Origin of the sequence: Streptomyces sp. Root1304, assembly GCF_001426405.1 — a bacterium.
Lineage (GTDB): Bacteria > Actinomycetota > Actinomycetes > Streptomycetales > Streptomycetaceae > Streptomyces.
The window spans coordinates 113,813-227,786 of the sequence record NZ_LMEP01000028.1; the positions used below are offsets into that span (position 1 = coordinate 113,813).

General features: G+C 73.3%; 101 protein-coding genes and 1 tRNA gene (1 of these 102 only partly in view). 67 read left to right on the forward strand and 35 right to left on the reverse strand.

Annotated features, from left to right (window positions below):
* Positions 1-43 precede the first annotated feature (43 nt).
* Positions 44-928, forward strand: a complete 885-nt coding sequence (locus ASD33_RS32940; RefSeq protein ID WP_056569287.1) for a prohibitin family protein — start codon at positions 44-46, stop codon at positions 926-928.
* A gap of 76 nt (positions 929-1,004) precedes the next feature.
* On the opposite strand, the gene ASD33_RS32945 is transcribed toward ASD33_RS32940, so the two are convergent.
* The gene (locus tag ASD33_RS32945) at positions 1,005-1,679 is read right to left on the reverse strand and encodes a Crp/Fnr family transcriptional regulator (protein WP_015034542.1); all 675 of its coding nucleotides are present in this window, start codon (positions 1,677-1,679) and stop codon (positions 1,005-1,007) included.
* Between the two features lie 185 nt (positions 1,680-1,864).
* Here ASD33_RS32945 and nth point away from each other — a divergent pair, with 185 nt between their 5' ends.
* The 3 genes from nth (at position 1,865) to ASD33_RS32960 (ending at position 4,998) form a co-directional block, all read left to right on the forward strand.
* A complete protein-coding gene (gene nth / locus ASD33_RS32950) occupies positions 1,865-2,896 on the forward strand; it encodes an endonuclease III (RefSeq protein ID WP_107103827.1) in 1,032 nt (343 codons plus the stop codon).
* A gap of 110 nt (positions 2,897-3,006) precedes the next feature.
* Positions 3,007-3,711: a CoA pyrophosphatase gene (locus ASD33_RS32955; protein ID WP_056569293.1), complete on the forward strand. Its 705-nt coding sequence runs from the start codon at positions 3,007-3,009 to the stop codon at positions 3,709-3,711.
* Positions 3,712-3,798: 87 nt separating this feature from the next.
* On the forward strand, positions 3,799-4,998 hold the full coding sequence (locus tag ASD33_RS32960; protein WP_056569673.1) for a MarP family serine protease: 1,200 nt from the start codon (positions 3,799-3,801) through the stop codon (positions 4,996-4,998).
* Positions 4,999-5,023: 25 nt separating this feature from the next.
* Here the strand turns inward: ASD33_RS32960 and ASD33_RS36675 are convergent, their stop codons facing one another.
* From ASD33_RS36675 to ASD33_RS32985, 6 genes are all read right to left on the reverse strand, one after another.
* On the reverse strand, positions 5,024-5,221 hold the full coding sequence (locus ASD33_RS36675; RefSeq protein ID WP_079045143.1) for a hypothetical protein: 198 nt from the start codon (positions 5,219-5,221) through the stop codon (positions 5,024-5,026).
* A 188-nt stretch (positions 5,222-5,409) separates the two neighbouring features.
* A complete protein-coding gene (locus ASD33_RS32965; protein ID WP_056569296.1) occupies positions 5,410-6,348 on the reverse strand; it encodes an alpha/beta hydrolase in 939 nt (312 codons plus the stop codon).
* On the reverse strand, positions 6,345-6,830 hold the full coding sequence (locus ASD33_RS32970) for a phage holin family protein (RefSeq protein WP_056569299.1): 486 nt from the start codon (positions 6,828-6,830) through the stop codon (positions 6,345-6,347). Before ASD33_RS32970 ends, ASD33_RS32965 begins: the two co-directional genes overlap by 4 nt.
* Positions 6,831-6,883: 53 nt before the next feature.
* Positions 6,884-8,275: a Na+/H+ antiporter NhaA gene (gene nhaA, locus ASD33_RS32975; protein WP_056569301.1), complete on the reverse strand. Its 1,392-nt coding sequence runs from the start codon at positions 8,273-8,275 to the stop codon at positions 6,884-6,886.
* Between the two features lie 277 nt (positions 8,276-8,552).
* Entirely contained in the window at positions 8,553-10,508 is a 1,956-nt protein-coding gene (acs, locus tag ASD33_RS32980; protein WP_056569304.1) for an acetate--CoA ligase, read from the reverse strand.
* A gap of 275 nt (positions 10,509-10,783) precedes the next feature.
* Positions 10,784-13,141, reverse strand: coding sequence for a SulP family inorganic anion transporter (locus tag ASD33_RS32985; RefSeq protein WP_056569308.1), 2,358 nt, complete (start codon positions 13,139-13,141; stop codon positions 10,784-10,786).
* A gap of 279 nt (positions 13,142-13,420) precedes the next feature.
* Between ASD33_RS32985 and ASD33_RS32990 the strand changes: the two genes are divergently transcribed.
* Positions 13,421-14,743 (forward strand): hypothetical protein, encoded by a 1,323-nt coding sequence (locus ASD33_RS32990; protein ID WP_056569312.1) that lies wholly within the window; start codon positions 13,421-13,423, stop codon positions 14,741-14,743.
* Here ASD33_RS32990 and ASD33_RS32995 read toward each other — a convergent pair.
* Positions 14,721-15,707 carry an ATP-binding protein gene (locus ASD33_RS32995; RefSeq protein ID WP_056569315.1) on the reverse strand — a complete coding sequence of 329 codons (987 nt, stop codon included), beginning with the start codon at positions 15,705-15,707 and terminating at the stop codon, positions 14,721-14,723. The genes ASD33_RS32990 and ASD33_RS32995 overlap by 23 nt on opposite strands.
* 102 nt (positions 15,708-15,809) lie before the next feature.
* On the opposite strand from ASD33_RS32995, the gene ASD33_RS33000 reads away from it, so the two are divergent.
* Entirely contained in the window at positions 15,810-16,628 is an 819-nt protein-coding gene (locus tag ASD33_RS33000) for a Fic family protein (protein ID WP_056569318.1), read from the forward strand.
* A 384-nt stretch (positions 16,629-17,012) separates the two neighbouring features.
* Here ASD33_RS33000 and ASD33_RS33005 read toward each other — a convergent pair whose 3' ends face one another.
* Complete coding sequence (locus tag ASD33_RS33005; protein WP_056569321.1) at positions 17,013-17,879, reverse strand: HAD-IB family hydrolase; 867 nt, start codon at positions 17,877-17,879, stop codon at positions 17,013-17,015.
* 451 nt (positions 17,880-18,330) lie between these two features.
* Here ASD33_RS33005 and ssd point away from each other — a divergent pair, with 451 nt between their 5' ends.
* The 7 genes from ssd (at position 18,331) to ASD33_RS34720 (ending at position 23,663) form a co-directional block, all read left to right on the forward strand.
* Positions 18,331-19,464 (forward strand): septum site-determining protein Ssd, encoded by a 1,134-nt coding sequence (gene ssd, locus ASD33_RS33010; RefSeq protein ID WP_056569323.1) that lies wholly within the window; start codon positions 18,331-18,333, stop codon positions 19,462-19,464.
* Positions 19,461-20,651, forward strand: coding sequence for a TadA family conjugal transfer-associated ATPase (locus ASD33_RS33015; RefSeq protein ID WP_056569326.1), 1,191 nt, complete (start codon positions 19,461-19,463; stop codon positions 20,649-20,651). The genes ssd and ASD33_RS33015 overlap by 4 nt, the downstream gene beginning before the upstream one ends.
* On the forward strand, positions 20,648-21,535 hold the full coding sequence (locus ASD33_RS33020; protein WP_242427257.1) for a type II secretion system F family protein: 888 nt from the start codon (positions 20,648-20,650) through the stop codon (positions 21,533-21,535). The genes ASD33_RS33015 and ASD33_RS33020 overlap by 4 nt, the downstream gene beginning before the upstream one ends.
* A complete protein-coding gene (locus ASD33_RS33025; RefSeq protein ID WP_056569328.1) occupies positions 21,532-22,296 on the forward strand; it encodes a type II secretion system F family protein in 765 nt (254 codons plus the stop codon). Before ASD33_RS33020 ends, ASD33_RS33025 begins: the two co-directional genes overlap by 4 nt.
* Before the next feature lie 131 nt (positions 22,297-22,427).
* A complete protein-coding gene (locus ASD33_RS33030; protein WP_056569679.1) occupies positions 22,428-22,661 on the forward strand; it encodes a DUF4244 domain-containing protein in 234 nt (77 codons plus the stop codon).
* Positions 22,648-22,995 carry a TadE family type IV pilus minor pilin gene (locus tag ASD33_RS33035; RefSeq protein WP_107103828.1) on the forward strand — a complete coding sequence of 116 codons (348 nt, stop codon included), beginning with the start codon at positions 22,648-22,650 and terminating at the stop codon, positions 22,993-22,995. Before ASD33_RS33030 ends, ASD33_RS33035 begins: the two co-directional genes overlap by 14 nt.
* Before the next feature lie 143 nt (positions 22,996-23,138).
* Positions 23,139-23,663 (forward strand): Rv3654c family TadE-like protein, encoded by a 525-nt coding sequence (locus ASD33_RS34720; protein WP_347232311.1) that lies wholly within the window; start codon positions 23,139-23,141, stop codon positions 23,661-23,663.
* On the opposite strand, the gene ASD33_RS33045 is transcribed toward ASD33_RS34720, so the two are convergent.
* Complete coding sequence (locus ASD33_RS33045; protein WP_056569334.1) at positions 23,572-26,082, reverse strand: DEAD/DEAH box helicase; 2,511 nt, start codon at positions 26,080-26,082, stop codon at positions 23,572-23,574. The genes ASD33_RS34720 and ASD33_RS33045 overlap by 92 nt on opposite strands.
* Positions 26,083-26,163: 81 nt before the next feature.
* On the opposite strand from ASD33_RS33045, the gene ASD33_RS33050 reads away from it, so the two are divergent.
* From ASD33_RS33050 to ASD33_RS33115, 14 genes are all read left to right on the forward strand, one after another.
* Positions 26,164-26,517: an STAS domain-containing protein gene (locus ASD33_RS33050; RefSeq protein ID WP_056569340.1), complete on the forward strand. Its 354-nt coding sequence runs from the start codon at positions 26,164-26,166 to the stop codon at positions 26,515-26,517.
* 15 nt (positions 26,518-26,532) lie between these two features.
* A complete protein-coding gene (locus ASD33_RS33055; RefSeq protein WP_056569343.1) occupies positions 26,533-26,991 on the forward strand; it encodes an ATP-binding protein in 459 nt (152 codons plus the stop codon).
* Between the two features lie 195 nt (positions 26,992-27,186).
* A complete protein-coding gene (locus ASD33_RS33060; protein WP_056569346.1) occupies positions 27,187-29,505 on the forward strand; it encodes a sodium-translocating pyrophosphatase in 2,319 nt (772 codons plus the stop codon).
* 161 nt (positions 29,506-29,666) lie between these two features.
* On the forward strand, positions 29,667-30,359 hold the full coding sequence (locus ASD33_RS33065; protein ID WP_056569349.1) for a hypothetical protein: 693 nt from the start codon (positions 29,667-29,669) through the stop codon (positions 30,357-30,359).
* Positions 30,360-30,465: 106 nt separating this feature from the next.
* Positions 30,466-32,106, forward strand: coding sequence for a class I SAM-dependent methyltransferase (locus tag ASD33_RS33070; RefSeq protein WP_242427258.1), 1,641 nt, complete (start codon positions 30,466-30,468; stop codon positions 32,104-32,106).
* The gene (locus tag ASD33_RS33075) at positions 32,103-33,107 is read left to right on the forward strand and encodes a helix-turn-helix domain-containing protein (RefSeq protein ID WP_056569352.1); all 1,005 of its coding nucleotides are present in this window, start codon (positions 32,103-32,105) and stop codon (positions 33,105-33,107) included. Before ASD33_RS33070 ends, ASD33_RS33075 begins: the two co-directional genes overlap by 4 nt.
* A 150-nt stretch (positions 33,108-33,257) precedes the next feature.
* Positions 33,258-34,262 carry an ABC transporter ATP-binding protein gene (locus tag ASD33_RS33080; RefSeq protein WP_056569355.1) on the forward strand — a complete coding sequence of 335 codons (1,005 nt, stop codon included), beginning with the start codon at positions 33,258-33,260 and terminating at the stop codon, positions 34,260-34,262.
* Positions 34,259-35,071 (forward strand): ABC transporter permease, encoded by an 813-nt coding sequence (locus ASD33_RS33085; protein ID WP_056569358.1) that lies wholly within the window; start codon positions 34,259-34,261, stop codon positions 35,069-35,071. The genes ASD33_RS33080 and ASD33_RS33085 overlap by 4 nt, the downstream gene beginning before the upstream one ends.
* A 13-nt stretch (positions 35,072-35,084) precedes the next feature.
* Positions 35,085-35,891, forward strand: coding sequence for an ABC transporter permease (locus ASD33_RS33090; protein WP_056569363.1), 807 nt, complete (start codon positions 35,085-35,087; stop codon positions 35,889-35,891).
* A gap of 237 nt (positions 35,892-36,128) precedes the next feature.
* Positions 36,129-36,326, forward strand: a complete 198-nt coding sequence (locus ASD33_RS33095) for a hypothetical protein (protein WP_056569366.1) — start codon at positions 36,129-36,131, stop codon at positions 36,324-36,326.
* A gap of 282 nt (positions 36,327-36,608) precedes the next feature.
* Positions 36,609-39,443: a type I DNA topoisomerase gene (gene topA / locus ASD33_RS33100; RefSeq protein ID WP_056569369.1), complete on the forward strand. Its 2,835-nt coding sequence runs from the start codon at positions 36,609-36,611 to the stop codon at positions 39,441-39,443.
* A 140-nt stretch (positions 39,444-39,583) separates the two neighbouring features.
* Positions 39,584-43,036 carry a dTMP kinase gene (gene tmk / locus ASD33_RS33105; RefSeq protein WP_079045144.1) on the forward strand — a complete coding sequence of 1,151 codons (3,453 nt, stop codon included), beginning with the start codon at positions 39,584-39,586 and terminating at the stop codon, positions 43,034-43,036.
* A gap of 95 nt (positions 43,037-43,131) precedes the next feature.
* The gene (locus tag ASD33_RS33110) at positions 43,132-44,016 is read left to right on the forward strand and encodes an ABC transporter ATP-binding protein (RefSeq protein ID WP_242427259.1); all 885 of its coding nucleotides are present in this window, start codon (positions 43,132-43,134) and stop codon (positions 44,014-44,016) included.
* Positions 44,013-46,508: an FtsX-like permease family protein gene (locus ASD33_RS33115; protein WP_056569371.1), complete on the forward strand. Its 2,496-nt coding sequence runs from the start codon at positions 44,013-44,015 to the stop codon at positions 46,506-46,508. Before ASD33_RS33110 ends, ASD33_RS33115 begins: the two co-directional genes overlap by 4 nt.
* 40 nt (positions 46,509-46,548) lie before the next feature.
* On the opposite strand, the gene ASD33_RS33120 is transcribed toward ASD33_RS33115, so the two are convergent.
* Both ASD33_RS33120 and ASD33_RS33125 read right to left on the reverse strand, forming a co-directional pair.
* Positions 46,549-47,193 carry a response regulator transcription factor gene (locus tag ASD33_RS33120; protein ID WP_056569375.1) on the reverse strand — a complete coding sequence of 215 codons (645 nt, stop codon included), beginning with the start codon at positions 47,191-47,193 and terminating at the stop codon, positions 46,549-46,551.
* The gene (locus tag ASD33_RS33125; protein WP_056569379.1) at positions 47,181-48,479 is read right to left on the reverse strand and encodes a sensor histidine kinase; all 1,299 of its coding nucleotides are present in this window, start codon (positions 48,477-48,479) and stop codon (positions 47,181-47,183) included. The genes ASD33_RS33120 and ASD33_RS33125 overlap by 13 nt, the downstream gene beginning before the upstream one ends.
* Positions 48,480-48,621: 142 nt before the next feature.
* Here ASD33_RS33125 and ASD33_RS35915 point away from each other — a divergent pair, with 142 nt between their 5' ends.
* The 5 genes from ASD33_RS35915 (at position 48,622) to ASD33_RS33145 (ending at position 52,820) form a co-directional block, all read left to right on the forward strand.
* Positions 48,622-48,795 carry a hypothetical protein gene (locus ASD33_RS35915; RefSeq protein ID WP_199863640.1) on the forward strand — a complete coding sequence of 58 codons (174 nt, stop codon included), beginning with the start codon at positions 48,622-48,624 and terminating at the stop codon, positions 48,793-48,795.
* A 147-nt stretch (positions 48,796-48,942) separates the two neighbouring features.
* Positions 48,943-50,145 (forward strand): DNA polymerase III subunit delta', encoded by a 1,203-nt coding sequence (locus tag ASD33_RS33130; RefSeq protein ID WP_056569382.1) that lies wholly within the window; start codon positions 48,943-48,945, stop codon positions 50,143-50,145.
* Between the two features lie 123 nt (positions 50,146-50,268).
* Positions 50,269-51,819: an alpha/beta hydrolase gene (locus tag ASD33_RS33135; RefSeq protein ID WP_056569386.1), complete on the forward strand. Its 1,551-nt coding sequence runs from the start codon at positions 50,269-50,271 to the stop codon at positions 51,817-51,819.
* An 85-nt stretch (positions 51,820-51,904) separates the two neighbouring features.
* Positions 51,905-51,978: transfer RNA gene (locus tag ASD33_RS33140), tRNA-Thr, on the forward strand.
* Positions 51,979-52,133: 155 nt separating this feature from the next.
* Positions 52,134-52,820 carry a pyridoxamine 5'-phosphate oxidase family protein gene (locus ASD33_RS33145; RefSeq protein WP_056569389.1) on the forward strand — a complete coding sequence of 229 codons (687 nt, stop codon included), beginning with the start codon at positions 52,134-52,136 and terminating at the stop codon, positions 52,818-52,820.
* On the opposite strand, the gene ASD33_RS36875 is transcribed toward ASD33_RS33145, so the two are convergent.
* Positions 52,741-53,742 carry a sigma factor-like helix-turn-helix DNA-binding protein gene (locus ASD33_RS36875; RefSeq protein ID WP_056569394.1) on the reverse strand — a complete coding sequence of 334 codons (1,002 nt, stop codon included), beginning with the start codon at positions 53,740-53,742 and terminating at the stop codon, positions 52,741-52,743. The genes ASD33_RS33145 and ASD33_RS36875 overlap by 80 nt on opposite strands.
* A gap of 15 nt (positions 53,743-53,757) precedes the next feature.
* The gene (locus tag ASD33_RS33155) at positions 53,758-54,141 is read right to left on the reverse strand and encodes a DUF6479 family protein (RefSeq protein WP_056569398.1); all 384 of its coding nucleotides are present in this window, start codon (positions 54,139-54,141) and stop codon (positions 53,758-53,760) included.
* Between the two features lie 138 nt (positions 54,142-54,279).
* Here ASD33_RS33155 and ASD33_RS33160 point away from each other — a divergent pair, with 138 nt between their 5' ends.
* Both ASD33_RS33160 and ASD33_RS33165 read left to right on the forward strand, forming a co-directional pair.
* Complete coding sequence (locus ASD33_RS33160) at positions 54,280-54,789, forward strand: SigE family RNA polymerase sigma factor (RefSeq protein WP_056569400.1); 510 nt, start codon at positions 54,280-54,282, stop codon at positions 54,787-54,789.
* 130 nt (positions 54,790-54,919) lie between these two features.
* The gene (locus ASD33_RS33165; protein ID WP_056569403.1) at positions 54,920-56,230 is read left to right on the forward strand and encodes a hypothetical protein; all 1,311 of its coding nucleotides are present in this window, start codon (positions 54,920-54,922) and stop codon (positions 56,228-56,230) included.
* A gap of 59 nt (positions 56,231-56,289) precedes the next feature.
* On the opposite strand, the gene ASD33_RS33170 is transcribed toward ASD33_RS33165, so the two are convergent.
* Complete coding sequence (locus ASD33_RS33170) at positions 56,290-57,981, reverse strand: bifunctional 3'-5' exonuclease/DNA polymerase (RefSeq protein WP_056569407.1); 1,692 nt, start codon at positions 57,979-57,981, stop codon at positions 56,290-56,292.
* A gap of 102 nt (positions 57,982-58,083) precedes the next feature.
* Complete coding sequence (locus ASD33_RS33175; RefSeq protein ID WP_056569409.1) at positions 58,084-59,328, reverse strand: LuxR C-terminal-related transcriptional regulator; 1,245 nt, start codon at positions 59,326-59,328, stop codon at positions 58,084-58,086.
* A 252-nt stretch (positions 59,329-59,580) separates the two neighbouring features.
* Between ASD33_RS33175 and ASD33_RS33180 the strand changes: the two genes are divergently transcribed.
* Both ASD33_RS33180 and ASD33_RS33185 read left to right on the forward strand, forming a co-directional pair.
* Positions 59,581-60,507, forward strand: coding sequence for an NADP-dependent oxidoreductase (locus ASD33_RS33180; RefSeq protein WP_056569412.1), 927 nt, complete (start codon positions 59,581-59,583; stop codon positions 60,505-60,507).
* A gap of 119 nt (positions 60,508-60,626) precedes the next feature.
* A complete protein-coding gene (locus ASD33_RS33185) occupies positions 60,627-61,187 on the forward strand; it encodes a GNAT family protein (protein WP_056569688.1) in 561 nt (186 codons plus the stop codon).
* Between the two features lie 216 nt (positions 61,188-61,403).
* Here ASD33_RS33185 and ASD33_RS33190 read toward each other — a convergent pair whose 3' ends face one another.
* Positions 61,404-63,518: an ABC transporter permease gene (locus ASD33_RS33190; protein ID WP_056569415.1), complete on the reverse strand. Its 2,115-nt coding sequence runs from the start codon at positions 63,516-63,518 to the stop codon at positions 61,404-61,406.
* Positions 63,512-64,408 carry an ABC transporter ATP-binding protein gene (locus tag ASD33_RS33195; protein WP_056569418.1) on the reverse strand — a complete coding sequence of 299 codons (897 nt, stop codon included), beginning with the start codon at positions 64,406-64,408 and terminating at the stop codon, positions 63,512-63,514. The genes ASD33_RS33190 and ASD33_RS33195 overlap by 7 nt, the downstream gene beginning before the upstream one ends.
* Before the next feature lie 225 nt (positions 64,409-64,633).
* Between ASD33_RS33195 and ASD33_RS33200 the strand changes: the two genes are divergently transcribed.
* The 3 genes from ASD33_RS33200 to ASD33_RS33210 all read left to right on the forward strand — a co-directional run bounded on the left by ASD33_RS33200 (position 64,634) and on the right by ASD33_RS33210 (position 68,397).
* Positions 64,634-65,773: a DUF2786 domain-containing protein gene (locus tag ASD33_RS33200; RefSeq protein WP_056569421.1), complete on the forward strand. Its 1,140-nt coding sequence runs from the start codon at positions 64,634-64,636 to the stop codon at positions 65,771-65,773.
* 70 nt (positions 65,774-65,843) lie between these two features.
* A complete protein-coding gene (locus tag ASD33_RS33205) occupies positions 65,844-67,958 on the forward strand; it encodes an FUSC family protein (protein ID WP_056569423.1) in 2,115 nt (704 codons plus the stop codon).
* A gap of 226 nt (positions 67,959-68,184) precedes the next feature.
* The gene (locus ASD33_RS33210) at positions 68,185-68,397 is read left to right on the forward strand and encodes a DUF397 domain-containing protein (RefSeq protein WP_063992029.1); all 213 of its coding nucleotides are present in this window, start codon (positions 68,185-68,187) and stop codon (positions 68,395-68,397) included.
* 95 nt (positions 68,398-68,492) lie between these two features.
* Here ASD33_RS33210 and ASD33_RS33215 read toward each other — a convergent pair whose 3' ends face one another.
* Positions 68,493-68,990, reverse strand: coding sequence for an ATP-binding protein (locus ASD33_RS33215; protein WP_056569430.1), 498 nt, complete (start codon positions 68,988-68,990; stop codon positions 68,493-68,495).
* 340 nt (positions 68,991-69,330) lie between these two features.
* Here ASD33_RS33215 and ASD33_RS33220 point away from each other — a divergent pair, with 340 nt between their 5' ends.
* The 6 genes from ASD33_RS33220 to ASD33_RS33245 all read left to right on the forward strand — a co-directional run bounded on the left by ASD33_RS33220 (position 69,331) and on the right by ASD33_RS33245 (position 74,985).
* Positions 69,331-70,203: a helix-turn-helix transcriptional regulator gene (locus ASD33_RS33220; protein ID WP_056569432.1), complete on the forward strand. Its 873-nt coding sequence runs from the start codon at positions 69,331-69,333 to the stop codon at positions 70,201-70,203.
* A gap of 62 nt (positions 70,204-70,265) precedes the next feature.
* Positions 70,266-71,723 carry an aldehyde dehydrogenase family protein gene (locus ASD33_RS33225; RefSeq protein ID WP_056569435.1) on the forward strand — a complete coding sequence of 486 codons (1,458 nt, stop codon included), beginning with the start codon at positions 70,266-70,268 and terminating at the stop codon, positions 71,721-71,723.
* A 129-nt stretch (positions 71,724-71,852) separates the two neighbouring features.
* Complete coding sequence (locus tag ASD33_RS33230) at positions 71,853-72,395, forward strand: DinB family protein (RefSeq protein WP_056569691.1); 543 nt, start codon at positions 71,853-71,855, stop codon at positions 72,393-72,395.
* Positions 72,396-72,418: 23 nt separating this feature from the next.
* Positions 72,419-73,033: a PadR family transcriptional regulator gene (locus ASD33_RS33235; RefSeq protein ID WP_056569438.1), complete on the forward strand. Its 615-nt coding sequence runs from the start codon at positions 72,419-72,421 to the stop codon at positions 73,031-73,033.
* A gap of 198 nt (positions 73,034-73,231) precedes the next feature.
* A complete protein-coding gene (locus ASD33_RS33240) occupies positions 73,232-74,224 on the forward strand; it encodes an ATP-binding cassette domain-containing protein (RefSeq protein ID WP_056569440.1) in 993 nt (330 codons plus the stop codon).
* The gene (locus ASD33_RS33245) at positions 74,221-74,985 is read left to right on the forward strand and encodes an ABC transporter permease (protein WP_056569443.1); all 765 of its coding nucleotides are present in this window, start codon (positions 74,221-74,223) and stop codon (positions 74,983-74,985) included. Before ASD33_RS33240 ends, ASD33_RS33245 begins: the two co-directional genes overlap by 4 nt.
* A 63-nt stretch (positions 74,986-75,048) precedes the next feature.
* Here the strand turns inward: ASD33_RS33245 and ASD33_RS33250 are convergent, their stop codons facing one another.
* Both ASD33_RS33250 and ASD33_RS33255 read right to left on the reverse strand, forming a co-directional pair.
* The gene (locus ASD33_RS33250) at positions 75,049-76,467 is read right to left on the reverse strand and encodes a glutamate decarboxylase (RefSeq protein ID WP_056569446.1); all 1,419 of its coding nucleotides are present in this window, start codon (positions 76,465-76,467) and stop codon (positions 75,049-75,051) included.
* Between the two features lie 36 nt (positions 76,468-76,503).
* On the reverse strand, positions 76,504-77,739 hold the full coding sequence (locus ASD33_RS33255) for an ion channel protein (protein WP_277922107.1): 1,236 nt from the start codon (positions 77,737-77,739) through the stop codon (positions 76,504-76,506).
* A gap of 213 nt (positions 77,740-77,952) precedes the next feature.
* Here ASD33_RS33255 and ASD33_RS33260 point away from each other — a divergent pair, with 213 nt between their 5' ends.
* On the forward strand, positions 77,953-78,714 hold the full coding sequence (locus ASD33_RS33260; protein WP_056569452.1) for a MerR family transcriptional regulator: 762 nt from the start codon (positions 77,953-77,955) through the stop codon (positions 78,712-78,714).
* A 21-nt stretch (positions 78,715-78,735) separates the two neighbouring features.
* Here ASD33_RS33260 and ASD33_RS33265 read toward each other — a convergent pair whose 3' ends face one another.
* Positions 78,736-79,104, reverse strand: coding sequence for a YbjQ family protein (locus ASD33_RS33265; RefSeq protein ID WP_056569455.1), 369 nt, complete (start codon positions 79,102-79,104; stop codon positions 78,736-78,738).
* Positions 79,105-79,255: 151 nt separating this feature from the next.
* Here ASD33_RS33265 and ASD33_RS33270 point away from each other — a divergent pair, with 151 nt between their 5' ends.
* Positions 79,256-79,951, forward strand: coding sequence for a VTT domain-containing protein (locus ASD33_RS33270; RefSeq protein WP_056569458.1), 696 nt, complete (start codon positions 79,256-79,258; stop codon positions 79,949-79,951).
* A gap of 99 nt (positions 79,952-80,050) precedes the next feature.
* On the opposite strand, the gene ASD33_RS33275 is transcribed toward ASD33_RS33270, so the two are convergent.
* On the reverse strand, positions 80,051-81,721 hold the full coding sequence (locus ASD33_RS33275) for a threonine/serine exporter family protein (RefSeq protein WP_056569461.1): 1,671 nt from the start codon (positions 81,719-81,721) through the stop codon (positions 80,051-80,053).
* 120 nt (positions 81,722-81,841) lie between these two features.
* Positions 81,842-82,333: an inorganic diphosphatase gene (locus tag ASD33_RS33280; RefSeq protein ID WP_024758444.1), complete on the reverse strand. Its 492-nt coding sequence runs from the start codon at positions 82,331-82,333 to the stop codon at positions 81,842-81,844.
* 102 nt (positions 82,334-82,435) lie between these two features.
* Here ASD33_RS33280 and dacB point away from each other — a divergent pair, with 102 nt between their 5' ends.
* The 7 genes from dacB (at position 82,436) to ASD33_RS33315 (ending at position 90,440) form a co-directional block, all read left to right on the forward strand.
* Positions 82,436-83,839 (forward strand): D-alanyl-D-alanine carboxypeptidase/D-alanyl-D-alanine-endopeptidase, encoded by a 1,404-nt coding sequence (gene dacB / locus ASD33_RS33285; protein ID WP_056569464.1) that lies wholly within the window; start codon positions 82,436-82,438, stop codon positions 83,837-83,839.
* 94 nt (positions 83,840-83,933) lie between these two features.
* Positions 83,934-85,070, forward strand: coding sequence for a zinc-dependent metalloprotease (locus ASD33_RS33290; protein ID WP_079045147.1), 1,137 nt, complete (start codon positions 83,934-83,936; stop codon positions 85,068-85,070).
* A gap of 205 nt (positions 85,071-85,275) precedes the next feature.
* Complete coding sequence (gene tilS / locus ASD33_RS33295) at positions 85,276-86,292, forward strand: tRNA lysidine(34) synthetase TilS (RefSeq protein WP_056569469.1); 1,017 nt, start codon at positions 85,276-85,278, stop codon at positions 86,290-86,292.
* Between the two features lie 41 nt (positions 86,293-86,333).
* Positions 86,334-86,873: a hypoxanthine phosphoribosyltransferase gene (gene hpt / locus ASD33_RS33300; protein ID WP_043226634.1), complete on the forward strand. Its 540-nt coding sequence runs from the start codon at positions 86,334-86,336 to the stop codon at positions 86,871-86,873.
* 172 nt (positions 86,874-87,045) lie between these two features.
* The gene (gene ftsH / locus ASD33_RS33305; RefSeq protein WP_056569472.1) at positions 87,046-89,061 is read left to right on the forward strand and encodes an ATP-dependent zinc metalloprotease FtsH; all 2,016 of its coding nucleotides are present in this window, start codon (positions 87,046-87,048) and stop codon (positions 89,059-89,061) included.
* Between the two features lie 97 nt (positions 89,062-89,158).
* Positions 89,159-89,764 (forward strand): GTP cyclohydrolase I FolE, encoded by a 606-nt coding sequence (gene folE, locus ASD33_RS33310; protein WP_056569475.1) that lies wholly within the window; start codon positions 89,159-89,161, stop codon positions 89,762-89,764.
* A gap of 148 nt (positions 89,765-89,912) precedes the next feature.
* Positions 89,913-90,440 (forward strand): hypothetical protein, encoded by a 528-nt coding sequence (locus ASD33_RS33315; RefSeq protein ID WP_056569478.1) that lies wholly within the window; start codon positions 89,913-89,915, stop codon positions 90,438-90,440.
* A 9-nt stretch (positions 90,441-90,449) separates the two neighbouring features.
* Here ASD33_RS33315 and ASD33_RS33320 read toward each other — a convergent pair whose 3' ends face one another.
* From ASD33_RS33320 to ASD33_RS33345, 6 genes are all read right to left on the reverse strand, one after another.
* Entirely contained in the window at positions 90,450-90,932 is a 483-nt protein-coding gene (locus tag ASD33_RS33320) for a DUF3180 domain-containing protein (protein ID WP_056569481.1), read from the reverse strand.
* Positions 90,933-90,994: 62 nt separating this feature from the next.
* Entirely contained in the window at positions 90,995-91,594 is a 600-nt protein-coding gene (folK, locus tag ASD33_RS33325; protein WP_056569484.1) for a 2-amino-4-hydroxy-6-hydroxymethyldihydropteridine diphosphokinase, read from the reverse strand.
* Positions 91,591-91,950 (reverse strand): dihydroneopterin aldolase, encoded by a 360-nt coding sequence (gene folB / locus ASD33_RS33330; RefSeq protein WP_056569486.1) that lies wholly within the window; start codon positions 91,948-91,950, stop codon positions 91,591-91,593. Before folB ends, folK begins: the two co-directional genes overlap by 4 nt.
* Positions 91,951-92,085: 135 nt before the next feature.
* On the reverse strand, positions 92,086-92,574 hold the full coding sequence (locus ASD33_RS33335; protein WP_056569489.1) for a nuclear transport factor 2 family protein: 489 nt from the start codon (positions 92,572-92,574) through the stop codon (positions 92,086-92,088).
* A complete protein-coding gene (gene folP, locus ASD33_RS33340) occupies positions 92,571-93,434 on the reverse strand; it encodes a dihydropteroate synthase (protein ID WP_056569492.1) in 864 nt (287 codons plus the stop codon). Before folP ends, ASD33_RS33335 begins: the two co-directional genes overlap by 4 nt.
* Positions 93,435-93,462: 28 nt before the next feature.
* Positions 93,463-95,316, reverse strand: a complete 1,854-nt coding sequence (locus ASD33_RS33345) for a phosphatidylglycerol lysyltransferase domain-containing protein (RefSeq protein ID WP_199863641.1) — start codon at positions 95,314-95,316, stop codon at positions 93,463-93,465.
* A 166-nt stretch (positions 95,317-95,482) separates the two neighbouring features.
* Here ASD33_RS33345 and ASD33_RS33350 point away from each other — a divergent pair, with 166 nt between their 5' ends.
* On the forward strand, positions 95,483-96,595 hold the full coding sequence (locus tag ASD33_RS33350) for an alpha/beta hydrolase-fold protein (protein ID WP_056569498.1): 1,113 nt from the start codon (positions 95,483-95,485) through the stop codon (positions 96,593-96,595).
* A gap of 15 nt (positions 96,596-96,610) precedes the next feature.
* Here ASD33_RS33350 and ASD33_RS33355 read toward each other — a convergent pair whose 3' ends face one another.
* On the reverse strand, positions 96,611-97,606 hold the full coding sequence (locus ASD33_RS33355; protein WP_056569501.1) for an ATP-binding cassette domain-containing protein: 996 nt from the start codon (positions 97,604-97,606) through the stop codon (positions 96,611-96,613).
* A 143-nt stretch (positions 97,607-97,749) separates the two neighbouring features.
* Between ASD33_RS33355 and ASD33_RS33360 the strand changes: the two genes are divergently transcribed.
* The 4 genes from ASD33_RS33360 to ASD33_RS33375 all read left to right on the forward strand — a co-directional run bounded on the left by ASD33_RS33360 (position 97,750) and on the right by ASD33_RS33375 (position 101,403).
* Positions 97,750-98,436 (forward strand): ABC transporter permease, encoded by a 687-nt coding sequence (locus tag ASD33_RS33360; RefSeq protein WP_056569504.1) that lies wholly within the window; start codon positions 97,750-97,752, stop codon positions 98,434-98,436.
* A gap of 1 nt (position 98,437) precedes the next feature.
* Complete coding sequence (locus tag ASD33_RS33365) at positions 98,438-99,124, forward strand: ABC transporter permease (protein ID WP_056569507.1); 687 nt, start codon at positions 98,438-98,440, stop codon at positions 99,122-99,124.
* Between the two features lie 55 nt (positions 99,125-99,179).
* Complete coding sequence (locus ASD33_RS33370) at positions 99,180-100,178, forward strand: ABC transporter substrate-binding protein (protein WP_199863642.1); 999 nt, start codon at positions 99,180-99,182, stop codon at positions 100,176-100,178.
* 130 nt (positions 100,179-100,308) lie between these two features.
* Positions 100,309-101,403, forward strand: coding sequence for a hypothetical protein (locus ASD33_RS33375; protein ID WP_056569511.1), 1,095 nt, complete (start codon positions 100,309-100,311; stop codon positions 101,401-101,403).
* 64 nt (positions 101,404-101,467) lie between these two features.
* Here the strand turns inward: ASD33_RS33375 and ASD33_RS33380 are convergent, their stop codons facing one another.
* Together ASD33_RS33380 and ASD33_RS33385 are read right to left on the reverse strand one after the other, a co-directional pair.
* Positions 101,468-102,610 carry an NADH-quinone oxidoreductase subunit D gene (locus ASD33_RS33380; protein WP_056569513.1) on the reverse strand — a complete coding sequence of 381 codons (1,143 nt, stop codon included), beginning with the start codon at positions 102,608-102,610 and terminating at the stop codon, positions 101,468-101,470.
* 43 nt (positions 102,611-102,653) lie between these two features.
* Positions 102,654-103,682, reverse strand: a complete 1,029-nt coding sequence (locus tag ASD33_RS33385; protein WP_056569517.1) for an SAM-dependent methyltransferase — start codon at positions 103,680-103,682, stop codon at positions 102,654-102,656.
* A gap of 97 nt (positions 103,683-103,779) precedes the next feature.
* Here ASD33_RS33385 and ASD33_RS33390 point away from each other — a divergent pair, with 97 nt between their 5' ends.
* Genes ASD33_RS33390 through ASD33_RS33400 form a run of 3 tightly spaced genes read left to right on the forward strand, consistent with a single transcriptional unit; the run spans position 103,780 to position 106,340 of the window.
* Complete coding sequence (locus ASD33_RS33390; protein ID WP_056569520.1) at positions 103,780-104,982, forward strand: sensor histidine kinase; 1,203 nt, start codon at positions 103,780-103,782, stop codon at positions 104,980-104,982.
* Between the two features lie 28 nt (positions 104,983-105,010).
* Positions 105,011-105,688, forward strand: a complete 678-nt coding sequence (locus tag ASD33_RS33395; RefSeq protein WP_056569522.1) for a response regulator transcription factor — start codon at positions 105,011-105,013, stop codon at positions 105,686-105,688.
* A gap of 16 nt (positions 105,689-105,704) precedes the next feature.
* A complete protein-coding gene (locus ASD33_RS33400) occupies positions 105,705-106,340 on the forward strand; it encodes an AAA family ATPase (RefSeq protein ID WP_056569697.1) in 636 nt (211 codons plus the stop codon).
* On the opposite strand, the gene ASD33_RS33405 is transcribed toward ASD33_RS33400, so the two are convergent.
* Positions 106,337-107,425 (reverse strand): DUF5937 family protein, encoded by a 1,089-nt coding sequence (locus ASD33_RS33405; RefSeq protein WP_079045148.1) that lies wholly within the window; start codon positions 107,423-107,425, stop codon positions 106,337-106,339. The two genes, ASD33_RS33400 and ASD33_RS33405, sit on opposite strands and share 4 nt — an antisense overlap.
* 179 nt (positions 107,426-107,604) lie before the next feature.
* Between ASD33_RS33405 and ASD33_RS33410 the strand changes: the two genes are divergently transcribed.
* Positions 107,605-107,895, forward strand: a complete 291-nt coding sequence (locus ASD33_RS33410; protein WP_063992025.1) for a hypothetical protein — start codon at positions 107,605-107,607, stop codon at positions 107,893-107,895.
* Here the strand turns inward: ASD33_RS33410 and ASD33_RS33415 are convergent.
* The gene (locus ASD33_RS33415) at positions 107,892-109,076 is read right to left on the reverse strand and encodes a beta-eliminating lyase-related protein (RefSeq protein ID WP_056569528.1); all 1,185 of its coding nucleotides are present in this window, start codon (positions 109,074-109,076) and stop codon (positions 107,892-107,894) included. The two genes, ASD33_RS33410 and ASD33_RS33415, sit on opposite strands and share 4 nt — an antisense overlap.
* A gap of 197 nt (positions 109,077-109,273) precedes the next feature.
* Here ASD33_RS33415 and ASD33_RS33420 point away from each other — a divergent pair, with 197 nt between their 5' ends.
* The 4 genes in view from ASD33_RS33420 to nadC are tightly spaced (each overlapping or abutting the next) and all read left to right on the forward strand, a layout consistent with a single transcriptional unit that may run on beyond the window.
* Positions 109,274-110,239, forward strand: coding sequence for a DUF2520 domain-containing protein (locus tag ASD33_RS33420; RefSeq protein WP_056569531.1), 966 nt, complete (start codon positions 109,274-109,276; stop codon positions 110,237-110,239).
* On the forward strand, positions 110,236-111,330 hold the full coding sequence (gene panC, locus ASD33_RS33425) for a pantoate--beta-alanine ligase (RefSeq protein ID WP_079045149.1): 1,095 nt from the start codon (positions 110,236-110,238) through the stop codon (positions 111,328-111,330). The genes ASD33_RS33420 and panC overlap by 4 nt, the downstream gene beginning before the upstream one ends.
* Positions 111,327-113,021 carry an L-aspartate oxidase gene (locus ASD33_RS33430; protein ID WP_056569534.1) on the forward strand — a complete coding sequence of 565 codons (1,695 nt, stop codon included), beginning with the start codon at positions 111,327-111,329 and terminating at the stop codon, positions 113,019-113,021. Before panC ends, ASD33_RS33430 begins: the two co-directional genes overlap by 4 nt.
* Positions 113,022-113,974, forward strand: partial view of a carboxylating nicotinate-nucleotide diphosphorylase gene (nadC, locus tag ASD33_RS33435; protein ID WP_056569537.1) — the 5' portion only. 70 nt of this gene lie beyond the right edge of the window; only the first 953 of its 1,023 coding nucleotides appear in the window; it begins with the start codon at positions 113,022-113,024; its stop codon lies beyond the right edge, outside the window. It abuts the gene before it with no gap.

The following is a 113,974-nucleotide window of genomic DNA, read 5'->3' on the forward strand; positions in this document are numbered from 1 at the left end:
ACGCTCCGCTTACTTCTGGCCGTAGCTTTCGGGGGGAACGCCCGTGTTCGTCATCGCCATCCTGCTGGTCATAGCCGCAGTGGTGCTCTTCTTCATCGGCCGCGCCAACGACTCCAAGGGCCTGAAGTTCGGCGCCCTCGGAGCGGTCCTGGCCGGCCTCTTCTCGCTGATCGTGAGCATGACGTACGTGATCAGCGCGTACGAGGTCGGCGTGCCGGTCGCCTTCGGCAAGGTCGGCTCGCCGATGACCTCGGGCATGCACGTGAAGTCGCCGTTCACGAGCGTCACGACCTTCTCGACCCGCCCGGTCGACCTCAACCTCTCCGACAAGGACGTGGTCGAGGTCCGCTCCTCGCAGGGCGGTGTCATGTACGCCGAGGTGACGGTGAAGTGGGCCGTCGTCCCGTCCAAGGCCGTCGAGCTGTACAAGCTCGCGGGCACCGAGGACGCCATCCAGCAGCGGCTGGTCTACCCCGACAGCCGTGAGATCGTCCGCAACGTCTTCGCCCGCTACTCCAGCGAGCAGGGCTACGCCTCCGACCGCGAGAAGATCAACGCCGAGATCGGCACCCTGATCAAGGAGCGGCTGGCCCCGCGCGGCATCACCGTGACCACGGTCAACCTGCGCAACGTGAAGCCCTCGGACGCCCTCCAGGGGCAGATCGACCGCAAGATCCAGCAGCAGCAGGCCACCGAGCGGGCCACCGAGGCCTCCCGTACGGCCAAGGCCGAGGCCGACCGGCGCCGGATCGAGGCGGAGGGCATCGCCCGCGCCAACAAGATCCTCAACGACTCGCTGACGGACAAGGTCCTGATGAACCAGTGCATCGACGCGTTCAAGGAGGCGGCCGCGAAGAACGCGATCTACACCGTCCCCTGCGGGAACGGCAACTCCGCCCCGGTGATCGTGGACGGCTCCAAGCGCTGACCCGGTCCGCGCGGAGACGAGGAAGGCCGCCCCGGTCGTCGGACCGGGGCGGCCTTCCTCGTCTGCTGCCTGCGTACTAGCGCGAGCGCTTCGCGAGGCGCTCCACGTCCAGCAGGATCACGGCGCGGGCCTCCAGGCGCAGCCAGCCGCGCTGGGCGAAGTCGGCGAGCGCCTTGTTGACCGTCTCGCGGGAGGCGCCGACCAGCTGGGCCAGCTCCTCCTGGGTGAGGTCGTGGACGACGTGGATGCCCTCCTCGGACTGCACGCCGAAGCGGCGCGACAGGTCGAGGAGCGCACGGGCGACACGGCCCGGGACGTCGGAGAAGACCAGGTCGGACATCTGGTCGTTGGTCTTGCGCAGCCGGCGGGCGACGGCGCGCAGCAGCGCGGTGGCCACCTCGGGGCGCGCGTTCAGCCAGGGCTGGAGGTCGCCGTGGCCGAGGCCGAGCAGCTTGACCTCGGTCAGCGCCGTCGCGGTCGCGGTGCGCGGGCCCGGGTCGAAGAGGGACAGCTCGCCGATGAGCTCGCCGGGGCCGAGGACCGCCAGCATGTTCTCGCGGCCGTCGGGAGAGGTGCGGTGCAGCTTCACCTTGCCCTCGGTCACCACGTAGAGGCGGTCACCGGGGTCGCCCTCATGGAAGAGCGCGTCGCCTCGGGCGAGGGTCGCCTCACTCATCGAGGCGCGCAGCTCGGCAGCCTGCTCGTCATCGAGCGCCGCGAAGAGCGGGGCGCGCCGCAGAACGTCGTCCACGAGTTCTCTCCATACTGTCGACCTGCTCAGGGACCTGGGTCCCATGATGCCGGACGTACAAAACAGTGCGATCAATCACAACAAGTTTGACTCACCGAGCCGCCCGTCCGTACGGCAGGGGCCCGATTGGGCTCCGATCGGCCACGCCCGGGGCGGATGTCGGTGGTGGCCCCTAGGCTGGCCGGGTGTCCAACTCGCCGGTGACAGCGCAGGCCAAGGGGGCTGGAAGAGTGTCGGCCGAAGGTAATTCCGCCGTGGGCGAACACGGCGTGTCGAAACGGGCGAAAGCCGCAAATCGGAAGGCCGACGTGCCGAATCGGAAGCCCGCGAAGCCCGCCGGGGCGGCTGAACCCGCCAAGACCGCGAAGACCGTCCGGGCCGCGAAGACCGCCGGGGCGGCTGAACCCGCCAGGACCGCGAAGACCGTCCGGGCCGCGAAGACCGCCAAGCCCGAGTCGCGGCTCGCGATGGTCCGGCGCGCCAGGAAGATCAACCGCGAGCTCGCCGAGGTCTACCCGTACGCCCATCCGGAGCTCGACTTCCGCAACCCCTTCGAGCTGCTCGTCGCCACGGTCCTCTCGGCCCAGACCACCGACCTGCGGGTCAACCAGACCACCCCCGCCCTCTTCGCGAAGTACCCCACGCCCGAGGACCTCGCCGCCGCCGTGCCCGAGGAGGTCGAGGAGCTGATCCGGCCCACCGGCTTCTTCCGCGCCAAGACCAGGTCGATCATGGGCCTGGCCGCCGCCCTCAGGGACGACTTCGGCGGCGAGGTCCCCGGCCGCCTGGACGACCTCGTCACGCTCCCGGGCGTCGGCCGCAAGACCGCCTTCGTCGTCCTCGGCAACGCCTTCGGGGTCCCCGGCATCACCGTCGACACCCACTTCATGCGGCTGGTCCGGCGCTGGAAGTGGACCGAGCAGGAGGACCCGGTGAAGATCGAGGCGGAGATCGCCGAGATCTTCCCGAAGAGCGAGTGGACGATGCTCTCGCACCGGGTGATCTTCCACGGCCGGCGCATCTGCCACGCCCGCAAGCCCGCCTGCGGCGCCTGCCCGATCACCCACCTCTGCCCCTCGTACGGCGAGGGCGAGACCGACCCCGAGAAGGCGAGGAAGCTGCTCAAGTACGAGAAGGGCGGCTTCCCCGGCCAGCGGCTCAACCCGCCCCCGGACTACCCCGGCCGCCCCGCGCCCCCGCTGGGCGCGAGCGACTGACCCCGCCCGCCGGGATCCCTCCGTCCCGCCCCTCCGCTCCACCCCTTCGGGCGACCCGCCGGAGGGAACGAACCCGTACACCGATCGCGTTGTGAACCACGGGGGTGCCTATGACGCGCACTGACGAAGAGATCCACGGTCCCGGTATCGGCGGCCTGCTCAAGAGGGACGGGCTGCCCGCCTGGCTCGGGCCCGTCGACCGGGCCGCCCGCACCGTCGAGCCGGAGCAGCTGAGCCGCTTCCTGCCGCCCGCGAGCGGCGCCGGACGCCAGTCCGCCGTCCTCGTCCTCTTCGGCGAGGGCGAGCGCGGACCCGAACTGCTGCTCATGGAGCGCGCCGGCAGCCTCCGCTCGCACGCCGGCCAGCCCTCCTTCCCGGGCGGCGCCCTCGACCCCGAGGACGGCCCCCCGGCCGAGGGCGGCCTGCTGCGCGCCGCGCTCCGGGAGGCCCAGGAGGAGACCGGCCTCGACCCGGCGGGCGTCCAGCTCTTCGGCGTCCTGCCCCAGCTCTACATCCCGGTCAGCGGCTTCGTCGTCACCCCGGTCCTCGGCTGGTGGCGCACCCCCAGCCCCATCGGGGTGGTCGACCCCGGCGAGACCGCCCGGGTCTTCACCGTGCCCGTGGCGGATCTCACGGATCCCGTGAACCGCGCCACCGCGATCCACCCGAGCGGCCACCAGGGCCCAGCGTTCCTGGTCGCGTCCGCTCTGGTCTGGGGTTTTACGGCCGGTGTGATCGACCGGCTACTGCACTTCTCCGGTTGGGAGCGCCCCTGGGACCGGTCGAAGCAGGTCCCGCTCGACTGGCGCTCATGACAGGCTGATCCCCGGCGAACAGGCTGATCCCGACGAACGACAGGCTGCCCCCGGCGACCGGAAAACGAATCTGCGAGGCAATTGACGGTGAACGTGCTGGACATCTTGCTGCTGCTCGCCGCCGTGTGGTTCGCGATCATCGGATACCGCCAGGGCTTCGTCGTCGGCATCCTGTCCGTGATCGGCTTCCTCGGCGGCGGCCTGGTCGCCGTCCTGCTGCTCCCGATCCTCTGGGACAAGCTGACCGACCACAGCGAGGTCTCGACCACCGCGACGGTCGTCTTCGTGATGGTGGTCATCGTCTGCGCCTCCGTCGGCCAGGCCTTCACCACCCACCTGGGCAACAAGCTGCGCCGCCACATCACCTGGTCGCCCGTGCGCGCCCTGGACGCCACCGGCGGCGCCCTGGTCAACGTCGTCGCGATGCTGCTCGTGGCCTGGCTCATCGGCTCCGGCCTCGCCCGTACCTCCATGCCCACCCTGGGCAAGGAGGTGCGGAACTCCAAGGTGCTGCTCGGCGTGCAGGAGGTGATGCCGGATCAGGCGTCCGGCTGGTTCACCGACTTCACCTCCACGCTCGCGCGCAGCGGCTTCCCGCCGGTCTTCAACCCCTTCGCCGACGAGCCGATCACCCCGGTCATGCCCCCCGACCCGAAGCTCGCCGACAGCCCCGTCGCCGCCCTCGCCAAGCGCTCCATCGTGAAGGTCGTCGGCACCGCGCAGAGCTGCGGCAAGGTCCTCGAAGGCACCGGCTTCGTCTTCGCCGACCGCCGGATCATGACCAACGCGCACGTCGTCGGCGGCGTCGACGAGCCGACCGTCCAGATAGGCGGCGTGGGGAAGCTCTACGACGCCAAGGTCGTCCTCTACGACTGGCAGCGCGACATCGCCGTCCTGGACGTGCCGGGACTCAAGGCCACGCCGCTGCCCTTCACCGACGAGGACGCCCGCAGCGGTGACGACGCGATCGTCGCCGGTTTCCCGGAGAACGGCTCGTACGACGTGCGCTCGGCGCGCGTCCGGGGCCGTATCAACGCCGACGGACCCGACATCTACCGTCGTGGCGAGGTGCGCAGGGACGTGTACTCGCTGTACACGACGGTCCGCCAGGGGAACTCCGGCGGTCCGCTCCTCACCGAGGACGGCAAGGTCTACGGGGTGATCTTCGCCCGCTCCCTCGACGACGCCAACACCGGCTACGCCCTGACGGCCGACGAGATCCGCGAGGACATCGAGCGCGGCAGGACCGCCGACCAGCAGGTCGACACCCAGTCCTGCGCCCTCTAGCCCACCGGGCCCCGAGGCCGAGGCCCTAGGCGGTGTCGCGTGGATGCCTGAGGCGGGCCGAGACCCAGCGGGCCCGGCGGCGCAGGATGCGCGAGATCCCCACCCCTTGCACGGCGTGCGCGCGGCCCTGATCCGGCGGGCCTCCCCCTTCGCGAGCGCCCGGCCCTGCGGCCGAGCGGCGGTTGCGTGCGGTCGTGTCACCGTAGTCGTGCGTCCAGCCCATACCTCGACGTCTGCCCGGGGCCCAAGGTCGGTAACCACCCGAGGGCACTCCAATTGGAGTATGCGCGGGGCACATGGCCGTTCGAAGGAAGTCTGTACGCCCCCACGGGAACAGAGGGGCCGTCAGCGGACCGGACGAGTGCCGTCGGCGGGGGCGTACGAGCGCCCTCAGCGGGCCGGACCGGTCCTTCAGCGGTCGGGCTCGGGGTCCTTCAGCCAGTTGACCAGCTCCGTGGAGAAGGCCACCGGGTCCTCCTCGTGCGGGAAGTGCCCGAGGCCGTCGAAGAGCCGCCAGCGGTACGGAGCCTCCACGTACTCGCCCGAGCCCGCCGCGCTCCGGGTCCGCATCACCGGGTCCAGGGAGCCGTGCAGATGCAGCGTCGGCACCCGCACCGGCCGCTTCATGCGCCGGTTGAACTGGATGCCGTCCGGCCGCGCCAGGGAACGCACCATCCAGCGGTACGGCTCGATCGAGCAGTGCGCCGTCGACGGCACCAGCATCGCCCGCCGGTACACCTCGATGGCCTCGTCCTCCGAGGAGCGCCGGGGCTGCGGCCCCGACCAGTCCCGGATCAGCTCGCCCACCAGCGCGGCGTCGTCCGCGACGAGCTGACGCTCCGGCAGCCACGGCCGCTGGAAACCCCACACGTGCGATCCGGCCCGCGACTGGGCGAAGTCGGCGAGCATCGCCGAGCGCCAGCGGCGCGGATGCGGCATCGAGGAGACCACCAGCCGGCGGACCAGCTTCGGCCGCATCACGGCCGCCGTCCAGGCGAGGTAGCCGCCCAGGTCGTGCCCGACGAGCGCCGCGTCCGGCTCGCCCAGGGAGCGGATCACGCCGGTGACGTCGAGGGCCAGGTTGGCGGGGTCGTAACCCCGGGGGGTGCGGTCGCTGCCGCCGACCCCGCGCAGGTCCATCGCGACGGCGCGGAAACCGGCCTCCGCGAGGACGGGCAGCTGGTGGCGCCAGGTCCACCAGAACTGCGGGAAGCCGTGCAGGAGCAGCACCAGCGGGCCGTCGCCCATCTCGGCGATGTGGAAACGGGCGCCGTTGGCGGCGACGTCGCGATGGGTCCACGGCCCGTCGAGCCGTACGGGCCCGCCGTTGCCGCTCTCGGGGAGGGTCATACGGACGAGCGTGCCACAGCGGAGGCCTTCTCCAGCGCCTTGTCCTGCGCGGGGCGGGGGTGCGGCTTGACGGTCGAGAGCACGGCGGCCGTCTGCTTGGCGGAGGCGATGGACTTCTCCGGCGGCTTGACCTTCTTGAACTTGGCCCAGGCGATCAGCCCGAGCAGGACCGCGAGCAGCACGTTGAACGCGAAGGACAGCAGGAAGCACCAGATCAGGTTCCAGCCGCCGTTGCCGTTGTGCCCGCCGGTCCAGGTGTTGATGGCGTACGCGAGCGCGAAGCTCAGCATCGGCAGCGAGAACAGCAGCACCACGGCGGCCGCGATGCCCGCCACACTGCCGAACACCCCGCGCTTCACGTCCTGGCGGATCTCGGCCTTGGCCAGCGCGATCTCGTCATGCACCAGCGCGGACATCTCGGCCGTCGCCGAGGCGACCAGCTGGCCGAGGCTGCGCTCGGTTCCGTCGAACGGGTCGCTCATCCCTGCTCCCTCTTCTCTTCTGCGGTCCGAGTCCTTCTGCGGTCCGACTCAGATCATGCCGGACGGTCGGCCCCGTCGCGCGGTGCCCCCGCCAGTTGGGCGCGCTGGCGGTGTTCGGCGGCCTTCTTCTCGTAGATCTCGGCCATCCGGAGGTGGTACTCGGGGTTGTCCTCCTCGTAGATGTCGGGGATGCCGTCCTGGTCCTCGTCGCGGTCCTCGGCGGTGACGAGCGCCTGGTACTTCCTGACCCGCAGTTTCAGCAGGACGGAGGCGAGGACGGCCGCGATGAGCGAGCCGACGAGGACGGAGGCCTTCACCTCGTCGGTGAGGGCGGCGTCGCCGGCGAAGGCCAGCTCTCCGATGAGGAGCGAGACGGTGAAGCCGATCCCGGCGAGCGAGGCGACCGCGAACACGTCCGCCCAGGCCAGTTCGGGGTTGAGCTCCGCCCGGGTGAAGCGGGCGGCGAGCCAGGTGCCGCCGAAGATGCCGATCGCCTTGCCGACGACGAGGCCGAGGACGACACCGAGGGTGACCGGCTGGGTGAACACGTTGTGGATCGCGCCGCCGGAGACGCTGACACCGGCGGAGAACAGCGCGAACAGCGGGACGGCGAGGCCGGCCGAGAGGGGGCGGACCAGGTGCTCGATGTGCTCGCCGGGGGAGTGGTCCTCGCCCTCCCGGGTGGTGCAGCGCAGCATCAGGCCCATGGCGACGCCGGCGATGGTGGCGTGGACGCCGCTGTTGTACATCAGGCCCCAGATGACCAGGGCCAGCGGGACGTACACGTACCAGCCACGGACCTCCTTGCGGAGCAGGAACCAGAAGAGGACGAGTCCGGCGACGGCGCCGCCGAGGGCCGCGAAGTTCAGGTCGCTGGTGAAGAAGACCGCGATGATCAGGATCGCGAAGAGGTCGTCGACGACGGCGAGGGTGAGCAGGAAGGCGCGGAGCGCGGAGGGCAGCGAGGTGCCGATGACCGCGAGGACGGCGAGCGCGAAGGCGATGTCGGTGGCGGTGGGGACGGCCCAGCCGTCCAGGGAGCCGTTGCCGACGGTGTTGACCAGGGTGTAGACGAGGGCGGGCGCGGCCATGCCGCAGAGCGCGGCGATGACGGGGAGCGCGGCGGCCTTGGGGTCGCGGAGCTCGCCCGCGACGAGTTCGCGCTTGAGCTCGATGCCTGCGACGAAGAAGAAGATCGCGAGGAGGCCGTCGGCGGCCCAGTGCTGGATCGACAGGTCGAGGCCGAGGGCGGCGGGGCCCATGTGGAAGCTGCTGACGGACTCGTAGCTGTCGCTCAGCGGGGTGTTGGCCCAGACGAGGGCGGCGACGGCGGCGACGAGGAGCAGAACACCGCCGACGGTCTCGGTGCGCAGGGCGTCGGCGAGATAGCGCCGCTCGGGCAGCGAGAGGCGGCCGAGGAATTTGCGGTCGGTGGGCGCGGACACGTGGGGACCTCCGTCGGGCAGGCAGGGCGAAGCACATGCCGACCAGACTTCCCGGCTCACCTAGGTTTTCCTGTCGCGTTCCTGACGCGATCCTTACCTTACCTAAAGAGACGGGTTTTGCGTCCGGCGAGATTCACTCTAGGGAGATATGAGAGTTTCGTCCCCTCGGGCCGCCGGATGCGGAAACGCCCGCCCCGAAGCGATCGGGACGGGCGTTTCCGGCGTACGGGGGAGGCGTAAGCCCTCCGGGTGGTGGCCGGTGGCGTACGGCCCCGGCTCAGTCCTCGCTGGACGCGGCCGGCAGCTGGGTCTGGATGAGGGACATGACCGAGGAGTCGGTCAGCGTGGTGACGTCACCCAGCTCCCGGTTCTCCGCCACGTCACGCAGCAGACGGCGCATGATCTTGCCCGAGCGGGTCTTCGGCAGCTCCGCCACCGGCAGGACGCGCTTCGGCTTCGCGATCGGGCCGAGGGTCGCGCCGACGTGGTTGCGCAGCTCGGCGACCAGGTTCTCGTCCTCGCTCGCCGTGCCGCGCAGGATGACGAACGCGACGATCGCCTGACCCGTGGTCTCGTCGGCGGCGCCGACGACGGCGGCCTCCGCGACGGCGGGGTGCGAGACGAGGGCCGACTCGACCTCGGTGGTCGAGATGTTGTGGCCCGAGACGAGCATGACGTCGTCGACCCGGCCGAGCAGCCAGATGTCGCCGTCCTCGTCCTTCTTGGCCCCGTCACCGGCGAAGTACTTGCCCTCGAAGCGGGACCAGTAGGTGTCGATGTACCGCTGGTCGTCGCCCCAGATGGTGCGGAGCATCGACGGCCACGGCTCGGTCAGGACCAGGTAGCCACCGCCGCCGTTCGGCACCTCGTTGGCCTCGTCGTCGACGACGGTGGCGGAGATGCCCGGCAGCGGGCGCTGGGCGGAGCCCGGCTTGGTCTCGGTGACGCCCGGCAGCGGCGAGATCATCATCGCGCCGGTCTCGGTCTGCCACCAGGTGTCCACGATCGGGGTCTTCCCGGCGCCGATGTGCTCGCGGTACCAGACCCAGGCCTCGGGGTTGATCGGCTCGCCGACCGAGCCGAGCACCCGGAGGCTCGACAGGTCGAACTTCGCGGGGATGTCGTCGCCCCACTTCATGAACGTACGGATCGCGGTGGGCGCCGTGTAGAGGATCGTGACGCCGTACTTCTGCACGATCTCCCAGAAACGCCCCTGGTGCGGGGTGTCAGGGGTGCCCTCGTACATGACCTGCGTCGCGCCGTTGGCCAGCGGGCCGTAGACGATGTACGAGTGCCCGGTGACCCAGCCGATGTCGGCCGTGCACCAGTAGACGTCGGTCTCCGGCTTGAGGTCGAAGACGGCGTTGTGGGTGTACGCGGCCTGGGTGAGGTAGCCGCCGGAGGTGTGCAGGATGCCCTTCGGCTTCCCGGTGGTGCCCGAGGTGTAGAGGATGAAGAGCGGGTGCTCCGCCGGGAACGCCTCCGGGCTGTGCTCGGCGGACTGACGGGCGACGATGTCGTCCCACCAGACGTCCCGGCCCTCGGTGAAGGCGGTGTCCTGGCCCGTACGGCGGACCACGAGGACGTGCTCGACCTGCGGGCACTTGGCGACGGCCTCGTCGATGGCCGGCTTGAGGGCGCTCGGCTTGCCGCGGCGGTAGCCGCCGTCGGCCGTGACGACCAGCTTGGCGTCGGCGTCCTGGATGCGGGAGGCGACGGCGTCGGCGGAGAAGCCGCCGAAGACCACCGAGTGGGCAGCGCCGACGCGGGCGCAGGCCAGCATCGTGATCGCGGCCTCGGGGATCATCGGCAGGTAGACGGCGACCCGGTCGCCCTTGCGGACACCCAGTTCGGTCAGGGCGTTGGCGGCCCTGGAGACCTCGTCCTTGAGCTCGGCGTAGGTGATCGAGCGGCTGTCGCCCGGCTCGCCCTCGAAGTGGATGGCGACGCGGTCGCCGTGGCCGGCCTCGACGTGCCGGTCGACGCAGTTGTACGCCACGTTCAGCTCGCCGTCCGCGAACCACTTGGCGAACGGCGGGTTCGACCAGTCGAGGGTCTCGGTCGGCTCGGTGGCCCAGGTCAGGCGCTTGGCCTGCTCGGCCCAGAAGCCCAGCCTGTCCGCCTTGGCCTGCTCGTACGCCTCCGCCGTCACGTTGGCGTGCGCGGCCAGCTCGGCGGGCGGCGAAAATCGACGCTCTTCCCGAAGCAGATTGGCCAGGCTTTCGTTGCTCACGACATCTCCCTTTCCCAGGGCGTCCTCTGTGCGTATGTGTCCCGCGTCATAGCTCATCAGTCGGAGGCCCGGGTGACAAGAGCATCCAGGCAATTGGTTTAGACCTGTGAGTCGTCCGACGTGCGGGGGCCCCTTCTTCCCGAGCGGTGGGAGAAGGGGCCACACAGTCTCACGGACGGCCGCGGCGAAAGGTTCAGGACGCGCGGGGCCGGGATGAGGGGACGGATGGGTCCGGGGGGAGGGCGGCCCGCGGCTCGCGCGGCACGCCGCCCCGCTCAGGAGGCGCGGGCCGGTTCCAGCGCTTCGGTCGGCATGACCTGGGTGAAGACGTCGTCGTAGCTGTGCACCTCGTCCGTGCCGGAGAGCAGGTACGCCTGCGCCTCGCCCACGTGGAAGTACACGCCGTGCAGCGTCAGCGAGCCCTCGGCGAGACGCCGTGCCACCGGCTCGTACGCCCGCAGGTGCTCCAGCTGCTGCACCACGTTCGTCAGACAGAGCTGCTCGACCGCGTCCGCCGGGAGCCGCCCGGAGATCCGGGCCCAGGCGTGTCTGCGGCTCGCCATCCGCTCCAGGCTGGGCCGGCCGTGGCGCAGCCAGCGGCGGAGCGGGGTCGGCGGATCGTCCGGACCCGCGTTCAGCAGGGCCTGCATCGCGCCGCAGCCGGAGTGGCCGCAGACGGTGATCGACGCCACCCGCAGCACGTCCACCGCGTACTCGATCGCCGCCGCCACCGAGTCGTCGCCGCTCTCCTCGCCGGGGAGGGGGACGAGATTGCCGACGTTGCGCACGGTGAAGAGGTCACCGGGGCCGCTCGACGTGATCATGCTGGTGACGAGCCGGGAGTCGGCGCAGGTCAGGAAGAGCTGCGAGGGCGTCTGGCCCTCCCGCGCGAGCCGCGCCAGCTCGTCCCGGACGAGCGGGGCGGTGTTCCGCTGGAACTTGCCGATCCCGCTGGCCAGATGCAGTCCCGCCGCCGGGCGTTCGGGGGTCTCGCTCTCGGCCCGCTCGGCCGGCCGCTCCCCGCACTGGTGGTTGTGCCAGGGCGTCCAGGGGCGGCAGCAGGCATGGGCGGCCGAGGCGGCGGTGGGGGCCGGCTCCGCGATCCGGGCGCCGGACGGGCCGGTCGTCTCGACCGTCCCGCCATGGGCGAGATGCCCGGCGGTCCAGTCGCTCAGCGTCTCGTAGGCGGCGTGGTCCATGAAGGACCCGTCGAGCTCGACCACCACGTCCGAGCCCTGCGGCAGCTGGTGCAGGGCCCGGCTCAGCCGGGGCACGGCGAGGAAGGTCAACTGGCCGCGTACGTGCAGCAGCTGACGGCCGTCCCGCTCCTCGCGGGTGATCCGCGTACGGGCGAGCCGGTGCAGGGCGACGGCGATGGCCACGCCGACACCGAGGGCCACGCCCTCCAGGATGCCGACGAGGACGACACCGGACAGGGTCGCGGCGTAGACGACGACCTCGCGGTGCCGGGTGACGGTACGGATGTGGGTGATGCTGACCATCTGGAGGCCGACCACCATGACGAGCGCGGCGAGCGCCGGCAGCGGGATCAGGTCGAGCACCGGTACGAGCAGCAGGGCCGCCAGCACGATCCAGAGTCCGTGCAGCATCGTGGAGGCGCGGGACACCGCGCCCGCCGAGACGTTGGCGACGCTGCGGACCGCGACCCCGGCGACCGGAAGGCCGCCGAGCGCCCCCGAGACCACGTTCGCCGCGCCCTGACCGGCGAGTTCGCGGTCGAGGCGGGACCGCGGGACGCCCATGCCGTGGTCCGGGCGGGCGGCGATCAGCTTGTCGACGGCGACGGCGGAGAGCAGTGACTGCACGCTGGTGACCAGGGTGATCGTGAGCACCCCGGCCGCGATGCCGAGCACCGGGCCCGTGGGCAGGCCGGGCAGCGCGTGGCTGCTCCAGGACGGCAGGTCGACCCGGGGCACGGCGAGCCCGGCGAGCGCCGCCACGGCCGTCGCCCCGGCCACCGCGACGAGCGCGGCCGGAACCTTCCGTACGAGCCGCCCGGCGCGGCCCGGCAGCCGCGGCCAGCACAGCAGTACGGCCACGGTGAGGGCGCTGATGCCGAGCGCGGCGGGCCGGGCGTGCGCCAGCTGGGCGGGCAGGCCGAGGGCGTTGGCCACGGCGGAGCTCTGGGGGGTGCCGCCGAGCACGATGTGGAGCTGGGCGAGGGCGATGGTGGCGCCGATGCCGGCCAGCATGCCGTGCACGATCGCGGGCGAGACGGCGAGCGCCGAGCGGGCCACGCGGAGGGCGGACAGGCCGAGCTGGACGAGTCCGGCGAGGACGGTGATCGCGCAGGTGGTGCGCCAGCCGTACAGCTGGATGAGCTCGGCGGTCACGACGGTGAGACCGGCGGCGGGGCCGCTCACCTGGAGCGGGGAGCCGCCGAAGCGGCCGGCGACCAGACCGCCGACGGCGGCGGCGACCAGGCCGGACTGGAGCGGGGCTCCGGTGGCGAGAGCGATGCCGAGCGAGAGCGGCAGCGCGATCAGGAAGACGGCGACCGACGCGGAGAGGTCGGCGCCGGCGACGCGGAAGCGGCCCGGGCCCTTCGGCGGGCTGTGGGGCCGCTGGACGCGGGGTCGGTTGGTCGTGCGGGCAGGGGTGCAGAGGGTCATGTTCCCGTCTCCTCCGGGGCAGCGTGGTCGCGGCTCGTGCGGGGTGCAGTGGCGGGGACACCGAGTCGTGAAGGCGGGGACGGCCATCAACACTCAGTAAACGAACAGTAATGGAGAGTAAAGTCTGCGGCATTATTTTCGGGGCAAACAGGGCAACGATTCACCGGTTCCGGTGACAGAACGTGCGCATGCCGCTTGTCGTTGACGTCCTCCGGTCCTCGCGGTGCGACGTTGACGCCGCTTGTAGGGAAATCCGAGGATCCGAGGAGAGGTGCGCGGATGTCAGCCGCCCGCAGAACGACCACCGTCCGGAGAAAGGCGCTCACCGTCGGCGCACTCACCCTCGCCCTCGCCACCGGCCTCGCCGGCTGCTCGGGCTCCGACGGCACCGCCACGAAGGGCATGCCGGGCGGCGCGGGTGCCAAGAAGGGCCCGGCCGCGGTCCCGCAGACCGCACCCCGGCTGATCGGTGACGGCTCGACCGCCTTCACCGGCGCCCAGCCGCACCAGCCGGCCTGGCGGCGCCTCAAGCCGGGCGAGACCCCGCCGCAGTTCGTCGTCTTCTCGTGGGACGGCGCGGGCGAGGACAGCCAGAAGCTGTTCTCCCACTTCCGCTCGGTGGGCAAGAAGTACGACGCCAGGATGACGTACTTCCTCAGCGGCGTGTACCTGCTGCCCGAGGACAAGAAGAGCCTCTACGACCCGCCGCAGCACAGCCCCGGCCGCTCCGACATCGGCTTCAACGACACCGAGGGCATCCGCGCCACCGTCCGCGAACTCCGCGGGGCGTGGCAGGAGGGCAACGAGATCGGCACCCACTTCAACGGGCACTTCTGCGGCGCCGACGGCGGCGTGGGCAACTGGTCCGTCGAGGAGTGGAAGAGCGAGATCAGGCAGGCCAAGTCCTTCGTCAAGAACTGGAAGACGAACGCCGGACTGCGCGCCGAGCAGCCGCTGCCCTTCGACTACGACAAGGAACTCGTCGGCGCCCGCACCCCCTGCCTCGAAGGCCGGAAGAACTTCGTCCAGGCGGCGGCGCAGATGGGCTTCCGCTACGACACGAGCGGCGTCAACGACCAGATCTGGCCCAAGAAGGACCTGGGCCTGTGGGACCTCTCGATGCAGCTCGTACCGGTCCCCGGCCGCGCCTTCCAGACGCTCTCGATGGACTACAACTTCCTGGTCAACCAGTCCCCGGGCACGACCCAGGGCGATCCGTCCCAGCGCGAGTACTGGGGCGACCAGATGAGGGACGGCCTGGTGCAGGCCTTCGAGCGCTCCTACCGGGGCAACCGGGCGCCGCTCATCATCGGCAACCACTTCGAGTCCTGGAACGGCGGCGTGTACATGCGCGCCATCGAGGAGACCATCGCCACCGTCTGTACGCAGAAGGACGTCAAGTGCGTGTCCTTCCGCCAGCTCGCGGACTGGCTCGACGCCCAGGACCCCGACGTCATCGCCAAGATGCGCGGGCTGAAGGTCGGCGAGGCCCCGGCGGCCGGCTGGAAGGCCTTCCTGGCCTCCCAGCCGGCGGCCCCCGCGGGCGCACCGGCGACCGGCGCCGGCGCCCCGGCGGCCGTCAAGCCGGCTGAGCGGCACTGAGCCTTTCGGCGAGTACGAAACCGGGGTCGATCTGCGCCGCCAGGTCGGCCCCGGTCTTCGCGTTGCCCCAGCTCTCCGCGTTGCGCAGGTGGAAGTGGACCATCTGGCGCGTGTAGCGGTCCCAGTCACGGTCGGCGTACGAGTCGTCCGCCGCGTCCTGGAGGGCCTGGAGCGACATGCGGTTGTCCGCCTCCAGGAGCTCGAAGCGCGGCGGGCGGCCCTTCTCCATCGCGCGGACCCAGTCCGAGTGCCCCACCGTGACGAGCAGGTCCTCGCCGACCTCCGCGCGCAGGAAGTCGAGGTCGTCCTCGCCCTGCACCTTGTTGCCGACGACCTTGAGCGCGACGCCGAAGTCCCGCGCGTACTCCTTGTACTGGCGGTAGACCGAGACGCCCTTGCGGGTCGGCTCGGCGACCAGGAACGTCATGTCGAAGCGGGTGAACAGCCCGGAGGCGAAGGAGTCCGAGCCCGCCGTCATGTCGACGACCACGTACTCGTCGGCGCCGTCGACCAGGTGGTTGAGGCAGAGCTCGACCGCCCCGACCTTCGAGTGGTAGCAGGAGACCCCGAGGTCCGACTCGGTGAAGGGGCCGGTCGCCATCAGCCGGATCTCGCCGTCGTCGAGCACGACCGGCCGCGCGCAGGCCTCGTAGACCGGGTTCTCCTCGCGGACCCGCAGCAGCCGCGAACCCTCCCCGGGCGGCGTGGTCTTGATCATCGTGTCGGCGGAGGCGATCCGCGGGTTGGTGCCCCGCAGGTACTCCTTGATGAGCGGCAGGTGCGCGCCCATCGCGGGCAGTGCGGCGGCCTCCGCGTCGGGCAGGCCGAGCGCGGCACCGAGGTGCTGGTTGATGTCGGCGTCGACGGCGACGACCGGGGCTTCGTTGGCGGCGAGGTGGCGGATGAAGAGCGAGGACAGCGTGGTCTTGCCGCTGCCGCCCTTCCCCACGAAAGCGATCTTCATGTTCACCTAGCGTAGTGGTATGAACGCGCCCCGTGGTCAAGGTGCGTGAAGAAGACCACTCCAACGTGGGGCGGGCCGCCGGGGCGCGTAGCCTCCCTACTTATGAGTACGCACGCCTCTGACCCCTTGGCCGCCCTCGGCTCCCTGCCGGGCGTCGCCGATGCGGTGGACTCCGTACGCAAGGCCGTCGACCGGGTCTACGGCCACCGTGTGATGCGCCGCCGCAGCAACGAGATCTCCTCCGAGGCGGCCCTGCGCGGCGCCCGTGGCTCGGCCGCCCTGTCCGGCGCCGACTGGGCCCTCGAAGAGGTCCGCCGCCGCACCGACTTCGGCACCGAGCCCGAGGCCCGCACGGTCGGCGCCGCCCTGCGCCTCGGTGCCGAGGCCGGGCAGCTGCTCTCCATCTGGCGCCAGTCGCCGCTGCGGGTGCTCGCCCGGCTCCATCTGGTCGCCGCGGGCGACCCGGGGGACTCGGTGGGGCGGCCCCGGCTGGACGGCGAGACCGTCGACGAACCGCTGGTCGAGGCCCCGCTGCCGAGCCCGGCCGAGGTCGCGGGACGCCTGGACGGCCTCGCGGAGCTGATCGTCGCGGGCGGCGAGGCCCCGGCGCTGGTGACGGCCGCCGTGGTCCACGGCGAACTGCTCGCACTGCGCCCCTTCACCTCGTACAACGGCCTGGTCGCGCGGGCGGCCGAGCGGATCGCGCTGGTCGGCAGCGGACTCGACCCCAAGGCGATCTGCCCGGCCGAGGTCGGCCACGCGGAGCAGGGGCGGGCCGCGTACCTCGCCGCGTTCGAGGGGTACCTGTCGGGGACCCCGGAGGGCGTGGGCGGCTGGATCGCGCACTGCGGCCGATCGGTCGAACTGGGCGTCCGCGAGTCGACGGCGGTCTGCGAGGCGCTGCAGCGCGGCGCGGCCTGAGGACGTGCGGTCCGGGCCGGTGCGCCGCGGCCCGAGTGGGTGCGGCGCGGCCTGAGGGGAAAAGGAAATCCGGGCCCCGTGGGGGCCCGGAAATGGGTTGCGGCGGCACCCGTTCAGGTACCGCCGCTGGCACGTCTACCCAGTTACCATGCGTCCTCGAATATGTGCCCATCAGGCCGGGAACTTTGCCCGTGGCCTGGTGCGGCTGGCCCGTAATCGACGGGTCGACGTCGCGTGGGTGCTCGGTTTCTGTGCTAGGTCCGTGGGGCCTTCATGCTCAACAGGTGATCCTCTCGGATGTCCTCGGTCTCGCGGGCCTGATTCCTTTCTACTCCTGTCCGCCAGGAAGCGAAAGTGCTGGCTCCGCTTCTCCTGCCCTCTTGCTCAAATTCGGGCAAAGCCGTCCGTGAGCCGATGGGCGAGAGCGGCCTGCCGGCGCCGTGAGGCGTACCAGACGAGTCCGGCGCCCACGGCCGCCGCACCCACCGCAGCGGCGGCGACGAGCGTGGGCCGCGGCGGCATCCGGAACCCGGGCAGCCGCTGCTTGAGCCGCACCGGCTTCTCGAAGGAGAGAACGGGCCATTCCCGCGCCACGGCCTCACGGCGCAGCGCCCGGTCCGGATTGACGGCGTACGGGTGGCCGACGGCCTCCAGCATGGGGACGTCGGTCGCCGAGTCGCTGTACGCGTAGCAGCGCGAGAGGTCGTAGCCCTCGGACTCCGCCAGCTCCCGGACGGCGTCGGCCTTCGTCGGCCCGTAGGCGTAGTACTCCACCTCCCCGGTGAAGCAGCCGTCCTCGCCGACCACCATCCGGGTGGCGACGACCCGGTCGGCCCCGAGCATCTCGCCGATCGGCTCGACGACCTCGGCACCGGAGGTCGAGACGATCACGACGTCGCGGCCGGCGGCGTGGTGCTCCTCGATGAGCGAGGCGGCCTCGTCGTAGATGATCGGGTCGATCAGATCGTGAAGGGTCTCGGCGACGAGCTCCTTCACCTGGGCGACGTTCCAGCCTTTGCAGAGCGCGGAAAGATATTCACGCATCCGCTCCATCTGGTCGTGATCGGCCCCGCCCGCCAGGAAGACGAACTGGATGTACGCCGTCCGCAGGGCGGCGCGGCGGCTGATCAGTCCGCCTCGGTAGAAGGACTTGCTGAAGGTCAGCGTCGAAGACTTCGCAATGACCGTCTTGTCCAGGTCAAAGAAGGCGGCTGTGCGCGGCAAGGAGTGGTTTTCCACAAGCCTGAGCATAGGTGCCCGCCATTCGGCGTACGCTCGGGCGCGTGGGTTTGCCTGAGAAGGCTCTCGGGTACACCATGGAAGTCACGGATCGTTCGCGACCGTGCTAACCCGGTCCGGCTCCTCCCCCCCCGAGTCGGCCGGAAAGACGACCCCCGCTCTCCCCCCCGGCGGGGGTCGTCGCATGTCCGGAGCCGTTTTGGCCCTGTGTGACATCGTCAGCTCCTCTCTTTCCGGCCTACGGCCGCCGCCCCGGCCGATGTCCTGCCGGACTCTCGATTCATCACTCACAGTAACCGGCAGGCTGCGTTCCGGGCAGTCCCCCGAGGGGTGACGAAGATATTCACAGGGCTTCGGTTATCCCCAGTTTTTCGGCAAGATCCCCAGGATTTTCGGTACGGCCCCACGGTGATTCCTGTCGCGAAGTTCGCGGACGGCAGGAATCACGAGAGGGGTGTGCGTCATGGCGGCATCGAGGACTTCCGGGGCCAGGGGTGCGACGCGGAACGGGACGGCGGAACCGGCGGCCGGCGAGCCCCGCCGCACGGGCCCGCTGATCGTCACCGAGGACCTCGGACTGCTCGACGACCTGCTGCGGCTGTGCGCCGCCGCCGGTGTGGAGCCCGAGGTCCACCACCGGGTGCCGGAGCGGCGGGCGGGCTGGACCGATCCACCGCTCGTCCTCGTCGGTGACGACGCCGCGGGCCGGTGCCGGGGAGCGGCCCGCCGCGCCGGACTGGTCCTCGTCGGCCGCGACCGGGACGACTCGGGGATCTGGCGGCTCGCCGTCGAGATCGGCGCCGAATGCGTGTTGCGGCTGCCCGAGGCCGAGAGCCTCCTCGTCGACCGCATCGCCGACGCCGCAGAAGGCGTGGGCCGGCAGGCACTGGCCGTGGGGGTCGTCGGCGGCCGGGGAGGCGCGGGCGCCTCCACCCTCGCCTGCGCTCTCGCCCTCGCCGCCGCCCGCACCGGGCGGCGCACCCTGCTCGTCGACGGCGACCCCCTGGGCGGAGGGCTCGACGTCCTGCTCGGCGGCGAGCGCGAGGAAGGCCGGCGCTGGCCCGACTTCGCCGCCTCGAAGGGGCGGCTGGCCGGCGGCGCCCTGGAGGAGTCCCTGCCGTCCGTGCGGGGCGTCCGGGTGCTCAGCTGGGGCCGGGAGCCCACGGCTCCGGTGCCGCCCGAGGCCGTGCGGTCGGTGCTCGCCGCCGCCCGCCGCCGAGGAGGTGTCGTCGTGGTCGACCTGCCGCGCGGGACCGACCCCTCGGCCGCCGAGGCCGTGGCCCAGCTCGACCTCGGACTGCTCGTCGTACCGGCGGAGTTGAGGGCCGTCGCGGCGGCCCACCGGGTGGCCGCCACCCTCTCCGCCGGAGTGCGTGATCTGCGGGCCGTGGTCCGCGGGCCGTACGCCGCCGGGCTCGACGAGCGCTGGGTCGCCGACGCGCTGCGGTTGCCACTGGCCGGTGAACTGCCCTACGACCCGGGGATCGTGGCCGACCAGGACGCCGGCCTGCCACCGGGCGCCGAACCCCGCGGACCGCTCGGCCGGTTCTGCGACGCCTTCTGGGCGCGCGCCCTCACCCCCGGCGGTGCGACATGACCGGGCTCGGGCCGGGCGGCGGAGCCGGCACCGGCGGCGGTGGCGTCGGGCTGCTCGACGCCGTGCGGCAGCGCCTCGCCGCCAGTGGCGCCGAGCCCACCCCGGCCCGCGTCGCGGCGGCGCTACGGGCCCAGGGCCGACTGCTCGGCGACGCGGAAGTACTCGGCGCGGCGGAGGAGTTGAGGTGCGAACTCATCGGCACCGGGCCGCTGGAAACCCTGCTCGCCGACCCCGCCGTCACCGACGTCCTGGTCTCGGCACCCGACCGGGTGTGGGTCGACCGGGGCTCCGGACTCGAACGGGCCCCGGTGTCCTTCCCCGACGCCGCCGCAGTCCGCAGACTCGCCCAACGGCTCGCGGCGGTGGCCGGACGCAGGCTCGACGACGCCCGGCCCTGGGTGGACGCGCGCCTGCCCGACGGCACCCGGATGCACGCGGTACTGCCCCCGGTGGCGGTCGGCTCGACCTGCCTCTCCCTCCGGGTGGTGCGGCCCCGGGCCTTCACCCTGGAGGAACTGGCGGCGGCCGGCACCGTGCCGCCCGGCGGCGCCCCGATCCTGCGGGCCCTGATCGATGCCCGGGTGTCGTACCTGGTCAGCGGCGGGACGGGGACCGGGAAGACCACCCTGCTCGCCTCGCTGCTCGGGCTGGTGGGGCCGCGGGAGCGCATCGTCCTCGCCGAGGACTCGGCGGAACTGCGGCCCGACCACCCGCACGTGGTGCGTCTGGAGGCACGGCCGGCCAACCAGGAGGGCGCCGGGCTCGTGACCCTGCGGGACCTGGTCAGGCAGGCGCTGCGGATGCGGCCCGACCGGCTGGTGGTCGGCGAGGTCAGGGGCGGCGAGGCCGTCGACCTGCTCGCCGCCCTCAACACCGGCCACGAAGGCGGCTCGGGGACGCTCCACGCCAACACGGCGGCGGACGTACCCGCGCGGCTCGAAGCCCTGGGGACGGCGGCGGGGCTCGACCGGGCCGCCCTGCACAGCCAGTTGGGAGCGGGCCTGTCCGTCGTGCTCCATCTGGCGAGGGACCGGGAGGGGCGGCGGCGGATCGCCGAGGCGCACGTCCTGGAGCGCGACCGGGACGGCCTCGTACGGACGGTCCCCGCGCTGCGCTGGGGTGCGGCCGGGTTCACGCGGGAGCGGGGCTGGGAGCGGCTGCGGGCGTTGATCGGAGGGGGAACGTGAGGGCGCCGGATCCGGTTTCGGCGCGGGCCCTGGCCCACGGGGCGGCGGCGCTCTGCGCGGTGCTCGCGCTGTGGTGGACGGTCGAGCGGCGGCGCGGCGCCGGCCGGGCGCGGGCGCTGCTCGCGGGCGGGAAACCGGCCGCCGGACCGGGCAGGGGCGCCGCGTGGGCGGCGCTCGCCCTCCGCGGACGGTCCGTGGCGCGCGAGCGGCGGGCGTGGCTCTGCCTGCCCCTCGCGGGGGTCCTCGCGGTGCTCGGCGGATCGCCCCTGCCCCTGGTGGCGGGCGCGGTCGCCGTGCCGCTCGTCGGGCGACGGCTGCGGGCGGCGGAGCGACGCAGGGCCGGGGAGGCGCGGGCCGAGCGGGTGGTCGCCCTGTACGGGGCGGTCGTCGGGGAGCTGAGGGCCGGATGGCAGCCCGCGCAGGCCCTGTCCTTCGCGGCCCGGGAGACGGGCGCCCTGGGCGCCGAGGAGGCGGCGGTGCTCGCCGCGGCCCGGTTCGGCGGGGACGTGCCGGAGGCGCTGCGGAGAGCGGCCGCGCGGGACGGCGCCGACGGACTCGCCGGGATGGCGGCCTGCTGGCAGGTGGCCGTGGACGGCGGTGCGGGCCTGGCCGCCGGGCTCGACCGGCTCGAAGCGGCCCTGCGGGACCACCGCGAGCAGCGCGAGCGGCTGCGGGCCGAACTGGCCGGCGCCTGGGCGACGGTGGCGGTGCTCGCGCTGCTGCCGGTCGCGGGGATCGGCCTCGGAGCAGCGCTCGGCGCGGACCCGCTCCGGGTACTGCTGCGCACCCCGGCCGGCCTCGGCTGCCTCGCCGTGGGCGGGGCCCTGGAGGCCGCCGGTCTGTGGTGGGCCGCGCGGATCGTACGAGGAGGGGAGCGGGCGTGAGCGACCACCTTCGACTGGGGGCGCTGCTGGCCGCGGTGCTGCTCGGGTGCGCGCAGAGCGTACGGGCGGTGGTGTCCGGACGGCGGGCGCGCGGGACACGACGGCGGCTGGGGAACCTCTTCCCGGTGGCGGCGCCTTCGCCGCCGAGGGCCCGGTCCGGGCTCCCGGCGTGGGCTGGGAAAGGGGCGGCGGCCCTCGGGGCGGCCGGTCTCGGCTGGGTGCTGTTCGGGGTGTTCGGCGGGCTGGTGGCCGGGGCCCTGGCGGGCGCGGCCGTACGACGGGGAGCCGTGCGGCGGTCCGCGCCGTCGGGCGACGAGGACGCCGCGGTACGCGACCTCCCGCTGGCCGCCGACCTGTTGGCCGCCTGCGCCTCGGCGGGAGCCGGACCGGGGGAAGCGGCAGAGGCGGTGGGCAGGTCGCTGGGCGGCCCGCTGGGCGAGCGCCTGACCCGCACGGCGGCGGAGCTGCGGCTCGGCGGTGAACCGGCCGAGGTGTGGCGGAGGTTCGGCGCGATACCAGGTGCTCTGGGGCTGGCCCGCTGCATGGAACGGGCCGGTTCCTCGGGGGCGCCGGCGGCGGAGGCCGTCGCCCGGCAGGCGACCGCGCTGCGCGCGGTACGGGCCCGCGCCGCGGCGGTCAGGGCACGCCGGGCGCAGGTGCTGATCAGCGCACCCGTGGGGCTCTGCTTCCTGCCCGCCTTCCTGGCGGTGGGGGTGGCCCCGGTGGTGATCGGCCTCGCGACGGGACTTCTGGACGGGTGAGCGGGTGACGGGCACGGCAGGGCGCGATGAGACATGACGAGCACGACGCAGGCGACGAACACGACGAGCACGACGAGCACGACGAGTACGACGAGTACGACGAACGATTCGAGGGGGACGGCATGGCAGGCATGACGAGCAGGGCAGGCGGGGCGGGTACGACGGTCAGGGCGAAGGCGGGCGGCTGGTGGCGGGCGCGGCGGGAGGCCGCGCGTCGCGATACGGGGATGACCACGTCCGAGTACGCGGTGGGCACGATCGCCGCAGCGGGATTCGCCGCCGTGCTCTACAAGATCGTGACGAGCGGGACGGTCTCGGCCGCGCTGGAGTCGGTGATCGGGAAGGCCCTCGATGCGTCGTTCTGACCGGGGGTTCGTGACGGTGGAGGCGGCGATGGTCCTGCCCGTCCTGGCGCTGTTCACGGTGGCCCTGCTCTGGGCGCTCGCGGCGGCGTCCGCCCAGATCCGGTGCGTGGACGCGGCCCGGGCCGGCGCCCGGTCCGTCGCCCGCTCCGAGCCCGTGGGCACCGCGGAGGCCGTCGCGCGGGATGCCGCGCCCTCGGGCGCCCGGGTGTCGGTGACGCGGTCGGGGGAGCTGTGGCGGGTGACGGTGGAGTCGGCGGCGCCGGGGCCACGGGGCATGGGCCTCACCCTGCGCGCGGAGGCGGCGGCTCTTGCGGAGGACGGGGGCCCGCCGTGACGAACGAGCAGGTGGGCTCGGGGCGGGGGAGGTCCGAGTACGAGAGGGCCGAGCGCGAGCGGGCCGAGCACGTGGGCCCCGAGCGGGGGAAGCCCAAGCAGGTGCGACAGTCCGAGGCCCTGGCACCCGGGCCCCTGCTCCCCGTGCCCCTGACGCCCGGGAAACGGCGTCGGTGGGGTGGTGGGGGCGACCGGGGTGCGGCGACCGTGTGGGTGGCGTTCGCGGCCTGTGCGCTGTGTGTGGTGTTCGGGGCGGTGCTCGCGCTGGGGCAGGCGGTGGCGGCCCGGCACCGGGCCGGCGGGGCCGCCGACCTGGCGGCGCTCGCCGCCGCCGACCGGGCGCTGTGGGGCGGGGCCGAGGCCTGTGCGGCAGCCTCCCGGGTGGCGGCCGCGCAGGGCGCCGAGCTGGTGGGATGCGCGCTGCGGGGCGAGGTCGCGGAGGTGACCGCCCGGGTCGTACGCGGCCCGTACCGGCCGGAGGTCAGGTCACGGGCGGGCCCGTCGGAGGAGCTGCCCGGGCCGACGGGGCCGACGGGGAAGACCGGGCCGAAGGGGCCGGCGGGGCCACTGGCGGCGGCTAACTGGCCTCCGGGGCCTCCAGGCCCGTCGGGTCTGCCGGGTCCGTCGCTTCCGGTGTGGCCTCCGGGGCCTGCCTCAGGAGTTCCGTGAGGAGACGGACCGCGCCTCGCTTGTGGAGGGGGTCGTTGCCGTTGCCGCACTTCGGGGACTGGATGCAGGAGGGGCAGCCCGCCTCGCACTCGCAGGAGGCGATGGCCTCCCGGGTGGCCGTCAGCCAGGCGCGGGCCGTGTGGAAGGCGCGCTCGGCGAAGCCCGCACCGCCCGGGTGGCCGTCGTACACGAAGACGGTGGGGAGCAGCGTGTCCGGGTGGAGCGGCACGGAGACGCCGCCGATGTCCCAGCGGTCGCAGGTGGCGAAGAGCGGCAGCATGCCGATGGAGGCGTGTTCGGCGGCGTGCAGGGCGCCCCCGAGGATCTCGGGGGTGATCCGGGCGGCGTCGAGCTGGTCCTCGGTGACCGTCCACCACACGGCCCGGGTGCGCAGGGTGCGGGGCGGCAGGTCGAGCTTGGTCTCGCCGAGGACCTCGCCCGTGATCAGCCGGCGGCGGAGGAAGGAGACGACCTGGTTGGTGACCTCGACGGAGCCGTAGCAGAGGCGGCCGGTTCCCCAGGGGATCTCGGTGTCGGTGTCCAGGACGGCGATGGAGGTGGTGTCGCGGGCGGTGGTGGAGTACGGCGGGACGGCCTCCTCCACGAGGGCCACGGAGTCCTTCAGGTCGAGCTCCCGCACCAGGTAGGTGCGGCCCTGGTGGAGGTGGACGGCGCCCTCGTGGACGGCGGTGTGGGAGGCGGCCTCGTCGACGGTGCCGAGCAGCCTGCCGGTGCCCTGCTCGACGATTCGGACGGGGCTGCCGCCGCCGCCCCGGATGTCGGTGAGGTCGGCGGCCCGCTCGCGGCGGGTCCAGTACCAGCCGGTGGAGCGGCGGCGCAGCAGGCCGGCGCCCTCCAGCTGGGGCAGCAGTTCGGGGACGGCCGGGCCGAACAGGGCCAGGTCGGGTTCGGTCAGCGGAAGCTCCGCGGCGGCGGCGCACAGATGGGGGGCGAGGACGTAGGGGTTGTCGGGGTCCAGGACGGTCGACTCGACCGGCTGGTCGAAGATCGCCTCCGGGTGGTGGACCAGGAAGGTGTCCAGTGGGTCGTCGCGGGCGACGAGGACGGCGAGGGCGCCCTCGCCCGAGCGGCCGGCGCGGCCCGCCTGTTGCCACAGGGAGGCCCGGGTGCCCGGGTAGCCGGCGATCAGGACGGCGTCCAGGCCGGAGACGTCCACGCCCAGCTCCAGGGCGGTCGTGGCGGCCAGGCCGAGCAGCTCGCCGGAGTGCAGGGCCCGCTCCAGGGCCCGGCGCTCCTCGGGCAGGTAGCCGCCGCGGTAGGCGGCGACCCGGCGGGCGAGTGAGCGGTCGGTCTCGGCGAGCCGTTCCTGGGCGATCACCGAGATCAGCTCGGCGCCGCGCCGGGAGCGGACGAAGGCGACGGAGCGGACGCCCTGGCGGGTCAGGTCGGTGAGGAGGTCGGCGGTCTCGGCGGTGGCCGTGCGGCGGACGGGCGCGCCGCGCTCGCCGTGCAGCTCGGTCAGCGGCGGCTCCCACAGGGCGAAGACCAGTTCGCCGCGCGGGGAGGCGTCGTCGGAGACCTCGACGACCGGGAGGCCGGTGAGGCGGCGGGCGGCGACGGCGGGGTCGGCGGAGGTGGCGGAGGCGAGGAGGAAGACCGGCTCGGAGCCGTACCGGGCGCAGATCCGGCGCAGGCGCCGCAGTACCTGGGCGACATGGGAGCCGAAGACGCCCCGGTAGGTGTGGCACTCGTCGATCACGACGTAGCGCAGGGAGCGCAGGAAGGAGGACCACCTGGGGTGGGAGGGGAGTATGCCCCGGTGCAGCATGTCGGGGTTGGTGAGCACGTAGTTCGCGTACTGGCGGACCCACTCGCGTTCCTCGACCGGGGTGTCCCCGTCGTAGACGGCGGGGCGGATCCGGGTGCCGAGCGGGGCGGCCAGTTCCCGTACGGCGCGCCGCTGGTCGGCGGCGAGGGCCTTGGTGGGCGAGAGGTACAGGGCGGTGGTCCCGCGCCCGTTCGGGGCCTCCGCGCCGTCCAGGAGGGTGCTGAGGACCGGGGCGAGGTAGGCGAGCGACTTGCCCGAGGCGGTTCCGGTGGCGATCACCACGGACTCGCCGTCGAGGGCGTGCTCGGCGGCCTCCGCCTGATGCGCCCAGGGGTGCTCGATCCCGGCCTCCTGGACCGCCGCGATCACCTCCGGACGGATGCGGTGCGGCCAGACGGCATGACGGCCCTGCCGGGCGGGCATGTGCTCCGTATGAGTGATGCGCGCGGCCCGGCTCTCGCCCGAGGAGAGCCGGTCCAGGATCTCGCCGGGGGAGGGGCGGCTGCCCGTGTCCCCGGCCGGACGACGGGGGCGGTGATTCTTGGCCATCGGCACCGAGTGTGTCACTGCCATGACGGACAATGCTTCCAAGGCGTCGTGCATGGCTGCTGGTAAGTGATTGAATGCCATCGCGGCTGGCGATCAGTTCCCCGACTCCGCCCGGGAGACCCGAGGGGAACGGTCGTTCGATAGCAAGGTGCTGGAGGATCCGTGGACCTGTCCCTGTCGACTCGCAATGTGACCGGCGCTGGTGGTGACCGTACGGTCGTCGAGGTCGGTGGCGAGATTGATGTGTATACCGCGCCCAAGCTGCGCGAGCAGTTGGTCGAGTTGGTGAACGACGGCAGCTACCACCTGGTCGTCGACATGGAGGGCGTGGACTTCCTCGACTCCACCGGCCTCGGTGTGCTCGTCGGCGGCCTGAAGCGCGTTCGCGCGCACGAGGGCTCGCTGCGTCTGGTCTGCAACCAGGAGCGCATTCTCAAGATTTTCCGGATCACGGGTCTCACCAAGGTGTTCCCGATCCACACCTCGGTCGACGAGGCCGTCAACGCCGTCGACTGAGCCCAGGGGGTTCGCATGGCCACCGTTGAACTCCGCTTCAGCGCTCAGCCCGAGCACGTCCGTACGGCCCGCCTGGTGGCGGCCGCGGTCGCGCGCCGGGCAGGGGTGGACGAGGCGGTCCTCGACGAGGTGCGTCTCGCCGTCGGTGAGGCATGTTCGCGTGCCGTCGGGCTGCACCGCAGCAACGACGTCACGACCCCCATCAGAGTCGTGCTGACCGAGGAGGAGAAGACGTTCTCCATCGAGGTCGGCGACGAAGTGCCGGGCGCGGGGGTGGCGGCGGCAGACGCCGCCGGAGTCCCCGGCGCGCGGACCGCGGCCCCGGCCGAGGACTTCGACGACGCCGACGGTGAGGACGAGATGGGGCTCGCGGTGATCCGCGGGCTCGTCGACGACGTCGAGGTGAGCGCCGGCGAGGACGGCGGCACCATCCGGATGACCTGGCCGGTGAACTCGGCGGACATCCTGTCCTGACCCGTACGGAGTCAGAAGCGTGACGAGAAGAGGCCCTGCCCCGCAGGGCCTCTTCTCCGTTCCCGGGGGAGCCGCACCCGCGGGCCGCACCCACCGCGGGCCGCGCCCGTGGGGCGATTCCGGATTGGTGCATCCGCGCGGAGGCCCCCGCCACATCCCCGTTTGTCCCGGTCCGTCTCCCTATGATCCGTCCCCATGTACCCCACTTCCCTCGCTGCGGCGGTGCTCACGAGCGGGAACCGGACGATCGTGGCCGTCGTCGGCGTCGTCGCTCTCCTCGCGCTCGTGGTCGCGCGGCTCCTCGTCCGTCAGGTGCTCGCGGCCGGTGAGGGCACCGAGCGGATGAGGGAGATCGCCGCCGCCGTGCAGGAGGGCGCCAACGCCTACCTCGCACGTCAGCTGCGTACCCTCGCCGTCTTCGCGGCCGTCGTGTTCTTCCTGCTGATGCTGCTGCCCGCCGACAACTGGTCGCAGCGCGCGGGGCGCTCCCTGTTCTTCCTGGTCGGGGCGTTGTTCTCGGCGCTCACCGGCTACCTCGGCATGCGGCTGGCGGTACGGGCGAACGTCCGGGTCGCCGCCGCGGCGCGGGAGGCGACCCCCGCGCCGGGCGAGCCGGAGCGGAACCGGTCCGAGGTGGCGCACCGGGCCATGCGGATCGCGTTCCGCACCGGCGGGGTCGTCGGCATGTGCACGGTCGGCCTCGGGCTCCTCGGCGCGGTCTGCGTCGTCCTCGTCTACGCCGCCGACGCGCCCAAGGTGCTGGAGGGATTCGGACTCGGTGCCGCGCTGATCGCCATGTTCATGAGGGTGGGCGGCGGCATCTTCACCAAGGCCGCCGATGTCGGCGCCGACCTGGTCGGCAAGGTCGAGCAGGGCATCCCCGAGGACGACCCGCGCAACGCGGCCACGATCGCCGACAACGTCGGCGACAACGTCGGCGACTGCGCGGGCATGGCGGCCGACCTCTTCGAGTCGTACGCCGTGACCCTGGTCGCCGCGCTCATCCTCGGCAAGGCGGCCTTCGGCGACCACGGACTGGCGTTCCCCCTGATGGTCCCGGCGATCGGCGTGGTCACCGCGGTCATCGGCATCCTCGCGGTCTCGCCGCGACACGCCGACCGGGGCGGGATGAGCGCGATCAACCGCGGATTCCTCGTCTCCGCGGCCGTCTCGCTCGCCGGGGTCGCCGTCGCCGCCTTCGCGTACCTGCCGTCCTCCTACGCCGAACTCCAGGGCGTCACCGAGCCGGGGATCCGCGACCACGGCGGCGACCCCCGGGTCCTCGCGCTGGTCGCCGTGGCCCTCGGCATCGTCCTCGCCGCGCTGATCCAGCAGCTCACCGGCTACTTCACGGAGACGAGCCGGCGGCCGGTCAGGGACATCGGCAGGTCCTCGCTCACCGGCCCCGCGACCGTCGTCCTCGCGGGCGTCGCCCTCGGCATGGAGTCCGCCGTCTACACGGCGCTCCTGATCGGACTCACGGTGTACGGGGCGTTCCTGCTGGGCGGTGCCTCGATCATGCTCGCGCTGTTCGCGGTCGCCCTCGCCGGTACGGGGCTGCTCACCACCGTCGGCGTGATCGTCGCCATGGACACCTTCGGACCGGTCGCCGACAACGCCCAGGGCATCGCGGAGATGTCGGGGGACGTCCAGGGTGCCGGGGCGCAGGTCCTCACCGAGCTGGACGCCGTCGGCAACACCACGAAGGCCATCACCAAGGGCATCGCCATCGCCACCGCCGTCCTGGCGGCCTCGGCGCTGTTCGGCTCGTACCGGGACGCCATCGCGACCGCGGTCGCCGACGTGGGGGACGTCGGGGCGAAGGCGGACCTGCTGACGCTCTCGATGGACATCTCCCAGCCCAACAACCTCTTCGGCCTGATCCTCGGCGCGGCGGTCGTCTTCCTCTTCTCGGGGCTCGCGATCAACGCCGTGTCGCGGTCGGCGGGATCGGTGGTCTACGAGGTGCGGAGGCAGTTCCGCGAGCACCCCGGGATCATGGACTACACGGAGAAGCCCGAGTACGGGCGGGTCGTCGACATCTGCACCAAGGACGCGCTGCGCGAACTCGCCACGCCCGGCCTGCTCGCCGTGATGGCCCCGATCGCGGTCGGCTTCGCGCTCGGTGTCGGCCCCCTCGGCGCGTACCTCGCGGGGGCGATCGGGGCGGGCGCGCTGATGGCGGTCTTCCTGGCCAACTCCGGTGGCGCCTGGGACAACGCGAAGAAGCTGGTCGAGGACGGCAACCACGGCGGCAAGGGCAGCGAGGCGCACGAGGCGACCGTCATCGGGGACACGGTCGGGGACCCGTTCAAGGACACCGCCGGGCCGGCCATCAACCCGCTCCTGAAGGTGATGAACCTGGTCGCGCTGCTCATCGCCCCGGCGGTCGTGAGGTTCAGTTACGGGGAGGACGCCACCGCCGGTCTGCGGGCGGCGGTCGCGGTGCTCGCGCTGGTCGTGGTGGTGGGTGCGGTGTGGGTCTCCAAGAAGCGCCCGGTGGCCGTCTCCTGACGTGTCGTCCGTCTCATTACCGGGCGTTCGCCGGGTGTGTGGGAGGGATCTCCCTTGGGTCAAAAGGCTGCAATCCAGGGCGAATCCTTCGTACGAAAGGTGGAAGTAGCCCGTTCGGCGTGTATGTTCCGGGGCCGAGAGCCTTGGAAGGGACCGATCCGGTGAACAAGAAGCTTGCGGCCGCACTGTCCGGCGGTGCGGTACTGGTGCTCGCGCTGTCGGGTTGCAGCGACGACGAGGGCGACAAGGTGGGTGACTGGGCGAAGACCTTCTGCGACCAGGCGAAGCCGCAGATCCAGAAGCGGGCCAACGCCCACCAGATCATCATTTCGACGGCCGCGGACAGCAAGCCCGCCGAGATCCAGGCCGCCGACTCGAAGGCGTTCCAGGACATCGCCGATGCCGACCGGGCGCTCGCCAAGGCCGTGGAGAGCGCCGGCGCGCCGCCCGTCGAGAACGGCGAGAAGGTCAAGCAGGACGCGATCAAGGAGCTCAACGCCACCGCGGTGGCGTACGAGGGCCTCAAGAAGCAGGTCGACGCGCTGGACCCGACGAACCAGCAGAAGTTCGCGGACGGTCTCCAGGGCGTCGCCGACGGCCTGACCAAGATCGAGAAGATGGACCAGAACGCCCTGTCCAAGCTGGAGGAGGGCGAGCTCGGCCAGGCGATGGCCAAGCAGCCCGGCTGCCAGAAGCCCACGGCCTCGGCCCCGCCGAAGACCTCGGCCTCCCCGAAGGCCGGCGCCACCTCCTCGGGCAAGGGCGCGGACACCTCCGGCGGCGCCGCCGAGCCCACCGCGACGGCCTCCGCCAAGCCCACCAAGAAGGCCGCGGCGAGCCAGACCGAGGAGTAGGAACCGGGGTCCGGACGCAGGCCCCCGGCCCCGGTGACCGCGGCGATCGGCCGCTCGTCGCCGGGTCGGCGGCCCGGATGTCGGTGGCGGCCGTCACAATGGAGCGGTGAGTACGACCAGCCTGCCTCCCCGCCTCCCGGTGCCCGCGCACGCCGCCCGTCTGCGCGAGGCCCTGCTCGCCGCCGACTTCACCGCCGACGGTCTCCTCGACCTGCTCGGCGCCCCGGCGTACGCGGCACTCGCCCGCAGCGAGACCGTGCCCGCCCTGCGCGCCACCCGGGGCGACTCCCCGCTGGAGACGCTCGTCCGGCTGTTCCTGCTCCAGCAGGCCGTCGGGCAGGAGCGGGCCGCCGCCGCGCTCCCGCTCGACGAGGCGCTCGCCGACGGCTGGGTGGTCCGCGAGGGCGACACCGTGCTCGCCACGGTCGACATCCGGCCGTACGGCGGCCCGGACGGCGAGGACTGGTTCATCGTCTCCGACCTGGGCTGCGCCGTCGGTGGAGCCGGTGGCATCGGCACCAAGAACGAGGGGGTCGTCCTCGGCGTCGGCGGTGCCTCCACCACCCTCGCCGGCATCACGGTCCGTATGCCGGTCTCCTCCGCGCTCGACCTCGGCACCGGCTCCGGCATCCAGGCGCTGCACGCCGCCCAGCACGCGACCCTGGTCACCGCCACCGACCTCAACCCGCGCGCCCTGGACTTCACGCGCCTCACGCTCGCCCTCTCCGGGGCCCGGGAGGCCGAGCTGCTCACCGGCTCGCTGTTCGAGCCGGTCGACGGCGACACGTACGACCTGATCGTCTCCAACCCGCCGTTCGTGATCTCCCCCGGCGCCCGGCTGACCTACCGGGACGGCGGGATGGGCGGCGACGACCTGTGCCGGACGCTCGTGCAGCAGGCGGGCGAGCGGCTCAACGACGGCGGGTACGCCCAGTTCCTCGCCAACTGGCAGCACGTCGAGGGCGAGGAGTGGCAGGACCGGCTGCGGTCCTGGGTGCCCGCGGGCTGCGACGCGTGGATCGTGCAGCGCGAGGTCCAGGACGTCACCCAGTACGCGGAGCTGTGGCTGCGGGACAGCGGCGACCACCGGGGCGACCCGGAGGAGTACCGGGAGGCGTACGGGCGCTGGCTCGACGACTTCGACGCCCACAAGACGCGTGCGATCGGCTTCGGCTGGATCACGATCCGGCGGAACGCCGCCGTGGTCTCCGGCGCCGTCGAGCCGTCGATCGTCGTCGAGGAGTGGCCGCACCCCGTCGAGCAGCCCCTCGGCCCCACCGTCCGCGCCCACTTCGAGCGCCAGGACTATCTGCGCGGCCACGACGACGCGGCCCTGCTCGCCGACCGGTTCGTTCTCGCTTCCGAGGTCGTGCAGGAGCAGGTCGGGCTGCCCGGCGCCGAGGACCCCGAGCACGTCGTGCTCCGGCAGAACCGGGGCATGCGGCGCGCCACCCGGGTGGACCACGTCGGCGCCGGGTTCGCGGGCGTCTGCGACGGCACCCTCAGCGCGGGCCGCATCCTCGACGCGATCGGCCGGCTGATGGGGGAGGACCCGGTGATACTGCGGGACCGCACCCCGCAGGCGATCCGGCTGCTGGTGGAGGAGGGCTTCCTGCTGCCCGTCGGGATGGACTCCCCGGAGACCGGCGGGACTTCTGAGACGGGCGCGATCTCGGAGTCGGGCGGGGCCCCGGAGACGGGTGGGACGTCGGAGACGGACGGGACCTCGGGGGCGGGCGGCGCTTGATACGGATCGAGCTGGACGAGGCCTCGCTCGGGGCGACCCGGATCGCGATCAGCCCGCTGCGGGACGCGTTCTGCGCGATGCACCTCGCGCTGCCCGGCCGCCATCCCTCCTGGCCGTACCAGGAGTGGGTCGGCCAGGCGCGCGAGGTGTGGCGCGAGGACGACCGGCTCCGGCCGCTGTGGGACCTCTTCGCCGACGGGCGGTACGAGGTCTCCGACTTCCTGCTGCCCCGCCCCTTCGGCACGGTCCATGTCCACGAGGAGCTCGCGGCGCTGCGGGCCACCGACCCCGCGTTCGTCCGCGAGCAGGTGGCCGACTGCTACCCCGGGATGGGCGACGCGCCCTTCGTGCAGCCGTATCTGAAGGACCCGGAGGCGGCCTGCGCGGCGCTCGCCGACGCGTACGCGGCCTACTGGGAGGGCGCGATCGAGCCGTACTGGCCGACGATGCGGCGGCTCGTCGAGGACGAAGTGCTCGTCCGCGCCCGGACGTTCGCGACCGAGGGCGTCGACGCGCTGTTCGCGGGCCTGGAGAGCCGGGCGCGCTGGGACTCGCCCGTCCTCGAACTCACCAAGCACATCGACGCGGAGTACGCGCCCGGGGAACGGCGGCTGGTGCTCGTACCGCTGGTCTTCGCCGAGGGCTGCCGGCTGTACTCGACGGACGACCCCGAGGTCTTCGCGGTCAGCTTCCAGGCCCGGGGCGCGGGCGCCCTGCGCGAACCGCCCGAGCCCGTGGCCGAGGACCGGCTCGGGCTGATGCTCGGCCGGGGCCGGGCGGCGGTCCTGCGCGAGCTGGGCGGCCCGCTGACCACGGCCGGGCTCGCCGACCGCCTCGGCCTCGCGCCGAGCACGGTCTCCGAGCACCTGTCGGTGCTGTCCGAGGCCGGGGTGGTGACCCGGCACCGGGTCGGGCGCTCGGTGTACTACCAGCTGACGGACACCGGCCGTTCGCTGCTCGCGCTCCTCACGGGACAGGACGTCCTCACGGCGGTGGCCTGACGCAAGGCCCGCCGCGGAAGCCCCGGCCGACACGAAGCCCCGGCCGACGTGAAGGCCCCTGCCGGGGCGAAGACCCCGACCCCTCCCCGACGATTCGGGGGCTCCCGAATCGATGGCCCGCCCCCGCCCCCGGCTCCTACCGTCCGGCGCATGCTCGCAATCGAGGCGGACGCGCTGCGCCGCACCTACACCAGCAGGACCGGGTGGCCGAAGTCCCGGCGGACCGAGACCGAGGCCGTGCGCGGGGTCACCTTCGAGGTGGCGCCGGGCGAACTCTTCGGCCTCCTCGGCCCCAACGGCGCCGGGAAGACCACCACGATCAAGATGCTCAACACCCTGCTCCTGCCGACCTCCGGCACGGCCCGGGTGTTCGGCCACGACGTGGCCCGCGACCCCGTCGCCGTGCGCCGCCGCATCGGGTACGTCTTCGGCGGCGACCGCGGCCTGTACGACCGGCTGTCCGCGCTCGACAACCTCCGCTACTTCGCCGAGCTGTACGGCGTCAGCCCCCGCCGGCAGAAGAAGCGCATCGCCGAACTGCTCGACCTGGTCGGCCTCCTGGGCCGTGAGAAGGAGCGGGTCGAGGGCTACTCGCGCGGCATGCGGCAGCGCCTCCACATCGCCCGCGGACTCCTCCACCACCCCGACGTCCTCTTCCTCGACGAGCCGTCCATCGGTGTCGACCCCGTCGCCGCCCGCGACCTGCGCCGCACCGTCTCCGACCTCACCGCGGCCGGCACGACCGTCCTGCTGACCACCCACTACATGGCCGAGGCCGACGAACTCTGCGACCGGATCGCCGTCATCGCCGGCGGCCGCATCCGCGCCCTCGGCACCCCCGACAGCCTCAAGTCCCGCGTCGGGGAACGGGACGTGCTGGAGATCGAGGCGTACGGCGTCGACGAGGAACGGCTCGACCGCGTACAGCGGGTGCCGGGCGTCCGGGGCGTGTCCGCCGAGGACCGGGGCGCGCTGCAGACCGTGACGGTGCAGACCGGCCGGGGGGCCGGAGAGCTGCACGGACCGGTCCTCGCGGCGCTCGACGGCGTCCGGATCGGCCGGATCACGAGCCGCGAACCGTCCCTGGAGGACGCCTACATCGCGATCGTGGAGGAGGCGGCCGGCGGGGCCGCCGCCGAGGCGGTGCCGGTATGAGCACGCGTACCCCGCACGCCTCCCGCACCGCCCTCCTCCGGCGTGTCCCGCGGCTCGTCCTCGTCGGGGTGCGCACCCATGTCTCGTACATGTCGCGCTCCCCGATCGAGATCACCTTCGCCGTCCTCGTCCCGCTCGTCTACGCGACCCTCGCCGTCTACCTGTTCCGCGCCGCCGGGGACCCCGACCGGCTCCTCACCGCCTCCGTCGGCGCCGGACTCATGGGCATCTGGGGCTCCGTGCTCTTCGGTTCGGGCGGCGCGGTGCAGAACCAGCGCTGGCTCGGCACCCTGGAGTCCCTGGTCGTCGCGCCGACACCGCTCGCGCTCGTGCTGCTCCCGATCACCCTCGCGACCGCCGTCATCGGCACGTACGCGATGGGCGCCACGCTCCTGTGGGGCGTCCTGCTCTTCGGCGTACCGCTGGACTTCGCGCACCCGCTGCTCTTCCTCGCCGCCGTCCCGGTCTGCGTCCTCGCGCTCGGCATGACGGGGCTGCTGCTCGCCGCCACCTTCGTCCTGCTGCGCAACGCCAACGCGCTGGCCAACCCGCTCGACACCCCCGTCTGGCTGCTGTCCGGCCTGCTCGTGCCCGTGACCGTGCTGCCCGCCTGGACCCACCCGGTCTCCTGGGCGCTGCCGACGACCTGGGGTGCGCGGGCCGTGCACGCGGCGACCTCCGGCGGGGACGTGGTCACCCCCGTGCTCACCGCCCTCGCGCTCGGGGCCGGATACGCCCTGGCCGCCGTCCTCGTCCTCGGGCGGGTGGAGCGCCGGGCGCGCGCCGCCGCGACCCTCGCCCTCACCTGAAAGGCCGGCGAAGATGTTCCGTTTCCATGGCTTCCGTTTCCTCGGTACCGCCCGGCTCCTCGTCGTCGGCGGGGCGATCTCCTACCGGGCGCTGTTCAACTGGACCACCCCGCCGATGTTCATCGGAACGCTGCTGGTCGGGCCGCTTCTCCAGGTTTTCTTCTTCGTCTACCTGGGCAGGGAACTGGGTGTCGCCGACGACCGCTTCCACCTCGTCGGAAACGCCGTGCTCGCGGCTTCCGCCTCCTGCGTGTACGGCGGCACGATGGCCGTCGCCAACGAGCGCCGGTACGGCACGCTCGGCGCCGTCCTGCTCTCGCCCCGGCACCGGGTCCCGCTCTGGCTCGGCCGCGCCCTCCCGTACGTCCTCAACGGGGTGGTCGTCAGCGCCTTCGTGCTCACCGCCGCCTCGCTCGTCCTCGGGCTGCCCGTGCCCGCCGGGGCGCTGCCCGGTCTCGGCCTGGTGCTGCTCGCCGCGGCCGGTGCCTGTTCGGCGTTCGGGCTGGCCCTCGGCGCGCTCGGGCTGCGCTTCCGGGACGTGTTCCTGGTGTCGAACGTGGCGAGTTCGGTGCTGCTCCTGCTGACCGGTGCCGCCGTCCCCCGGGAGAGCCTGCCGGAGTGGATGCGGGTCGCCGGAGAGCTGCTGCCGCTGACGCATGCGGCGGACGCGGCGCGCGGGCTGACCGCCGGCACCGGCCTCGACGCGTCCCTGTTCGGGGCCGAGCTCGCGGTCGGCGCCGGATGGGGGCTGCTCGCCGTCGTCCTGCTCGCGGTCTTCGAGCGGGGCAGCCGCCGCCGGGCCACCCTCGACACGATGTGACGGAGGAGACGGGGAACACGATGTGACGAGGGAAACGGAGGAAGGAGAGCGAGGAAGGAGGGCGAGGAGGGGACGGAGAAGCGGAGTGACGGACGCGCGGACCACTACCGGCCATCTTCGTGAAACCGTACGGGCCGCTCCACGCCGTTCACCCGGAGTTCGCACCCCTGACGCCCGGGGGTGTCAGCCTCGGCCCCGGGAGACGAACACCGCACGGTGACGGAACGGGGTACGGGCATGGAGAGCGGGCCGGCGATCTTCGCGGGGGCGGCGTTCACGCTGTTCGGAGGCGCGCTTCTGCTGTGGACCACCGTGCGGACACTGCACCGTGAGCCCGTGGCGCACGGGGTCGCCCCGGGTGTCGCGGTCGCGCTGAGCGGTCTGTCCGGGGCCGTCTTCCTCCTCATCGGCGTCTGGTGCTTCGGCCGGCTCTGAGCCTCCTCCCCGCGCCCTCCGCGCTCTCTTCCGGAGCCCGCGCGATCTCCCTCCGGCGCCCCGCGCGCGGACGGCCCGCCCCGCCCGACCGGGAGTCCGGGCGGCAGGAATGCCAGGACTCGGGTTACCGTTCGAGTGGCCGTTGCGGGCTTTCGCCGTTTGACACGGGGGCGGGTTGTACCGTCACACTCCGCAGCGACGGGAGCGTCACCGTCCGTGCCGCTGCCGTGCGTGCCAGCGCCGTACGTGCCAGAGAGTGTCGATCCGGAGAGAAGAGCGAAGTTGTCCCCGACCAGCGAAGCCGCACACGGCGGCCGCCGACTCGTCATCGTCGAGTCGCCTGCCAAGGCGAAGACGATCAAGGGCTACCTCGGCCCCGGCTACGTCGTCGAGGCGAGCGTCGGACACATCCGCGACCTCCCCAGCGGCGCCGCCGAGGTGCCCGAGAAGTACACCGGTGAGGTGCGCCGCCTCGGCGTCGACGTCGAACACGACTTCCAGCCCATCTATGTCGTCAACGCCGACAAGAAGGCGCAGGTCAGGAAGCTCAAGGAGCTTCTTGCCGAGTCCGACGAACTCTTCCTCGCCACCGATGAGGACCGCGAGGGCGAAGCCATCGCGTGGCACCTCCAGGAAGTCCTGAAGCCCAAGGTCCCGGTCCACCGGATGGTCTTCCACGAGATCACCAAGGACGCGATCCGCGAGGCCGTCGCCAACCCGCGCGAGCTGAACCAGCGCATGGTCGACGCCCAGGAGACCCGCCGCATCCTCGACCGGCTGTACGGCTACGAGGTCTCGCCGGTCCTGTGGAAGAAGGTCATGCCGCGGCTGTCCGCCGGCCGCGTGCAGTCCGTCGCCACCCGGCTCGTCGTCGAGCGGGAGCGCGAGCGCATCGCCTTCCGTTCCGCCGAGTACTGGGACCTCACCGGCACCTTCGGCACCGGCCGTACCGGTGACGCCTCCGACCCGTCCCAGCTGGTCGCGCGGCTCGCCGCCGTCGACGGCAAGCGCGTCGCGCAGGGCCGTGACTTCGGCGCCGACGGGCGGCTGAAGAGCGAGAGCGTGCTCCACCTGGACGAGGCGAACGCCCGGGCGCTGGCCGCCGGGCTCGCCGACACCGCCTTCTCGGTGCGTTCGGTCGAGTCGAAGCCGTACCGCCGCTCGCCGTACGCCCCCTTCCGGACCACCACCCTCCAGCAGGAGGCGAGCCGCAAGCTGGGCTTCGGTGCGAAGGCGACCATGCAGGTGGCGCAGAAGCTGTACGAGAACGGCTTCATCACCTACATGCGTACGGACTCCACGATCCTGTCCGACACCGCCGTCTCGGCGGCGCGGGCGCAGGTCACCCAGCTGTACGGCGCCGACTACCTGCCGGAGAAGCCGCGCGTCTACGCGGGCAAGGTCAAGAACGCGCAGGAGGCGCACGAGGCGATTCGCCCTTCGGGTGATCGTTTCCGCACCCCCGCGGAGACCGGCCTGACCGGCGACCAGTTCCGCCTGTACGAGCTGATCTGGAAGCGGACCGTCGCCTCCCAGATGAAGGACGCGACCGGAAACTCGGTCACCGTGAAGATCGGCGGCCGGGCCGCCGACGGCCGCGACGCCGAGTTCAGCGCCTCCGGCAAGACGATCACCTTCCACGGCTTCATGAAGGCGTACGTCGAAGGCGCCGACGACCCGAACGCGGAGCTCGACGACCGCGAGAAGCGCCTCCCGCAGGTCGCCGAGGGCGACGCGCTGACCGCCGACGAGATCACCGCGGACGGCCACTCGACCAAGCCGCCGGCCCGCTACACCGAGGCCTCGCTGGTCAAGGAGCTGGAAGAGCGCGAGATCGGCCGCCCGTCGACGTACGCGTCGATCATCGGCACGATCCTCGACCGCGGCTACGTCTTCAAGAAGGGCACGGCGCTCGTCCCGTCCTTCCTGAGCTTCGCCGTCGTCAACCTCCTGGAGAAGCACTTCGGGCGGCTCGTCGACTACGACTTCACCGCCCGCATGGAGGACGACCTCGACCGCATCGCACGCGGCGAGGCCCAGTCCGTGCCGTGGCTGAAGCGCTTCTACTTCGGTGAGGGCGAGGGTTCCGGCGCGGGTGGCGCGGCCGACGCCGGGAACGGCGACGGCGACCACCTCGGCGGCCTCAAGGAGCTCGTCACCGACCTCGGCGCGATCGACGCCCGCGAGATCTCCTCCTTCCCCGTCGGCAACGGCATCGTGCTCCGCGTCGGCCGCTACGGCCCCTACGTCGAGCGCGGCGAGAAGGAGGCCGAGGGCCACCAGCGCGCCGACGTCCCCGAGGAGATGGCGCCCGACGAGCTGACCGTCGAGCTCGCGGAGGAGCTGCTCGCCAAGCCGAGCGGTGACTTCGAGCTGGGCGCCGACCCGGTCAGCGGCCACCAGATCGTCGCGAAGGACGGCCGCTACGGCCCGTACGTCACCGAGATCCTGCCCGAGGGCACCCCGAAGACCGGCAAGAACGCGGTGAAGCCGCGCACGGCCTCCCTCTTCAAGTCGATGACCCTCGACACCGTCACCCTGGACGACGCGCTCCGGCTGATGTCGCTGCCCCGGGTCGTCGGCGCGGACGCCGAGGGCGTCGAGATCACCGCCCAGAACGGCCGCTACGGCCCGTACCTGAAGAAGGGCACGGACTCGCGGTCGCTGACCGAGGAGGAGCAGCTCTTCACGATCACGCTGGAGGAGGCGCTCGCGATCTACGCGCAGCCCAAGCAGCGTGGCCGGGCGGCCGCCAAGCCGCCGCTGAAGGAACTGGGCACCGACCCCGTCAGCGAGAAGCCCGTGGTCGTCAAGGACGGCCGCTTCGGCCCGTACGTGACGGACGGCGAGACCAACGCCACCCTGCGGACCGGCGACAGCGTGGAGGACATCACGCCGGAGCGCGGTTACGAGCTGCTCGCGGAGAAGCGCGCCAAGGGACCGGCGAAGAAGACCGCCAAGAAGGCCCCGGCGAAGAAGGCCACGACGGCGAAGAAGACGGCCACGAAGACGGCGGCGAAGAAGACCACCACCGCCAAGAAGACGGCCGCGAAGAAGACGACGACGGCGAAGAAGACGACCGCCGCGAAGAAGACGGCGGCGGCGAAGCCGGAGTAGTCCCGCCGAGCACGGGAAAGGCGGGGGTGGAGGCGGGTGCCTCCMCCCCCGCCTCTCGTTCCCCACCGTCCTGTCACAGGCTCGTCCGGATGTTCGGGCGGAGGCCGCGGGGAGCAAGGCCGTCCGGATAGGGTGGACGGATGACGCGAGCAGAGCAGCCAGACCGCCTCGGCGATTCCGACGCCGCACTCGTCGCGGATTCCCGGGAGCGTGCCGTACGGGCCCTCTTGCGCCATCAGCCGCTGCGCCGGCTCTGGAGTGCCCACCTGGTCGGCAGCGTCGGTGACGCCCTCGCCCTCCTCGTGCTCGTCCTCCTCGGCCTCCAGGCCGCGGTCTCCGAGGGCGCGCTCGGCGGCGGCGCCCGGGGAGCCGCGTTCGCCGTGGCCGCCGTCGTCGGCGCCCGCCTGCTGTCCGCGGTCCTCTTCGGGGCCGTGCTCCTCGGACCGCTGACCGCGCTCACCGGACCCGGCGGGTTCCTCGACCGGCGCTGGACCATGATCGGCGCCGACGGCGTCCGGATCGCCCTGCTCGTCATCGCCCCGCTGTGGATCGACTGGACCCCCGGCAGCGCCCTCTGGTACCTGCTCGGCACCGTCTTCGTCACCGGAGCGGCCGAACGGCTGTGGACGATCAGCCGCGAGGGCGCCGCCCCCGCGCTGCTGCCCGCCCCGCCGATCGAGGGCGGGGCCGTACGGCCGCTGCCCGACCACCTCGGCGCGCTGCGGCGGCTCTCCCAGCGCACCGGCTTCCTCGCCGTCCCGGCCGCCGCCGCCGTCCTGCTCGTCGCCACCCTCGTCGGCGACCTGCTCGGCGCCGGAATCGACTGGTTCTCGCTGCACCAGGCCGCCCTCGGCTCGTACGTCGCCGCCGGCCTCTTCACCGCCTCCGTCACCGTGCTGTACGCGATGGCGCTGCCCGGTGGCGAGACCCCCCGGCCGCGTTCGCCGCTGGAGGGCCTGCGCCGCCCGGCCGGCGAGAAGGGCCGTACGGGTGTCGTCCAGATCCTCGTCCTGACCTGCGCGACCGTCGCCGGGGCCATCGCGGCCGCCGCGTCCGTCGCCGTGCTCCACGCCTACGACCTGGGCGGCGGGCCCGTCACGTACGCCCTCCTGATCCTGGCGCTCAGCGGCGCCACCGCCGTCGGCATCCGCACCGCCCGCTCCGTGCTGCCCGTGCTGTCCCGGCGCCGGCTGCTCGCCCTCGTGACCGCCGTCACCGGGGTCGCCTTGATCGCGATGGGCCTGGTCCCGGACACGGCGACTGTGCTGTTCCTCGCCGTCCTCGCCGGATACGCCGCCGGGGTCGCCGCGAACACCGGCCACACCCTGGTCGACCAGGAGACCGAGGAGCCCCGCCGGGCCCGCACCACCGAGCACCTCCAGGCCACCGCCCGCGTCGGGATGGCCGTCGGCGCGCTCGCCGCGCCGCTGCTCGCCGCCGCCATCGGGCCGCACCGGCTCGCCTCCGGCGACTTCGTCCTCGCCCACGGCGGGGCCGCCTTCACGCTCGCCCTGATCGGCGCCCTGCTGCTGCCCGTCGCCGCGCTCGTCCTCGCGAAGACCGACGACCGGGCGGGCGTCCCGCTCCGCCGCGACCTGCGCGACGCGCTGCGCGGCTCCGACCCGGTGCAGGCGCCCTCCCCGACCGGCTTCTTCATCGCCCTGGAGGGCGGCGACGGCGCCGGCAAGTCCACCCAGGTGCAGGCGCTCGCCGAGTGGATCCGCGCCAAGGGCCACGAGGTCGTCGTCACCCGCGAGCCCGGCGCCACCCCCATCGGCAAGCGCCTCCGCTCGATCCTCCTCGACGTGTCGTCGGCGGGGCTCTCCAACCGCGCCGAGGCCCTGCTGTACGCGGCCGACCGCGCCGAGCACGTCGACTCCCTCGTCCGGCCGGCCCTGGAGCGGGGCGCGATCGTCCTCTCCGACCGGTACATCGACTCGTCCGTGGCCTACCAGGGCGCGGGCCGCGACCTGTCCCCGACCGAGATCGCCCGCATCTCCCGCTGGGCGACCGACGGGCTCGTCCCGCACCTGACCGTCGTCCTCGACGTCTCCCCGGAGACGGCGAGGGAACGGTTCACCGAGGCCCCCGACCGGCTGGAGTCCGAGCCGCCGGAGTTCCACGCGCGCGTACGGGCCGGTTTCCTCGCCCTCGCCGCCGCCGACCCCAGCCGCTACCTCGTCGTCGACGCCGGGCAGGAGCCCGAGGCCGTCACCACCGTCGTGCGCCACCGGCTCGACCGGATGCTGCCGCTCTCCGAGGCCGAGGTGAAGGCCGTCGAGGAGGCCCGCCGCAAGGCCGAGGAGGAGGAGCGCAAGCGGCGCGAGGAGGAAGCCGCCCGCAAGGCCGAGGAAGAGCGCCTGGAGCGCGAGCGCCAGGAGCAGCTGGCCAGGCTCCGCGCCGAGGAGGAGGAGCGGAAGCGCCGCGAGGAGGAGGAGGCGCGCCGCCTGGAGGCCGAACGGCAGGCGGAGGAGGCCCGCCGGAAGGCCGAGGAGGCCCGGATCGCCGCCGAGGCCGCCGCCGAGGAGGAGCGCCGACGTCTCGCGGCCGAGGAGAAGGCCCGCCAGGAGGAGCAGGAGCGTCTCCGCAAGGAGGCCGAGGAGGAGGCCCGGCTGCGGGCCGAGGCGGAGGAACGCCGCCTGGAGAAGCAGCGCAAGGCCGAGGAGGCGCTGCTGCGCGCCGAGGAGGCCCGCCGGATGGCCGAGGCCGCCGCCGCCGCGAAGGCTGCGGAGGAGGCCGCGGCGAAGGCGGCCGCGGAGAAGATCGCGGCCGAGGCGGCCGCGAAGGCCGCTGCCGAGCGCGCGGCGGCCGAGAAGGCGGCCGCGGAGCTGGCGGCGGCGCAGCGCGCCGAGGCGGCCAAGGCTGCCCGTGAGCGGGCGGCGGCCGAGCAGAAGGCGGCGGCGGCGAAGGCGGCCGAGGCCGAGAAGGCGGCGGCGGCGCGCGCGGCGGAGGCCGAGAAGGCCGCCGCCGAGCAGGCCGCCCGTGCCGAGAAGGCCGCGCGGGCCGCCGAGGCGTCCGCGAACGAGGTCACGGTGGAGACCCCGGTCGTGCGGCCGGAGGCGGTCACCGAGCCGACGCCGGTCGTGAAGCCGGGCGCGGCGAAGCCGGGTGCGGGGCGTGCTCCGCGCGGGGCCGACCCGCGTACGGCCGTCCGGCGGGAGGCGGCGGACGAGCCGACCGTCTCGCCCGACGAGGTCACCGTCGCCACCCCGATCGTGAAGCTCCCGAAGCCGGAGGCCGAGACGGCCGTCCTGCCGCAGATCCGGGACCGTGAGCCGCGCGCCGCCGACGAGACGGCCGTGCTGCCCCCCGTACGCGACACCGAGTCGACCGCCGTCCTGCCTCCCGTACGGGACACTCCGGCCTCCGACCCCACCGACCGGGTGCCGCAGGGCATCTTCCGGGACGCGCGCACGGAGCCGCACGGGGCGAACGACCGGACCCGCGAGCTGCCCCAGCTCGACGAGAAGGGCATGCCCCGGCGCCGCTCCGACTGGGCCGAGGAGACCCCGCTCGACGATCTTCCGACGCTCGCGGACGAGCTGTTCGGCCCGCACGAGGACGAGGACGAGGGTCCCCGGCGCCGCCGCTGATCCTTTCCCCCCGGCTTGGGGGTGTAGCCAGCACCACCCCCAAGCCGGAAGCCAGCCCCATACCGCTGTGACCTGCGCTTTTCTAGCGTTGTCGTATGACGACGACTGCAGTGACGGACAGCGGTGCCGGTACCCGTACCGGCGGCGGTGCCTTCCGTGCCCCGGATGCCGCCCTCTCCCTCGACGGGGTGAGCAGGACCTACGGGCGCGGGGCGCCCGCGCTCGACGGCGTCGGCCTGGTCGTCCCGCGCGGCCGGTTCCTCGCGGTGATGGGCCGGTCGGGCTCCGGCAAGTCCACCCTGCTGCGGTGCGCCGCCGGACTCGAACGGCCGACGGCCGGAACGGTACGGATCGGCGGCACCGACCTCGCCGGCCTCAAGAAGACCGCGCTCACCCGGCTCCGGCGGGACCGCGTCGGCTTCGTCTTCCAGTCCCTGAACCTCGTCTCCGCCCTGAACGTGCGGGAGAACGTCACCCTGCCCCTGCTCCTCGCCGGGGCCCGCGAAGGCCGGGCGCTCGACGCCCGCGCCCTGGCCGGGCTCGACGCCGTCGGGCTCGCCGACCGGGCCGAGGACACTCCGGAGAACCTGTCCGGCGGCCAGCGCCAGCGGGTGGCCATCGCCCGCGCCCTGGTCAACGAACCCGAGGTCGTCTTCGCCGACGAGCCGACCGCCGCGCTCGACCCGGTCACGGCGGCCGGGGTGCTCGCCCTGCTGCGGCGCGCGGTCGACGAGCGGGGGACCACGGTCGTCCTCGTCACCCACGACCCGGTGGCGGCGGCCTGGACGGACGAGGCCGTGTTCCTCGACCGGGGCAGGCTCGTCGGCCGCCTCGACCGGCCGGACGAGCCGGGCGTACGGGAGATGCTGGGGGTACGGGAGACGCCGGGCGGCCACGCGGAGGCGGGGCGCCCGGGACCGGACGCCGGTGGGTTCCGTACGGGCGGCGCCGGACGGATCTCCGGGGCGGTGACCCGATGAAGGCGTTCGCGAACCCCGCCGTACGGCTGCTCTCCGCCCGCTCCCTGCGGGCGCACCGGAAGGCGTGGGCGGCGGTCTTCGCCGCCGTCGCCGTCACCTCCGCGCTGCTCGGGGCCCTGGCCCTCGCCCTCGGTGCGACCGGCCTCGGCCACGCGCGCGTGGAGCGGTACGCCGCCGCGTCCGTCGTCGTCGCCGGGGACCAGGAAGTGCGCTGGACCACCAAGCCCTGGGGGAGCGAGCCGACCACGGAGACCGCCGGTCTGACCGAGCGGGTACGGGTCCCGGGCGCGGCCGTCGACGTCCTGCGGGCGGTGCCGGGCGTACGGGCCGCGGTGCCGGACCGCGCCTTCGTCGTACGGGACCGGGCGGCGGACTCCGCCGGGGAGACCCGGACCTACACCGGACGGTCCTGGGACGCGGCCCGGCTGGCCCCGTACCGGCTGCTCGCGGGGCGGGAGCCGCGCGGGGCCGGGGAGGTCGTGATGGGTGCGGGTGCGGGTGCGGACGCGGGTGCCGACCTCGGCGCCGGTGGTCGCGTCCGGGTCGGGGACACTGTGGCCGGGCGCGAGGTCGTCGGGATCGCCGACGGGCCCGTCGCGCTGTACGTCACGGCGGCGGAGGCCCTGCGGCTCGCCGGGAATCCGGTGAGCGCCGATCCCCGCGACTCCGTCGACGCGATCGGCGTCCTCGCCGAGCCCGGCGTGCCCGTCGACACCCTCCACGCGCGCGTACGGGACGCCCTCGACCGGGCCGGGCTCAAGGACACCGCCTCCGGGCAGCCGCTCAGGGCCTTCACCGGCGACGGCCGGGGCACGGCCGAACACCTCGCCGCCGCGCCCGCGCGCGCCGAACTGCTCCAGCTCCTCGCCGCCGTCTCCGGGACCGTCGTCCTCGTCGCCGTCCTCGTCCTCGCCTCCCTGGTGGCCCAGGCGCTCCAGCAGCGCGCGGGCGAGCGCGAGCTGCTGCTCTCGGTCGGGGCGACGCCCCGGCAGGTACGGGCGGCGGCGGGACGCGAGGTGACCCGGGTGGCGGGCGCCGCCGCGCTGTTCGGCGCGCTGCTGTCCGTACCGGTGTTCCTGTGGCTGTGGTCGGCGCTGCGGAGCCGTACCGGAGTGGTCCCGGACGGTCTCGAACTCGCCGCTCCGCCCTGGCTGTTCCCCGGCGCTCTCCTCGCCGCCGCCGTCGTGGTGGGTCTCGCCCGGTTCGTCGTCCTCTTCGCCGCCCGCGGTCCTGGCCGGCCGGGGAAGGGCACGGCCCGGCGGGTGAGCGGGATCGCGCTGCTCGTGGTGGGCGTGTCGTCGGCCGGTACGGCCACCGCCCAGAGCGGTGGGGCGGCCGCGGCCGCCGCCGGAGCAGCCACGGTGACACTGGTCGCCGGGTGCGCGCTGCTCGGGCCGTGGATCGCGGGGGCGGCGATGAGGGTCCTGGACCGGCCGTTCCGGCGGCTCGGCGGCGCACCGGGGCGGCTCACGGCCGCCGGCGCACGGGCCCACTCGCGCCGCCTCGGCGCCGCGCTCGTCCCGGTCGTCCTCGTGACCGCCTTCGCGCTGGTGCAGCTCGCGGCGGGCACGACGGCGGAGCGGGCCGCCGACGCGCAGGCCCGCGCGGCGACGACCGCGGACCTGGCGGTGTCCGGCACGACGGCGGAGCGGGTGCGGAAGCTGCCCGGGGTCGCCGCGGCGACGGACGTGCTGCGTTCCACGGTGGTGCTGGCCCGGACGGAGGCGGGTTCGCCGCGCCTGGAACGGCTTCCGGTGCTCGGCGTCGACGCGGCCGGTCTGACGGGCACGCTCGACCCGGACGTCGTCGCCGGTGACCTGGCGGGGCTCGCCCGTACGGGCACGGTGGCGGTCGGCGCGGACATGGCCGACTCGCTGGACGTACGGCCCGGTTCGACGGTCGGGCTGCGGCTCGGCGACGGGACGCCGCGGGAGCTGAAGGTGGTCGCGGTGTACGAACGCTCGCTGGCGCTCGGCGAGTTCCTGCTGCCGGCGGCGGAACTTGCCCCGCACATGAGTGACCCGTATCCCGCGCGCGTGCTGGTCGATACGGAGGGGGCCGGCGCCGTGTCCGTCGCGGGCGTCGGGCCGCACGAGCCCGTCGTACCCGAGCAGGTGACCCCGCCGGGCGCCGAGCTGAACGGGCTCGTCTCGGCGGCGGTCGTCGCCGCGATCGGCGGGCTCACCCTCCTCTCCGTGCTCAGCACCCTCACCCTGATCGGTGCCGGACGGCGTGAGGAGCTCCGTCTCCTCGGCCGGGTGGGCGCCTCCGCGGGTCAACTCCGCCGGATGCTCGGCCTGGAGGCGGGGTTCCTGACCGTCACCGGTCTGCTCATCGGCGCCGTGGTGGCGGCCCTGCCGCTGACGGCCTTCGCCTGGTCCTTCACGGGCGGGCTGCCGTATCTGCCGCCCGCGTACGCCGGAGTGATCGCCTGCGCGGTGGTGGTGACGGTGGTGGCGGGAGTGTTCCTGCCGGTCTCGTCCAGGCGCTGACGCGTGCGCACCCGGCCCCCGGTCGGGTGCGCGGTGTCGCTCAGGCGTTGAGGTAGGCGAGCACGGCGAGGACCCGGCGGTGGCCGCCGCTGTCGGTCGGCGGCAGGCCGAGCTTCAGGAAGACGTTGCCGATGTGCTTGTGCACGGCCCGCTCGGTGACCACCATCGAGCGGGCGATCGTGCCGTTGTCGTGGCCCTGCGCCATCAGCTCCAGGACCTCGCGCTCGCGGGGCGTGAGCGAGTCCAGCGGGTCGTCGCGGCGGCGGGCCAGCAGCTCGGTGACGACCTCCGGGTCCAGGGCCGTACCGCCGGACGCGACCCGTTCCAGGGCGTCGAGGAACTCGTCCACCCGGCCCACCCGGTCCTTCAGGAGATAGCCGACGCCCCGCGCGCCGCCGCCCAGGAGCTCGGCGGCGTACGTCTCCTCCACGTACTGGGAGAGCACGAGCACCGGAAGTCCCGGCAGTTGTTCGCGGGCCGCGAGCGCCGCCCGCAGCCCCTCGTCGCGGAAGCCGGGCGGCATCCGCACGTCGAGGACGGCCACGTCGGGCCGGTGCTCCAGGAGCAGCGGCAGGACCTCGGGGCCGGTGGCCGCGACCCCGGCCACCTCATGGCCGGAGGAGGTCAGCAACAGCACGAGGCCCTCCCGCAGGAGGGCGTTGTCCTCGGCGATCACCACACGCACGGAAGCTCCACTTCGATCACGGTCGGGCCCCCGACGGGGCTGGTCAGTCGTACGGTGCCGTCGAGTGCGGCGACCCGGCGGCGCAGTCCGGTGAGCCCGGAGCCGCCGCCCTCGCCCGCCTCGGCGCCACCCCGGCCCTCGTCCGCCACGCGCACGCGGAGAGCGGCGGGTTCGCGGGAGAGCGCGACGGTGGCGCGGCCGGCACCGCTGTGCTTGGCGGCGTTGGTGAGGGCCTCGGCGACGGCGAAGTAGGCGGCGGCCTCGACGGCGGCGGGGGCGCGGGGGCCCGTCGCGGCGTCGGGGGCGGATCCGGACCCGGAGCCCGTCGCGGCGTCGGGGGCCGGGCTCGTGTCGAGAGTCCTGTCGGTGGGCGGGCTGTCGTCGCCTGGGCTCGCGTCGAGGGCGCCGTCCTCGTGGGCCAGGCCCGTCACGGAGACCGCCACCTCCAGGCCGCTGCTCGCGGCCAGGGCCCGTACCGCCCCCGTCAGACCACGGTCGGTGAGGATCGGCGGGTGGATGCCGCGCACCACGTGCCGCAGTTCGGCGAGCGCCGCCTCGGCCTGGGTCTGCGCGTCGTCGAGGAGCCGGCGCGCGGCGGCGGGATCGGAGTCGTACGCGCGCTTGGCCAGGCCGATCCGCATGGAGAGCGCCACCAGATGGGCCTGGGCGCCGTCGTGCAGATCGCGTTCGATCCGGCGCAGCTCGGCGCCGTGCGCGGCGACGGCGCCCGCCCGGGTGGCGGTCAGCTGCTCGATGCGGGCGGCGAGCGCGGCGTCCCTGGCGGCCGAGGGGGTGGGCGTGAGCAGCGCGCGCGACCACTCGGCGGCGAGGCGGGCGAGCCTGCCGATCAGCGGCAGGGCGACGGGCCGGTGTCCCGCGAGCCCGGTCACCACCCCGTCGACGAGCAGCGCGGGCGCCCACAGGACGAGCGAGGCGTACCAGAGCACCAGGCCGTAGAGCAGCTGCGCGGCGGCCCAGACCAGGTCCCGTGCCGTGCCGGGGTCGGTGACGGCCGTGCGCACGCGCGCGGGGAGGGGCCCTTCCAGCGGAAGGTACGCCTCCGGTACGGGGGTCCCGGTCCAGGCGGCGGTACGGCGGCGCTCCCAGCCGGCCAGCCGGCGCAGCAGCAGCACGCTCTCGGGAAGCACTCCGGCGCCGATCACCGTCACGGTGAGGAGGGCGGTGAAGAGGGCGACGCCGATCATCAGGTAGCAGAGGAGCGCGATGGCGGCCCCGTACAGGAGGTGGAGCGAGGCCCGGCCCGCTTCCTTGATCGCGTCACGCATGAGGACAGGCTATGCGGGAGGACCCGAGGGGTGCGGTGGAGCAGGCTCCACCATCGGTCCGGGGGCGGGTACCGCTGTGCGCGAAGGGCTGCCGGGCGAGGATCGAACCCGTACCCCTTCCCTTCCTCATCCGGGAGTTCCCATGCGTTTCGTGCTCTGGCTGATGTTCGTGGCGAGCGTCCTCGTCAACGTCTACGTCAACACCTTCACCAGCCTGACCGGCGCCGGCCAGGTCGTCGCGAGCGTCTGCACGGGCGCGGCGGTGCTCGGCTCGGCGGTCGGCCTGTGGCTCACCCGCTCCCGCCGGGAGGCCTGACGCCGGGCTCCTCCGGGTCCGCGTCCCCGTCCGGGACCGAGCCCTGGTCCGAGTCCGAGTCCGGGTCCTGGTCCGCGTCCCCGTCCTCCGGCGGGGGTTGTCAGACGCCTGCCCCACAATGGAGGGCGTACCTGAGGAGGGGCAGACATGGCCGTATGGGACGACCTGGTCGGACAGACGCGCGTCGAGGAGCAGCTCTCCGCGGCCGCGCGGGACGCCGACGCGCTCGTGACCGCCCATGCCGCCGGCGGCCCCCCGCCCGAGGCCTCGAAGATGACCCACGCCTGGCTCTTCACCGGCCCGCCGGGGTCGGGACGGGCCACGGCGGCGCGGGCGTTCGCGGCCGCGCTCCAGTGCGTGAGCCCCGACCGCGCCCTCGGCGGCGCCCCGGGCTGCGGCTTCTGCGACGGCTGCCACACGACGCTCGTCGGCACCCACGCGGACGTCGAGATCGTCCGTACGGACCTGCTGTCCATCGGTGTGAAGGAGACCCGCGAGCTCGTCCGGCGGGCCCAGCTCTCACCGGCCGGCGGCCGCTGGCAGGTCATCGTCCTGGAGGACGCCGACCGGCTCACCGAGGGCGCGGGCAACGTGCTCCTGAAGGCCGTCGAGGAACCCGCGCCGCGCACGGTCTGGCTGCTCTGCGCGCCCTCCCTGGAGGACGTGCTGCCGACGATCCGCTCCCGCTGCCGCCACCTGACCCTGCGCACCCCGCCGGTGGAGGCGGTGGCCGACGTGCTCGTACGGCGCGACGGCGTCGAACCGGAGGTCGCGCAGGCCGCCGCCCGCGCCACCCAGGGCCACATCGACCGGGCCCGCAGGCTCGCCACCGACGAGCGGGCCCGCGCCCGCCGGTCCGTCGTCCTCAAGCTGCCGCTGCGGGTCGGGGACGTCGGCGGCTGTCTGAAGGCCGCCCAGGAGCTGGTGGACGCGGCGGCGGAGGACGCGAAGCAGGTCGCGGAGGAGGTCGACGTCAAGGAGACCGAGGAGCTGAAGGCCGCCCTCGGCGCGTCGCAGGGCGGGCGGATGCCGCGCGGCACGGCCGGGGCGATGAAGGAACTGGAGGAGCGGCAGAAGCGCCGCAGAACGCGAACCCAGCGCGACAGCCTGGACCTCGCCCTCACGGACCTGACCGGCTTCTACCGCGATGTGCTCGCGCTCCAGCTGCGCTCGCGCTCGCCCCTCGCCAACACGGACGTGCGGGACGCGGTCGAGGGCATCGCCCGCGACACCACCCCGGAGCGCACCCTGCGCCGCATCGAGGCGATCCTCGCCTGCCGCGAGGCCCTCGACCGGAACGTGGCGCCGCTGCTCGCGGTGGAGGCGATGACGATGGCGCTGCGGGGCTGACGGGACGGTGCCGGGGCCGACGCGACGGCGCCCCCGGGGGCCGACCCGATGCCCCTCTTCGCCCCCGGTCGGCCGGGAACGGCGATTGGACACGGTCCGTACCGGTCCGGATACGCTCCGGGGATGGACTCCAGGCGTTTGCTCCGTACCTCCGCCACGGCCCTCGCGGCCGCCGGGCTGATCCTCTCCGGCTGCTCGGGCGGAAGCGACGCGGCGGCGCCCCGCACCACGTCGGTGCTTCCGGCGGCCGCCCCCTCGTCCTCGCCCCAGGCGCTGGCGAAGTACTACGGGCAGAAGCTGAAGTGGCGGGACTGCGGAGTCGCCACCTTCCAGTGCGCCACCCTGCGCGCCCCGCTGGACTACGCGAAGCCGGACGCCGGGGACATCGACCTCGCCGTGTCCCGGGTCAGGGCGACCGGCCCCGGCAAGCGGCTCGGCTCGCTCCTGGTCAACCCCGGCGGCCCCGGCGGCTCGGCCGTCGGCTACCTCCAGGGGTACGCGGGCATCGGCTACCCCGCCCCGGTCCGCGCGCGCTACGACATGGTGGCCGTCGACCCGCGCGGAGTGGCCCGCAGCGAGCCCGTGGAATGCCTGACGGGCCCGCAGATGGACACGTACACCCAGGTCGACCAGACCCCCGACGACACGGCGGAGATCGACGCCCTCGGCGCGGCCTTCGAGGACTTCGCGGCCGGCTGCGAGAAGAAGTCGGGGAAGATCCTCCCGCACGTCTCGACGGTGGAGACGGCCCGCGACATGGACATCCTGCGGGCGGTGCTGGGCGACGAGAAGCTGAACTACGTGGGCGCGTCCTACGGCACCTTCCTCGGCGCCACCTACGCCGAACTGTTCCCGGCCCGGGCCGGCCGCCTCGTCCTCGACGGGGCGATGGACCCCTCGCTCCCGGCGCTGGACCTGAACCGCGACCAGACGGCCGGCTTCGAGACCTCCTTCCGCGCCTTCGCCGCCGACTGCGTCGGCAGGCCGGACTGCCCGCTCGGCACGGGGTCGGTGGAGGCGGCGGGCAAGGCGCTGAAGAAGTTCTTCGCCGACGTGGACGCCGAGCCCGTACCCACCGGCGAGAGCCGCCCGCTCGGCGAGTCGCTGGCGACCACCGGCGTGATCGCGGCGATGTACGACGAGGGCGCCTGGCCCCAGCTGCGCGAGGCCCTCACCCGGGCGATGGGCGGCGACGGCTCGGGCCTGCTCGCCCTCGCGGACAGCTACTACGAGCGCGAGGCGGACGGCACGTACGCCAACCTCATGTTCGCCAACGCCGCCGTGAACTGCCTCGACCTGCCGCCCGCCTACACCGGCCCCGCCGACGTCGAGAAGGCCGTCCCGTCCTTCGAGAAGGCCTCCCCGATCTTCGGCGAGGGCCTCGCCTGGGCCGCCCTCAACTGCACCTCCTGGCCGACCCCGGCCACCGGCCGCCCCCACCGCATCACCGCCGAGGGCGCCGCCCCGATCCTCGTCGTCGGCACCACCCGCGACCCGGCGACCCCGTACAAGTGGGCCGTCTCCCTCGCCGGCCAGCTCTCCTCCGGCACCCTCCTCACCTACGAGGGCGACGGCCACACGGCCTACGGCCGGGGCAGCGACTGCATCGACACGGCGATCAACACCTACCTCCTGGAAGGCACCCCGCCGAGCGAGGGAAAGCGCTGCTCATAGGCCCCTTCGGGGGGTGGTCGGAGCACTCCCCGAAACTGTGTAGACTTGGCGACGCTGCTGCACCCACCATGGGTTCGCGCGGCGCGCCGCCTTAGCTCAGTTGGCCAGAGCAACGCACTCGTAATGCGTAGGTCTCGGGTTCGAATCCCGAAGGCGGCTCGGAATCACCCCAGGACTCACTCGCCGTGACCTGGGGTTTTTTCATGCCCTGGGCGCGGGGAGCGAGCCCCTTCTCGGGGACTGGACTCCGAGGGCGGGGGCCGGGGCTTTCTGGGACGATCTTGTGGGTTTTCTTCGGTCCCAGGGGGAGCGGTATGGACGGCAGTGGTGTGGGCGGGGACGCGTTGGTGGTCACCGAGCGGACCCGGTTGCGGCGGATCCGGGAGCAGGGGAGTCATCGGCGGGACGATCTCGACGCCGTGCTCGCCGCCGGGTTCCTCTGTCATCTCGGGGTGGTCGTCGAGGGGGCGCCGATGGTCGTGCCCACCGCGTACGGCGTGGAGGACGGGCAGTTGTACCTGCACGGCTCCGTCGCCAGCCGCAGTCTCGTCCAGGCGCCCGACAGCACCGTCTGCGTCACCGTCACCCATGTCGACGGGCTCGTGCTCGCCCGTTCCGTCTTCGAGCACAGCGTCAACTACCGCTGCGCGATGATCTACGGCGTGCCCCGGCTCGTCACCGATCCGGACGAGAAGCTGCGGGGCCTCCGGGCGCTCACCGAGCAGAGCTCGCCGGGGCAGTGGGAGTACGTGCGGCAGCCCAACCGCAAGGAACTGGCCGCGACCGCGCTGCTCGCGCTCGATCTGACCGAGGCCTCCGTGAAGACCCGGATCGGTCCGCCGGACGACGGGGACTCCGAGGACGCGGCCCTCGGGCTGTGGGCCGGCGTGCTGCCCGTCGTCACCACCTTCGGTGAGCCCGTCAACGATCCGGTGCTTCCGGCGGACGTCCTTCCGCCCGCTCATGTCGCCTCTCGCGCGGGGCGCCCCCTGGGGGAGTGAGCCGGACGTCCAGCCGGCTCAGGTGCTCCTCGTCCGACAGCAGGTCGATCGCGGTGATCCGGCCCTCCAGGACCGTGAAGCCGAGGACGAGCCCCGGGTCCGCGAGCAGGCCGGCCGCCCCGTCCACCAGGGCCGGGCGGGCCGTGCTCGCCGGAGCGGCGACGGCCTCGGCCACCGGCCCCGGGCCGTGCGCCCCCGTCGCCGTGATCCCGCCGTCGGCCGCGTCCGTGCGCAGCACCACCTCCGGGTCGAGGAGCGCCCGCAGCGCGGCCGAGTCGCCGTCGCGTGCCGCCGTCAGGAAGGCCTCCACGACCTTCCGCTGGCGCGGCAGGTCCCGCTGCGGCATCTCCTCCGCCTCCCGCACCCGGTAGCGGGCCCGCGAGGCGAGCCGGCGGGCGACGGCCGGCGGGCGTTCCAGGACCGGGGCGATCTCCTCGTACGGCACGGAGAAGAGGTCGTGGAGGACGTACGCCACCCGCTCGGTGGGAGTCAGGCGGTTGAGGGCGGTGAAGAGCGTGCGTTCCTCGGGGGGCGGCGTCATGTATGCGTCGGCCGTCGCCGTGGGGTCCCAGGGGTCCCACGGGTCCCATGGGTGCGTGCGGTGTCTCTCCCGGGAGCGGAGTTCCGCCAGGCAGACGCGGGCCACCGCCGCCGTGGGATCGGCGGGGGCGGCTGGGGTGCCAGGGGTATCGGGACCGTCGGGATCGGCGGGGGCGCCAGGGGTATCGGGACCGGCGGGGGCGTCGGCCCCGTCCTCATGGCCGACCGGGCGCCGGCCGACCTCACCGGCGCCCGCCCGCCACGTCCTTCTCGCGGTCGCCACCGCCCCCTCCGCCTCCGTCCTCGTGCCGAGCAGGTGGTGGGCGATCTCCCTCAGGCGCGGCCCGTTCTCCTCGAAGGCGGCGTCCTCGTGCGCGTCCACGGGGGATGACCTCCGTCAGTCGCCGTGCCCGGTGCCTCCGCTGCCGAAGCCGCCGCTGGAGATCCCGCCCCACTTGCGCTTCTCCTCGGTCGGCGGGTCGGTCGACGTCTCCGTCCCCGATTCCTTCAGCTGGTACGGCATGAGCCGGTGCTCGCCGTCCGTCTGCGGCATCTCGGCCGGCTTGCGGTACTCGGACATCTCGCCGGGCAGCCGGTCCGTCTCCGGCCGGTGCGGCTGTTCGTCCGGCTTGGGGGTCCGGGATTCGCGGTCGCGGACCCGGAAGCCCAGCCAGACCGCCGCGATCAGTACGGCGACCAGTACGAGGCCGCCGATGACCTGCCCGAGGCCTGACTGCCAGACTCCTGCGGCCAGCGTCTGTGCTGTGCTGAGAGTGTTCATACTCCAGGATTACCCGTTTTGGCCCCCTTTGGACGCATCCGGCGAAGACACCTGAAGAATCTTGAAACATTCCCCGGCCCCCGTCGCGTCAATGAGGTGTACGACGACCACCCCACGTGACCGAGGGAAAGGAGGGGCATGAGAAAGACCCGCGCGGACCAGTTCCTGGAGTTCGCCTCCGCCCGCTCGGGGCACCTGTTCCGATCGGCATGCCTGCTGACCAGCGGCGACACCCATCTCGCCGAGGACCTCACACAGGAGACCCTCGGCCGGATGTACGCCCTCTGGGGCCGCATGGCACGGATCGACAACCCCGCCGCCTACGCCCAGACCGTCCTCGTCCGCACCTTCCTCAGTCATCAGCGGCGCCGCTCCGCGACCGAGCGTCCGCTGGGCGAACTGCCCGACCGCGTCCCCGACGGCGGCACGGACCCGGCGCTCAGGATCGCGCTGCTCGACGCGCTCGCCGGACTCGCGCCCAAGGACCGGGCGGTCGTGGTGCTGCGCTACTGGGAGGACCGCAGCATCGACGAGACCGCCCACGCCCTGCACGTCAGCTCCGCCGCGGTACGCACCCGATCGGTTCGGGCGCTCGCGAAGCTGCGGCAACGACTCGGCGGCAGCATCAGCGAGTTCGCGACCCGCTGACCCGCCGTCTTCGGGCCCCCGGCCGCGGAACCCCCCGGCCCGCGGCCCGCCGACCCACCCGCTTCGGGGCCCGTCGGCCCCGTTCCTTCCAGACTTCCGCCATCCATCGACCGGAGACGGTGAATTCGACATGCCCCAGAACGAAGGCCCCCAGCACGAGGGGTTCGAAGAGGAACTCGGCGCGGTCCTGCGCGGCACCGGCGACATCTTCGCCGCCGACGACCGGCGCGAGCTGGCCGAGGGCGGGATCCGGCGCGGCCGTCGCCGTCTGGTCCGCCGCCGGCTCGCCGTGACCGGCGGTGTCCTCGCCCTCGCCGCCGTCGGCATCGGCGGCGTCTACGGCGGCTCGCTGCTCGGCCCGGCCGCGTCCCCGGACAAGGCGTCCGTGGCCGCGCCCCCGCAGCCGAGCTCGGCCCACGGCTCCGCCGACTCCCCGAAGCGGCCGGGCGGCACCGCGGAGATCCCGGTGAAGGACATCGCCGCGGTCCTCAAGGCCCACAGCCCGCAGGGCACGTGGGACTTCGGCGACCTCAACGGCTCGGGCCAGGCCGTGGCCGGCGTCTTCGACGACGGGAACGGCAAGGCCGCCGTCAGTGTCGGCCTCTACCGCGCCTCCGGCAGCGGCGAGGCCGGCGAGGGCCGGGTCGCCTGCCCCGACGAGGTCGCCGTCCCCTTCGACGACTGCACGACCCAGAACCTGCCGAACGGCTCCCGCCTCATGATCCTCCAGGGGTACGAGTACCCCGACAAGCGCGAGGAGACCAAGAGCTGGCGCGCGGTCCTGCTCACCAAGGACGGCTTCCTCATCGACGCGAGCGAGTACAACGCAGCCGCCGAGAAGGGCGCCCCGATCAGCCGCCCGAACCCGCCGCTCACCCCGGCCCAGCTCAAGAGCCTCGTCACGACCGACGCCTGGGGCCCGCTGCTCGCGCAGCTGCCCACCCTCCCGAAGAAGCCGGGCGGCAACGGCAGGCCCGAGCAGCACCCCGAGCCCACCGGCACCGCCGTCCGGGACACCCTGCGTTCCCTCCTGCCCCAGGGCCTCACGGTGCGGAGCAAGGGCGGCGAGGACAGCCACGGCTACGTCGTCGTCGACGACGGCAAGGGGGCGAGCCTCGTCGGGGTCGACGTCCAGCCCGGCTCCCGCGCGCTGATCGCGGACCTCTTCGGCGGCGGGGACGTCGTCACGCTGCCCGACGGCCGTATGGTCCGGGCCACCCAGCAGCCCGGCGAGAAGGGTGGCGCCGGAGTCGTCTGGTGGAACGTCGACACCATCACCCCCGACGGCTTCCGGGTCGTCGTCTCCGGCTTCAACTCCCCGGCGCAGCACGAGGCCGCCACGCGCGCCGAGCCCGCGCTCACCATGGAGCAGCTGAAGACGATCGCGCTGAGCCAGAGGTGGCACACGCTGCCCATGACGAACGGGCCTCGCCGCCCCTGAGACGTGGCGGGGGGCCGGGGCCGGGGCAGCAGCCAGCTGCCCCGGCCCCGGCTCGCCGCCTACTTCGCGTCCGCGTACCGCTCCACCGTCGCCGTCGTGAACGGGAACCGCACCGGCGTCTCCCCGAACGCGATCCGGCCCGCCTCGTCCCCCGCCGCTCCGATCGCCGCCGTCACCGCCTCCGCCTCCTCCGCCGGACAGTGCACGATCACCTCGTCGTGCTGGAAGAACACCAGCTCCGCCCGCATCCCGGCGAGTGAGCGCCGCAGCGCCGCGAGCATCAGCAGCGCCCAGTCGGCCGCGCTGCCCTGCACCACGAAGTTACGGGTGAACCGGCCGCGCGCCCGCGCGTTCCCCGAGGCGTACCCGGGGGTGAACTCGGCCTCCGCCACCGCCGGTTCGCCGCCCTCCTGCGGCAGGCCCGCCTCCTCGTCCTCGCCCGCCCCCGCCGCCCGCGGGCTGGTCCGGCCCAGCCAGGTCCGTACGAGCCGGCCCTCCTCGCCCGCCTTCGCCGCCTCGTCGACATAGGCCACCGCGCGCGGGAAGCGCCGCCGCAGCGCCGCCAGGTTCTTCAGGCCGTCGCCGCTGGTCTGGCCGTAGATCGCGCCCAGGAGCGCGATCTTGGCGTGGTCGCGGTCGCCGGAGAAGGCCCGGTCCGAGAGCCGGGTGTACAGGTCGTCCGGGTGCCCCGCGACCTCCATCAGCCCCGGGTCCCGGGAGATCGCGGCGAGCACCCGCGGCTCCATCTGGTCGGCGTCCGCGACCACCAGCCGCCAGCCCGGGTCCGCGACCACCGCCCGCCGGATCACCTTCGGGATCTGCAGGGCCCCGCCGCCGTTGGTCGTCCAGCGCCCGCTGACCGTGCCCCCGGGCAGGTACTCAGGGCGGAACCGGCCGTCCCGCACCCAGTCCTGGAGCCACGACCAGCCGTGCGCCGTCCAGATCCGGTACAGCTTCTTGTAGGCGATCAGCGGCTCCACCGCCGGGTGGTCCACCTCCGCCAACTCCCAGCGCCGGGTGGACTTCAGCCGTACGCCCGCACCCGCGAAGGCCTTCACCACGTCCGCCGGCAGATCCGGCCGGACCCGGCGCCCGAAGGCCGCCGACACCTCGTCCGCGAGCTCGGCGAGCCGGCGCGGCTCGCCCCCGCCCGCGTACCGCTCGCCCAGCAGCTCCGTCAGCAGGTCCCGGTGGACGTCCGCCCGCCACGGCAGCCCGGCCCGGTGCATCTCGGCCGCCACCAGCATCCCCGCCGACTCGGCCGCCGTGAGCAGGCGCATCCGGCCGGGGTACTCCGCCCGGTCGTGCCGGCGCAGCTGCTCCGCGTAGACCGCGAGGAGCCCGTCGAACGGTACGGACACCGTCGGGCGCGGTTCGAACAGCGAGTCCTGCGACCCGGGCTCGGCACCGCGCTGCGGCGGATCGGGCGGTACGGGAGCGTCCCGCAGGCGCGCCCAGGCCGCCGCCGCCGAGCGGGGCTCGCCGAGCCGCCCCTCGTGGCCCAGGAGCAGCTGCTCGGCGTCCTCGATGTCGTAACAGCGCTCGACGCGCACCCCGGCGGCGAGGAGCCGGGGGTACACCTCGGCCGTCGACCGCCACACCCAGCGGGCCACCTCGGGCCTGTCCCGTACGGCCGCCACCAAGTCCGGCTCGCGCCGGACCGCCCCGGCGGGCAGCCCGCCGGGGCCGAGGGGGACGAGCAGTGCCCCGTCCCCCTCCGCCTCGGCGGCCAGCGCCCACCTCTCGCTCATGGGTGCGAGTCTGGCACCCGGCACTGACAGCGGGCCGGAGGCGGGGCGGGGACCGGGCGGGGCCGGGGCCACGCGCACGCGTGCGCGCCGGGCGGCCGGCCGCTACGCCGCCGCGTGGAACAGCGCCGCCGCCTCGCCCCGGGAGTCGACGCCCAGCTTGTTCAGGATGTTCGCGACGTGGAACTTCACCGTCGACTCGCTGATGTGCAGCTCCTCCGCGATCCGCCGGTTGCGGTGGCCGAGGGCCAGATGACGCAGGACCTCCACCTCCCGCTCGCCGAGCCCGGTCAGCGGGTGCGCGGCCTCGACCGGCGCGGCCGGTGCCGCCAGCGGGATCACGGCCGTGATCGTCGTGCCCCAGCCGGCCACCGCGTCGATGTCGAGCCGCCCGCCGAGCACGTCGAGCCGGTCCCGGATCGTGCCCGCCCCCAGGTCGCAGGGGGCGAGGGCGCCCGCGCCGTCGTCCCGTACCGAGGCGCGGAGCTCGTGCTCGGTGAGCTGCCAGCCGACGTGGATCCGCCGTACCGAGTCCTGTTCGAGCACGATGAGGAGGAGGGAGCGGACGATCGCCCGCGCGCTGTGCGCCACGTCCGCCGCGAGCGAGCGCGCCGAGTCCGGGGCGCCCAGGTCGAGGCGGACCCTGCTGTGCCGGAGCATCGGCCGCAGCTCGCCGGCCAGCCGCTCGAAGGCGTCCTCGGCGGGCTCCTCCGCGAGGGCCCGGTCCCGGCGCTGCTCCGCCCGCATCTCGATCAGCGCCGAGGCGGCCAGGTCGGTCGCGGTGGCCCGGGCCGTGGTGTCGTCCAGGGCACGGCTGCGCAGCACCCCGAGGACTCCGGAGAGCGCCGCCGTGTGCGAGGCGGTCAGTTCCGCGATCACCCGGGCCCGGGTGTCGGCCGCCGCCCGCGAGCGGGCGAGCGCCCCCGGCACCGCCTCCGTCGCGAACCGGTCGAAGTGCCCGGACACCAGGTCCCACAGGGCCTGCGCGACACCCAGTTCGGCCTCGCCCGCCGGGGCGGCGCCGTCCTCCCGCACGAGCACCAGGACCGCCCCGCGCCGGGTCGCCTCGCTGGTGACGGCGACGACCTCGCGCGTCCGGCCGCCGATCGTCGCCGGACCCTGCCAGGGGCTCCCGGGCACGCCGGCCGCGAGGAGCGGCGCGAGTTCGGCGGAAGTGAGCAGCGCCGTACCGCCGAGCGCCTTGAAGGGGGAGTGGGCGCAGTGGGTGGAGAGTTCGGCCGCGTCGACGTGCGGGATCAGGGGGCCGAGGGCGGCCGAGACCTTGGGGAGGATCGCGCCGAGCGGCTGCCGGATGATCTCGTACGCGGTGGTCAGGGTGAGCGCGTCCATGCGGCCAGCGTACGGGCCAACGGGCGGGCGGCGGCCGGTCTTTCGGACAGGTGGGACTGGCCGTTGGGAGGGCGGGGAGCGGGGTGCCGAGGACGCAGGCTTGGGGACGTCGGAGAGCGGAAGCGACGACGGGGACGCCGGAAGGCGGAAGCGGCGGCGTGGCGCCGAAGGGCGGACGCCTCGGACAAAGGGAAGCGACGGCGTGACCGCCGAGGGGCGGGTGCGTCGCAACGGGGAACTGTGGAGGCTGAGATGGAAGCGGTCGTGTACGAGGAGTTCGGCGGTCCCGAGGTGCTGCGCCACACGACGGGCGTCGCCGTGCCGCAGCCCGGCCCCGGCGAGGTGCGCGTCCGGGTCGCGGCCGTCGGCCTCAACCCGGTGGACTGGAAGCGCCGTTACGGCTGGGTCGAGGCGTTCTACCCGACGACCTTCCCGGCCGTCCCCGGCCTGGAGTTCGCCGGCACCGTCGACGAGGTCGGCGAGGGCGTGACCCATGTGGCCGTCGGCGACGAGGTCCTCGGCTGGACGAAGACCGGCGCGTACGCCGAGTACGCCCTCGCCGGGATCGTCGCCCCCAAGCCCGCCGGGCTCTCCTGGGAGGCGGCGGCGAGCCTGCCGGTCGCCGGCGAGACCGCGCAGCGCGTCCTGGACCTGATCGGCGTACGGGAGGGCGAGACGCTGTTCCTGCACGGCGCCGCGGGGGTCGTCGGCTCGGTGGCCGTCCAGCTCGCCGTCGCCGCCGGGATCACCGTCGTCGGCAGCGCGTCCGAGTCCAACCACGCCTACCTGCGCGAACTCGGCGCGATCCCGGTCGCGTACGGGGACGGGCTGGCCGACCGGGTCCGGGCCGCCGCCCCCGGTGGCGTCGACGCGGTCTTCGACGCCGCCGGCCACGGGGTGCTGCCGGTCGCCATCGAACTCCTCGGCGGGGACGCCGCCCCGAAGGAGCGGATCGCGACGATCGCGGACACGGAGGCGGAGCGGTACGGGATCGTCTTCTCGGGTGTCCTGGGCGACGAGGAGTCGGTACGGGCCGGGCTCGCGTCCCACGCCCGGCAGGCGGCCGAGGGCAGCCTGACGGTCCGGCTGGCCGAGGTGCTCCCCCTGAAGGAGGCCGCCCGGGCGCAGGAGTTGAGCGAGTCGGGGCACGTGCGGGGCAAGCTGGTCCTGATCCCGTGATCCTGTGAACCCGTGAACCCGTGAACCGGCCCGGGGGAGCGGCCGGGGTGAGAGGATCACCGCGCCGCCGGGCCGTGAGCGGCCCGGTCCCGCTCCGACCCCGGAAGGCGATGACGACGATGTACGCGATACCCCTCGGCGACGACGGCGCGGAGCTGCGCCCGCTCGAACCGTGGCAGGCCGATGAGTTCCTGGCCCACATGGACCGGGGCCGGGAGTTCATCGGCGCCCGCAACGGGCTCCCCGACGTGGTCACGGACCTGGAGTCCAGCCGGGCCTTCCTCCGCGCCTACGCGGAGAAGACAGCCGCCGACACCGGCCGCATCGACGGCATCTGGTCCGACGGGACCCTCGTCGGCGCGGTGATCCTCCGGACGCTCGACACCAAGGGCGGCCGGGCCGAGGCGGGCTGCTGGCTGGAGCCCGCGGGCGTCGGCAAGGGCCTGATCACCCGGGCGGCGCGGCTGCTCGTCGACTGGGCGATCGAGGTGCGCGGGATCCGCCGGGTGGAGTGGGTGGTGTCCTCCGACAACGAGCCCAGCATCGCGGTGGCCAGGCGCCTCGGCATGAGCAGGGACGGGGTCCTGAGGGAGAGCTACGAGTACCGGGGCCGGCTCCACGACCAGGAGGTCTGGTCGGTGCTCGCGGGGGAGTGGCGGAAGGCCAAGTCGGGGGAGTGAGGGCGGGGCTCGGGGCAGCCGTACCTCCGGGACCGGCTCCGGCATCCTGTGCCACACCCGCGTGTCCCCGCGTCCCCGCCCCGTCCGTCTCCACGCGCACGCGTGGACGCGGCCCCGCCGCCGGGGGCGATCCGGCGCGACGCCGCCGTACGTCCGGGCGGGGCGGTGACCCGGCTCCGACCCCGGTCACCGCCCCGTCCGTCCCACCATCGCCGCTCAGCGCGTCATGCGCCACGCGGGGAGGGCCGACGCGGCGACCGCGACCGTCGCGCAGGTGCCCGCCGCCGCGCCGACCGTCGTCCACGGCACGGCCAGGGCCACCGGGGCCGAGAGGGCGGCGAGGCCCGCTCCCAGGACGCCCAGGGCGAGGGCCGTGACCAGCAGGCCGAGCAGCGTGCCGATCGCGACGGCGAGCGCCGCCTCCCCCGTCACCACCCGCAGGATCTGGGCCCGGGTGGCACCGGCCAGCCGCAGCGAGGCCAGTTCCCCGCCGCGTACGGAGGTCGCCATGAGCAGGGTGTTGGCGAGGCCGATGACCGTGTAGACGAGGGCGATCCCCAGGACCAGGACCAGGCCGAGCCGGGTCTGCGGGCTGCCGCTCGCCGGGCGTTCGGCGTCGGCCCAAGCGTCGGCGGTCCTGACGGTGCCGCCGCTGCCTTCGAGGGCCCGCACCGCGGCCGTACCGCCGCCCCGCGCCTCGATCCGGTCGAGGGCGGAACCGGGGGCGTTCGCCGGGGTGACGTACGGCCCGTTGTCGCCGGTCCCGAGGGCGAGGACGGCCGCGACCCGGAGCCGCACCGGACCGGTCCCGTCCGCGCGCCAGACCTCGACGGACTCGCCGACCCGGTGCCGTTCGAACTCCTCGTTGACGACGATCGACCGGTCGTCGAGGTCCCTCAGGTCCCCGGCGACCACGGGCAGCCGGGCCAGCGCGGCGAAGGCCGCCGGGTCGCCGACCGCCCGCGCCCCGTACTTCACGACGGCCTCCGCCCCGTCCCGTACGAAGACGGAGGTGGCGCCGGTCGGGGACACGACGGCCCCGGGCGGGGCCGTCACCGGCCGCAGCTCCGTGCCGGCCGCGACGTACTCGGCGGCCGTCCCCTCCCGCGCCTCGACGCCCTTCGCGCGCGTGACGCTCGTCGCGGAGCCGAACAGCGTCCCCGCCAGCGCCACGGTCACGAGGACGGGCGCGGCGACGGCGGCGGTACGGCGTACGGACGCGGCGCTGTTCTCCCGCACCAGCGTCCCCACGGCGCCCCGGGCCCGCAGCAGCCGCGCCACCGGCCCGACGAGCAGCGGCGAGAGCAGGGCGACACCGGTGATCAGGAGCATCGGGAGGGTCGTGTACGTCTTCCGCTTGAGCAGCGCGCCCGGGTCCGTGGCGTACGTCCAGGCCAGCAGCCCGAGCCCGGCCAGGAGCAGGGCCGTACCCAGGACGGCCCGGCCGGCGGGAAGGGTGTCGGCGTCCACGTCGGCTTCGCGGAGCGCCGCCGTCGGGCCGACCTTCCCGGCGCGCCGGGAAGCGGCGGCGGCCCCGGCGAGGGCGACGGTCACCCCCGTCCAGAAGGCGGTGTGGAAGGGCCAGGCCGCCCCGCCGACGGCGAACCACTCGGGGGCGAGACCGCGCGCGACGAGGGTCCTGGCGAGCAGGGGCGCGCCCAGGGCGCCCAGCGCGCACCCGGCGGCGGAGGCGAGCACGCCGAGCACGGCGGCCTCGGCGAGCAGCAGGCGGCGGACCTGCCCGGGGGTGGCGCCCGCGGTGCGGAGCAGCCCGAACTCGCGGCGGCGCAGGGCCGCGGCGAACGCGAAGGTGGAGGCGACGACGAAGACGGAGACGAAGGCGGTGACGCCGCCGGAGGTGCCGAGGAGGGCGTTGAGGGCGACGAGCGCCCGGGCGTCCCGCTCGGGGTCGGGGTCGGCGCGCCGGCGGTCGTCGCCGGTGAGGACCTGGGCGCGGTCGCCGACGAGGGCGCGGACGTCGGCGGCGGGGGCGTCGACACCGACGGCGTCGGGGCCGCCCGAGGCGGTGACCGTCCAGTGGGCGCGGAGTTCGCGGAGCAGTTCTCTGTCCACAGGCTGTGGACGGTCGAGCCGCTGTGCCACGGAGACGGTGTCGGGCCCGCGCCGCACGTCGAGCGTCAGCCGGTCCTGGCCCCGTACGACCACGGGCGAGGAGGCGAACCGCTCGGGAGGACGCTCGGGCGCGTGAAAGGTGGCGGAGAGGCCGAGCCCCATGGTGGCGAGCAGCCCGACGCCGAGGGCGAGGGCGAGGAAACCACCGAGGAAGGAGGCCCAGCGGGCCCGGAGACCGGAGAGGACGACGGTCAGCACGCGGGGCCTCCGGCGGGGGTGGTGGGGTTTCCGGCGAGGGTGGCCGGGGTGGGTGAGACCCATGGGGCGCCCGGTCCGGTCACCGGTCCGGTCCCCGGTCCCGTCACCGCCGCCGTCGTCTCCAGCGCCGTCATCCTGCCCGTGACCGACTCCACCGTCGGGGACGTCAGTTCGCCCGCCACGCGGCCGTCGGCCAGGAAGACCACCCGGTCCGCGCGGGCCGCCGCCACCGGGTCGTGGGTGACCATGACGATCGTCCGGCCGTCCCGGTCGACCAGCTCCCGCAGCATGTCGAGCACCTCGCGGCTCGTCGTCGAGTCGAGCGCACCGGTCGGCTCGTCGCCGAAGAGGACGGCCGGGCCGGTGATCAACGCGCGGGCGATGGCGACCCGTTGCTGCTGCCCGCCGGAGAGTTCGCCGGGCCGGTGCCGCTCCCGCCCCGCGAGCCCGACGCGCGCCAGCGCCTCCCGCACCTCCGTACGGGAAGGGCGGCGGCCGGCGAGCCGCAGGGGCAGGGCCACGTTCTGGGCGGCGGTCAGGGCGGGCAGCAGGTTGAAGGACTGGAAGACGAAGCCGATCCGGTCCCGCCGCAGCAGGGCCAGCCGCCGTTCGCTCAGCCCCTCCAGGGCGACGCCGTCGACCTCCACCCGCCCGGCGGTGGGCCGGTCGAGTCCGGCCGCGCACTGGAGCAGCGTGGACTTGCCGGAGCCCGAGGGGCCCATGACGGCGGTGAAGGTCCCGGTGGCGAAGTCGAGGTCGACGCCGTCGAGGGCACGGACCTCCCGGTGGTGGCGGGTCAGCCCGCGGAGCCGTACGGCGGTGGTGCCCGCGGAGGGGGAGGTGCCCGCGGAGGGGGCGGTCGGGGCGGTCGGAGCCGTCGTCGAGGTCATGCCTCAAGCGAACCGTTTCCGCCGCCCCCGATCACGACCACTGGCGGGCGTCCGGGGGGTATGCCTGGCCCTACCTCTCCCGTACGGCCCGCGCGAACCCTCCCGCGGCGGCGGGCCGGGACACGGCGGCTGAGACCATCGTGGGGACCGGGAAGACCGAAGAAGCACAGAGAAGACCGGGGACTGCGCGGAGCGGGCGCGCGAGGAACGGGACACGAGGACGGCGTGAGCACCAGCACCACCATCGACAAGGCCTTCGAGGCGCTGTACGCGAGCGACGACGGCTCGCTCGACACGGCCGCGTCGCTGCTGGCCGCCGACCCGGGGGCCGACGCGGAACTGGTGCGGCGCGGGGAGGCGTTCGTACGGACGCTGTGGGAGCGCGGCTGGCAGCCCGCGGACGTCGTACGCCTCGCGCGCCGCGACCTGGCGGACGAGCACCTCCGGGCCCTCGCCGCCCTGATCAGGACCGAGACGGCCCGCTACGAGCGGCTGCCGCACCGCTGGCGGCCGCAGCTCGACGAACTCGACGAGCAGGCCTTCGCTCCCGGGCGGCCGACGGACCGCTTCTCGTACGCCACGACCGTCCTGGAGCTGTACCGGCTCCTGGTCCGGCTCCCGCGCCTCGACGCGGTCGGCCCCGTGCCGGGGGAGTCGCTGCCGCCGGCCGCCGCCGGGGAGCCGCGGATGCTCACCCGGATCAGGGCGCTGCTCGCGAAGGCGGAGGCGACCGGCTACCCGGAGGAGGCCGAGGCGCTCACGGCCAAGGCCCAGGAACTCATGGCGCGGCACAGCCTCGACGAGGCGACGCTCGCGGCGGGCGCCCCGTCGCCGGAGACGCCGGGCGCGATCCGGATCGGCGTGGAGCCGCCGTACGAACAGGCCAAGGCGATCCTGCTCGACGCGGTGGCGACGGCGAACCACTGCCGGGCCGTGTGGAACGAGGCGTACGGCTTCTCGACGGTCGTCGGCTTCGAGGCGGACCTCGACCCGGTGGAACTGCTCCACACCTCGCTGCTCGTGCAGGGGACGTCGGCGATGACGCGGGCGGAGGCGGAGCAGCGGGCCGGCGGACGCAAGCGCACGAAGTCCTTCCGGCAGTCCTTCCTGCTGGCGTACGCGAACCGGCTCGGCACCCGTCTCGCGGCCACCTCCCGCCGGGTCGCGGCCGAGGCCCCGACGCTCCTCCCGGCCCTCGCCTCCCGGGACCTGGCCGTCACCACCCGCACGGACGAACTGTTCCCCGAGACGCGGACGGCCCGGGTCCGCGCGGCCTGGGACGAGGAGGGCTGGACGCACGGGGCGTCGGCGGCGGACCGGGCGGGCCTGCATCCGGGGCGGAAGGGGGTACGGGGAGCGGAGTAGCCTCCCCTTCCCCTCCCTCTCCCATGGGTGAAATGCCCGGTTCGGGGTAGATCGCGGATACGCTCGGGCCATGAGCTGGCTCCGGGCGTTGAGGGAGACCGCCCGTTCCGGACTCACCGTCGAACGGCGGCGGCTCGAACCCGTCATCGCCGCCCGCGCGGCGCTCGGGCTCGCCCTGGTCGTCGGCTTCTCGCTCGCCTTCTTCGGGCCCGCCGTCGCCGCCTCCTCCGCCTTCGGAGCCTTCCAGGCGGCCATCGCCACCTTCCAGCGCTCCTGGCGCCCCCGCCCCACCCTCGCCCTCGCCTCCGGCGCCAGCCTCGCCGTGTCGACCTTCCTCGGCTACGTCACCGGCGCCCACGAGGTCCTCTTCCTCGCCCTCCTGCTGCTCTGGACGTTCCTCTCGGGGATGATCTGGGCGGCGGGGCCCACCGTCGGCATCATCGCCTCCTCCAACGTGGCGATCATGCTGGTCACGGTCACCCTGCCCACCTCGGTCGCCGCGGCCGCCGGCCACGCCGCCATGATCTTCGCGGGCGGTGTCGTCCAGGCCGCCCTGGTCGTCCTGCTCCCCGTCCGCCGCTGGGGCGCCCAGCGCGACGCCCTCGCGGACGCGCTCGCCGCCGAGGCGGACTACGCCCGGCGCCTCCGCCACGACCCGGTCGCGCCCTTCGACCCGGTACCGCTGATGACGGCCCGCAGCGCCGCCGCCGTGACGCCCGGCCAGGCCCGCCGCCGCCCGGCGGAACTCCACGGGGCGCGCGGCCTGGCCGAACGCATCCGCCCGGTCCTCGCCTCGCTCGCCGACCCGGCGGTGGGGGTCCCGGAGGAAGGGCCGGAACGCGCGCGCGTGCGTGAGCTGCTCGCCGCGACGGGCGCCGTCCTGGACGCCGCCGCGCACGCGATCCGGCACGGCGACCCGGTCGACCTCCCGTGGGCCGCCGCCGCCGTCCTCCGCACCCCGGAGACAAGCGAGATCCTCACCGGCCCGTCCCGCCGCGCGGCCGCCCGCCTCGCCGCGCTGCTCGGCGACGTGGTGGAGACGGCGGATCCGAGGACGGAGACCTCGGGCACGACGGCGGACGCGTCGGGCACGGAGGCGACGGCCGCCGTCTCCCCGCACGCCCCCGCCCACACCGCCCGCAAACGGCCCACCCTCGTCCGTCTCACTCCCGTGGTCGCCGCCGAGGTCCGCGCCGAGCTGCGCCGCGACTCCCCGATCCTGCGCCACGCGATCCGGGTCTCGGCGGTCACCGCCACCGGCTACCTCCTGGGCGCGGTGCTGCCCTTCGGGCACGGCTACTGGGCGCCGATGGCCTCGGTGATGGTGATGCGCCCGGACTTCACGCAGACGTACGCGCGCTCGGTGGCGCGCTTCGGCGGCACCCTGGTCGGCGTCGCGCTGGCGACGGCGGTGGTGCAGTCGGCGCACCCGGACGTGTACCTGTCGGCCGTACTCGCGGTGCTGTGCGCCTTCGCGATGTACCTGCTGATGCGCACCGGGTACGCGGCGGGGCAGGTCTTCGTCTCCGCGTACGTCGTCTTCCTGCTCGGCATGGAGGGCGCCGGGCTGACGCAGACCGTACGGGACCGGGTGACGCTGACCCTGCTCGGCGGGGTCCTCGCGATGCTGTCGTACGCCGTCTACCCGGCCTGGGAGACGCCCCGGCTGCGCGGCCGGCTCGCGGACTGGCTGGCCTCGGTCGGCCGGTACGCGGCGGCCGTCGTCGCGCGGTACGCCGACCCCGCGGGCACCGGCGGCCCCGACGTACGGCAGGCGCTCCTGGACACCCGGGCGGCCCGGGTCGCCTGGCAGGAGGCGGTGGAGCGGGCGACCCACGAGCCGGTACGGCACAGGGGGCTCTCGCACGCGGCGGTGGAGCAGGCCGACAACGCGCTCGCGGAGTTCGGGCGGGTGGCGATGCTCATGGAGGGGCACGTGCCGGAACGCGGGGCCCCGCCCGTACCCGCCGCGGCGGTCCTCGCGGAGGCCCTGCACCGGGCCACGGAGCGGGGCGCGAAGGAGGTGCGCGAGCGCAGGGAGCCGCACTGGGAGGACCTGCGCGAGACGGTCGAGGCCTGGTCGGCCGATCCGCCGGACCACTTCCTGCTCCACAAGGGCGCGGTGCTGCTCCTCGACGTCCTGGAGGAACTCACCACGGCGCTGACGGAGTCCCGGCGGCACTGACGGGTTCCAAGATCGGGAGCCGTAGGGTGACCCAGGTGGGGGCGGGTGCGGTCCCGTCTACCCGGCGGTAGCACGCTGAGTGGCGTAGCCGCTACGCCACCCCCCGTGCACGTGCATCTGCTCATGCATCGGCATATGAACACAGCTATGATCCGAGGAAGTTGACACCTGCACCAAGCAACTCGGGGAGCTACCAGTGCATCATGCGCATCACGCGTACAACGGCATGGCGGCCACGGAGCTGCGAGGCGTCGTGTGGCAGAAGAGCAGGCACAGCAACTCCCAGGGATCCTGCGTGGAGTTCGCCAAACTTCCGGGGGGAGACGTCGCCGTGCGCAACTCGCGCCACCCCGACGGCCCCGCGCTCGTCTACACGCCGGCGGAGATAGAGGCGCTCCTGCTCGGCGTGAAGGACGGGGAGTTCGACCACCTGGTGTGAGGTCCGCGCGCACGGCGGACACGAGAAGGGCCCGGGCGTGACGACGCCCGGGCCCTCTTCGTATGTCTTTCCGTGTGTCCGTGCCTTCCGGCGCCCTACTCCCCGCCGATCCGGAACAGCGCCCACACGACCTTGCCCCGCAGCGTCCCCGCCAGCGGGTGCCAGCCCCAGCCGTCGCTGAACGAGTCGACCAGGAACAGCCCGCGCCCCGACTCGGCGGCGAAGTCCTCCTCGCCGCCGCGCGCCTCCGGGCTCTCCTGGCTGGGGTCGCGCACGGCGCACACGAGGCGCGAGGACCAGCGCATCAGATGCAGCCGGACCGGTGGGTTCTGGCCGTCTTCCTGGGGCGCGTCGCCGGGCACCGCGTGCCGCAGCGCGTTGGTGACGAGCTCGGACACGACCAGGGCCACGTCGTCGAAACGCTCCGTCAGCTCCCAGCGGTCCAGCGTCGCGCTGGTGAACTTCCGGGCCCCGCGCACGGCTTCGTACCGGGCGGGCAGGGCGCAGGAGGCGGAGGTGGAGACGGCGCCGGGATCGATCGGCGGCAGGCCCTGCCGTAACGGCTCGAGCACGGTCGATCCATTCGTCCCCATGCGAGGCACTCCCGGGAATCGCGACTGTGGTGCGACAACACGACAACACGAACGAGTACGCGGCTGCGCGGGGTCCATGGTTCCGAATGCGACCACTGGATGCAAGGGCAGATGCACGTGCACGCGCCTGACCTGTCCGTCCCCGTGCCTAATCTGTGCATAAGTCGTCCACAGGTTGAGGCCGACCTGCCGATGATTTCCCGGGATCTGCACGCGCCGTGCCCGCGGATGCCCGGAAGTAGTCGTCTTTCCGTAATCGAATGTGTACGCGCTGAAGCGTTTGGTGGCAGAATCCGGGGCTCGACGGGGGCTCGACACCGTAAAGGGGAGGCTGGGAGCCGTGACCGCAGGCGAATCGGGCGGAGCGAGCGGGAGTGTGGTGCGGCGCATCCTGCTGGGCTCCCAGCTGAGGCGGTTGCGCGAGTCGCGCGGGATCACCCGCGAGGCGGCCGGCTACTCGATCAGAGCGTCCGAATCCAAGATCAGCCGCATGGAGTTGGGACGTGTGAGCTTCAAGGCCAGGGACGTCGAGGATCTGCTCACGCTCTACGGGGTCGGGGACGAGGCCGAGCGCGGCTCGCTCCTCGGGCTCGCCCGCGAGGCCAACGTGGCCGGGTGGTGGCACAGCTTCGGCGACGTCCTGCCGGGCTGGTTCCAGACGTACATCGGTCTGGAGGGCGCCGCCTCCCTCATCCGCGTCTACGAAGTGCAGTTCGTCCACGGCCTGTTGCAGACCGAGGCGTACGCCCAGGCGGTCGTCACCCGGGGCATGCCCGACGCCTCCGCCGCCGAGATCGACCGTCGGGTCGCCCTCCGTCTCGAACGCCAGAAGGTGCTCGTCTCCGAGCGCGCCCCGCAGCTCCACGCCGTCCTCGACGAGGCCGCGCTGCGCCGCCCGTACGGCGACCGGTCCGTCATGCGGGGCCAGTTGAAGCACCTCATCGAGATCTCCGAGCACCCGGGCGTCACGCTCCAGGTCATGCCCTTCAGCTTCGGCGGCCATGCCGGCGAGAGCGGCGCGTTCACGATGCTGAGCTTCCCCGAGTCCGACCTCTCCGACATCGTCTACCTGGAGCAGCTCACCAGCGCCCTCTACCTCGACAAGCGCGAGGAAGTCGCCCAGTACCAGCGGGTGATGGAGAAGTTGCAGCAGGACGGTCCCGATCCGGCCGAAAGTCGCGATCTTCTCCGGGGTCTCCTTCAACTCTCCTGATACATCAGTACGATGACGCCACATCAGTCGCACTGCAGGTAGCGGGTAGAGGGGTCTCCACCATGTCGCACTTCACCGACCTGGCCCACCAGTACATCGACGGCGAGTGGAAGCCGGGCAGCGGCTCGTGGGACATCATCGACTTCAACCCGTACACCGGGGAGAAGCTCGCGTCGATCACCGTGGCCACCGCCGGCGAGGTCGACCGCGCCTACCGGGCCGCCGAGCGCGCCCAGGCCGAGTGGGCCGAGACCAACCCGTACACGCGCCGGCTCGTCTTCGAGCGCGCACTGCGGATCGTCGAGGACCGCGAGGACGAGATCGCCGAGACGATCGTCGCCGAGCTGGGCGGCACCCGGCTCAAGGCGGCCTTCGAGCTGCACCTCGCCAAGGAGTTCCTGCGCGAGGCGGTGCAGCTGGCGCTGCGCCCCGAGGGCCGCATCCTGCCGTCCCCCGTCGACGGCAAGGAGAACCGGGTCTACCGCGTCCCGGTCGGCGTCGTCGGCGTCATCTCCCCCTTCAACTTCCCCTTCCTCCTCTCGATCAAGTCGGTCGCGCCCGCGCTCGCCCTCGGCAACGCGGTCGTCCTCAAGCCGCACCAGAACACCCCGATCTGCGGCGGCACCCTCGTCGCCAAGGTCCTGGAGGAGGCCGGTCTGCCCGCCGGTCTGCTGAACGTCGTCGTCACCGACATCGCCGAGATCGGCGACGCCCTCCTCACCCACCCGGTCCCGAAGGTCATCTCCTTCACCGGCTCCGACAAGGTCGGCCGCCACGTCGCCACGGTCTGCGCGCAGAACTTCAAGCACGCCGTCCTCGAACTCGGCGGCAACAGCGCCCTGATCGTCCTCGACGACGCCGACGTCGACTACGCCGTGGACGCGGCCGTCTTCAGCCGCTTCGTGCACCAGGGCCAGGTCTGCATGGCCGCCAACCGCATCCTGGTGGACCGGACCGTGGAGGAGGAGTTCACCGAGAAGTTCGTCGCGAAGGTGAAGACCCTCCGCGTCGGCGACCCGGCGGACCCGGCCACCCACATCGGCCCGCTGATCAACTCCCAGCAGGCGGAGGCCGTCTCCTCCCTCGTCGACCAGACGGTGGAGGCCGGCGCGACCGCGCTGCTCCACGGCACGGTGGACGGCAACCTCGTCTCCCCGTCCGTGCTCACCGGCTTCGCGCCCGACGCGCCGGTCCTCGGCCAGGAGATCTTCGGCCCGGTCGCCCTCATCGTCCCCTTCGACGGCGAGGAGGAGGCCGTACGGATCGCCAACGACACCCCGTACGGGCTCAGCGGCGCCGTCCACACCGGCGACATCGAGCGGGGCGTGCGGATCGCCAAGCGCATCCACACCGGCATGATCCACATCAACGACGGCACCGTCCACGACGAGCCGATCGTGCCCTTCGGCGGCGAGAAGCACTCCGGCATCGGGCGCCTCAACGGCGACGCGATGGTGGACTCCTTCACCACCCAGAAGTGGATCTCGATCCAGCACGGCCGGAGCCGCTTCCCGTTCTGATCCTTCCCGCTCCGGTCCTTCCCGTTCCGAATCCTTCTCGGGGACGCTCGCCCTTGAGGACAGTGGTTGTCCTCAAGGGTCCGTAGCGTGAGGGGTGTCGAGAAGGTTCACGTACGGAAGGCGGACATCATGGTCACTCACGTTTCGGCCGAGACCCCCGGTGACGAGCGCGGCGCGCTCCTCAACTTCGTCGAGACCCAGCGCGCGGCGCTCCGGCGCTCCCTCATCGGTCTGACCGAGGAGCAGGCGGCGAGCCGCCCCAGCGTCAGCGAGCTGAGCCTTTCCGGGCTGGTCAAGCACGTCGCCGAGGTCGAGCTGAACTGGCTCCGGCTCGCGCAGCGGCAGCCGAACGAGAGGCAGCGCGACCAGGACACCTGGAGCGAGGGCTTCCGGCTGGTCGAGGGAGAGACCATCCCGGAGATCCTGGACTTCTGGGCGGGCGTGGCGAAGGAGACCGAGGAGTTCACCCGGTCCGTGCCGAGCCTGGACGACACCTTCCCGCTGCCCGAGGCGCCCTGGTTCCCCAAGGACGGCCGCGTCTCGATGCGCTGGATGCTGCTCCACCTGGTCGAGGAGGCCGCCCGGCACGCGGGCCACGCCGACATCATCCGCGAGTCCCTCGACGGCAAGGGCTCCTTCGCGCTCGTCGCGGAGGAGAACGCCCTCTCATAGTCAATGTTGACTAATATCGACGCATGTCAGCGATCCGACTTCTCGTCCTGGGCGCGGTCAAGCAGCACGGCCGCGCCCACGGCTACCAGGTGCGCAACGACCTGGAGTACTGGGGCGCGCACGAGTGGTCCCACGCCAAGCCCGGCTCGATCTACCACGCGCTGAAGCAGATGGCGAAGCAGGGACTGCTGCACGCGCACGAGGTGGCGCCGAGCACGGTCGGCGGACCGCCGCGCGTCGAGTACGAGCTGACGGAGGCCGGCACGGAGGAGTACTTCACGCTCCTCCGTGAGGCGCTGACCACGTACGACCAGAAGACGGACGTCCTGTCGGCGGCCCTCGGCTTCATGGTGGACCTGCCCCGCGAGGAGGTCACCCTGCTGCTGCGCCGGCGGGTGGAGGCGCTCGACGAGTGGCGGACGTCGGTGACCGAGTACTACACGCCGGAGGACGGCCCCGGCCGGCTCGGGCACATCGGCGAGATCATGCACATGTGGATCCACTCGGTGGACGCGGGCAAGGAGTGGACGCTCGGGCTGATCGAGCGGATCGAGGGCGGCGCGTACGTCTTCGCGGGCGAGGGCGCCCCCTTCGTGGGCGTCCTGGCGGAGGGCGAGGAGAACCCCTACGCGGTCTGAGGTGGTCCGGCGGTCCGGCGGTCCGAGGTCGGCCGGATGCTCCGGCGCGCCTCGGCCGGGATCGCGGGAATCGGCGGGGCCGCTGAAATCCGTGCGCTAATCAAGTTTGACTATCACCCCTTGAGGGCATACCGTCCCCTGTCGGCGACAGCTGGTCAAGTTTGACTACGATCTCGTGGGATCTTCAGGAGGAGACGGATGACAGCGGAAGCGATCCTCGTGGAGGGCGCACGCAAGCGGTACGGCGGGAAGGACGCCCTGGCCGGCCTCGACCTGAGCGTCGGGCGCGGCACCGTCCACGGCCTGCTCGGCCCCAACGGCGCGGGCAAGACCACGACGGTACGCATCCTGGCCACCCTGCTCCGGCACGACGAGGGCCTGGTGCGGGTGGCGGGGCACGACGTACGGACCGAGGCACGGGAGGTACGGCGCCGGATCGGCCTCCTCGGCCAGCACGCGGCCCTCGACGAGGCGCTGGGCGGCCGGCAGAACCTGGAGATGTTCGGCAGGCTCCACCACCTCGGCGCCCGCCACGCCGGGGCACGGGCCGACGAACTCCTGGAGCGCTTCGGCCTCGCCGACACCGGCCGCAAACCCGTCGGGCAGTACAGCGGCGGGATGCGGAGACGGCTCGACCTGGCCGCCGCCCTGATCACGGAGCCCGAGGTGCTCTTCCTCGACGAGCCCACGACCGGACTCGACCCGCGCGGCCGGGGCGAGGTCTGGGACTCGGTGCGCTCCCTGGTCGGTGGCGGCACCACCGTGCTGCTGACCACCCAGTACCTGGAGGAGGCCGACCGGCTGGCCGACCGGATCTCGGTCGTGGACCGGGGCCGGGTCGTCGCCGACGGCACGTCCGACGCCCTCAAGGCACGGGTCGGCGCGGACCGCGTCGACGTGGTCGTACGGGACGCGGCACGGCTCGACGAGGCCGCCGGGCTGCTGCCCGCCGCGCGGGCCGAGGTGAGCGTCGACGCCGACCGGAGGCGGCTCAGCGTGCCCGCCGCCGACCGCACGGCCTCGCTCATCGAGGCCGTGCGGGCCCTGGGAGAGGCCGGGATCGAAGTGGAGGACATCACCCTGCGGCGCCCCACGCTCGACGAGGTCTTCCTGCACCTGACGGACGCGCCGGACGCGCCGGACGCGCCGCACACGACGGACGCGCGCGGGGAGCGGGAGGTGGCCGTATGAGCGCCGCGTACGTGCTGGGCGACTGCTGGACGATGACCCGCCGCGAGCTCGCGCACTGGGCGCGACAGCCGGTGCAGGTCCTCGTCGGGCTCGTGTTCCCGGTGATGATGCTGCTGATGTTCGGCTATCTGGTCGGCGGCGGGCGGAGCGTCGACGGCGACTACGTCGACTACCTGGTGCCCGGCATGCTCACCCTCACGATGGTCTTCGGCCTCGAAGGCACCATGACGGCGGTGACGCGGGACCTGGAGAAGGGCGTGATCGACCGGTTCCGGTCGATGCCCATGGCCGACGGCGCGGTGCTCGTGGGGCGGGCGTCCGCCGACATGCTGCAGTCAGCGGTGGGTCTGCTCGTGATGGTCGGGGTCGGCCTCGGGATCGGCTGGCGGGCGACCGGAGGGCTCGGGAGCGCCCTGGGGGCCCTGGGGCTGCTGCTCCTGCTGCGTTTCGCGATGCTGTGGATCGGGATCTTCCTCGCCCTGGTGGCGGGGCGCGCCGAACTGGTGCAGGCCGTGCAGATCCTGGTCTGGCCGGTGGGCTTCCTCTCCAACGCGTTCGCGTCGCCGGGCTCGATGCCGGGCTGGCTCGGCACGGTCGTGGAGTGGAACCCGATGTCGGCGACCGCGACGGCGGTCCGTGACCTCTTCGGCAACCCGGGCGGCGAGCCGGGGCACGTCATGGCGGCGGTGCTGTGGCCGCTGGTCCTGCTGGCGCTCTTCTTCCCGCTGGCGGTACGGAGGTTCGGGCGGCTCGGGAAGTAGCGGCCCCGGGGTGCGGGCCCTGCCGGGTGGCCCCGTACCCCCTCGCCCCCGTCCCCCGCCCCCTCAGTGATGGAAGGACGTCGCCGCGCTCTTGTCGTGCGTGAACGGCCCCGACTGGCGGCGGAGTTCGGGCAGGGCCCGGCCCAGGTCCTCGACGAGGAGCCCCGCCAGGTCGGCGGAGAAGCCGTTGCGGCAGACCACACGGAGCACGGACAGGTCCTCGCGGTTGGGCGGGAAGGTGTACGCGGGGACCAGCCAGCCCCGCTCCCGCAGCCGCCTGGAGACGTCGAAGACGTCGAAGGAGGTGACGTCGGGGGAGGTGGTGAAGGCGAAGACGGGCAGCTGGTCGCCGCGGGTGAGGAGCCGGAAGTCGCCCAGCGCCTCGATCCGTTCGGCGAGCCCGCGGGCGATGTCCCGGGAGGTCTGCTGCACCGCCCGGTAGCCCTCCCTGCCGAGCCTCAGGAAGGTGTAGTACTGCGCGACGACCTGGGCGCCCGGCCGGGAGAAGTTGAGGGCGAAGGTGGGCATGTCACCGCCCAGGTAGTTGACGCGGAAGACGAGTTCCTCGGGGAGTTCGGCGGGCGAGCGCCACAGTGCCCAGCCGACGCCCGGGTAGACCAGGCCGTACTTGTGGCCGGAGGTGTTGATGGAGGAGACCCGGGGGAGCCGGAAGTCCCACACCAGGTCCTCGTCGACGAAGGGGGCGATCATGGCGCCCGAGGCGCCGTCGACATGGACGGGGACGTCGAGACCGGTGCGTTCCTGGAGGGCGTCCAGGGCGGCGCAGATCTCGGCGACGGGTTCGTAGGAGCCGTCGAAGGTCGAGCCGAGGACGGCGACGACCCCGATGGTGTTCTCGTCGCAGAGCGCGGCGGCGGACTCGGCGTCGAGGTGGAAGCGGTCGCCCTCCATGGGGACGAGCCGGGGCTCGACCTCCCAGAAGTTGCAGAACTTCTCCCAGCAGACCTGGACGTTGGCGCCCATCACCAGGTTGGGGCGGGCGCCGCCCGGGTACCGGTCGGCGTTCCGATGGATCCAGCGGCGCTTGAGGGCGATCCCGGAGAGCATGCAGGCCTCGCTGGAGCCGGTGGTGGAGCAGCCGACGGCGGCGGCCGGATCCGGGGCGTTCCACAGGTGGGCCAGCATGGCCACGCAGCGGCGTTCCAGTTCGGCGGTGCGCGGGTACTCGTCCTTGTCGATCATGTTCTTGTCACGGCACTCGGCCATGAGGACACCGGCCTGGGGTTCCATCCAGGTGGTGACGAAGGTGGCGAGGTTGAGCCGGGAGTTGCCGTCGAGCATCAGCTCGTCGTGGACGAGCTGGTAGGCGCTCGTCGGGGGCAGCGGGCCGTCGGGCATCCGGTGCCGCGGCGGGGCCTCGTTCATGCCGCCGACCGGGTTGGCCTCCCCGTAGAAGGGATTGAGCGCGAGCCGGCGCTCGGGCCCGGAGGGGGAGGCGGCGGGACCCTGGTGGAGCGGCATGGGGGACTCCTTCTGTCCGGCGGGCGGGGGAGCGGGTCAGTGCAGCGAGCGGCCCTGCTCGTCGAGTTCGAGCTGGGGGCGGCCGGTGACGAGCAGCCAGGCGGGCAGCGAGGCCACGCAGAGCAGGGCGAGCATCGCGGGGGAGGCGGCGAGGACGGCCGCGGTGAAGAGGCTGATCCAGCCCTGCCGGGTGGTGGCCAGGAGGACACCGAGGACGGCGGAGGAGACGGCGACCGCCGGGTGGACCTCGGGGACCAGGGCCTGCGCGCACAGTCCGAAGGCCGCGCCGATGAAGACGGCGGGGAAGATCCGGCCGCCCCGGAAGCCGCAGGAGGAGGCGACGAGGAGGGCGAGGAGTTTGACCGCCGCCAGCTTGGCCAGCTCGCCGGAGGACCAGCTCCCGAGGGAGGACGTGAGCTCCTTGACCTCCGCCAGGCCCTTGAAGAGGGTCAGGGGGCCGCCCAGGGCGCCCAGGAGTCCGAGGACGAGGCCGCCGAGGGGAAGCATCACCATGGGGTGGCGCAGCCGCCGGAAGGCGGCGTGGACGTAGGGGAAGAGGAAGCAGGCCGCGAGGCCGAAGAGGGCGGCGGCGGAGGCGATGACCATGGCGGCGAGCAGGTCGCTCCCACCGGGGTCGGTGAGCGGCGGGAGGCCCATGTCGAAGCTGGGTTCGGCGAGCAGCTGGGTGGTCATCGCGCCCGCGCCCGCAGCGACCAGCGGGGCGAAGAGCCGGTCCCAGAGGGAGCCCCGGCCCGGCTGCCCCGCGAGGGCCTCGGAGATGACGAGGGCGGCGGCCACCGGGGTGCCGAAGAGCGCGCCGATCGTCGCGGACGAGGCCAGCGCGACCCAGGCCGCGCCCGGCACGGCGGGGGCGGCCTTGCGGCCGAGCCAGTACGCGAGGGCGATGTTGGTGGCGATGATCGGGTTCTCGGGGCCGAGGCTGACCCCGCCGGCGAGGGCGAGCGTGCTCGCGAGGAGCAGCCCCGGTACGACCCCGGGGGCGAGCGGCGGACCGCCCAGGCCCATGGCGGCCGGGTCGGGGCCCGCGTGTCCCGGCGCCTTCCAGACGACGAGGCCCACGGCGACGCCGGTGGCCGTGAGCATGGTGATGATCCAGAGGGAGGAGTGTCCGCCGATGCCGAGGGCGTCCGGCAGGTCGTCCCAGAGGACGCCCTCCAGCTTCTCCGCGAGCGCGCTGATCCCCAGGAACAGCAGGCTCGCCACCACGCCCACCAGGAGCGCGGGCAGGACCTGCGGGAGCAGGATCCGCAGCGGGGACCTGTCGGCGCCGGGCGCCGGGGCGGGGGAACCGGGCGGACCCGAGGGGGCGGGCGGAGCGTGATCGGTGGCCACCGGCCCACCATATGTGGGCAAATGCCGCACAACATCCTGAGATCCCCGGCCGGAGGGCCGCCCACCGGCTTGCACCTCACGTCACGTCAGGCCCGAGGCTGACACCCGTACCGAGAAGGAAGGGGGCAGCCGATGGGCTACTCCGTGGGACAGGTCTCCGGCTTCGCCGGGGTCACGGTGCGGACCCTGCACCACTACGACGCGATCGGGCTGCTCTCCCCGCGCGGCCGCAGCACGGCGGGCCACCGCCGCTACGACGACGCGGACCTCGACCGGCTCCAGCGGATCCTGTTCTACCGGGAGCTCGGCTTCCCCCTCGAAGAGGTCGCCGCCCTCCTCGACGACCCGGACGCGGACCCGCAGGAGCACCTGCGGCGGCAGCACGCGCTGCTGACCGCGCGGATCGGCGAGCTGCGGAGGATGGCGGCGGCCGTCGAGCACGCCATGGAGGCGAAGAAGATGGGCATCAACCTCACCCCCGAGGAGAAGTTCGAGGTCTTCGGGGACAAGGACCCCGAGCGGTACGCGGAGGAGTCCGCCCGCCGCTGGGGCGGCACCCACTCCCACGAACTGGCGCAGGCCAGGGCCGCCGTGTACACCAAGGAGGACTGGCAGCGGATGAAGGACGAGGTGGACGCCTGGGGCACCGCCTACGCCGCCCTCATGGACCGGGGCCTGCCCCCGGCCTCCGAGGAGGCGATGGACCTCGCCGAGGCCCACCGCCGCCACCTCACCACCTGGTTCTTCGAGTGCCACCCGGAGACCCACCGGCGCCTCACCGAGACGTACCTCGCCGACGAGAACTTCCACGCCTTCTACGAGGCGATCCACGAGGGACTTCCCGAGCACCTGCACGCCGCCGTCCGGGCGAACGCCGAACGCCTGACGGCCTGACCCCGGCCCCCGCGGCCCGCCTCAGGCGCGCGGTGCGATCACGACCGCCGTTCCGTACGCACAGACCTCGGTGCCGACATCGGCCGCCTCGGTCACGTCGAAGCGGAACATCAGCACCGCGTTCGCACCGCGCGCCCTGGCCTGCTCCACCAGGCGTTCCATCGCCTGGTTCCGGGTCTGCACGAGGGTCTTCGTCAGACCCCGCAGCTCACCGCCGATCATCGACTTCAGCCCCGCACCGATCTGGCTGCCCAGATGGCGGGAGCGCACGGTGAGCCCGAAGACCTCACCGATGACCTGCCGGACCTCGAAGCCCGGCACGTCGTTCGTCGTCACGACCAGTACGTCGGGGTGCGGCCCCTGACCGCCTCCGTACTCCTCGATGCCCATCGGCATACACCTCCTGACCCCCCACCCTCGGGGTGCCGGGCCTCCTCCGCATCCCGTGGGAGCCAGGTGGAACCGGGCGCGTTCGGCCCACGTTGATAGCTTGGGGCCAGCCGTCCCCCACGCCCCCACCAACCGCAGGAGCCCGGAACCCGTGAACACGCTTGCCCTCGGACCGAGCTGGCTGGACCCGGACTATCTCATCGGCACCTTTGGGCTGATCGGTGTCCTCGTCATCGTCTTCGCCGAGTCCGGACTCCTCATCGGGTTCTTCCTCCCCGGTGACTCGCTCCTCTTCACCACCGGCCTGCTCGTCACCACCGGCAAGCTGGACACCCCGCTGTGGCTGGTCTGCACCCTGGTCGTGGCCGCCGCGGTCATCGGCGACCAGGTGGGCTACCTCTTCGGCCGCAAGGTCGGGCCCTCCCTCTTCAAGCGACCCGACTCCAAGCTCTTCAAGCAGGAGAACGTCGAGAAGGCCCACCAGTTCTTCGAGAAGCACGGCCCGAAGTCGCTGATCCTGGCCCGCTTCGTCCCCATCGTGCGGACGTTCACGCCGATCATCGCCGGCGTCAGCCGCATGAACTACCGCCAGTTCATCACGTTCAACATCATCGGCGGCGTGCTCTGGGGCGCCGGCGTGACCCTCCTCGGCGCCTCCCTCGGAAACATCGACTTCGTGCACAAGCACATCGAGATGATCCTCGTCGGCATCGTCCTGATCTCCGTGGTCCCGGTCGCCATCGAGCTGCTCCGGGCCCGCTCCCACGCCAAGAAGGAGCAGGCCTCGGGCAACGACCACGACGCCCCCGGCACCCCCAACCCCCGCGGCCGCCACGCCAAGCGCTGACACCGCCCGCCGACGCACCACGAGGGGCCCCGCACCACGTGCGGGGCCCCTCGTACGTACAAGGCTCAGGGAAGCCCCCACAGTCCGCGAGGCCCCCGCTCAGAAGCCCCTGGTCCGCTTCGCCGCCCGGCGGGCCGCCGCCGCACCCGGCGCCTGCATGAACAGCCGGGCCAGCTCCCCACCCAGGTTCACCCCGATCGCGATGGCCAGCGCCAGCGCCGCCGCCTTCGCCAGCGACGCGAAACCCTGGTCCAGATTGTTCTGCGCGATGGCCAGCACCCCGAAGTACGTCGCCGAACCCGGCAGCAGCGGACCGATCGCCGCCGTCACGTACGGCAACGACGAAGTGTGCTCGTAGCGGGCGATCAACTGCCCGAAGAGACCCACCAGACCCGCCGCCACCGCCGTCGCCATCACCGTCGAACCATCGGCCGTCACCGCGATCGACGCGTAGATCACCCAGGCCACCCCGCCGTTCAGCGTCGCGAACAGCACCGTCGACCGCGACTGCTGCAACAGGATCGCGAACGTCGCGCACAGCACCATCGACGCCAGGATCTGCGTCACCGGCCGCTCCACCGCGTGCAGCGCCCCCTCGGGATTCAGCTGCGCGTCGAACTGCACCGCGATGTACAGCACCGACAGCACACCCACCACGATCGCGACGAAGAAGTACGCGACCTCCAGGAGCCGCGCCGACGCCGTGATGTAGAAACCCGTCAGACCGTCCTGCACGGCCGCCACCAGCGCCCGCCCCGGAATCAGCGCGAACAGCCCACCCGTGATCACCGCCGAAGGCCGCAGCTCCGCGTGCAACAGCGTCAGCAGCACCCCCATCGCCGCCGGCGGCATCGCCGCCACCAGGAACTGGTAGAACTCCGGCATCCCGCGCCCCGCGAACAGCCACGCCAGCCGGTCCCCCAGCACCGCGCCCAGCGCCGCCACGAAGAAGACCGTGGGACCACCACCCAGCAGCACCGAGGCCGCACCCGCCAGCACACCCGCCGCCGCCGTCAGCACCCACCCCGGATACGGATGCCGGTTCCGCCGGATCTCCGCCAGCCGCCGGTACGCCTCCTCGGGCGTCACCTCGTGCGCCCGGTCGTTGATGTCCGCCAGCAGCGTGTACACCGCCGCGAGCCGCGTGTAGTCCGTCCCCCGGCGCCGCACCGTCCGGTTCGCCGTGATCGGATCGTCCACCAGCGACGGCTGGTACGTCACCGACAACAGCGTGAACGTCACCGTCGGCTCGACCCGGTCCAGACCGTACGAACGGCAGATCACGAACATCGCCGCCTCGACGTCCTCCGCACCCTCACCACCCGCGAGCAGCAGCTCGCCGATGCGCAGCGTCAGGTCGAGCACACGCGGCACCGAAGGACCCGACTCGTCCTCCTTGCGCAGCGCCTCCGGCACCGGCCGCTCACCCACCGGCAGCCGCAGCATCGTCCGCATCCGGTCCTGCCACGGAGCGTCCTGCGGCAACCGCACCAGCGGAATCCCGTACGCCGGAGTGAACGCGGGCGGAGAGGTCTTCGCCGAATACGTCGCCGGCGTCGCGAACGCCGAACCCTCCGGCTCGGCCGGCGGCTCCGGCGTCAGCCCCCGCGGAAGGGAGAACTCGGACGTCGGATGCTCCTCCTCGGGCGGCGCCGGCTGATCCACCCCGGCCGGCGGCACGAACGCACTCCGCGCCTCGTCCGACTGCGGCTTCCGGTCCTCCGGAACCTCGCCCGGAGCGTCCTTCCCGCCCTCCGGCTCCGCCACCACTCTCTCCGCCTCACTGCCTAGGGAACCGTGGCTTCCAGTATGAGCACGGAACGGACGTGCGAAAGGCGGTGCACCCCAAGAGGTGCACCGCCTTCTCACACGACCGGAACGGAAACCGGCTCAGTGGCCGCCCTGCTCCTTGGCCCGCGCGTACGACTTCTCGATCTCTTCCTCGGCCTCGGCGCGACCGACCCAGTCGGCACCCTCGACCGACTTGCCCGGCTCCAGGTCCTTGTAGACCTCGAAGAAGTGCTGGATCTCCAGGCGGTCGAACTCCGCCACGTGGTGGATGTCCCGCAGGTGCTCCATGCGCGGGTCCGTCGCCGGGACGCACAGCAGCTTGTCGTCGCCGCCGGCCTCGTCCGTCATACGGAACATGCCGATGGCGCGGCACTTGATCAGGCAGCCCGGGAACGTCGGCTCGTCGAGGATGACGAGCGCGTCCAGCGGGTCGCCGTCCTCGCCGAGGGTGTTCTCCACGTAGCCGTAGTCGGTCGGGTACGCCGTCGACGTGAACAGCCGACGGTCCAGGCGGATGCGACCCGTCTCGTGGTCGACCTCGTACTTGTTCCGCGATCCCTTCGGGATCTCGATGAGAACGTCGAACTCCACGGGTGGCTCCTCCTGAATCAACACAAGTGAATGCTCGCGACGGCGCGCGGTGGTTAAGTGTCCCTCACGCACGTGTGTGATCGCGAAAGGGGCTGGTCAGCAATGCCCGAGCCGAGGATGTGGCAGCTCACGGCGGGCTCCGCCGTCCTCGGTCTGGCCCTGGCCGCCGCGGCGGTGACCGCGGCCGGCCCGTGGGACTCGGGCCAGCGTACGGCCGAGCGGGCCCGCGCCGCCGCCCCGCAGGCGGGTGGCACACGTCACTCCCCGGCCCCCGCACCCCCCGCACCCCGCCTCCCCGCACCCGCCCCCAGCGCCCCCGGCGTCCTCACCGCCCTGCACGCCCCCGCGCCCGGCACCCGCCCCGCCGACCTCGCCGCCGTCCTCGTCCCCCTGCTCGCCGACCCCGGACTCGGCCCGCTGCGCACCGCCTCCGTCGTCGACACCGCCACCGGCACCCAGCTGTACGGCGAAGGCGCGGGCACCCCCATGACCCCCGCCTCCACGGTGAAGATCGCCACCGTCGCCGCCGCGCTCTCCGCCCTCGGCCCCGACCACCGCATCCCCACCACCGTCACCGCCACCCCCGACGGCACCACCGTCACCCTCGTCGGCGGCGGCGACCCCACCCTCGACCCCACCCGCCTCAAGGCCCTCGCGACCGACACCGCCCACGCCCTCAGGAAGCGGGGCACCACCTCCGTACGCCTCACACACGACACCCACCTCTACGAGGGCCCCCGAATCCACCCCATCGGCCCCAACGAGAACCTCGCCCCCGTCGTCGCCCTCATGACCCGCGAAGGACGCCTCGACGACAGCGCGAGCGGCCCCGCACCCCGCACCGCCGACCCCGCCGGCGACACCGCCACCGCCTTTGCCGCACTCCTCACCGAGGCGGGCATCACCGTCACCGGCGAACCGACCCCCGGCCGCGCCCCCAAGACCGCCCCCCTCGCCCGTACGTACTCCGCCCCCCTCGCCGACCTCGCCGAGCGCACCCTCACCCACAGCGACAACGACCTCGCCGAAGCCCTCGCCCGGCAGACCGCCCTCGCCCGGAAGCAGCCCGCGAGCTTCGACGGCGCCGGCCGGGCCGTACGCGAGGAACTCGGCCGCCTCGGCCTCCCCGTCACCGGCGCCCGCTTCGCCGACGGCAGCGGACTCGACCGCGACGACCGCGTCTCCGCCGCCCTCCTCACCGCCCTCCTCACCCGGGCGGCCGACCCCACCCGCCCCACCCTGCGCCCCCTCCTCACCGGACTCCCCGTCGGCGGCTTCACCGGCACCCTCGCCGAACGCTTCGACACCACACCCGCCCGCGCCGGAGCCGGCCTCGTCCGCGCCAAGACCGGCACCCTCACCGGCGTCAACACACTCGCCGGAACCGTCGTCACCCCCGACGGGCGCCTCCTCGCCTTCGCGTTCCTCGCCGGCCGCACCACCTCCCCGTACGAGGCACAGCCCGCCCTCGACCGGCTCTCCGCCGCCCTCGCCGCCCCGCGCTGACCCCCGCCCGACCCCCTCCGGGCCCCCGCCCCGACCCGCACCGAAGCCGTCCCGAACCCACACCGAACGGCCCCCGAGACCGTACGGTTGACGCATGACGAGCATCGGTGGCGCAGGCACATCAGGGATGGTCGACTGGAACCTCGCGGTCGCGACCGCGACCCGCCTCGTGCGGCCCGGACCCGAAGTCGGCCGCGACGAGGCCCGCGAGGTCGTCGCCGAACTCCGCAGGCACGCCAAGGCCTCGGAAGAACACGTCCGCGCCTACACCCGGATGATCCCCGAGGGCACCGAACCGCACGACACCCCCGTCCTCGTCGTCGACCGCGCCGGCTGGATCAGGGCCAACGTCGCCGGCTTCCGCGAACTCCTCACCCCGCTCCTCGGCAAGATGCAGGACCGCCGCTCCGCCAACCCCGGCAGCGCCGTCCTCGGCGCCGTCGGCGGCAAGGTCACCGGCGTCGAACTCGGCATGCTCCTGTCCTTCCTGGCCTCCCGCATCCTCGGCCAGTACGAGACCTTCGCCCCCGCCACCCCCGACCTCCCCGGCGGGCCCGGCGGCGGCCGCCTCCTCCTCGTCGCCCCCAACATCGTCCACGTCGAGCGCGAACTCGACGTCTCTCCCCACGACTTCCGCCTCTGGGTCTGCCTCCACGAGGAGACCCACCGCACCCAGTTCACCGCCGTCCCCTGGCTGCGCGACCACCTCCAGGGCGAAATCCAGTCGTTCCTGGCCGCCACCGACGTCGACCCCGGCACCGTCGTCGAACGCCTCCGCGAAGCCGCCCAGACCCTCGCCGGCGGCCGACCCGAGGCCGAGGAGGGCGAACCCGCCCCCTCCTTCGTCGAACTCGTCCAGACCCCCGAACAGCGCGAGATCCTCGGCCGCCTCACCGCCGTCATGTCCCTCCTCGAAGGCCACGCCGACTACGTCATGGACGGCGTCGGACCCCAGGTCGTGCCCTCCGTCGCCGAGATCCGCGAGAAGTTCCAGCAGCGCCGCGCCCGCGGCGCCTCCCGCGTCGACCTCGCCCTGCGCAAGCTCCTCGGCCTCGACGCCAAGCTCCGCCAGTACCGCGACGGCGAACGCTTCGTCCGCGCCGTCGTCGACGAGGTCGGCATGGACGGCTTCAACCGCGTCTGGACCTCGCCCAACACGCTCCCCACCAAGACCGAGATCGCCGCCCCCGCCGACTGGATCGCGAGGGTGCACCGTAAGGCAGACTCGTGAGACGGGTGCGGCAGACGACACACGAACACGTCGGAACACCCCACCAATCACCCATCCGAGGGACCCTGAACAGAGGGTGAGGCGTGCAATGCTCGGGTAACGGCCGGGTTTCTGTCACCATCGACGCACTCTGAGTGACCGAGCCCCTTTCCGACCGTTAAGACTCCGACCGAGGCACCCCACCCCATCACGAAGGGCACCGGACATGGGTCCCCATCCTGCGGTCGCGGCGATACGCCTGGCGGTCCGCCGCGTACTCCACGACGTTCTCACCGAGCACCAGACCGACCCCGCCACGGCGGACGACGGAACCCCCCTCGTTCTCGTCGCCTGCTCCGGAGGCGCCGACTCCATGGCGCTCGCCTCCGCCCTCGCCTTCGAGGCCCGCAAACTCCCCGTGCGCGCCGGCGGCATCACCGTCGACCACGGACTCCAGCACGGCTCCGACACCCGCGCCCGCGAGGTCGCCGGACGCATGACCGCCCTCGGCCTCACCCCCGTCGAGGCCGTCGCCGTCACCGTCGGCCGCGAAGGAGGCCCCGAGGCCGCCGCCCGCGACGCCCGGTACGCGGCGCTGGACGCCGCCGCCGAGCGCCACGGAGCCACCGCGATCCTCCTCGGGCACACCCGCGACGACCAGGCCGAGACCGTCCTCCTCGGCCTCGCCCGCGGCTCCGGCATCCGCTCGCTCTCCGGCATGGCCGCCGTCTCCGGCTCCGCCGGCCGCTACCGGCGCCCCTTCCTCCGGCTCGACCGCCAGACCGTCCGCAAGGCCTGCGTCGCCCAGGAACTCGCCGTCTGGGACGACCCCCACAACAGCGACCCCGCCTACACCCGCTCCCGCCTCCGCCACGAAGGCCTCCCCGCCCTCGAGAAGGCCCTGGGCAAAGGCGTCGTCGAAGCCCTCGCCCGAACGGCCCAGCTCTCCCGCGACGACGCCGACGCCCTCGACACCTGGGCCGCCGACGCCGAGACCTCGGTACGCGACGAGGCGGGCGCCCTCGAATGCGCCAAGCTCCACGGACTGCCCCCCGCCGTACGCCGACGCGTCCTGCGCCGCGCCGTGATCGCCGAGGGCGCCCCCGCCGGCTCCCTCTTCGCCCGGCACATCGAGGAAGTCGACCGGCTCATCACCGGATGGCGCGGCCAAGGGGCCATCAACCTGCCCGGCCGCGTCGAAGCCCGTCGTCAGGGTGGCAGACTGGTCATCCGGCAAGGCTGACGCACGCTGCAACGAAAGTGACCCGGGTGAACGAGAAGGACATGGGCACCGACCTCCAGTCGGTGCTCATCACCAAGCAAGAGATCGACGCCAAGCTGGCAGAGCTGGCCGCGAAGATCGACGCGGAATACGCGGGCAAGGACCTGCTCATCGTCGGCGTCCTCAAGGGCGCCGTGATGGTGATGGCGGATCTGGCTCGCGCCCTTTCCACCCCCGTCACCATGGACTGGATGGCCGTCTCCTCCTACGGCGCCGGCACCCAGTCCTCGGGCGTCGTCAGGATCCTCAAGGACCTCGACACCGACATCAAGGGCAAGCACGTCCTGATCGTCGAGGACATCATCGACTCCGGCCTGACCCTGTCCTGGCTGCTGTCGAACCTCGGCTCGCGCGAGCCCGCCTCCCTGGAGGTGTGCACGCTCCTGCGCAAGCCCGAGGCGGCGAAGGTCGCGATCGACGTCAAGTGGATCGGTTTCGACATCCCCAACGAGTTCGTCGTCGGCTACGGCCTCGACTACGCCGAGAAGTACCGGAACCTTCCGTTCGTCGGCACGCTCGCCCCGCACGTCTACGGCGGCTGACGGTTCCGTCGCCACGGGGAACCCGTACCGCCTTCCCCCCGTTGAACCACGGGAAGGCGGTCGCGGGCGACGATGCTGAGGTACCGTCCGAAGAACAGCTTTTTCACACAGCAGCTCTCACAGCAGCATTTTCCTACGGGCAGGAGGGACGGGGCGTTCTCGCTCCGTATGGATGGACGTGAAGCGATACTTCCGTGGGCCGGTCATGTGGATCGTGCTGGCCGTCCTCGCCGTGGTCGTGCTGATGCAGGTCGTCGGCTCGTCCGAGGGCTACAAGACGGTGGACACCGGCAAGGTCGTCCAGGCGATCGACAAGAACCAGGTCAAGCAGGCAAAGGTCACCACCGGTGACGAGCAGATCGTCAAGATCGAACTCGTCGACGGCCAGAAGATCGACAACAGCAGCAAGGTCCAGGCCAGCTACATCGGCTCCCAGGGCGCCGACCTGGCCGACAAGCTGCAGGAGAAGTTCGAGGCCGGGCAGATCGAGAAGGGCTACACCGTCTCGCCGACGAAGCAGTCGCCCTTCGTCTCGATCCTGTTCTCCCTCCTCCCGTTCGTCCTCATCGTGGTCGTCTTCCTGTTCCTGATGAACCAGATGCAGGGCGGCGGCTCGCGCGTCATGCAGTTCGGCAAGTCCAAGGCGAAGCTCATCACCAAGGACACGCCGAAGACCACCTTCGCCGACGTCGCGGGCTCGGACGAGGCCGTCGAGGAACTCCACGAGATCAAGGAATTCCTCCAGGAACCCGCGAAGTTCCAGGCCGTCGGCGCCAAGATCCCCAAGGGCGTCCTGCTCTACGGCCCCCCCGGAACCGGCAAGACGCTCCTCGCGCGCGCCGTCGCCGGCGAGGCCGGGGTCCCCTTCTACTCGATCTCCGGCTCCGACTTCGTCGAGATGTTCGTCGGCGTCGGCGCCTCCCGGGTCCGCGACCTCTTCGAGCAGGCCAAGGCCAACGCGCCCGCCATCGTCTTCGTCGACGAGATCGACGCCGTCGGACGCCACCGCGGCGCCGGCCTCGGCGGTGGTCACGACGAGCGCGAGCAGACCCTCAACCAGCTCCTCGTCGAGATGGACGGCTTCGACGTGAAGGGCGGCGTCATCCTGATCGCCGCCACGAACCGCCCGGACATCCTCGACCCGGCCCTGCTCCGCCCCGGACGCTTCGACCGGCAGATCGCCGTCGACCGCCCGGACATGCTGGGCCGGCTGGAGATCCTCAAGGTCCACCAGAAGGGCAAGCCGGTCGCCCCGGACGTCGACCTCGGCGCCGTCGCCCGACGCACCCCCGGCTTCACCGGTGCGGACCTCTCCAACGTCCTCAACGAGGCGGCGCTCCTCACCGCTCGCAGCGACCAGAAGCTGATCGACAACAAGGCTCTGGACGAGGCGATCGACCGTGTGGTCGCGGGCCCGCAGAAGCGGACCCGGATCATGTCGGACAAGGAGAAGAAGATCACCGCGTACCACGAGGGCGGCCACGCCCTCGTCGCGGCGGCCTCGCCGAACTCCGACCCCGTCCACAAGATCACCATCCTGTCCCGGGGCCGCGCCCTGGGCTACACGATGGTCCTGCCGGACGAGGACAAGTACTCGACCACCCGCAACGAGATGCTCGACCAGCTGGCGTACATGCTGGGCGGCCGTGCGGCGGAGGAACTGGTCTTCCACGACCCGACCACCGGCGCCGCCAACGACATCGAGAAGGCCACGGCGACGGCCCGCGCGATGGTCACCCAGTACGGCATGACCGAGCGTCTCGGCGCCATCAAGTTCGGCGGCGACAACACGGAGCCGTTCCTGGGCCGTGAGATGGCGCACCAGCGCGACTACTCGGAAGAGGTCGCTGCGCTGGTCGACGAAGAGGTCAAGAAGCTCATCGAGACCGCGCACAACGAGGCCTGGGAGATCCTGGTCGAGAACCGCGACATCCTCGACAACCTGGTCCTCGCGCTGCTGGAGAAGGAGACGCTGGGCAAGGAGGAGATCGCCGAGATCTTCACCCCCATCGTCCGGCGCCCGGCCCGCCCGGCCTGGACCGGCTCCTCCCGCCGCACGCCGTCCACGCGTCCGCCGGTGCTCTCCCCCAAGGAGCTCGCACTGACGAACACGGCGAACGGCTCGGCCGCCCCGGTCGACACCACGAAGGGCATCGACATCGCCCCGGTGGACCCCGTCGAGGACTGACCGCAGTACCCCGGAATGGCTGCCGCGCCCCCACAGGTTTTAGCCTGTGGGGGCGCGGCATTTCGCGCACATCAGCCAGACGGAACGAGGCACAGAGATGACCGACCCGGTGACGCTGGACGGCGAGGGCACGATCGGCGATTTCGACGAGAAGCGCGCCGAGGCGGCCGTACGCGAGCTCCTCATCGCGGTTGGCGAGAATCCGGACCGCGAGGGTTTGCTGCAGACCCCTGCACGCGTTGCACGTGCATACAGGGAGTTGTTGGCCGGCATGAGGCAGGAGCCGGAGGATGTCCTGACCACGACTTTTGACCTCGGTCACGATGAAATGGTCCTCGTGAAGGACATTGAACTCGTTAGCTTCTGTGAACATCATTTGCTCCCGTTCCATGGTGTGGCCCATGTGGGCTACATCCCGGCGGAGAGCGGCAAGATCACGGGGCTCTCGAAGCTGGCCCGTCTCGTCGATGTCTTCGCGCGTCGTCCGCAGGTCCAGGAGCGCCTGACGACCCAGATCGCCGATTCGCTGATGAAGATCCTCGAAGCGCGCGGCGCGATCGTCGTCATCGAGGCCGAGCACATGTGCATGTCGGTACGCGGCATCCGCAAGCCGGGTGCGAAGACGACCACCTCGGCGGTACGGGGTCAGCTTCGTGACGCCACGACGCGTGCCGAGGCCATGTCTCTGATACTGGCTCGCTAGTGGCGGGTCGTCCGCCTCGCTCCGTACCGTCCCCGATCAGCGGAGTCGATCGCTGATCAAGGGGCGGTACGGAGTACGGGCCGGACCGGACCCTGGACGGCGACCGGACGGTCAGGGCGATGTCCGTGCCGGCCGTTAGTCTGCGTGGATGATCGAGACGACCTGTGAAGACCGCCGTTTTCCGGATGCGCTGGCCGATGTCGCCCGTGTCGAGTTCGACTACGACGACGGCGACGGGGTCGACTTCGAGCCGTACGACGACTTCGACTCGGCCGAGGAGACCACGGACTGGATCCGGCACTGGACCGGTGACCACGAGCTCGACGGGGGCGTGTTCCGCGTCTTCGGGCAGGACGGGGCCGGCGGTCGTGTCGCCCTCTGGTGCGTGCGGGACGGGCGGTCGCTGGCCGAGCAGCCGCTGGTGTTCCTGGGGTCGGAGGGCGAGCGCGGTGTCGTCGCCGGGAACCTCTCCGACTTCCTGTGGGTGCTGGCGGACGGCTTCGGGCCGATGGAGGCGGCGCTGGACCCGGAGGACGACCCCCGCCCGGACGCGGCTCTGGCCGAGCTCGCGGAGCGGCACGCGACCACTCCGCGCCGGACCGCCCGGGAGATCGTCACCGAGGCCCAGGCGGAGTTCCCGACCTTCTCCGACGACCTCGACAGGCTCTGCCGCTGAGCCGGGTCCTCAGACCCGCGCCTTGCCCGGCCCCTCGTCGTCGTCCTCCGGGAGCTTGCAGACGTGCTCAAGGAAGAGGGCGGCCGCGATGACGGCGACGCCCGCCGCCACCGAGAGGGCCGCGTAGAGGGCCTGGTCGCGGCGGGCCGGGACGTCCAGGGAGCCCAGGAGGAAGACGCCCGTGCCGCCGTACATGCCGGCGACCAGGGCGGCCACCAGGGCACTCGCCTGGCCGAAGACCACCGCGCGGGCCGCCATCAGGGGCTCGACGCCCTTCGCGCCGGGTCGGCGCTCGCGCTGGGCCTTGAGGCGGGTGCGGATCGACAGGGCGGTCGCGGTGAGGACGACGGCGATCACGGCGAGGACGATGGGCGCGGCGATCGGCACGCTGGGGAGGGTGCCGACCGAGTCCCAGAGTTTGGCGGCACCCCAGGAGAGGATGCCGGCCACGAGGAACAGTCCGGCGAGCACCTTCAGCCGCAGTTGTTTCACCGGGTGTCCTTCACGTGGTCGTCGGTCGTGGTTCGTGGGCGGTCTGCCACGAAGCGTAACGACTACTCGGGCAGACGGAGTTCCAGGTCGGTGCGGCGTGTGACGCCTTCGCGGCCGACGGCGGCGAGGAGCTCGGTGACGGCGCCGCGGCCGGGGATCACGGCCTCGGGGTCCACGTCGGCCCAGGGGGCGAGCACGAAGGCGCGCTCGTGGGCGCGGGGGTGCGGGAGGGTGAGGACGGGGTCGTCGGAGACCACGTCGGCGTACGCGACGATGTCGACGTCGATGGTGCGGGCGCCCCAGCGCTCCTCGCGGACGCGGTGGAAGGCCTCCTCGACGGCGTGGGCGCGCTCCAGGAGGGAGGAGGGCGGCAGGGTCGTCTTCACGAGCGTCACGGCGTTGAAGTACGCGGGCTGGCTGCCGGGCTCGACGCCCCAGGGCTCCGTCTCGTACACGGGGGAGACCGCCTTGACCCGGAGGCCGGGGGTGTCCGCGAGGGCGTCGACGGCCCCCTGGAGGGTCTCCAGGCGGTTGCCGAGGTTGGCGCCGAGGGCGATGACGGCCCAGCGCGGGTTGGAGAGGGTCACGTCGGCCGCGTCGACCGTCTCGACGACGGAGGCGGGTACGGGCTGGACGGTGGGGTCGCTGTGCGTCGGTTTCATCGTCGGCTCCGGGTGATCGTGATGGTCACGTCGTCGAAGGGCACGGTGATGGGCGCGTCCGGCTTGTGGACGACGACTTCCACCTCCTGGACCCCGGCGTGGCTGAGGCACTGCTGGGCGATGCGCTCGGCGAGGGTTTCGATGAGGTCGACGGGCTCGCCCTGGACGACGTCGACGACTTCCTCGGCGACGATGCCGTAGTGCACGGTCTTCGTCAGGTCGTCGTCGGCGGCCGCCGGGCGGGTGTCCAGGCCGAGGACCAGGTCCACGATGAAGGTCTGGCCCTCCTCGCGCTCCTTGGGGAAGACGCCGTGGTGGCCCCGGGCCTTGAGGCCGCGCAGCGCGACACGATCCACGCGAATCACTCCTGCTGTCGTAGTTCGGGTGGCCACGCAGCCGGGTGCGGACGGCCGGGTGTCCATCGTCGAATCTACCTGCGGGCACCGACAGGGCTTGCCCGTGGGGGGCCGTGGGCGGGTCCGGGGCGGCTTCTACGCGTCGTCCGGGCGGATGCCCTCGTCGCCGTCTCCCGCAGGCGGTTCCTCGGTTTCCCCGAGGACGGGGGAGGCGTGGTGGGACCAGATCCGCCAGCCTTCGGGTGTGTGGCGGAACACATTGGTGGCGACCACGAGCTGGCCGACCAGGGGTCCGAGTTCGGCGCCGTCCTCGGCGGGGCCGCCGCTGAGGATGTTCTCGGTGCAGGTGACGATCGCGGTGCCGCCGGCCAGGGAGATCTTCAGGTCGGTGAGGAAGAACTGGATGTACTCGGTGTTCGCCATGATCAGGGCGTACGAGCGGAGCACCTCGCCGCGGCCGGTGAGGACGGGCCAGCCGGGGTGGACGCAGGTGATGGGGGTGGCGCCGTCGTCGAGCCAGAGCGCGGAGACGGTCTCGAAGTCGCCGGTCTCCATGGCCTCGTAGAAGGCGGTGTTGGCGGCCTCGACGGCCGTCTCGTCGGCGCTGCGGCCCGTGCGGCTCACGCGGCTCCCTCGACGGCGCGGGCGACGCGTACGGCGTCGGCGGTGGCCCTGACCTCGTGGACGCGGACGGCCCACGCGCCCGCGTGGGCGGCGAGGGCGGAGACGGCGGCGGTGGCGGCGTCCCGTTCGCGGGCGGGCGGCGGGGCGGCGCCGGGTTCGCGGGTGAGGACGTGGCCGAGGAACCGCTTGCGGGAGGCGGCGACGAGGAGGGGGCGGCCGAGGGCGCGGAGCTCGGGGAGGTGGGCGACGAGTGCGAGGTCGTGGGGGGCGAGCTTGGCGAAGCCGAGGCCGGGGTCGACGACGATGCGTTCGGGGGCGATGCCGCCGTCGACGACGGCCTCCAGGCGGGTGCGGAGTTCGCCGACGACCTCGGTGAGGACGTCGTCGTAGACGGCGAGGCTGTTCATGTCCTGGCTGAATCCGCGCCAGTGCATGACGACGAAGGGGACTTCGGCGGCGGCGACGGCGGGGATCATCTCCGGGTCGGCGAGGCCGCCGCTGACGTCGTTGACGAGGAGGGCTCCGGCTTCGACGGCGCGGGCGGCGACGCCGGCGCGCATGGTGTCGACGGAGACGGTGACGCCTTCGGCGGCGAGGCCGCGGACGACGGGGACGACGCGGCGGAGTTCTTCGTCCTCGTCGACGCGGGTGGCGCCGGGGCGGGTGGACTCGCCGCCGACGTCGATCAGGTCGGCGCCCTGGGCGACGAGGTCGAGGCCGTGTTTGACGGCGGCCGTGGTGTCGAACCAGCGGCCGCCGTCGGAGAAGGAGTCGGGGGTCACGTTGACCACGCCCATGACGGCGCAGCGGTCCCACTCCGGCAGGCCCAGGGCCGTACCCCGGTCGATCGTCGTACTCATGTGTCCAGCGTAGGGCCCAGGGGCGGGATCAGGCCGCGTGGATCTCGCGCTCGACGGGGGCGGGGACGATGTGGGCGCAGGGGCGGGGGGCCGGGGCGGGGCGCCGTCGGGCGAAGGGGCGGGGCAGGGAGACGTTGACGAAGCCTTCGGCCTGCATGGCGGCGAAGCCGATGCGGGGCAGGTCGCGGCTGTTGCGGTAGACGACGAAGCGGGGTTCCCAGCGTGGCCGGAACTTGGCGTTGAACTTGTAGAGCGACTCGATCTGGAACCAGCGGGAGAGGAAGACGAGGAGTCCGCGCCAGACACGCAGGACGGGGCCGGCGCCGATCTTCTCGCCGCGGGCGAGGGCGGAGCGGAACATGGCGAAGTTGAGGGAGACGCGGGCGATGCCGAGGGCGGGGGCGTCCTGGAGGGCGGCGACGATGAGGAGCTCGTTCATGCCGGGGTCGGCGGAGCGGTCGCGGCGCATGAGTTCGAGGGACATGCCGTCGGGGCCCCAGGGGACGAAGTGGATGATCGCCTTGAGGTCGCCGTAGGGGGAGTGGGGGTCGTCGTCGCTGTCGGTCTTGTGGGCGGTCGCTATCACGGCGTCTCCGTCGCCGGGGGCGCCGATGCGGCCGAGGGCCATGGAGAAGCCGCGTTCGGTGTCGGTGCCGCGCCAGTCGGCGGCGGCGCGGCGGACGCGTTCGAGTTCGTCCTCGTCGAGGTCGCGGACGCGGCGGACGCGGGTGGTGTAGCCGTTGCGTTCGATGCGCTTGACCATCTGGCGGACGTTGCGCATGGCGCGTCCGGAGAGGGAGAAGTCGGCGACGTCGACGACGGCCTCGTCGCCGAGTTCGAGGGCGTCGAGTCCGGTCTCGCGGGTCCAGACCTGGCCGCCGGTCTCGGAGCAGCCCATGACGGCGGGGGTCCAGGAGTGGGCCTTGGCCTCGTCCATGAAGCGTTCGATGGCGCCGGGCCAGGCCTCGACGTCGCCGATGGGGTCGCCGCTGGCGAGCATGACGCCGGAGACGACGCGGTAGCAGACGGCGGCCTTTCCGCTGGGGGAGAAGACGACGCCCTTGTCACGGCGGAGGGCGAAGTGGCCGAGGGAGTCGCGGCCGCCGTGCTGGTCGAGGAGGGCGCGGAGCCGGGTCTCGTCCTCGTCGGTGAGGCGGGCGGCGGGGTGCTCGGGGCGGAAGGCGAAGTAGATGGTGGTGAGGGCGGTGAGCATGCCGAGGGCGCCGAGGGAGTAGCCGACGGTCCAGTCGACGCCCTTGGTGTAGCCGACGGGGCCTTCGAGGCCGACGAGTCCGTAGAGGACGTGTTCGAGGCGGTCGGCGAGGCTGGGGTCGCCGATGACGCGGCGCGGGTGGGCGCTGACGATGACGAGGCCGAGGGCGAGGGAGCCGGCGCCCATGAGGACGAAGTTGGCGAGGGCGCGCCAGCGGCTGCGGGGGTCGGGGAGGGCGGCGAATTCGTCGCGGTGGCGGAGGAGGAGGGCGAGGAGGACGAGGGAGAAGAGGGTGCCGATGACGGAGTGGCGCCAGACGAACTGGGCGGCGGCTCCGACGGGGAGGAGGACGACGACGGCGCGCCAGGCGCGGCGCTTGTTGCGCTTGAGGCCGTGGGCGAGGAGCAGGAGGAGGACGCCGGCGCTCAGGGAGAGGGCGGCGGAGAGGGGGCCGAGGGGGCCGAGGGTGCCGGGGAGGACTTCGGCGAAGGCGTGCATCCGGCTGACGCGGAAGCGGGGGAAGACGCCGGCGGCGATGTCGATGAGGCCGCCGAGGGTGACGGCCGTGCCGATGAGGGAGGGGACGTTCTCGGGGCGGGGGCCGCGGAGAATCCGGCGTACCCGAACCGGAACCAATCGCGATTTGTCCCCATCTACCGTGACAGACATGGCTTCCCGTGCTTCCCGTGGTCCTGCGAAGGGTCCTTGACTCCGGTCGGGCCCTGCGGCGTATTGGGCGGGCCGTCCCGGTTGGTGCGCCTTCTAGGACGGAGTCGTACGGGCTCGGGTTCATCGGGTCACAGGAAATTCTCGGAAAGGAAGGCTCGGTCGTCCCATGGGTCTCACCAGTAGCAAAGTTCTCGTGGTGGCGGTCGTGCTGGCGGTGGCGCTGTTCCTCGCCACGGTCTGGCTGTGGCCGCGGCTCGCGCGCCGGGGGTGGCGTGCGTACGCGGGGCGGGTGGGGCTTCTCCTGGCGACCCAGCTGGCGCTGTTCGCCGCGGTGGGTCTGGCGGCGAACCGGTCGTTCCTCTTCTACGGCTCCTGGGCGGACCTGTTCGGGCAGGAGCAGGAGATGGGGGTGGTCGTCGACCACGGGGCGGGTCCGAAGGCGGTACGGGTGGTGGGGACGCAGCGTCTCGACGTGCCGGGCGGCGGGCGTCCGGAGGTCGGCGGGCAGATACAGAAGGTCGTGGTGGCGGGGGAGCGGTCGGGGATCGTCTCGCCGGCCTATGTGTACCTGCCGCCGGAGTACTTCCAGGAGCGGTACGCGAAGCGCACGTTCCCGGCGTCGTTGGTGCTCACGGGGTATCCGGGGACGGCGGAGAACCTCATCAAGGGGTTGAAGTACCCGAGGACGGCGTACGTCGAGGCGAAGGAGGGGCGGATGCAGCCGATGATCCTGGTGATGCTGCGTCCGACGGTGGCGCCGCCGCGGGACACGGAGTGCGTGGACGTGCCCGGGGGGCCGCAGACGGAGACCTTCTTCGCGGAGGACCTGCCGAAGGCGGTCTCGGCGACGTACCGGGTGGGGACGAAGCCGCGGAACTGGGGGTTCATGGGCAACTCCACGGGCGCGTACTGCGCGCTGAAGATCGCGCTGCACCACCCGGACCGGTTCGCGGCGGGGGCGGGGTTCTCGGCGTACTACCGGGCGGCGGAGGACGTGACGACGGGGGACCTCTTCCACGGGGACGACGGGCTGCGGAAGCGGTCGGACCTGTTGTGGAGCCTGGACCACCTGCCGCAGGGGAAGTCGTCGTTCCTGGTGACGACGTCGAGGCGGGGCGAGGACAACCTGCGGGGCACGCGGGAGTTCATCAGGAAGGTGAAGAGCCCGGCCAGGGTCTCGTCGATCACGCTGGACAGCGGGGGCCACAACTTCAACACGTGGAACAGGGAGATCCCGCCGGGCATGGTCTGGATGGGCGGCAAGCTCAGCGCGAACTGAGCCCGCCCCCGGGGGTCACGAGACCGACGCCCGGCGCAGGGCGCGGTGGACGCCCTCCGGGGTGAGGACGCCGAGGGGGCGGCCGTCGGCGCCGGTGACGACGAGGCGGCCGGTGTCGTGCTGGAGGAGCACGGCGAGGGCGTCCTTGAGGGAGGTCCCGAGGGGGACGGGGGCGGGGGCGCCGTCCGGGCCGGCTGCCGGTGCCGCTGCCGGGGCGGGTGTCTTCGCCAGGGGTACGGGTTCGAGGTCGGCCTCGGTGACGGGTGTGACGGCCAGCCTCTTCAGGCCCCGGTCGCTGCCGACGAAGTCCGCGACGTAGGGGGTGGCGGGGGAGCCGAGGACGGTGGCCGGGGTGTCGAACTGCTCGATGCGGCCCTGTCCGTAGACGGCCATGCGGTCGCCCATGCGGACGGCCTCCTCGATGTCGTGGGTGACGAGGAGGACGGTCTTGCGGACGGTGGCCTGGAGGGCGAGGAACTCGTTCTGGAGGCGCTCGCGGACGACCGGGTCGACGGCGCCGAAGGGCTCGTCCATGAGCAGGACCGGCGGGTCGGCGGCGAGGGCGCGGGCGACGCCGACGCGCTGCCGCTGGCCGCCGGAGAGCTGGGCGGGGTAGCGGGAGCCGTAGACGGCGGGGTCGAGGCCGACGAGGTCGAGGAGTTCGGCGGCGCGCGCGCGTGCGGCGGCCTTCTTCCAGCCGAGCAGCGCGGGGACGGTCGCGGTGTTGTCGAGGACCGTGCGGTGGGGGAAGAGCCCGACCTGCTGGATGACGTAGCCGATCTCGCGGCGCAGGGCGACGGGGTCGACTCCGGCGATGTCCTCGCCGTCGACGAGGACGCGGCCCGAGGTGGGCTCGACGAGCCGGTTGACCATCATCATCGTGGTCGTCTTGCCGCAGCCGGACGGCCCGACGAGGGTGACGAGTTCGCCCTCGGCGACCTCGAAGGAGAGGTCGTCGACGGCGGTCGTGCCGTCCGCGTACCGCTTGGTCACGTGCTCGAACCGGATCATGGTTCCCCATTCTGGCCCCTGGAAGCCGGGGGTGTGTGAAGGGCGTGTTGCCGCATTGTGGCGGGTCTCGGGGATTGTCGGTGGCGGGGGTTAGGGTCGTCACACATGCGTTCGGGAGGTCGACCACCCGGGGGGAGGGACGGATGAGCGCACCGAACTGTCTGGTCACGAACGACTGGATCTGCGGGGAGTATCTGCGGACGCGCGCCCAGGAGTTGACGGACGCCACGCTCCAGCATGTGGGAATCACGGTCGTGTCGGTGCTGATCGCGCTCGCCGTCGCCGTACCGCTCGCCCTGCTCGTACGGGCCAGGCCGCGCTTCGCCGGACCGGTCCTCGGGCTCACCACCCTGCTCTACACGGTGCCTTCGCTCGCCATGTTCTCGCTGCTGCTGCCGTTCTTCGGCCTGTCGTCGGCGCTCGTGGTGACGGGCCTCGTGCTGTACGCGCTGACGATCCTCGTGCGGAACGCGCTGGCGGGGCTCGCCGCCGTGCCCGCCGAGACGCGGGAGGCCGCCCGCGGCATGGGGTACGGCTCGCTGCGGCTCCTCTGGCAGGTCGAACTGCCGCTGGCGCTCCCGGTCCTGATGGCGGGGATACGGATGGCGACGGTCTCCACGATCGCGCTGACGACGATCGGTTCGGTGGTCGGACGCGGCGGCCTGGGCAACCTCATCGAGGACGCGCTGCCCACCTTCTTCAAGGCGCAGATGCTCGCCGCCTCCGTGCTGTGCGTGCTGCTCGCCGTCGTCGCCGACCTGCTCCTCCTGGGGCTGCAGCGGCTGCTCACGCCGTGGACCCGCATACGGACCGCGCCGGGGGGTGGGTGACATGGGGGTCCTGACGGACGCCTGGGGCTGGCTCACCACCGGCGCGCACTGGACGGCCGAGGACGGCATCGGGCAGCGGCTCGCCGAGCACGTGTACGTGAGCGGGGCCGCGCTGCTGATCGCGGCGGCGCTCGCGCTGCCGCTGGGGCTCTGGCTCGGCCACCTGGGCAGGGGCGGGGCGCTCGCGGTGAACGTGTCGAACGTGGGGCGGGCGATCCCCGTCTTCGCGGTGCTGGCCCTGTTCATGGTGTCGCCCCTGCGGAACGCCGGGTACGTACCGACGGTCGTGGCGCTGGTGCTGTTCGCGATACCCCCGCTGCTCACCAACGCGTACGTGGGGGTGCGGGAGGTGGACCGGGCCGCGGTGCGCGCCGCGTGGGGCATGGGGATGACGGGCGGCCAGCTGTTCCGCCGGGTCGAACTGCCCCTGGCCCGGCCGGTGGTGATGACCGGGGTCCGATCGGCGGCGGTGCAGGTGGTCGCCACGGCGACGGTCGCGGCGATGGTCGGACAGGGCGGCCTGGGCCGGATCATCACGGCCGGCTTCGCCACGTACGACACCGCGCAGGTCGTCGCGGGCGCGGTGCTCGTGGCCCTCCTGGCCCTCCTGGTGGAGGGCGCCCTGGTGGGCCTGGACCGACTTCTCGGGTGCCGCGGCCGACCGGCCGGGCTGCCGGACGAGCGCTGAACGCCGGGCCGAACCACTGAACGCTGACCGGAACGACCGACCAAACGCTGACTGGATGGGTGATCTCGTGAACAGGGTCTCGCGTATCGCGGGCGCGGTGCTGGGGACGGCGGCGCTGACCGTCGCGCTCGCCGCGTGCGGCGGTGACAGCCTGGAGCAGGGCAAGCAGAAGGATTCCGGGAGCGCCGGCGACTCCGCCGGCGGGAAGAAGGGCTCGCTGGTCGTCGGCGCGGCGGCGTTCACCGAGGCCAAGGTGCTGGCCGAGCTGTACGCGCAGTCGCTGCGGGCCGCCGGATACTCCGTGTCGATCACCACGGTGAAGAATCGCGAGCTGTACGAACCGTCGCTGGAGAAGGGCGAGATCGACGTCGTCCCGGAATACGCGGCGACGATCGCGGAATTCCTCAACGCGAAGGTGAACGGGCCGAAGGCGCCCGAGGAGGCGCCGGTCGCGTCCGGTGACGCGACGGCCACCGTCGAGGCGCTGCGGAAGCTCGCCGAACCGCGCGGTCTGAAGGTCCTCGCGGTCGGTGCGGCGGTCGATCAGAACGCCTTCGCGGTGACGAAGGAATTCGCCGCGAAGAACAAGCTGACGACGCTTTCCGATCTCGGCCGCGCGAAGCTGAAGGTGAAGATCGCCGCCGGTGACGAATGCGCGGTCCGGCCGTTCTGCGCGCCCGGTCTGAAGAAGACGTACGGCATCGACGTGACCGGGATCGACCCCAAGGGCGTCGGCACCCCGCAGGCCAAGCAGGCGGTGAAGGACGGGGTGGACCAGCTGGTCCTGACCACCACGACGGACGCAACGATCGACGGCTACGGCCTGGTCTTCCTCACCGACGACAAGAAGCTGCAGAACGCCGACAACGTGCTGCCCGTGGTGAACGCGAAGGACGCCGGTTCTCCCGAGATAGCCGCCGCGCTCGACAAGCTCACCCAGGTGCTGACCACAGCGGATCTCGCCGAACTCAACCGCAAGGTGGACGCCGAGCGGGCGAAGCCCGAGGACGTCGCCAAGGACTATCTGGTGACGAAGGGGCTGCTCAACAAGTAGGCGCCGGGGGAGGGGCGTCGGCCCGAAACGGAACCGGAACGGTGGATATCCACTTCTGATGGCGAGAAGTGGCCAAGAGATTGCCGGGCCGACGCCCCACGCGACGCCTACGCACGGTAAATTTCAGGCCATGCCACGTGGACGCCACCGCCATTCCCCGCCTCTGCACAAGCTGCTGCCGCCCTCAGCGGTCGCCGGCGCCGCGGTCGTGTGCGCCGCGGCCGCCTGGCTGCCCGGCGATCAGGTGGTCGCGCGGCTGCTCGCGGCGGCCGCGGCGGCCGCCGCCGTCACCGGTGCCGTCCTCATGCGCAGTTGGGACCGGAGCGCCGGTCTCCGGGTCGCCGAGCTCGACCGGGCGCGCACCGCCGACCAGTGGAAGGCCGAGGAGCGGGTCGCCGAGCTGGAGTCCGACCTCGACGAGTCCCGCGCGCTGCGGTCCCGGCTCGACGCCAAGCTCCGCGCCAAGCGGGTCGAACTGGCCGCGCTGCGCGGCGAGCACGCCGACCTGCTCCGCCGGTACGCCACCGCCGAGACCGAGCGCGCCAGCGCCCTGGAGGGCGCGCGCGTCCTGGCCCTGGAGACGGCGTCGGTCTCCTCCAGTGCCAGGGCCCTGCCCGCCGGCGGGACCACGACCACCCCGGAGGCCTTCCGCCGCGCCGCCCAGGCGCTCCGCGACCTCCCGCGCAGCGCCGCCGCCCAGCACGCCCGCCGGACCACCGAGGCGGCCCGCGCGCGCGACCTCGCCGAGCGGGCCCGCGAGACGGAGGAGCCGCAGGGGAAGCACGCGGCGGCCGCGGGCACGGAACACAGCCGCCCGGCCGCCCCCGCCCTCGCGCTCCCGCCGGCCGCGCCGGTCCCGCCCGCCTCCGCCATGGTCCCGGCCGTCCCGACCGCGACCGCGATCGTGCCGTACGCGGCCCGCAGGCCCGTGCCGCGCCCCGAGGGCGGCTTCGACTTCTTCGGTACGCAGAAGGCGGCGGCGGCCATCGAGGCCGTGCAGCACACGGACCTCGCCGATGTCGTCGGCGAGGAGGTCCTCGAAGAGGCCCTGGCCGCGCAGGCGGTGCTCGGCGCCCCGCTGCTCACCCCGGTCAGCCCCTCCGGCACCCCCCTCGCGCCCCGGGTCACCCCGTCCCGCGCGGTCGGCCAGGTCATCGACCTGACCGCGCACGACGAGACGGAGCAGCTGGACGTCGCGGAACTCCGGGGCGCGGTCAACTCCTGACCCGCACGCCCCGCCCGCCGGGCGGACGCCGTCCGGGCGGGGTGGGCCCGGCGACGGGTGGCGGCTACTTGTCGATGTCGCCGACGACGAAGAACAGCGATCCCAGGATCGCCACCATGTCGGCGACGAGCGTCCCCGGCAGGAGTTCCACGAGCGCCTGGATGTTGTTGAACGACGCCGAGCGCAGCTTCAGCCGGTACGGGGTCTTCTCGCCCCTGGACACCAGGTAGTAGCCGTTGACGCCGAGCGGATTCTCGGTCCACGCGTACGTGTGGCCCTCCGGCGCCTTGAGCACCTTCGGCAGCCGCTGGTTGATCGGCCCCTGCGGCAGCTCCGCCATCCGGTCCAGGCAGGCGTCCGCCAGGTCCAGGGAGTTGTGCGTCTGGTCGAGGAGGCACTCGAACCGGGCCAGGCAGTCGCCCTCCTCGCGCACGGCGACCTTCAGGGTGTCCTGGAGCTCCCCGTAGGCCAGGTACGGCTCGTCGCGGCGCAGGTCGAAGTCGACGCCCGAGGCGCGGGCGATCGGCCCCGACACCCCGTAGGCGTGGACCGCCGCCGGGGACAGCACGCCGACCCCGCGCGTACGGCCCCGGAAGATCTCGTTGCCGAGGACGAGCCGGTCGTACACGTCCATCCGCGACCGTACGTCGGCGACGGCCTGACGGGCCCGTCCCAGCCAGCCGGCCGGCAGGTCCTCCTTGAGGCCGCCGACCCGGTTGAACATGTAGTGCATCCGGCCGCCGGAGACCTCCTCCATGACCGCCTGGAGCTCCTCGCGCTCCCGGAAGGCGTGGAAGACCGGGGTGATCCCGCCCAGTTCGAGCGGGTAGGAACCGAGGAACATCAAATGGTTGAGGACCCGGTTCAGCTCCGCGAGGAGGGTACGGGTCCACACCGCGCGCTCCGGGACCTCCATGCCGAGCATCCGCTCGACGGCCATGACCACGCCGAGCTCGTTGGAGAAGGCGGACAGCCAGTCGTGGCGGTTGGCCAGCATGATGATCTGCCGGTAGTCGCGCGCCTCGAACAGCTTCTCCGCGCCCCGGTGCATGTAACCGATCACCGGCTCGGCCTCCCGCACGACCTCGCCGTCGAGCACGAGCCGGAGCCGGAGCACGCCATGCGTCGAGGGGTGCTGCGGCCCGATGTTCAGCACCATGTCGGTGCTCTCCGCCGCGCCGCCGATGCCGACCGTCGTCTCCGTCATGCGGTCAGTATCCCCCGAGGCCGAACGCGGCCCGGCCGCCCCGTCAGGGCACCCGCCGGGTCAGCCAGAGGAAGTCCCCGAGCCCCCCGCGCGCGGTGAGCTCCGCGGCCTCGCCGGCGGCGGACAGCGCGCGCACGTACGCGGCGGGATCGGCCGAGGCGAGCGCGAGCGGCGGCCGCCCTCCGGCCACCCCGAGCCGCGCGAGGACCTCCCGCTGGGTGAGGAGCCCGTCGACGCCCTCCGGACCCGCATCGGCAGAGACGCCGGCGTCGGCCGGACCCGCGCCTGTCGGACCCGCGTCCACCGCCGCCGCGCACGCGTCCAGCGCCACATGTGCCGTCAGGTCGCAGGTGCCGTCCGGGACCGGCGGGACCTCGCGGCCCGCGCGGAAGCCGGTCAGCGAGCCGAAGGGCGGCCGGGACGCCCGTACGTGCGCGTAGTCCACGGCCACCGCCCGGCCCGCCGCCAGCGACCCCACCGCCGCCGCCCACGCCTCGTCCCTGGGCCACCCGATCTCGGCCCGCGCACCCGGCTCCGTCAGCGGCCACCAGCGGGCCAGCCACTCCGCGTCCCGGCCGCGGACCGGTCCGCCGAGCCGCTCCGTGCCGTCCGCGCGGACCTCCACGTACCGGACCGTGCCCTCCGCGTCCGCCTCGGCGACGTCCACCGGCACGTTGTCGAGCCACTCGTTCGCGAAGAGGAGGCCGCGCGTCCCCCGGGGGATCCGTTCGGTCCACTCGATCCGGGGGTCGAGCCCCGCCGGCCGGGCGGCCCGCTCGACGGCGTACGCGCGGACGGTGAGCCCGCTGCTCTCCGTCGCGGCGAGCACCCCCGCGAGGAGTTCGCCGCGCCCCGCGCCCACGTCCACCAGGTCGACCTCGGCCGTCCCCAGCTCCTCCGCGACCTCGCCGAGCAGCCGGGCCACGGCCCCCGCGAACCGCGGGGAGGCGTGCACCGAGGTGCGGAAGTGGCCCGCGGGTCCCTCGGGGCGCAGGTAGAAGCCCCCCGGGCCGTACAGCGCCCGTTCCGTGGCTTCCCGCCACCCCTGCCACTGACACGTCTCATCCGTCACGGGCCCCAGTCTCCACCTCGGGGAGTACGGGTCCCGCGCCAAGGATCGACCCCACGGTTGATCCCCGCACCTGCCTCCCTTCCCTACTCTGGGTGACGTGCAGCGCCTCTACGACTTCATCCGCAGACACCCGACGGGCGTCGACAGCTTCTGGGCCGTCGTCCTCCTCGGGCTCTCCCTGCTGTGGGTGGGGGAGATGTCCCCGAAGCTCGGCGGCCCCGTCGGGTACGGCGTGATCGCCCTGCTCTTCTCCCTGGTCCTGGCCCTGCGGCGGCGCGCCCCCGAGAAGATGCTGCTGCTCGCGACGGCCCTGGGGCTCGCCCAGCTCGGCTTCGACCGGGTGCCGTTCATCGCCGACTTCGCCATGCTCGTGATCATCTACACGGTCGCGGCGCACGACGGACCCCGCTGGGCGTCCCGGCTCGCGCTCGTCGGCGGACTCTGCGCCGCCACCCTCTCCCAGCTGAGATGGCCGATGGAGGGCACCGAGTCCGGGGCGGCCAAGGTCTTCTTCACGGTCATCATGACCGTGCCGTTCGCCCTCGCCTGGGTCCTCGGCGACTCGCTCCGCACCCGCCGCGCCTACTTCGCGCAGCTGGAGGAGCGGGCCTCCCGGCTGGAGAAGGAGCGCGAGGCGCAGGCCAAGGTCGCGGTCGCCGCCGAGCGGGCCCGGATCGCCCGCGAGCTGCACGACGTCGTCGCGCACAACGTGTCGGTGATGGTGGTCCAGGCCGACGGCGCCGCGTACGTCATGGACTCCTCCCCGGAGACCGCGAAGCAGGCCCTGGAGACCATCTCCACCACCGGCCGGCAGGCGCTCGCCGAGATGCGCAGACTCCTGGGCATCCTGCGCACCGGGGAGCACCAGGAGGCCGGGGAGTACGTGCCCCAGCCCGACGTGGGCCAGATCGAGGACCTCGTCGAGCAGGTGCGGGGCGCCGGGCTCACCGTGGACTTCGCCATCGAGGGGAGCCCGCGCCCGCTGCCCAGCGGCGTCGAGCTCACCGCGTACCGGATCGTGCAGGAAGCCCTCACCAACACCCGCAAGCACGGCGGCCCCGACGTCGGCGCCAGCGTCCGCCTGGTCTACTTCGACGACGGGCTCGGGCTGCTCGTCGAGGACGACGGCCGGGGCGCGCCGCAGGAGATGTACGAGGACGGGGGCGCCGACGGCCGGGGCCACGGCCTGATCGGCATGCGCGAGCGGGTCGGCATGGTCGGCGGCACCCTGGACGCGGGGCCGCGTCCGGGCGGAGGCTTCCGGATCAGTGCCCTGCTCCCGCTCAAGCCCGCTCACTGACGACCCGAACACGACCCGAAGGAACCTGATGTCCATCCGCGTGATGCTCGTCGACGACCAGGTGCTGCTGCGCACCGGTTTCCGCATGGTGCTCGCCGCCCAGCCGGACATGGAGGTCGTGGCGGAGGCGGGCGACGGGGTCGAGGCCCTGGAGGTGCTGCGGTCGACGGCGGTCGACGTCGTCCTGATGGACGTGCGCATGCCCAAGCTCGACGGGGTGGAGACGACCCGGCGGATCTGCTCCCAGCCCGATGCCCCGAAGGTGCTGATCCTGACCACCTTCGACCTCGACGAGTACGCCTTCTCGGGGCTGAAGGCGGGGGCGAGCGGTTTCATGCTGAAGGACGTGCCGCCGGCGGAGCTGCTCGGCGCGATCCGCTCGGTGCACAGCGGTGACGCGGTGGTCGCGCCCTCGACGACCCGGCGGCTCCTCGACCGCTTCTCGCCGATGCTGCCGTCGACCGGCCGGGAGCCCGAGCACAAGGAGCTGGGGCGCCTCACGGACCGGGAGCGCGAGGTGATGATGCTGGTCGCCCAGGGCCTGTCGAACGGCGAGATCGCCGCCCGCCTGGTCCTCTCCGAGGCGACGGTGAAGACCCATGTGGGCCGCATCCTGACCAAGCTGGGCCTGCGCGACCGGGTGCAGGTCGTGGTCCTCGCGTACGAGACGGGCCTGGTCAGGGCGGGCGGCGGTGCGGCGGGCTGAGCCGGGGACCGGTCCGGTGCTGCTGTGGATCAACGGCCCCTTCGGGGGCGGCAAGACCCAGACCGCCCACGAGCTGCACCGCCGGCTGCCCGGCAGCGTGGTGTGCGACCCGGAGCACATCGGCTTCGGGCTGCACCGGACGCTGCCGCCCTCGCTGCGCGGTGACTTCCAGGACCTGGCGTCCTGGCGGCAGGGCGTGCGCGAGGTGCTGGACCTCGCGCTGCGGCGGTACGGGGAGGGGCCGGTCATCGTGCCGATGACGGTCACCGACCCGGGGTACTTCGCGGAGACCGTCGGCCGCCTCCGCGCGGATCACGGCGCCGACCGGGTGCACCACGTCGCTCTGCTCGCGGAGCGGGAGACCGTGCTGCGGCGGTTGACCGAGCGGGGTCTCGGGCGCGGGCTGAAGCGGGAGAGCTTCGCGGTGGCCCGGCTGGACGAGTGCCTGGAGCGGCTGTCGGGTCCCGAGTTCGCCACTCACATCGGTACGGACCGGCTGACGGTGCCGCAGGTGGCCGACCGGGTCGCGGAGCTCGCGGGACTGCGGCCGCTGCCGAACACGGACGGACCGCTGCGGCACCGGCTGCGGCGGCTGCGGGTCGGGCTCTCCCACATCAGGTTCGACCAGCGACTTCCTGGAGAGCGGCCCTAGCGCAGCACGCTCTCCAGGAAGTCGCTGCCGAGGCGGGCGACGACGGCCACGTCCAGCTGGTGGAGCACGTAACGGCCCCGGCGCTGGGTGGTGACGAGTCCTGCCTTCTTCATGACCGCGAGGTGCCGGGAGACCTCGGGGGCGGTGATGTTGTACGCGTCCGCCAGCTCGCTCGTCGTGCTCGAACCGCGGGCCAGACTGCGGCAGAGCCGCATCCGCATGGGGTGGGCGACGGCCTCGAGACGCCGGATGACGGCCTCCACGGAGGCCGCGCCGCCGGGCTCGCGGTCGGGGACCGGGTACTGGATGACGGGCTGCCAGCCCGGGGTGTACAGGGCGAAGAGGTGCGGCCGGCCGAAGGCGGTCGGCAGGAACGTCACGGCGGAGGTCGCGGTGGTCGTGCGGCCCTGGACCAGCTTGTCGACGACGATCCGGGAGCCCGCCGCGTCCTCCTCCAGGACCATCGCGGGGGACGCGTCGGCGACGGCCTCGGCCAGACCCTTGCGCCGCATCAGCTCGGTCTTGTGGCGGGCGTCGGCGGCGAGCTGGACGCGGACGCGGCGCCAGGTGTCCGCGAAGAAGGCCTCCTCGCAGTCCTCCAGGAGACGCCGGACCCACGCGCGCGTACCGGGCGGGTCGGCGAGCATCCGCTCCACGAAGGCGAGCCGGCGCGGGCCGCGCGCGGCGGCCAGGTCCAGGGTGCGGCGGCGCATCCGCTCGTCGACGAGCGGGGAGGGAGCGCCGTGCGTGTACTTGCTGTTGCAGGAGATCTCCAGGGCGGAGCCGACGTACTTCTCGTCGTCCATGCGGTCGAGGTCGTCCAGCTCCTCGGCGAGGGTCTCCCGGGGGTGCGCCGGCAGCAGGATGTCCGAGCGGGTGGAGGTCCACATGAAGTCGGCCTCGTGGAGCCGGTCCGCGAGCTCCGGCTTCAGCGCCGCCGCCGTGCTCGTGGTCCAGGCGTGGAGCCGGGCGTGGTGCGCGGGCTCGGCCAGGGCGTGCAGGGCGGCACCCAGCTCGGCCAGCGGCGAGGGGCTGAAGGTGATCCGCTCGTGCGGCAGTCCGGTGATGTCGATGGTCACGCTCACCCGTCCATGGTGCGGGGTGGAGCGGGGGTGGTGTCGCGCGGGTTGACGGGCGCCGTCAATCGACGGCCCGGAGCGGCCCCGGTACGGCCCGGAGCGGCCCCGGTACGGCCCGGGGCGCCGTTTGACCACGGCCGTCAATCGGCGCGCCAAGGGCTCCGGGCCCGGCGCACGGTGAGCGCATGAACGCGATGCACCAGTACCTCTTCGACGCCTACCGCGCCGCCCGGCTCGGTGAGCCGGCGCCGCCGGAGCCCGGCACCCATGACGTCGCCGTCCTGCGCGCGCTCCGCGAGCGGCGCCGGGCCGAGCGGGAGCCGGGGCGGGGGCGGGAGCGCGCGGGCCGCCCGGCGCGGGGCACCCTCCGCCACCGCCTCCGAACGGTCCCCGGCCTCCGGACGGCCCCCGGCTTCCGTACGATCCACAGCCTCCGGACGGCCCTCCGCTCCGGGAAGGCCCTCCGGCGCCGCTAGCCCAGCCGCCCCAGGAAGTCCCTGGCCGCCGCCCTCACGTCCTCCGCCGTCCACTCCAGGCCCGGTGCCGTCACCGTCAGCTCCGTGAACGAGACGCCCGGCGGGCCGCCCGCGCCCGGGGTGAACCAGCGGCGGAAGAGCACCGTGCCGGTCTCCTCGGTCTGGGCGAGCGCGGCCGCCGTCAGGGTCTCCGCGGCGTACGGCAGCCAGACCTGGAACTGGTGGGTGTGCGGCTCCTCGGGGTGCACCCGGAACCACCCCGTCCCGGCCTCGGCGAACGCCTCCCGCACCGCGTCGGCCACCATGCGCGCGTGCGCCACGTACGACGGGAGCCGGGGCAGCTCGACGTCCAGGCCCCGGAGCGCGGAGAGCGCCGCCGGGTACTGCTGGAAGATCATCCCCCCGTACCGGTGCCGCCAGATCCTGGCCTCCTCCATGACGTCCTCGGGGCCGACGAGCACGGCCCCGGACATGCCGTTGAGGGACTTGTAGAACGAGACGTACACGCTGTCGGCGAGCCCCGCGATCTCCGCGAGCGGGCGGCCGAAGTGCGTGGCGCACTCCCAGAGCCTGGCCCCGTCGAAGTGGACCACCGCGTCCCGCTCCCGGGCCGCCTCGACGACCTCGGTCAGCTCCTCCCAGGTCGGCAGGACGAAGCCCGCGTCGCGCAGCGGCAGCTCCAGCATCAGCGCCCCGAAGGGCTCCGGGTGGTCCCGTACCTCCTCGGCCGCCGGCAGCCGGGGCGCGTCGGTGGGATGGACGGTCCGGAGCCCGGAGACGGCCCCGAACGCGCCGTTCTCGTGGACCTCGGGGTGGCCGAGCGGGTGGAGGGCGACGACGGGGCTGCCGGTGCGCCCCGCCCAGCAGCGCAGGGCGACCTGCTGGGCCATCGTGCCGGTGGGGAAGAAGACGGCGGCGGGGTGGCCGAGCTCCGCGGCGACGCGCCGCTCCAGCACCTCCACCACGCCGTTGCCGTACGTGTCGAGCGCGGACTCGCCGTATCCGGCGGCCTCCGCCCACGCGGTCAGCTCACGCAGGCGCGAGCCGACCGTGCCGTCCATCGAGTTCTGCCCCAGCTTGCGCGGGGCCTCGCTCCAGACCTTCAGCCGGTGCAGCCGGGCGGCCTCCTCGTCCGAAGGCTCCACGGGGTCGGTGGGGCCCACGGTGTCTGCGGGGTCCATGGGGCCTGTGGGCTCCACGGTCTCTGCGTCGTCCTCGGGATTCACCGGATTCACGGGATGCGTGCCATTCATGAGCCGATCATCACACCCCGCCCACACCCTGTGGACAGCCACGGGAAGAGCGCGAAACGCTGGCGTAGCATGACCAGAAATCGTCCGGTACCCGCCGAGGACTGGAACGGAAGGCCGCCCCCACCGTGAACGCACCAGCAGCGCCAGAGCCCCGAGCCGAGGACCGACCCGCCCGGCTCACCGTCGGAGTCGTCGGCGCCGGCCGCGTGGGCCCCGCCCTCGCCGCCTCCCTCCGGCTCGCCGGGCACCGCCCCGTCGCCGTCTCGGCGGTCTCCGACGCCTCCCGGCGCCGCGCCGCCGCCCTCCTGCCCGACGTCCCCGTCGTCGAGCCCGCGCGGGTCCTCGCCCTCGCCGACCTGGTCCTGCTCACCGTGCCGGACGACGCCCTGCCCGGTCTGGTCGAGGGGCTCGCCGACACCGGTGCCGTACGCCCCGGGCAGCTGCTCGTGCACACCTCCGGGCGGTACGGGGCACGGGTCCTTGACCCCGTCCGCCGGGCCGGCGCCCTGCCGCTCGCCCTGCACCCCGCCATGACCTTCACCGGCACCGAGGTCGACGTCCAGCGGCTCGCCGGCTGCTCCTTCGGCATCACCGCGCCCGAGGAACTGCGGCTGGCCGCCGAGGCCCTCGTGATCGAGATGGGCGGCGAGCCCGAGTGGATCGCGGAGGAGGCCCGCCCGCTGTACCACGCGGCCCTGGCCCTCGGCGCGAACCACCTGGTCACCCTGGTGGCCCAGTCGATGGAACTGCTCCACAAGGCGGGCGTCGCCGCCCCCGACCGGATGCTCGGCCCGCTGCTCGGCGCCGCCCTGGACAACGCCCTGCGGTCCGGGGACGCGGCCCTCACCGGCCCCGTCGCGCGCGGTGACGCGGGCACGGTCGCCGCCCACGTCTCGGAGCTGCGCAAGCACGCGCCCGGCACCGTCGCCGGCTACCTGGCGATGGCCCGCACGACCGCCGACCGGGCGCTCGCCCACGGCCTGCTCAAGCCCGAGCTGGCCGAGGACCTGCTGGGCGTGCTCGCCGACACCTCCGCCGGCGCGACCGGCACCACCGGAGCCGCCGACGGGCCGCAAGGAGACGACCGATGAGCCTGTTCGCCCGCGAGAGCGCCGAGGGCGGTCGTGCCGTCCGCCACGAGCCCGCCGCACTCCTGCGCACCGCCGAGGACCTCGGGGACGCCGCCGCCCACTTCGCCGCCCCCGGCTCCACCGCCGTGGTCATGACCATGGGCGCCCTCCACGACGGCCACGCCACCCTCGTCCGGGCCGCACGCGCGCGCGTGGGGGAGAGGGGCTTCGTCGTCGTCACCGTCTTCGTCAACCCGCTCCAGTTCGGCGCCGGCGAGGACCTCGACCGCTACCCCCGCACCCTCGACGCCGACCTCGCCCTCGCCCTCGACGCGGGTGCGAGCGCCGTCTTCGCGCCCTCCGTCGACGAGGTCTACCCCGGCGGGCAGCCGCAGGTACGGATCACCGCCGGCCCCATGGGCGAGCGCCTCGAAGGCGCCTCCCGGCCCGGCCACTTCGACGGCATGCTGACCGTCGTCGCCAAGCTGCTCCACCTCACCCGGCCCGACCTGGCCTTCTTCGGCCAGAAGGACGCCCAGCAGCTGGCGCTCATCCGGCGCATGGCCCGCGACCTGAACTTCCCGGTCGAGATCGTCGGCGTGGAGACCGTCCGCGAGCCCGACGGCCTCGCGCTGTCCAGCCGCAACCGCTACCTGTCGGCCGAGGAGCGCCGTACCGCCCTCGCGCTGTCCGGGGCGCTGTTCGCCGCCGGCGACCGGCTCGCCGCGCAGGAGGCGCTCCGCGCGCGTGCCGACTCCCTGCCCGGCGCCCAGGGGCGGGCCGGGAACCGCGCCGAGGCGCTCTCCCGGCTCGGCGAGGCCCGTGCCGCCGCCGACGCCCACGCGGTCGCGCAGGCCGCCGAGGGCCGCGGAGCCGAGGCCGTAAGGGCCGCCGCCCGCAGCGTCCTCGACGAGGCCGCGAGGGCCGAGCCGCCGCTCACGCTCGACTACCTCGCGCTCGTCGACCCGGAGGACTTCACCGAGGTCGCCGACGACCACCACGGGGAGGCGGTCCTCGCCGTCGCCGCGCGCGTCGGCACCACCCGGCTGATCGACAACATCCCCCTCCACCTCGGAGGCACCATGCCCACCACCCTCGGAGCGAACCCGTGACCGGAATACGGCTGCACGCCCCCGCGCCCGGCTGGGCCATCGACGCCGATGTCGTCGTGGTCGGCTCCGGAGTCGCCGGCCTCACCGCGGCCCTGCGCTGCACCGCGGCCGGGCTCCGCGCGGTCGTCGTCACCAAGGCCCGGCTCGACGACGGCTCCACCCGCTGGGCCCAGGGCGGCATCGCCGCCGCGCTCGGCGAGGGCGACACCCCCGGGCAGCACCTCGACGACACGCTCGTGGCCGGCGCCGGACTGTGCGACGAGCACGCCGTGCGGGCGCTCGTCACCGAAGGCCCCGACGCCGTCCGCCGGCTGATCGCGACCGGCGCCGACTTCGACAAGGACGCCGACGGCGGGATCGCGCTGACCCGGGAGGGCGGCCACCACCGCCGCCGGATCGCGCACGCCGGCGGCGACGCGACCGGCGCCGAGATCTCCCGCGCCCTGGTCGAGGCGATCCGGGACCGGGGTGTCCGCACCATCGAGCACGCCCTCGTCCTGGACCTCCTGACGGACGCCGAGGGCCGTACGGCGGGCGTGACCCTGCACGTCATGGGCGAGGGCCAGCACGACGGCGTCGGCGCCGTCCACGCGCCCGCAGTGGTCCTCGCCACCGGCGGCATGGGCCAGGTCTTCTCCGCCACCACCAACCCGAAGGTCTCCACCGGCGACGGCGTCGCGCTCGCGCTCCGCGCCGGCGCGGAGGTCTCCGACCTGGAGTTCGTCCAGTTCCACCCCACGGTGCTCTTCCTCGGCGTCGGCTCCGAGGGCCAGCAGCCGCTGGTCTCCGAGGCGGTCCGCGGCGAGGGCGCCCACCTGGTCGACGCCGACGGGGTCCGCTTCATGCTGGGGCAGCACGAGCTGGCCGAGCTGGCGCCCCGGGACATCGTCGCCAAGGCGATCACCCGCCGGATGGCGGAGCAGGGCGCCGACAACATGTATCTCGACGCCCGCCACTTCGGCGCCGAGATGTGGGCGGAGCGCTTCCCGACGATCCTCGCCGCCTGCCGCTCCCACGGCATCGACCCGGTGACCGAGCCGATCCCGGTCGCCCCCGCCGCGCACTACGCCTCCGGCGGCGTCCGCACGGACCTGCGGGGCCGTACCACCGTCCCCGGCCTGTACGCGTGCGGGGAGGTCGCCTGCACCGGCGTCCACGGCGCCAACCGGCTCGCCTCGAACTCCCTCCTGGAGGGCCTGGTCTTCGCCGAGCGGATCGCCGAGGACGTCATCTCGGCCGCCCCGCGCGTGCCGGGCGCCCCGGTGGCGCACCCGTCCCCGGTGACCCTGCCGCTGCCCGTGGCCGATGCCCGGCCCCGTATCCAGCGGATCATGACGGCCGGCGCCGGGGTGCTGCGGTCCGAGACCGGACTGCGGGAGGCCGCCGAGGCCCTCGACGCGCTGCACGGCGACGCCCTCGCGGGCGGCACCGACGACACCAAGGCCGGCGAGCCGGGCGTCGACGCCTGGGAGACCACCAACCTGCTGTGCGTCGCCCGGGTGCTGGTCGCCGCCGCCCGCCGCCGCGAGGAGACCCGCGGCTGCCACTGGCGCGAGGACCACCCGGACCGCGACGACACCGACTGGCGCCGGCACCTCGTCGTACGCCTCACCCCGGAGCGGACCCTCGACGTCCGGACGACCGGCACGCATGACTTTCCCCCCACCTCCGATGCCCCAAGGGAGCCGTAAGTGACCACGCCCGAGGAAGCCCGTCCGCAGCCCGTGGACGTCCCTCTCATCCAGATCCACACGGTTTCCTCCGACGAGGCGGCCGGCGGCTGCGGCGACGGCTGCGGCTGCGGCGGTGCCGACGAGTTCGAGTGCGGGCTCGACCCGGCGCTCGCCGAACTGCTGGAGGCCGCCGGTCTCGACCCCGTCCAGGTCGAGGACGTGGCCCACCTGGCCATCGCCGAGGACCTCGACGGCGGCGTCGACGTGACGACCGTGGCGACCGTCCCCGAGGACGCCGTCGCCACCGCCGACTTCACCGCCCGCGAGGCCGGTGTCGTGGCCGGTCTGCGGATCGCCGAGGCCGTCCTGTCGATCGTGTGCACGGCCGAGTTCGAGGTCGAGCGGCACGTCGAGGACGGCGCGCGCGTCGAGGCCGGGCAGCTGCTCCTCAGCGTCACCGCCCGCACCCGTGACCTGCTGACCGGCGAGCGCAGCGCCCTCAACCTGCTGTGCCGCCTCTCCGGCATCGCCACCGCCACGCGCGCGTGGGCCGACGCCCTGGAGGGCACGAAGGCCAAGGTCCGCGACACCCGCAAGACGACCCCGGGCCTGCGCGCCCTGGAGAAGTACGCGGTCCGCTGCGGCGGCGGCGTCAACCACCGCATGTCGCTCTCCGACGCGGCCCTGGTGAAGGACAACCACGTGGTGGCGGCCGGCGGCGTGGCCGAGGCCTTCAAGGCCGTGCGCGAGCTGTTCCCCGAGCTGCCCGTCGAGGTCGAGGTCGACACGATGCCGCAGGTCCGCGAGGTCCTGGAGGCGGGCGCCGACCTGATCCTGCTGGACAACTTCACCCCGGCCGAGACCGAGGAGGCCGTCGCCCTGGTCGCGGGCCGCGCCGCCCTGGAGTCCTCGGGCCGGCTGACCCTGGAGAACGCGGCGGCGTACGCGGCGACCGGCGTGGACTACCTGGC

Coding starts and splice junctions, on each gene's coding strand:
- ASD33_RS33155 (WP_056569398.1), bottom strand. CDS start 54,141: ATGAACACTCTCAGCACAGCACAGACGCTGGCCGCAGGAGTCTGGCAG.
- ASD33_RS33165 (WP_056569403.1), top strand. CDS start 54,920: ATGCCCCAGAACGAAGGCCCCCAGCACGAGGGGTTCGAAGAGGAACTC.
- tilS (WP_056569469.1), top strand. CDS start 85,276: ATGGGTCCCCATCCTGCGGTCGCGGCGATACGCCTGGCGGTCCGCCGC.
- ASD33_RS33170 (WP_056569407.1), bottom strand. CDS start 57,981: ATGAGCGAGAGGTGGGCGCTGGCCGCCGAGGCGGAGGGGGACGGGGCA.
- tmk (WP_079045144.1), top strand. CDS start 39,584: ATGACGCGAGCAGAGCAGCCAGACCGCCTCGGCGATTCCGACGCCGCA.
- ASD33_RS33055 (WP_056569343.1), top strand. CDS start 26,533: ATGGCCACCGTTGAACTCCGCTTCAGCGCTCAGCCCGAGCACGTCCGT.
- ASD33_RS36675 (WP_079045143.1), bottom strand. CDS start 5,221: ATGGGCTGGACGCACGACTACGGTGACACGACCGCACGCAACCGCCGC.
- ASD33_RS32970 (WP_056569299.1), bottom strand. CDS start 6,830: ATGAGCGACCCGTTCGACGGAACCGAGCGCAGCCTCGGCCAGCTGGTC.
- ASD33_RS33125 (WP_056569379.1), bottom strand. CDS start 48,479: ATGCGTGACGCGATCAAGGAAGCGGGCCGGGCCTCGCTCCACCTCCTG.
- ASD33_RS33035 (WP_107103828.1), top strand. CDS start 22,648: ATGCGTCGTTCTGACCGGGGGTTCGTGACGGTGGAGGCGGCGATGGTC.
- ASD33_RS33000 (WP_056569318.1), top strand. CDS start 15,810: ATGAGTACGCACGCCTCTGACCCCTTGGCCGCCCTCGGCTCCCTGCCG.
- ASD33_RS33245 (WP_056569443.1), top strand. CDS start 74,221: ATGAGCGCCGCGTACGTGCTGGGCGACTGCTGGACGATGACCCGCCGC.
- ASD33_RS33090 (WP_056569363.1), top strand. CDS start 35,085: ATGTTCCGTTTCCATGGCTTCCGTTTCCTCGGTACCGCCCGGCTCCTC.
- dacB (WP_056569464.1), top strand. CDS start 82,436: ATGCCCGAGCCGAGGATGTGGCAGCTCACGGCGGGCTCCGCCGTCCTC.
- ASD33_RS33260 (WP_056569452.1), top strand. CDS start 77,953: ATGGGCTACTCCGTGGGACAGGTCTCCGGCTTCGCCGGGGTCACGGTG.
- ASD33_RS33205 (WP_056569423.1), top strand. CDS start 65,844: ATGAGCTGGCTCCGGGCGTTGAGGGAGACCGCCCGTTCCGGACTCACC.
- ASD33_RS33115 (WP_056569371.1), top strand. CDS start 44,013: ATGAAGGCGTTCGCGAACCCCGCCGTACGGCTGCTCTCCGCCCGCTCC.
- ssd (WP_056569323.1), top strand. CDS start 18,331: ATGGCGGCATCGAGGACTTCCGGGGCCAGGGGTGCGACGCGGAACGGG.
- folP (WP_056569492.1), bottom strand. CDS start 93,434: ATGAGTACGACGATCGACCGGGGTACGGCCCTGGGCCTGCCGGAGTGG.
- ASD33_RS33030 (WP_056569679.1), top strand. CDS start 22,428: ATGACGAGCAGGGCAGGCGGGGCGGGTACGACGGTCAGGGCGAAGGCG.
- folK (WP_056569484.1), bottom strand. CDS start 91,594: ATGAAACCGACGCACAGCGACCCCACCGTCCAGCCCGTACCCGCCTCC.
- ASD33_RS33130 (WP_056569382.1), top strand. CDS start 48,943: ATGGCCGTATGGGACGACCTGGTCGGACAGACGCGCGTCGAGGAGCAG.
- ASD33_RS33290 (WP_079045147.1), top strand. CDS start 83,934: ATGACGAGCATCGGTGGCGCAGGCACATCAGGGATGGTCGACTGGAAC.
- ASD33_RS33410 (WP_063992025.1), top strand. CDS start 107,605: ATGAACGCGATGCACCAGTACCTCTTCGACGCCTACCGCGCCGCCCGG.
- ASD33_RS33175 (WP_056569409.1), bottom strand. CDS start 59,328: ATGGACGCGCTCACCCTGACCACCGCGTACGAGATCATCCGGCAGCCG.
- ASD33_RS33230 (WP_056569691.1), top strand. CDS start 71,853: ATGGTCACTCACGTTTCGGCCGAGACCCCCGGTGACGAGCGCGGCGCG.
- ASD33_RS33085 (WP_056569358.1), top strand. CDS start 34,259: ATGAGCACGCGTACCCCGCACGCCTCCCGCACCGCCCTCCTCCGGCGT.
- ASD33_RS33225 (WP_056569435.1), top strand. CDS start 70,266: ATGTCGCACTTCACCGACCTGGCCCACCAGTACATCGACGGCGAGTGG.
- ftsH (WP_056569472.1), top strand. CDS start 87,046: ATGGACGTGAAGCGATACTTCCGTGGGCCGGTCATGTGGATCGTGCTG.
- ASD33_RS33015 (WP_056569326.1), top strand. CDS start 19,461: ATGACCGGGCTCGGGCCGGGCGGCGGAGCCGGCACCGGCGGCGGTGGC.
- ASD33_RS33265 (WP_056569455.1), bottom strand. CDS start 79,104: ATGGGCATCGAGGAGTACGGAGGCGGTCAGGGGCCGCACCCCGACGTA.
- ASD33_RS32995 (WP_056569315.1), bottom strand. CDS start 15,707: ATGAAGATCGCTTTCGTGGGGAAGGGCGGCAGCGGCAAGACCACGCTG.
- ASD33_RS33210 (WP_063992029.1), top strand. CDS start 68,185: ATGGCGGCCACGGAGCTGCGAGGCGTCGTGTGGCAGAAGAGCAGGCAC.
- ASD33_RS33315 (WP_056569478.1), top strand. CDS start 89,913: ATGATCGAGACGACCTGTGAAGACCGCCGTTTTCCGGATGCGCTGGCC.
- ASD33_RS33135 (WP_056569386.1), top strand. CDS start 50,269: ATGGACTCCAGGCGTTTGCTCCGTACCTCCGCCACGGCCCTCGCGGCC.
- ASD33_RS33145 (WP_056569389.1), top strand. CDS start 52,134: ATGGACGGCAGTGGTGTGGGCGGGGACGCGTTGGTGGTCACCGAGCGG.
- ASD33_RS33370 (WP_199863642.1), top strand. CDS start 99,180: ATGGGTGATCTCGTGAACAGGGTCTCGCGTATCGCGGGCGCGGTGCTG.
- ASD33_RS35915 (WP_199863640.1), top strand. CDS start 48,622: ATGCGTTTCGTGCTCTGGCTGATGTTCGTGGCGAGCGTCCTCGTCAAC.
- ASD33_RS33215 (WP_056569430.1), bottom strand. CDS start 68,990: ATGGGGACGAATGGATCGACCGTGCTCGAGCCGTTACGGCAGGGCCTG.
- ASD33_RS33095 (WP_056569366.1), top strand. CDS start 36,129: ATGGAGAGCGGGCCGGCGATCTTCGCGGGGGCGGCGTTCACGCTGTTC.
- ASD33_RS32955 (WP_056569293.1), top strand. CDS start 3,007: ATGACGCGCACTGACGAAGAGATCCACGGTCCCGGTATCGGCGGCCTG.
- ASD33_RS32990 (WP_056569312.1), top strand. CDS start 13,421: ATGTCAGCCGCCCGCAGAACGACCACCGTCCGGAGAAAGGCGCTCACC.
- ASD33_RS33380 (WP_056569513.1), bottom strand. CDS start 102,610: ATGACGGAGACGACGGTCGGCATCGGCGGCGCGGCGGAGAGCACCGAC.
- hpt (WP_043226634.1), top strand. CDS start 86,334: ATGGGCACCGACCTCCAGTCGGTGCTCATCACCAAGCAAGAGATCGAC.
- panC (WP_079045149.1), top strand. CDS start 110,236: ATGAGCCTGTTCGCCCGCGAGAGCGCCGAGGGCGGTCGTGCCGTCCGC.
- ASD33_RS33045 (WP_056569334.1), bottom strand. CDS start 26,082: ATGGCATTCAATCACTTACCAGCAGCCATGCACGACGCCTTGGAAGCA.
- ASD33_RS33180 (WP_056569412.1), top strand. CDS start 59,581: ATGGAAGCGGTCGTGTACGAGGAGTTCGGCGGTCCCGAGGTGCTGCGC.
- ASD33_RS33160 (WP_056569400.1), top strand. CDS start 54,280: ATGAGAAAGACCCGCGCGGACCAGTTCCTGGAGTTCGCCTCCGCCCGC.
- ASD33_RS33355 (WP_056569501.1), bottom strand. CDS start 97,606: ATGATCCGGTTCGAGCACGTGACCAAGCGGTACGCGGACGGCACGACC.
- ASD33_RS33235 (WP_056569438.1), top strand. CDS start 72,419: ATGTCAGCGATCCGACTTCTCGTCCTGGGCGCGGTCAAGCAGCACGGC.
- ASD33_RS33375 (WP_056569511.1), top strand. CDS start 100,309: ATGCCACGTGGACGCCACCGCCATTCCCCGCCTCTGCACAAGCTGCTG.
- ASD33_RS32985 (WP_056569308.1), bottom strand. CDS start 13,141: ATGACCCTCTGCACCCCTGCCCGCACGACCAACCGACCCCGCGTCCAG.
- ASD33_RS33395 (WP_056569522.1), top strand. CDS start 105,011: ATGTCCATCCGCGTGATGCTCGTCGACGACCAGGTGCTGCTGCGCACC.
- ASD33_RS33005 (WP_056569321.1), bottom strand. CDS start 17,879: ATGCTCAGGCTTGTGGAAAACCACTCCTTGCCGCGCACAGCCGCCTTC.
- ASD33_RS33060 (WP_056569346.1), top strand. CDS start 27,187: ATGTACCCCACTTCCCTCGCTGCGGCGGTGCTCACGAGCGGGAACCGG.
- ASD33_RS33415 (WP_056569528.1), bottom strand. CDS start 109,076: ATGGACCCCGCAGACACCGTGGGCCCCACCGACCCCGTGGAGCCTTCG.
- ASD33_RS33345 (WP_199863641.1), bottom strand. CDS start 95,316: ATGTCTGTCACGGTAGATGGGGACAAATCGCGATTGGTTCCGGTTCGG.
- ASD33_RS33110 (WP_242427259.1), top strand. CDS start 43,132: ATGACGACGACTGCAGTGACGGACAGCGGTGCCGGTACCCGTACCGGC.
- ASD33_RS33240 (WP_056569440.1), top strand. CDS start 73,232: ATGACAGCGGAAGCGATCCTCGTGGAGGGCGCACGCAAGCGGTACGGC.
- ASD33_RS33360 (WP_056569504.1), top strand. CDS start 97,750: ATGAGCGCACCGAACTGTCTGGTCACGAACGACTGGATCTGCGGGGAG.
- ASD33_RS32965 (WP_056569296.1), bottom strand. CDS start 6,348: ATGACCCTCCCCGAGAGCGGCAACGGCGGGCCCGTACGGCTCGACGGG.
- ASD33_RS33365 (WP_056569507.1), top strand. CDS start 98,438: ATGGGGGTCCTGACGGACGCCTGGGGCTGGCTCACCACCGGCGCGCAC.
- ASD33_RS33185 (WP_056569688.1), top strand. CDS start 60,627: ATGTACGCGATACCCCTCGGCGACGACGGCGCGGAGCTGCGCCCGCTC.
- folE (WP_056569475.1), top strand. CDS start 89,159: ATGACCGACCCGGTGACGCTGGACGGCGAGGGCACGATCGGCGATTTC.
- ASD33_RS33080 (WP_056569355.1), top strand. CDS start 33,258: ATGCTCGCAATCGAGGCGGACGCGCTGCGCCGCACCTACACCAGCAGG.
- ASD33_RS33195 (WP_056569418.1), bottom strand. CDS start 64,408: ATGACCTCGACGACGGCTCCGACCGCCCCGACCGCCCCCTCCGCGGGC.
- ASD33_RS33350 (WP_056569498.1), top strand. CDS start 95,483: ATGGGTCTCACCAGTAGCAAAGTTCTCGTGGTGGCGGTCGTGCTGGCG.
- ASD33_RS33250 (WP_056569446.1), bottom strand. CDS start 76,467: ATGCCGCTCCACCAGGGTCCCGCCGCCTCCCCCTCCGGGCCCGAGCGC.